Below are 115,343 nucleotides of genomic sequence, written 5' to 3' on the forward strand. Positions count from 1 at the left end.
CTTGTGACTGCCAACCTCATTACCACCCCCCTCCTTAAAATCAGGGACAGAATGAGAATGATAGCTGATGGGCAGCTGAATCATGAGCCCTTGGAGCAAAAGTCCAAGGATGAAATAGGCGAATTAACGGTATCCGCCAACCAAATGCAGAAAAACCTTCGTGATACGATCGAAAAAATGCTGGTTGTATCCGAATCCGTTTCCAGCCAAAGCGAGGATCTGACTCAATCGGCAAATGAAGTCCAACAGGGCAGCAGGCAGATAGCGACTACCATGTACGAACTTTCGGAAGGTTCGGAGTCACAAGCCAACCGGGCAGCTGAAATGGTTCGCATGATGGATGATTTCACAGGCAAGATCGTGGAGGCCCATCTTGAAGGAGTGGAAGTATCTCAAAGTTCAACCGAGATCCTTTCCTTGACTAAGGAGGGCACCACTTTAATGCGCAGTTCAGTCCAACAAATGGAGATTATAGATGGGATTGTCAAAAATGCCGTCGAGCAAGTGAAAGGACTCGATTCTCAATCACAGGAAATCTCGCAGCTTGTGCTGGTCATCAAGGATATATCCAATCAAACCAATCTATTGGCGCTGAATGCGGCCATAGAAGCTGCACGCGCAGGTGAACATGGCAAGGGCTTTGCCGTCGTCGCAGCTGAAGTGCGTAAACTCGCTGAAGAGGTCACACACTCGGTTGGGGACATCACCGATATTGTCTCCGCTATACAAACAGGTTCAAAAACGGTCGTCCACTCCCTGGAAGATGGTTATACACAAGTGGATGAAGGCACGAAACAGATTACGCTCACTGGACGAACCTTTGAAACAATCAATCACTCTGTCGGGAATATAGGCATGAAAATACAGCATATTACAGATGAATTGAAATATATCTCTACTAATAGTAAAAAAATCAATCAGGCTATCGAAGATATCGCAGCCGTTTCCGAAGAGTCCGCGGCAGGAATCGAACAAGTCTCCGCCTCCGCCCAACAATCCAGCTCTTCAATGGATGAAATCACTAATCATGCCAGTGAACTTGCATCGTCAGCTGAACTGCTGACTGAACAGGTTAAGAAATTCAAATTATGATACTAGCAATTTCCCGTCACTTGAATACGGGAAATTGCTTATTTTCCCTCCATGATGTGAATTGTTTCGTTTTCGTATATTCGGGGAATAAAACACTATACACATTAATGATTCATCAAAAGACAAATCAATCAAAAGTGGTTAGATGTGAATATTTTCGTTTGTTTTCAGAATATTTAGTGTATAATAAATATTATTATAGGAATAATTTAACTGAAATAATCATCATTTCCAATACCTGCTTACCGCAAATCCCGGTACACGGATTCACTTGATCCGGACAGTTCATTTCAACACAATGCACGGGTACCTATCCATTGCTTACTTTCATTCAAACCACACCATTCACAACTTTATTCACACAAAATCATAACTTTTTCTACAAAATTGAAAAAAAGGTTAAACTTCACCAACGATATGTTACTATTAAACTAAGACCTTTTAACCCCATAAGGAGGAATTCATATGAAACGTTTTTTCAAATTCATCGCAGATTTTAACGAAAGAAAAGCAATGGAACGGGAAACCGAAGAATTCTTTCGCAAAGAATACGAAAATTATATGAAGATGAATCCTGAAAATCAAGGAAAAAGGAGATTAGCTCCTAGATTTTATGTAATTGATGGCGGTAAAAAAGGCTCCAACCTTGAGATTTCCGACAGAAAGAAATCCAGTTAAACAGTTCCCTTCCATAATCAGCCACTAATGTTGTAGCTCCTAGCCCACAAACGGGGATTATAACCCATTCGGATTCATTTAAAATATATAAGCCGAAAGCTCAGATATACATCTGAGCTTTTTTTATTTTTCATTCTTCTATTAACACTATATCAATAGAAGAAACTAGGTATTTTTTAAAAAAATTGGATGAACTTTAGTTTATTTCATGTTTAAGGAAAAGATCACTTTATAGGCCCATGGGTATTTTCCAATGAAAAAACCAAAAAATAACAAAAAAAGAGATGTGTTCTTTTACTCATCTTTGTCCATATTCAAAAGAGTCCAACTAATTGAGTCGATAGGTGCAATATCTTACATTGAATGACAGATGCATAAATATTGTTACATTTAGGTCAAATAAATGGGTATAAACAATTATCATTCTGTAATAAACCTCACTTTTAAAAACAATTAATTATATAAATATAGCCAAAATGAATTGGGCTCAAATGCTCATGAAACTATTTTGATGCTGTTCAAAATGGGCTTTTATTACACTTTCCATATTTTAGTGTAAATATTCCAAGGTTTACGTGTTTTTTAGCCATTTCTTTGTACTCATAAAGCATTTTATCCCTTTAGATACTATTACACTTCTATATACATTTATTTGAAAAAGCTGACATTAACTATATTACAATAGAATAATTGACTATTGCCTATTAAGTTTAAAATCATGTAGTGTGTATTCAGTAAATCAAATATTTAAAAAAAGAGAGGTTAAAAAATGGCACCAATATTTATTTGTGCGATCTTTTTGCTTGGCTATGGCATATTCGAACAAAAACGCCATCAGAAGCGTCTCGACTCCATCCCGGTACGTGTGAATGTGAATGGAATTCGAGGGAAATCAACTGTAACGCGTCTAATTACAGGGGTGATCCAGGAAGCTAAGTACAAAACTGTAGGTAAAACAACCGGAACATCAGCAAGAATGATCTATTGGTTTACCGACAAAGAAAAACCGATTAAACGCCGCCCAGAAGGACCCAACATTGGAGAACAAAGGCGTGTAGTTAAAGAAGTTGCCGATTTAGGCACGGAAGCACTGGTTTGTGAATGTATGGCCGTTCAGCCTGACTATCAACTAATCTTCCAAAATAAAATGATCCAAGCAAACATTGGGGTCATCGTGAATGTATTGGAAGACCATATGGATGTCATGGGACCGACCTTGGATGAGGTTGCAGAAGCTTTCACTGCTACCATACCCTATAACGGTCACTTAATAACCATCGAAAGTGAATATTTGGACTTTTTCAAGCAAATTGCTAAAGAACGCAACTCTAAAGTGATCGTTGCTGATAATTCAAGAATTTCGGAAGAATTCTTACGCGAATTCGACTATATGGTATTTCCGGATAACGCTTCACTGGCGTTGGCCGTTGCAGAAGCTTTGGGCATCGATGAGAAAACAGCTTTTCGCGGCATGTTAAATGCGCATCCCGATCCAGGTGCCATGAGGATCACCAAATTCGGGGATTCCATCCAGCCAACTTTCTTTGTCAATGGGTTTGCTGCAAATGACGCATCATCGACGCTGAACATCTGGGAACGCGTCAATACGTTCGGATACAGCACAGAACCTCCTATCGTCATCATGAACTGCCGTGCCGACCGTGTGGACCGTACAGAGCAGTTTGCAAGAGATGTATTGCCTTACATAAAATCTGAAATCGTCATTGCCATTGGTGAAACCACTTCACCGATCACAAAAGCATTCGAGCAAGGTAAATTGGATACAAAAGAATATTGGGATTTAGAAAACTGGTCAACTGAAGAAATCGTGGCACGTCTCCGCCCATTGATGAAAAATCGAATCGTCTACGGTGTCGGGAATATTCACGGTGCAGCGGAACCATTAATTGAAGCATTCATGAAATCTAAAACAAAGCAAAAAGCGAGTTAAGTAGGAGGAACCTTAATGTTTGGATCGGATTTATATGTAGCCCTAGTGCTGGGAGTAACGCTTAGCCTTATATTTTCAGAAAAAACGGGTGTCGTACCCGCAGGACTTATTGTGCCAGGTTATTTGGCATTAGTATTTGATCAATGGGAAATCATGCTGACCATCCTGATCATTAGTGTCGTAACTTATTTAATCGTCACTCACGGCCTTTCAAGATGGGTGATTTTATATGGAAGAAGAAAATTCGCAGCCATGATGGTGACAGGGATTTGCTTGAAACTCCTATTGGACTTCGTCTACCCCGTCATGCCATTTGAAATATTCGAGTTTCGGGGAATCGGTATAATCGTTCCCGGTTTGATAGCGAATACCATTCAAAGACAAGGAATGCCATTGACACTTGGCAGCACGCTTTTATTATCCGGCTTGACTTTCGGATTAATGAACGTGTACTACCTATTCTGAGGTGCAAAAAATGAAACGGACTTTAAATGCAAAAGAAAAAACACTTATCTTTATTAAACGTACGAAGAAAAAGAATCTTAAATACACTGGAATCATACTACCTATATTACTGATCGCTTTAGTCATTACCACTTGGATGGGACGGGCTGAGGAAGTGAAAACAACCGCTTCAAAATCCGAGCAACCATTGACGATGACCATGGTCGGTGATGTAATGATGGGGCGTAATGTTGAAGAAGTGACGGAAAAGTACGGATATGAATACCTTTTCCGTTATATGAAGCCCTATTTTTCCGATTCAGACTATGTCAGTGGGAATTATGAACACCCAGCTTTAAAAGAAGAGGCAGCCAACTACAAGGAAGCTGATACGCCCATCCATTTAAACTCCAATACTAGTGGTGTGCAAGCCGTTAAAGATGCTGGCTTCTCTGTGATGACTTTGGCCAATAACCATATGAAGGACTTTGAAGAACAGGGACTCCTTGACACGATTGATGAATTCAAAAATGCGGGCATGCACTATGTCGGTGTTGGGTCGAACACTGAGGAAGCTAAAGCTAGCATCGACTATGCGGATGTTAATGGCGTTCGTGTCGCAACACTTGGCTTCACAGATGTTTACGGTAAGGATGCCGTGCCAAAACATAATCAAGCCGGCCTATTGAACTCCAACCCTGATTTATTATTTGAAATGATCGGAAAAGCAAGTGATGCCAAGCAAGGCAACGCAGACTTGGTTGTCGTGAATATGCACTGGGGGCAAGAGTATTCAACATCTACAACCACCCGGCAAAAAGACTTGGCTAAAGCTATCATAGATGCGGGGGCTGACATCATCATCGGCCATCACCCCCATGTACTTCAATCGTTTGATGTTTATAAAGATGGAATCATTTTCTATAGCTTAGGAAACTTCATATTCGATCAAGGCTGGACACGGACAAAGGATTCAGCCATGGTTCAATACCATTTAGCGGAAGACGGCAAAGCTACAATCGATGTCGTTCCACTGCAAATTGAAGAAGCCACACCAAGACCAGCTACCTCTTCAATCGACAAATCACGTGTTTACCGTCAGTTGACGAAGGAAACGAGTGAAAAAGCCCAATGGTCGAAAAAAGAGGATCGCATCGAGATTACCTTGGATCACAAGAAGATAATCGACCATAAGGCACAACGTGAGCAAGAAGAAAAAGCAGCGAAAGCAGCAATGGAAAAGAAAGCTGTACAAGAGAAAAAAGCAGCACAAGTTAAACAACAGGACATACAACCCATTCAGTAAAGAACGCTTTGTTACTACTACGTGAAGAAAAAAGACACACAACTTAGAAACTCAACGAAAAGGGGGATCAACCGATGATTAACCGTATGACGAGAAAAGTGATTATATCCCTTAGCATGCTCATATATATTGCTGGATGTTCGAAGACACCCCCTATTTCTGACACGAATGAACCGATAGATAGTAAAAACGCTCAATCATATGGGGTCAGTTCTTCAAACCCAATCGCAATAGATGTCGGGATGGATATATTGGAAAACGGCGGAACGGCGGCGGATGCTGCCATTGCCGTATCTTATGTATTAGGTGTAGTTGAACCTTATGGATCTGGCGTGGGTGGCGGCGGCGGTATGCTGATTGCCCCGGAATCGGGCGATCCCAATTTTATCGATTATCGTGAATCCTCTCCAGAAGACCCGAGTTCAAGACACGATACAGGGATTCCAGGCTTAGTGGCCGGCATGCAGGTTATAAGTGATAAGTATGGGAGCGTACCAATGGCAGATCTTCTTCAGCCAGCGATAGAGTTGGCTGAAGGCGGATTTGAAGTCGACGAATCGTTATCATCACGCTTAGAAGCAGCTCAGCCAAGGATATCTTCCGATGCGACTTCACCTTTTTATCCTGATGGTGATGCCATTGAACCAGGCAAAACCCTCGTCCAAGAAAGACTTGCTGAAACATTGAAGCAGATTCAAAAGGATGGTCCTGATGGTTTTTATAAAGGGGAAATTGCGCGAGATATTAAAAGAGAATCAGATATCGACTTGATGGATTTAAAGCGCTATGAGGTTAAAGAACATAAGCCGGTCCAAGGAACATTTGCCGGTTATGATGTTTTTACCGCCCCTCCACCCTTTTCAGGAATCACAGTTCTTGAAATGTTAAAACTAGCCGAGGAAATGAACCTAGGTGATTCTTCAAGCAAATCAGCTTATATGAAAGTCTTGGGAGGCATCACAGATACTGCTTATCAAGATCGGTCCGACCACATTGGAGATGGAATAAGTCACTCTAAGGCGGAAAAATTGCTCTCCCCCATTCACTTGGATAATCTTAAAAGTAAGATCAAAAGTGAAAAATGGGAAGATAAAGAATCGAATGGCTCCGAAGAACATGAGAGTACGACACACTTTGTGATCATGGACAAGTATGGCACTGTCGTTTCCACAACAAATACGCTCAGTAACTTTTTCGGATCTGGTGATTATACGAATGGATTTTTCCTTAACGATCAATTGAAAAATTTTGGGTCCGACTTGAATTCCCAAGAGGCCTATAAACGGTCTAGAACGTTCACGGCACCAACCATTCTCAAGAAACCAGGGCAGGAATCGATTGGGATCGGCTCACCAGGCGGTGATAGGATTCCGCAAATATTGATGCAGGTCCTTTATTCTTATACAGAGAATGAAGGCTCATTTCAGGATATCGTCGACCGTAATCGGTTCGTCTTTGATGGAAAGAAGATTTATACGGAATCCAGGCTTTCGGATGAAATGATATCCAACTTGGAAGATTCAGGATATGAAGTCATCCAGAAGATTTCCCCCATGTATTATGGCGGGGTTCAAGTTCTCGTTAAAAACGAGAAAAATGGACGATTATCCGGAGCTGGGGATAAAAGAAGAAATGGAGGCTGGAAAGCTCAGCAATAAAAGTGCAATCCAGCCCCTCCTTTTCTAAATATCATATGAATTTTATCGATGTATAAGGGGATTTTGAATATGAATATCGCAAAAAAAATAACAAGCTGGGTTATACCTGTTCTTCTTGTAGCAGCCCTGCTTGTGACCATGAATACGTTTAAACGGACAGAAACTTTAACACCCGACGAGCAAAAGAAAATAGAACAATATACGACTGTCGAAGAATAAAAAAGCTGGGGCATCCCCGCTTTTTTTATTTTTGCCGTCAACGGTATGGAAGATTAAATACACTAGAGATATGGAGGATAACCATGATTGAAAATAACTATACTGATTTTTTTGAACTGCAGCAAAATGAACAAGAAGACCTCGATTACCGCATCATCGTTCATCACAGGAATCCTGATATTGCAGTTCTAGCCATACATGGCGGGAACATCGAACCGGGAACCAGCGAGATTGCAGCCGCACTTGGAGAGAAACTTTGTGCAAGCACCTATCTATTCGAAGGACTTAAACCAAGGGGCAACCAGGTCCTCCATATAACATCCCGCTTGTTCAATGAACCGATCGGCGTTTCAATGGCAGCGAACGCACAGACCACCCTTTCCATCCATGGCCACTACGACGTACATAATGCGCTGGTTTACATTGGCGGAAGGAACGAACCCTATAAGAACCTTATTCAGCAATACCTCAACAAAGCTGGATTTCAAACTGATCATGCACCGCAGCACCTTTCAGGCATGAAAGGAAACAACATCACCAACACATCCAAAACGGGTGCAGGCGTGCAATTGGAACTTTCCACAAAGCTTAGAAAAAGCTTTTTCAAAGGTGATGACTTTACTAGTAAGAACAGGGTCAATCCATGTGATCTTCTTTTTAAACGGTTCGTTACTGCCATTGAAAAAGCGACTCTAGCATATAAAGAGATTGAATGATCTTTTTAGTCGATGAGGCTTTCAACTTGACCGAAGCTTTCGAATTTCTCGGCAAAATAACCTGACGAAAGATTGGAAATATGAACGCCGGTGTTTTCCGTTGTATTAAGAAAACGGCCATCACCTAGATAAATACCTACATGGGTCACACCTAGCCTAGTTCCTGTGTCCCTAAAAAATACTAAATCCCCTGCCTTTGGATATTCGATTTTGGGCACCAATGAGAAGTAATCCGCTGCGGAATCTCGTTTTACTGATAGGCCCTGCTCCTTCATGACCCAATAAATGAATCCGCTGCAGTCCATTCCGATCATCGGATCTTCTCCCCCGAAAACATAAGTGAATCCGCGTAAAGTATATGCATACTTGATGACATCATATGCTTTATCATAGGCAGCCTCCTGGTCTACATAAAACGGATATAACGGGTTGCTGTATAGTTGAAGATACTGCCCTTTCATCAACTCATCAGTTCTTAACGCGTTACGGCTTTTGATCGTACTCATGGAAATGCTGTAATGCTCCGATATACTATTAAGCGTTTCTCCCGTTTGGACGATATGCTCCCCTTTAGGCGTGTATGTTTTGTACGCCACTTGGTATTTTGCAAAGTAATCTTCTGTAGTGGATCTCACCTGAACCGTTTCTGCACCATATCCAGAATTGACAAATTGGTTTTCGCCGACATAAATACCCGCAGTCACGACTTTTAAGCTGTCTTTTTCCAGAAAGAATATAATATCCCCAGTTTTCGGAGTGGCTGTATCCATCCCTTGCTTATAAAAACCATCTACTGTCAAACGGTCGACCGGCACATTTTGCTGGGAAAGCACCCAATGAATCAATCCGCTCGAATCAAACCCTTTTTCAGGCGTCTCTTCTCCAGCTGTCTTTTTAAACCCTATAAAGGATTTCGCATAGTTCGCTACTTGTTTTCCTCTCTCCGACCATTGATAGATGGAAGGAGTATAATCCGTTAGAATGATCGTCAACTTTTGGCCCGCAAATAACTTATCATCCGGTAAACCATTCGATTTCATTAATTGCTCCGCCGATATATCATAAGTGTCGGCAATCGATTCTACCGATTCGCCAGAAATCACAGTATGCACACGATCTGCCGCCTCGGCCTTGAAACCAGGTAAAAAAGTGAAACTAACCATGAATACCAATGTAAGTACTATAACGTTTAATTTCCCTTTAAACATTTAAACCCTTCCTTTATACGCTCAAATATTTTAAAATTTACGATTTTCCAATAAATACTCCATTATAAGAAGCTGAACCAGTTCTATATAAACCTTTTACCCTATCATCAATCTATGGAAATATACCTTAATGCTCACCACGAGTGTATTATCGGCGAATAAACCGATACCTTTAGCCTATTAATTGACCATCGTTTATCAAACGACCTAAAAACAAACCATTATACCCACTGTTTGCATTTATCCTTTAAATGTAAGGTTATGGAGATAGAAAAAGGTTGATAGTGGATATACTTTTGGAAATCGAAGATTCAAAGAAGATCATGGGACAGCGCAATTTATTCATTTATTAATCGTGCAATCATATGGGTAAAGTTACATTAGAAACATCTAAAGATAAGAATGTTATCGGTTTTTTTCCCGGTCATGATAAAGTTGTACATATACGGGTGCCCTATGAAGAGCCTAACCATATTGGAGTGAACATCTTGATAAAAATGACAGAGAAAGCCCAGCAGGCTATTAAAGATATGCAACATAGTTTGGGAGGGGAAACGTATGTGAGGTTTGGCATAAACAGACCTTGCTGTAACCAGATGAACTACACATTAAGTTTGGCAATCTCTAAAAAGGATCACGAGAAAATACTGATTTTACATGATATAAAAATGTTGATAGATCCATCGGACTCCCATTTTACAGATCAAACGGAAATTGATTACGAAGGCGATGGATTCTTGATCAGGAACCCGAATCCATTGGTATCACCCATCATCTAGCAAAAGTAAACAAGGGGAAAGCTTAAATGGCCTTCCCCACATTTCTATGAATCTATGGCATATACACCGCTTTAATATGTTATTGGTATGACTCTCCTTGTCATGACAAACCCAAAAATAGTCCTGCCTTTTGGGTCTTGAGCCATTGGACCCTACATGTCCGATTCCTATATATTATTCCCCTTCGTAAAAAAAGCATGGATACTTGACCAGTCCCTCTAAATTGTACTTTTGTATTTCTAGTGATTTTATCCACTAAAGAGAAATGCAACGTTCAGCGAATCAGGGTTAAGTGCCTGCAGAATGATAAAATGGCCATACAACAAAAAAGGGGAAACCAATTTAGTGGCCTCCCCTTTTGCAGCGCTTATGTTATTCCTAGTTCTTTACCTGGAATTCCCCCAGCGTATGCTCCAAATCATTTATTAACTGTGTAAGCTGCGAAAAACAGAATGAATGTAATTATGCATGAAATGCATGCCAGTGAAAATGATCCGAGAAAATGAAGTACATTTTAAACGTGATTGGAACGTAAGGGCACTCGCTTTCCGCGGGAGTCTCGCATACCCGTTCCAATCAACTTTGTTTTTCTTTTAAATTGAAGAAATTTGCGACACTCCTGCCGAATAACTGGCTAGCCGCTTGCGGCGAGGAGGCTTGGCAGACAATCGGCGAAAGGGAGCGGATTTCTGAAAACAATTGAAACGTTTTCCAAATGAAAAAATGCAGTCAAACTCGATTTCATCGAGTTTGACTGCATTCTGGGACCGACAATAGAATATGCCGGTCTTTTGAACTCGAAGCTGATCATTTCCGTGAGAAGGAAAGATGATAACTCCTTTTTACTTTTTATCCGGCTTGGTGAATTGCTGACCAATTGCCCCTATTATTAAAATGATGATTGAAATGAGACTGTAGTCCTTAAAAAAAGTCGTGAATGGGATGTCCAGAAATAAAAACACCACCGTAACCAGTCGCCCTATTAGCAGAATCATTCCGATAACTACCATCCAATTAAATAATTTCCCCAAAAAATTCATCTTTTCCCCCTTACCGGTCTAATGTTGACTTTCATGCAGATTCCACCTCGATCCGCCAATTACCTTTCCACAAGAGCACTGCCAACTATCTAATAACCTTTTATATTCACAACATCCCATTAAGACAAGTCCTTTTCAGCTAACCCTCTAATACCGCTGTCCTTCATCCTGACTAGGCGTTCTGTGTACCCTTTACTCGGGGGAATCTTTCGTAATCGGTTTTCCAGCTTCGATCAACACTTTGCTTCCCAGTAAGAAAAAACCTTGAATGAACAACAATACACCAGTTCCTATAAGCAGCCATTCAATTTTAATGATATCGGATACCGGTCCGAATACAAGCATGCCCAGCGGCATCATCGAAGTCGAGATCATCCCTAAAACACCGAAAACCCTCCCGAGAAGATCCTCCTCGACTTTCTCCTGTAATAAGACCATGGACGGCGTATTAAAGATGGGCATCGCCAATCCGACTACTCCCATGATGATTAAGTAAATCCAGAAAACGGGGATGATTCCAAGCGCGAATGTACAGGCCCCGATCATAAGGCTCGCAAGTGTCATCGTATGGATCTTATTTTTAAAGCCTCCCCAGGAAGCCATGAAAATCCCGCCTATCATCATACCGATGGCAAAGGTGATTTCTATCGCAGTCAACCGCCAAACATCATTCCCGAAAGAGCGTGTGACCTGTAGCGGTGTAAGAAATGCAACAGGTGCGGCTAGCACAAAGAAAAATGCGAAAAAAACAAAGAACTTCTTAAGAAAGTCGTGATTTCTGATATAACTGAATCCTTCTTTCAAATCGGTGAAATAGCTGGTTGTTTGCTTTTGTAATGCCTTCGCATGGGCTGGAATTTTCAAAAATGCCAGTAATGTGAAGATGGCAATTGCAGCAGTGATCACATCTATGAAGAAAATGGTTTCGATTGAAGCCATCGTAAGCAGCGCTCCGCTCACCATGGGGGAGACGAGCATCACGAGCGCTTGAATGCTTCCATTTGTCCCGTTCACCTTAGTAAGCTTATCCTCCGGCACAAGCTGCGGAAGAATGGCCCCGACAGCCGGAGTTTGGATTCCAGTTCCGATTGCGCGGACGGCTGACATGACGAAAAGCAGCCAAAGCTCATCGTATCCGATTAAAAACAAGATGGCCAATATCAGGGTTGAAAAGGCAATCAATGAATCCGAAAGTATGATTAGCATCTTCCGATTGTAGCGATCCGCCCATACCCCCGCGATTGGCGATAGTATAAAGGTAGGCACGAAACCACAAACGATGGATATCGTCATCATGACACCCGACTGTGTATTCAATGTGATATACCACATGATGGCATACTGAACCAATGACGATCCAAAGAGCGATATGGTCTGACTGCCTAGAAAGAGAATGATATTCTTTTTCCACTTTTCCTTTACTTGTTCATTTAATGATTCCATCTTACAAACACCCCATTCTATTTTTAATAATGCCCCAAAAAAAACACAGGCTATCTGCCTGTGTTTAGAGTAAATGGATAAAAACCTATCTAACGGAAACCTGAGAGGAACTGATCATCACGGAAAACAATAATCCCTCACTGGCCTTCGGTTTGGTCAATTAATTGGAGAAATGACACGAATCCAAAATAACCTGTCTTGGATAAGTGGAGTTTCTCCCCTTAATATCCTTTTCTATTTTTTAAAAACCAGCTTGAATAGCGAAAGCCCTTGATCCACAAAGGTTTTATGCTTCAGCTGGACAGCAAAAAAAGAGGATAGAATCGTCCCAACTTTTTTCACAAATCGTAAAATGAGGTTTCCTTAAAAATAGACAGACCATTCCCATTTACCCTGCGGACATGCAGAGCCCTTGAACGTATTCAATTAACGGTTCAAAGATAGGAAACGCAGTCTGATAAATGTCACAAGGAAAACCTCCATTTCTTAAAAGTTAAAATAATATTAACATGTCACCAACTGGAATAACAATAAAAAACTTCCTTCATCGCAGAAGCATCACTTCGGTTTAAGGCCGTCTTATGTAACCAACTGCATGTCATTCATCCACCAATACGTTTAACGGCGACGATATATTCCTTATGCCATTTTTCCCATTCATCCATTGGAAAGTCCTGATATTGACCATCCAGTAAATCACTTAACATATCGAGGCAAACATGCCAGCCTGCCAAATCTTTTGATGTATGATCATTAACCGGCGTGATGGATTCTTTCAATACTAATGAGCATCCATCCTTTTCAGGGGATACCTCGAAACGAACCCAGCCTTCCCCCCATTCAAAATCTAAAACGGCAGATTCCCGAAAATCCCTTATCTTCATATCAAAAGATTCCCCTGACCCATCATTGAAATTGAATTTTATCGTCCCGTCTTTTCGAAGGTCCTTCATTTCCAGGTTGGACATCCACTTTTCCACCTTATCATTCTCCGTTAAAGCACCCCATACCTTTTCCACCGAATGATGGAGCTGGCGATCGAATCTTGCGATGATTCCTTTACCTTCTTTTTCGATTACTGCTTGCACGTAGATTCCCCCATTCAATTTCGTTACCCAATCATATTTTTATAATAAAAAATGGTCGGATGGAATTCACCATTTGCAGATTTCGCAAAATCAGGAATGCTCCCTGCCTGAATATATCCCAATGAATTATACAGGAAATTAGAAGGATCCCCTTCTCTTGTATCAAGGACCAATAATCTCCGACCCTCTTGCTTGGCTCTCTCCTCAGCCTGGTGCATGAGTGAACGGCCTATACCTTTTCGCCTATGACCAGTATGCGTCATTAATTTTGCGATTTCCGCCCGATGGCCGCCGTTCCGCTTTGTACATAAATGTAACTGTACACTCCCGGCAATCTTCCCATGTAATTTAGCGACAAATAGAATCACATCAGGATTAATGACACTCTTCCAATAGTCAATGGCCTCGGACCGTTTCATGGGAGGCAAAAAACCAATCGACGCGCCATCTTCCACAACTTGCATCAAAAGGTCCGAAAGCTCATTAAGATGGTGCCCGATCGATGTTAATTGTTCGACTTTCACATCAGAACTCACAGTATTCACCTCACTTTCAGGAGATACAATATATATTCACCATCCCTGGAGCTTTGATAAAGAAGTAATATGAGCAAGATGATGGCGTCCATGCCATGCATAAATGCCTATATTTTCACCGACCGTCACCTCTCCCGAATCAGGATGGATGAATGTTCGGCTCAGGTCGTCTGCATGAAGACCCGATAAAAGTTTGCACATTCGGATATGTACGGCTTCGAGCAATGATAGAGAAATTTCAATCGGCAAATCATAATCAGACATCTCTGCCCATCGCCCCTCTTCGTACGGCTTAATGACCGGACTTTCTTCCGTAAGGGCCAATTTAAAGCGAATATACGCATTCATATGACTATCAGCAACATGATGCACCACTTGGCGGACCGTCCATCCTCCAGGCCGATAAGCCGTATCAAGCTGTTCATCATCCATGTTACCCACTGTCTCCCTCAGCATCCCTGGCAAAGCTTCAATCTCCCTGATCCATCCCTCGGCCACAAGATTAGTAATTTCCCCGTCAAACTGAAACTTTCCTATCGGGTATCTTAAATCCATCTTCATTCCCCCTTGATGATCGATAAAAGTAGCATCCAGTATATATTCTTTATCGATTGAGACAAACCCTTTTTACCGGCAATTCTTGGCTTTGCAATCCTGTTTTCATTGATCCTCAGGAATATTAATCCACATCATTAGCATGTATACTATTTCCACATTTAGCAACCATAACAAAAGAATGCCATGTGCATCAATCCATCTTTAAACAATGGAAATGGGGATAGGATCATCTTGAAGAAAATTAGTTCGATACAAACCCTTAGCATCTTCTTTTTATCAATCGGCCTTCTTGATCACGTTATTTTGATCCCTTTCCTCCTATCCACCGGCGGAAGGGACGCTTGGTTTTTTTCCATCCTTACTATTGGAATGATACCGATTTGGGTCTACATATTATCGAGGATAATCAAGAATATGAATAATCAATCCTTGACGGATTGGCTTGAAAATAGATTTGGGAAACACATTAAAAATATCGCTTTATTCTTTATTGTGATTTATTTGATCAGTCTTGTATTGGCAACGACCAAGGAAACGATTGATTGGATCACTACAAGCTTTCTTTTTGAAACCCCAAGTTTAGCCATTATCATTCCGTTTACACTGCTATGCATCTTCCTTGCCCATTCAGGTATGCGCTCCATCGCCATTTGCTCTTCTGTATTATTACCAATAGTCGTCATTCTTGGGATTTTCGTTGCGACCGGAAATATACCGACAAAAGACTACAGCCACCTCCTTCCCCTTTTCGAGATTGGCTATTTCCATGGCGTTAAAACCTTTCAATATACTGGTTATGGTCTTGCCGAACTGATTTTAATCGTTTTTTTTCAGGAAAAACTTTCGGATAAGTTCAGTCGGAAATCTTTGGTTTTCTTATGTCTCGGTTTAGTGTTTCTACTTATGGGCCCACTAACAGCTGCTATCGCCGAGTTCGGGCCCACCTTAGCAGAAGCCATGAGGTACCCCGCCTATGAACAGTGGCGGCTGCTGACAATTGGAAAATATATCGAACATACAGATTTCTTTTCCATTTATCAATGGCTTGCTGGTGCCTATATCCGTGTTTCACTGGCTTTATTCTTAATAACGGAAGTCTTTAATAGAAAAACGAACCAAATGAAGGTCGGCATTCTTTTCGCTGTAGGCTTTCTCATGGTCGTCATCTCCATCGTACCCTACAGTAATTTCAAGTTCTTGCATGTAAGTCAGACATTCTACTATCCTGGCGCTTTTTATTTCCTGTTACTTTTGTCCACCCTTTTGTTTATCGGCACTTTCATCAGTTCTAAGGAGGGTAAACGACATGCGAATGAAACGATCCAAAAATGAACCACACTCGCCTGAAATAAGGGAGGAGACATTTCGGGAGTTATTCAGTTCAAGCTCAGATATCATGTTTGACACGATTTATATCGGAGAAACCGAAAGACCCATTCCTGTCCTTATTTTTTATTGCTCGGGTATGGCCGATATCAGTTTACTTAACGAGGGGATTTTGGAAAAGTTAAACAAAATGATGGAATTGGATGAGAGAATCGATGCTGAAGAAGCTATAAACAAGTTAAAACCCTTGATAGATCTGAGGAAAGTAACCATTGATAGTGAATTCAATAGCGTCCAACAGCTGATTTTCTCCGGGAATGCCTTATTATTCATACCATCAACCCAAGATTTATTTTCAATAAATTTGTCAAATGTACCGAACCGGCAGCCTGAGGAGTCTTCCTTCGAGGTCTCGGTAAGAGGTCCAAGAGATGGATTTGTCGAGGACATATCCATCAATACAGCTTTAATCAGAAAGCGGCTAAAAACCAAATCGCTTGCCTATGAAGACTTTATCGTCGGCAGGCGCAGTCAAACGAAAGTCGCACTGATGTACATGGATGACATCATCAATAAGGAACTGGTTAAAAATGTAAGGTCGAAAATTAATAACATTGATATTGATATATTGGTAAGCAGTCAACAATTGGAGGAGTTGATCTCGAACAGTAAATATAGTATATTTCCACTCACTCATTATACGAGTCGCCCTGATTTTGTAGTGGAAGCACTCAATCAAGGAAGATTCATTCTAATCGTGGACGGGATGCCAACTATAATCGTGGCTCCTACTACCTTACTATTGCAAATAAAAACCGCGGAAGATTCGAATCTCCCTTATCTATTTGTAAGCCTTGAGAGACTTCTTCGTTTTTTGGGGATTGGAATAACGATTTTATTGCCGGGGTTTTGGATATCCATTTCCGCTTTCAATATTGAACAAGTGCCGTTTCCGTTACTAGCCACCATTACCCTTTCTAGGCTAGGGCTCCCCTTATCTGCCACCATGGAATTCATTCTCATGCTCATTTTATTTGAATTATTCCGTGAATCCGGAGTCAGGTTACCTAAAGCGGTTGGACAGACAGTTGCAGTTGTAGGTGGTCTCATTGTCGGTGATGCCGCAATAAGAGCAGGGCTGACCTCACAAACCATGCTTGTGGTAACAGCAGTGACCTCTGTCGCATCCTATACCCTTGTAAACCAGTCTTTAACAGGCGCCGTAACGATTTTGCGTATGTTTGTGTTGTTACTTAGCTGCATTTATGGAATCTACGGCTTGATAATCGGTTTCCTTTCCATTGTCACTTTACTATCCAGGCTTGATTCATTCGGGGTTTCATATATTGGCGGAATGAACCCACCAAAATTCACAAAAATCCTGGATTCATTCATAAAGAGGCCATGGAATTCCATAAGCAAACGATCCTTGGCAGCAGATGATAAGACCAGAAAGGGGCAGTAAGGCATGTTCCGCATCTGTAAAATTTGGTTGACCCTACCTTTAATCCTTTTACTTTCAGGCTGTTGGGATGAAAAAACGATCCAGGACTTTCATTATATAACGGCCATCGGGATTGATTTCAAAGATGGGGAATACATTGTTTATACGCAACTTGTAGACTTCGCTGCGGTAGCTAAAACGGAGGCGAAGCCTACGCAAAATCCTCCCGTATATGTAGGGAAACAAAAAGGCGGTTCCATCTCAATCGCCATTAATAAACTAATGCGCGATACTCAACAGTCTCTTTATATAGGCCATGTTTCTACATTTGTCATCAGTGAAAATGTTTTGAAGCAGCAAAGCACAGAAATTGTGGATTATATATACAGAAACCAATTACTTAGGTACTCAGCCAATATCTTTGGCACAAAAAGTTCCATGGATGAGCTCTTCTCCATTAATGGTTATTTTAATTTGTCGCCTTTATACACAACATTATATTTACCAGAGGATGTCTATCGGAGCAGATCATACATCGAACCCATTACGGTCCAAAGGTATTATTCTAACCAGAGGGAAAAAGCATCTACAACCATCTTACCCTCCATATCCTGGAACGATAAAGTTTGGAAAGAAAAAGATAAAAATAGAAAGAGCCTCTATATGGATGGTGCATTTGTCATTTACTATAAAGTGTCCCAACCCTGGTTCTCTGAAAAGGAACTGAGCGGTGTACGCTGGCTCACCAAAAGGACCAACAAAACTCCCGTAAACATTATCATGAATAAGCAAGACATCTATGCATCGTTCTCCCATCCACACCATAAAATAAAGCCTGTTCTCAAGGATGGAAAGTACAAATTCGATATTGAAGTTGACGTATCAGGTAGAATACTTGGGCTTGATACCCAAATGGATATCGATAAAATAAAACGAAAATTCGAAAGTCAAATAAAAAAAGAAATCCAAGCAACCTTCCAAACCGGAATTCAAAAGAACGCAGACCCACTTAGCTTAGGCAAGATCCTTTATATCAAAGAGACAAAATACTGGCAAGAAAATCATATTAAAGAACCGACTGATTTCCTGGATAAGGATTCGATACATGATATAAACGTAAAGGTACATATCCTTAACACAGGCGGTTTAGAAGCTAAACCATTGCAGTAAGGAAAAAAAAGGATTGGTGATTGAAAGCCTGTTTATTTGTAAATGCTCAATTCACGAGTAAATCGACCAAACTCACGAGTATTTGCTCCAATTTCACGAGTAAATCAACCAAATTCACGAGTAAATCAACCAAACTTACGAGTAACGCTTATACCTCATGAGTTTGCTGCTCATTCAAACGAGTAAATGCTCAATTCACGAGTAAGTCGAACAAACTCACGAGTATTTGCTCCAATTTCACGAGTAAATCAAACAAACTCACGAGTATTTGCTCCAATTTCACGAGTAAATCAACCAGACTTACGAGTATTTGCTATAAACTCACGAGTAACGCTTATATCCCCCAAGTTTACTGCTCGAGTTGTGTTTAAAAGCCCTCTTAATTATAAAAAAATTCAGGATGGATCCTTTTAGAGGCTCCATCCTGAATTTTGGCGCTAAAATTGGGTCCTGAATATATCATTAAACAGAAACAAATGGTAAATTAAGAGTATTCTAAAAATGGAGGTTTCCAAATATGAGCATTCAGAAAGCGACATTACTTGAGCTCGAATCTCTGACAGAACTTTTTGATTTATACAGAGTGTTTTATGAGCAAACATCTGATCCTGATCGTGCAAGGGAATTTTTAAGAGAAAGGCTGACAAATGGAGAGTCTGTCGTTTTTATGGCCTTTGATGAAGGGAATCCTATTGGTTTTGTGCAATTATATCCTTCTTTTTCATCTGTGAGTATGATGCGTTCATGGATATTGAATGATTTATTCGTGAAGGAGTCCGCCCGCAAAAAGGGATTTGGCGAGGAGTTATTGAACGCAGCCATCGCTTTTGCTCGGGAAACAGGTGCCAAAGGGGTTTCGCTCGAGACAGGTAAAGATAATGTAAAAGCACAAAAACTTTACGAAAGAATTGGTTTCGTCCGTGAATCGAACCATTTTTATCATTTCGCCATTTAATTAAAAAAGGTGCAGGGAAAATTTTCTTTTCCCTACACTCCGGATGATTTTATTAAACAGTTTCCATGCTGGCTTGAATTTCTTTAATTAGAAGTTCGGCACCTTCAGGGCTAAGTATTAATTTTCCGGCAGCAAGTTTCATATTGTCATCTGACACTTCACCTGTTACCTGACAAGTCATGTTCGGTTTATATTTTTGAAGAATGATGCGCTCTTGTTCTACATAGATCTCCAAGGCGTCTTTCTCATTAATTCCTAATGTACGGCGTAATTCAATTGGAATGACTACCCGTCCTAATTCGTCAACTTTACGTACAATACCTGTAGATTTCATTTAATTTACCCCACTATTTTTCTTTCGAATGTTGCATCTATATGTTTCGTCACCATTCGACATTATTTGCACTTCTATAAAGATACCACTCCCTACCATTTTCGTCAATTCTCGTATCCTCATATATTATCTGCCTTTATATGATTTTTATATAAATTCACAGTAAACCCTTTATAAAACGCGTCATACCGCCGTTTCTCGATTAATTTAATGGAACTTATTGTTAATTTGATCATGAAAATGACAACGTTTCCATTTTATTTCCCACAACTATTCTTTCGATTCCATGTCGAATCATGGAGATGGAATTTCAGTAGTCTAAAAGAATCCAGTTGATTTTCTTTTACATTTGAAGGAAAATTAAAACTGATGGCTTATTATATTTCGAAAATTCATTCTTCTGCCTATGACGCAGTTGAACATGAGTGTATTTTAAACTTTTTTAAGACTTGGAAAGCCGAAACGATTGCCACACTTCCAGAGTTTGGCTAATTACTGGCTCATAAAACAGATTGAGGTGAGTCAATTGCGTCCGATTATATTAGGTATTTGTTCTGCTTTCTTTTTTGCGTTTACGTTTGTTTTAAATCAGGCCATGGAGTTGTCTGGTGGAAGTTGGATATGGAGTGCTTCGCTGCGTTACATCTTTATGGTGCCTTTCCTGTTGTGTATCGTATTAAGCAGAAAAAACCTGCGTCCCCTTTTACGAGTGATGAAAGAACGGCCGGGGCCTTGGTTGCTTTGGAGTTTTGTCGGATTCGGGTTGTTTTATGCTCCTTTATGCTTTGCTTCCGCCTACTCACCTGGCTGGCTAATCGCCGGCACTTGGCAGATCACGATCATTTCGGGTGCTTTACTTGCCCCGCTATTTTTTGAAAATGTCCAAACGAAAGATGGGCTCGAAAGGCAAAGAGGAAAGGTATCTGTGAAAGGCCTCCTCATGTCGATGATCATTCTGCTTGGGATCATCCTGATGCAATTGGAACACACCAAGCACATTTCAATGGCCAATCTTTGGTTGGGAGTGATTCCCATCGTCATCGCCTCGTTTGCATACCCCCTGGGGAATCGCAAAATGATGGAAGTATCCGAAGGACGTTTAGATGCTTACCAGCGTGTATTGGGAATGACTTTGGCGAGCCTGCCATTCTGGTTCCTGCTTTCATTGTACGGTTTCTTCACAGTAGGGGCACCGACGAAGATGCAGAGTTTCCAATCCCTTTTGGTAGCACTATTTTCAGGTGTCATTGCCACGGTCCTTTTTTTCAAAGCGACCGATTTGGTAAGTGGAAATATGCAGAAATTAGCTTCAGTCGAAGCTACACAGTCGATGGAGGTCCTTTTTGCCCTGGCTGGCGAATTACTATTCCTATCTTTACCGATCCCTTCTCCGTTATCGTGGTTCGGCATCTTTGTAGTTATCATAGGAATGATCCTGCATAGCTATGTATCACATAAAAAGAAGGTCCATCCCGGAAACGGACAGTGAGTGCCTGAATAGCAAGTCAAAAAAGAACCTAATCTGTACCTTTATTGGTATAGACTAGGTTCTTTTTTCCATTGACAGGTCATTATTACTGCGGGTCGATTCTGTTGGAGCGTTCCCTGCTATCGGGCGCTTTACGGGAGGGGTTTGAACCCTTCCTGCGGCAGCATGCCACGCTACGTACCGATCATATATACCTTTTTCTTTTAACTCCAAAACCGCATTGATATAGTTCCTTTTTTCCTTTTCAGAAAGATGTTGTGCATTTTTTCTGATGTTATATTCAGGAGCCATGATTTGCCCTCATTCCATCTAAACTAAAAACCTTGGGATATATTAAGTCATCCATAGTGGAAACGTTACAAGACGAATGCGAATATTAGGCAAATTGGGCATGACTCAAAAAGGTGAATGGATGGATCAAGGGCTTTCGAGTTGACAAAACTTTTACCTTGAGTTAATTCAAAAAGTATGTATAATGAAATGTAAATTGCATAATTCAAATGTTTTCTAGGGTTCCGCAGTATATCCAATTACTGGTCTGGTCCGAGAGAAAACTCACAGCTTGCTGTGTCACGGAAGGATAAAAGCCTGGGAGAAAACTGTTTAACGGTTATCTCTTTGGCTTTTTTTGTTTTTTTTGTAAAGAATAAAATTGGAGGTGTTATTTTTCATGAGTGCAAATTGGATTAAAGTGTTCATTGCAGCTTTTTTTGAAGTTTTTTGGGTGATTGGCTTAAAACATGCAGATGATTTTTGGACGTGGACTGGAACGGTCATTTCCATCATCATCAGTTTTTATATGATGATAATGGCTGGCAGGAGGCTCCCTGTCGGAACGGTATATGCCGTTTTTGTAGGTATGGGAACGGCCGGAACCGTTCTTTCCGAAATCATTTTCTTCGGAGAATCTTTCAAACTGAGCAAAACGCTATTGATCCTCCTATTATTATCAGGGGTAATCGGGTTGAAACTAGTGACTGACGATAAGGTCGAGGAAGGGGATGAATCCTAATGGCTTGGATTTCTTTAATTTTAGCGGGACTATTCGAAATGTTCGGGGTTGCGATGATAAATAAATTGCATAAAGACCGAAATTGGCAATCCTTGCTGCTGTTATTCATCGGATTTGGAGTAAGTTTTCTATTTCTTGCTTATGCTATGCAAACCTTGCCGATGGGGACGGCTTACGCAATCTGGACAGGGATCGGCGCATCTGGCGGAGCGATTATCGGGATGCTCTTATATGGGGAATCCAAAGATTGGAGAAGGGTCGTTTTTATTGCCATGGTCCTAGGTGCGGCAGTGGGATTAAAACTGGTTTCATAGGTGACCGACCCCACTGAATTCCCTTTTTATTGCAAACCACCTACCTGCTCCATTGAATTTTTGGTATGATACATGAGTTAAATAAATTAGTGAAGGTGATTTTACTTTGTCTGAAGAAATTCCAGAAGAAAAAAAGGAATATGACACCACAATCATTTATGATTACAATGACCATCCTGACATCGTTAGTGGACGGTGTGACAATTGCGGGAAAGCCCAGTTCGAGAGTTCGGTCAAGGATTATGTATATATTCGTAAATGCAGGGAGTGCGGCATGAAGAAATCGATTTAGTTGTTGGTTTGCCCGGATATATGAATTCATGCTACCCTTCTATATAATAGGCCGCCAATTAGTTGGCGGCCTTCTTGGGCTGGCAATATGCTACCCAATCTTTTAAAGTTGTAGGAAAACGGCAGCCCTATCCCTATATCATCAAGATTTCCCTGATATCCTCTTCTGTTAGTGCAGATGACGACTTTTCATCAGGGTCGATGATTTCTTCAATAAGGTGTCTCTTTTTCTCTTGCAGTTCATTCATTTTTTCTTCGATTGTGCCACGGGCAACAAGTTTGATGACCTGAACCACATTCTTCTGCCCCATTCGATGGGCACGGTCCGCAGCTTGTTCTTCAACTGCGGGATTCCACCAAAGGTCGTATAGAATGACTGTATCGGCCCCCGTAAGATTAAGACCCGTGCCGCCCGCTTTCAATGAAATAAGGAATATATCCCGTTCTCCTGCATTAAACCGATTGCAGATTTCCACACGTTCCTTTGATGGGGTTTGTCCATCCAAGTAGAAAAAGGGCTGTCCTTTAATAGCCAAATCCCTGCCGATAATTTGCAGCATTTTTGTAAATTGCGAGAAAATCAGCACCCGTCTTCCGGAAAGCTTCGATTCCTCAACAATTTGCATCAGCTGCTCATATTTTGCCGAGCTACCTTTATAACCGTCCACAAACAAGGCGGGGTGACAGCAAATCTGCCGGAGTCGGGTCAGGCCAGCGAGGATCCTGATCCGATTTTTCCGGAGTGTATCCTTGTCCAGGTGTTTCAGTGTATCATGCCGCAGCTTCGCCAGATAGGCGGCGTACAGCTTCTTCTGATCAGGAAGCAGTTCCATCGATTCAAGCGACTCGATTTTTCCCGGAAGTTCCGCAAGCACATCCTCTTTCATTCTCCGCAGCAAAAATGGACGGATCCTACGTGAAATCTTCTTCCTTGAGAGGTTACTATACTCCTTTAACCCCATGAATAGTTCAGGGAATACCACGTGAAAAAGGGACCAGAGCTCTTCTAGTGAATTCTCGATGGGCGTACCGGTCAACGCGAAGCGATGGGCCGCTTTTATCTTCTTGGCCGCTCGTGCAGTTTGTGTCCCCGGATTCTTAAAGGCCTGTGCCTCATCGAAAAACACCGTATGGAATTCCTCGTTTTCAAACCACGTGATGTCCTTCCGGAGCAATGGATAAGAGGTGATCACTACATCCACGTCCATTACTTCCTTAAGCAGCTTCGACCTTTCCGATTTGTGGCCATCCACGACGACGGCTTGTATTTCAGGAGCGAATTTAGTGAATTCACTCAGCCAATTATAGGTTAATGATGATGGGCAGATAATAAGCGCAGGTACCCTTTTCTTCCTGATGTCAGGCAGCTCCGATAAAATGAACGTGATGCTTTGCAGTGTTTTTCCCAGTCCCATATCATCAGCAAGTATCCCGCCAAAACCGTATTGGGCAAGTATTTTCATCCATTTGTAGCCGTTTTTTTGATAATCACGCAAGATCGGTCCCAGACTATTTGGCACCTCGAACTCCAAGGCACCCGGATTCCTGATGTTATCCAAAAACTGACGGAATGATTCCTCCATTGTGAATGTCTGGCTATCATTCACGGAATCAAGGAGTTGCAGCCCTTTTACGATTGGCATGTTCAGACTGCTTTCCAGGTTTTCATCCTGAACGGGAAGTGCATTCAGAAACCGATTGATTTCCTCGAACTCCCTTGTTTCAAGGGAAAGCAGCGATCCATTCCTTAAACGATAATACTTCCTTTTTTCTTCAAGCGCTGCTAAGACCTCACGTATTTGTTTATCGGGAATCGCATCCATTTCAAATTTGAATTCCAGCCAATCAGTCCGTTCTTTTTTGATTTTCACCCTAATGCGCGGTGCAGCATTCCCACGGGAAATCCGGTTTCTTACAGCGGTCGTAGCATAGATTTGTACCAGCTTTTGAAGTTTCGGAACGATATGGTACAAAAACTCATACTCCAACTCTTCGTTATGCAAGACATAGCCGCCATCAGTCTTGGCAAACAGGCTATCCTCCATAAGCTTTAGTATCTCAGCTTCCTTCTCTACATCCCTTATGAGCATGGAGACTGCCTTGGATTCCTGTTTTTCCAAAGGGTTGATCACGATATTTTCATAGTGGAATTCCAGCCCCGCAAGCAGTCTGTTTTTCACTCGATCCAAGAATAGCTTTGCAACCAGCGGTGTCTTCAAAAACAATTCGGTGATGGACCTTGCTATACGGACTTCACCTAGTCTTTTCAAACCTGGCACCACTTTGTCGAGGAATAATTCCAGTTGGTCATGATGGATTGGAATTCGATTCATGCCCGAATTCTCCAGCATTTGCTTCAATTCTGAAAGGCGTTGGCAATCCTCGTTTTCGAGCTGAACCAAATTCCCTTCGAATAGAACCATTTTATATGCATTCATGACGATCATCTCATTCAACCCTTTAATATTCAGTTGATAACCTTTTCCCTCGCTTTCGGTAAAGTCAAACTGTAAAGGAAGCGATCCGCTGGATAAACGAAAACCATTGAATGTATGGCTCCCATGGGATAGCTTTACCAATGGTGCTCTTTCAAGGATGGGGACAAGCCTTTGAAAAGAAGATGGAGGCAGAAGCAATAAGTGTTTGTCCAACGTATATTCAGATTTGTCCGCCAATGCGTCAACATAGACTCTTTCATCCGATACTACTGTAATAAGCTCCTGAAGTACGGAATCCATTTCGTTCTGAAAACAATGCAGTTCCGGGTCATATATAAATGCAAGGGACACTTGGGCAGGTTTTCCTTCTTTTACTCGCTTCAGGAATTCCCGGACATTCGCTACATTGAAAGAACCGATTTTCATTTCCATTCCTAACATATATTGATCCGTGCCTATCCTTACAGGTTTACACGTAAATTCTGCATCAATCATCTTTCTTTTTTCAAAGTGGCGCTGATGACCGCTTTTGCGTACAGGCTGATTATTGAAAAGGGTCAGCAAGCCCTCTGACAATTTATCATTGGCTGAAGCATCAGAACGAGATACATTTATCGATCCATCTCGCTGATGGTCGTAAACCGACAGCAGGACGGCTGCAATATGCTGGCAATCCCTTTGGAAGGAAGCTAGCGTAGGACAGCTGCATTTCGTCTGAAATCCGCCAACAGCATCCACTTCGATCTTGACATGGAAGTCTTCCTTTCCTTTAACCGTTGCTTCACAACCATCAGGCTGGTAACTTTCAAATGTCACTTTATTGGCACGATGAAAAGCTTCCCCTCTTTTGAAGGAGACGGCCCCGCACATGTCTTTTATGATTTTTTGATTCAACTTGATATCCAAATTGCCGTCCTCCTCCCGAGGTTTTGTTGTTGAGTGATTTTACATTCCGCTGAAAAATAAAGCTCATTTCATCATCATACTATGAAATGGGTTTACGAGGTTGTAAAAAAAGCAAAAAGACAAACTCCCATATTCGGAGTTCATCTCTATTTCAGCAAGGGGAATTTGCACCATCATTGTTGTCCTTTGGTGTTGCCTTTCTTTTTTTTTCGATAAAAGAAGCTGAACACAAGGAATGCAAGAAGAATGAGAAAAAGGATAAGTTCAGCGGGGTCCTTCACCAAAAATGGGTTAAAGGCATGCTTTATCGAATTATCCAAATCAAATCCCAATAATATATCCATACCTAAAGATATGACCACTAAAGGGGCTAGGATCAAAACTGTAATACCAAACATTTTCATTTCTCATCAATTCCACCTTTTAGGAACTTTTTTTGGTGCTTGTCTTCCTTTTTTTTCGATTCTTAAAAAAGGCAATGATCAAGAGAAGCAACGGGATGATCACCTGAAATGGCAGATGGATGTAATTTGGTACGGCATCTAGCCCTTCATGGATATGTTCCGTATAGCTGCTTGCCATAATAATCGAAATCAATAAAATGACCATGCCAACAGGGTATGCAAGTCTGGAGGGCTGTTTAACATTGAAAACATTCGCCGTACCCGTTACCGCTACATAAGTAAATACACTTATCTTGATGAACCCGCCAATCATCAACAAAAACAAGAAGTACACATCGAGACGTTCAAGAAAGCCAGCGACCTCTATTGACTGAATGAGGGTAAGAAGAGGGTATTGCGAACGTGTCGTAAGGTCCACCCCAAGTACAGCAATATTCACAGCCATTATTATCGCGAGAAAAATACCGCTTGTCGCCAAGCCCCCTATCCCAATTTTTTTCAGTCGCTGAGGTTCGTTCAAATAAGGAAAAATCATTAAAAACACTATGATCTCGCCAAATGGAAAGAAAACGGTTTTAGTGAAACCCATTTTCATCATCTCTGTCCCGCTGATTTCAAAAATGGGTTTTAAGTTGTTTAAATGGATCATGCCTGAAGCAATAATCAGAAGCATGAAGGTCATTAAAAGTAAATTCTCCAAGACAAAGAATAGTTCCCCCGTCCTCGTCAATACTTCTATCCCTTTACGGACCGTATACACCACGACTAAAATGAATACAGCGTTCGCTACAAATAACGGAATATGAGGATAGGCAAAAGTAAGCAGTGTATCTCCGAAATCCCTCAGCACCCTTGCAGCAAGATAGATGAAATAAAGGATGTATAGAAAAGCTACGATCCTGCCTAGAAAATTCCCCAATATATGTTTTACAAACTCTGTTAACAGCTGATCAGGGTAGTATTGAAAAAGGCCATAATAAATGAAAAATAATAAAAATCCGCCTATCATCGCAATAAGGATGACTAGCCAAGCAGCCTGCTTGGCTTCACCTGCAAGCGGAACCAAAAGTGCACTGCCCATTTCAAACAGGAAAATAAGGACGAACAGCTGGTAACCGCTGATTTGTGCCTTTTCCATGAGGATGCCACTTCCTTTCCATTATTGATCTTTCTTTTTTAAATTTGAAAGAAATGGCTTATTACGTAATCCGGTACGGCGAATGAAAGTCTCTACCTGCACATCTACTTCGAGCTTAGGAAAAGAAACATCGTCCCAGTTTTCTTCGATTTTCTTCCATTCTTTAGGGTGGGATTCATGCAGGATTTCACCAAAGCCAAAAATATCGGATTTATTTTTCTGTGCCCGAACGATCGCGACTTCCATCTCCTTCTTCACGTCTTTCGCTAACTTCTTTTCAATATCTATCAGAACATGCGTATCGGTTAGATTCAAAGGAACATTCACCTCTCGGATATCGCCTTCTGCACGGACCTTTATCGATATTTTCGGTTTGCCGTTTACCAATTTTGCTCCGACGTTGGTTTTTTGGCGAATAACCTGATAGGTGATTGCGTCTTTTTCACCCTCCCAATCAAGGTTTAAATTGGTACTTTCGATCCTATCCAATACCCACATTGATCCTATTGCCTTATCGCCATCCAGCCAGTCAATCAATTTGCCATCTTTAAAAACACCTATCCCTACTGCATTAGGGTTTGCCTCAATATCCGAGGACATGGTATTCTCCATTTTATCCTCTTTACCTGTGTTTCCTTTCACGGTAAAACCACTTATTATCGGTTCTTTTCCGGTACTAAGCAGATTCTTGATTACTTCTTGGAGATTGATGCTAATATTTTTCCCCTGGGTTTTTTCAGTGGTTTCAATCGTTTTAATGACTTTCTCAGCAGATACCTTATCGATTGCGGTTAACGTTTCGACAATATCCCTTGCTTTCACACCCCGGGCAATCACGATCCTCGTAGTTGCCCTGAATTCCGGTGAGCGCTCAAATGCGTCGAAAATATCGTTGAGGCCCTCTTCTTTTGCTAGTTCCTCACCTATGACAATCAGGTTGGCATGGGCAAAATACATATCTCGTGAAATCTTGGTTGAAGCGAGACTATCCAGTTCAAGCACATTATCTCCGGTGGCCCTATAAATGGATATCGGTGGATTTGTTCCGCCGCCGCCCTGAAGAGCTCCCGCTACATTGCCTGGATTAATGATTTGGAACGTTCCCACTAACTTTCCTTCTTTATTTCTATCGAGTCCAACTGCCGAGACGATGGCCATTTCGTTTAACTCTGTTTTATCCCAACAGCCGGTGGTGAATGTGGTACAGATCAACATCAAGAACAGAATTAGCTTTTTACGATTCATTGCCTTCACCTTTTTTCTCGTCAGCTGTTTTCATTCCGCGCGATTCAGGAGGCAGGGGTCTTTGATTTTCGCCTTCCCTTATCAGATTATTTTCGTTGGTTAAAAATTTTGGCCTTTCCTTAAAGGCCCACATAGGTCTTCTGAAGAATGTGTCGCCCAACCCTTCCGGATTCAGAGGGGCGAGCGGTGACATATAAGGAACACCGAATGAACGGAGGCTGCATAAATGGACAATGAGCACGATAAAGGCCAAAATCATGCCATAAAAACCTAAAGTTCCGGCACAAATGATAAATCCGAAGCGCACGATACGGGCAGATATGGCTATGGAATAAGAAGGGGTTGCAAAACTGGCAATCGCCGTAATTGAGACGATGATGACCATTGCCGGCGATACGATACCAGCCTGGACTGCCGCCTGCCCGATGACCAATGCTCCGACAATGGACATCGTCGAACCAACAGCCTTTGGCATCCGAAGACTTGCTTCCCGTAATATTTCAAAGGTCATTTCCATGAGAAGCGCTTCAATGACGGCAGGCAAAGGAACCGTTTCCCTTTGGGCCGCTACAATGACCAGCAACTTCGTTGGGATCATTTCCTGATGAAAAGTCGTGGCTGCAACATAGACAGCCGGCCCGACTATAGAAATAATGAAAACGATGATCCGTAAAAAACGTGTGGCAGAAGCAATGTCGAAGCGATTATAGTAGTCTTCGACAGATTGAAAAAACTGTACAAATAAGGCCGGGGCTACCAAGACGAAAGGCGTTCCATTAACGAATATCGCCACTCTTCCTTCCAGAAGATTTCCTGCGACCATATCCGGTCTTTCTGTATGGTTAAGGGTTGGGAATGGGGTCATGACCTGGTCTTCTATCAATTGTTCAATATATCCTGATTCAAGAATGCTATCGATGTTAATTCGATTTAAGCGCTTCTTGACCTCCTCGACAATCCCTTCTTTGACAATTCCATTTATATACATGATGGAAACGTCGGTTTTTGTCACCGTGCCTATTTTCATCGACTCTATCCATAAATCAGGGGTATTGATGATCCGGCGTAACATGGCGATGTTTGTTCCATTCGATTCCGTAAACCCTTCTCTTGATCCCCGGACAGTCAAATGCGTGCTCGGTTCCTGAATCGAGCGCCGCTCTCCCCCTTTTGTACTGGCAACCAGGGCGATGTTGATACCATCAACAAAAATGATGCTGTCCCCTGATAATAATGACAAAAACAATTTTCCCCAGTCCTTGACTGTTTCTACACCACCGAGAGAAACCACGTCTTCCGTGATTATATCCAACGCTTCTTGTGGAAGTATTTTTTCTGATAGATGAGGATTTTTCATGATTGACTCAATTAAAAAGTCCGTAACGCTTGGATTATCTATCAGACCCTGCACATACAAAATAGTCGTTTTTATCTCCGGATTTTGACCGATTTTCAACGTTCGGATAATAATGTCCGGACTGTTTCCCGTCTTTTTCTTCACGATTTCCAGATTTGCTGCAATGGAATTTCCTATATAATCAGGCGTTTTGCTTTTGGATTGACTTTCATCTTCCTTTTTCTTTTCACGTTGCTTCATTTGTCTTTTTTGTTTGAAAAAAGAAGCCATAGCACCGAACCTCATTCCTTTTTCGTTTCACTCATTTTGTCCAAACCATTCCCCCTTTATTCTGAGTTCTGCCTTCTTCCTTCCATAAGAAAAAGGCTGTCGCAATGACAGCCTTTGGTGTTCATATTCGGTTATGTAATGAAAGTGCCGATTTGAACGGCCCAATCAACTAAACTGAGATTATACTTTGCCTTTATTCCTTCTGAAAATCAAAACAACGAAAAGAATGAATAGCACGGCCAATATCGCATAAACGATGTTTGAATAAATGTCCATATACCCTACAATATCTTCCCATGAAGACCCAACAGCTGCCCCGATATTCACTAAGATGATGTTCCAAATTAATGTTCCGGATGTTGTGTAAAGCAGAAAGAGCCAAAAGCTCATATGGGACATGCCTGCTGGAATCGAGATCAAGCTTCTGATAAGCGGAACCAGTCTACAGAAAAACACGGTCCATGCCCCATACTTGTCAAACCATGAATTCGCCTTATGGACGTCCGGTACCGTTAACCTAAGAATATGGCCCCATCTTTCCACGAACTTTTCAATGACCTTAACATCAAGAAGTAAACCAATTCCATAAAGGACGACTGCCCCTGCCACTGACCCTATAGTCGATGCGATCACGACGCCCATAATCGTCATATTCGCTGTTGTCGTCATGAAACCGCCAAAAGTAAGAATGACCTCAGACGGGATCGGCGGGAAAATATTTTCCAATGCTATTAATAGAAAGATTCCCATATACCCAAAATCATTCATGAATTCCGTAATCCAGTTTTCCATTTATTACGCTCCTAACTGATTTGAATCAACAGCTGACTTGTTACCCGCCGGCTGCTTATCTTGCAATAATCTTGATCCTTTATTAAATATCTTTTTTCTTCCGCCGTTCTTGATACCTTTGGAAAAACCAAATGGAAATCGCAATCCAAAAACCACCCGCCAAATATCCCGCAATGATATCACTAGGATAATGGACTCCCAAGTATATTCGACTTATACCAATCGATAGGATCATCATCATACTGAACAGAATCAATAGGATCCTCGCCCACTTAGCCGTGATGTGACGCCATAGCAGAAATGTGAGAATACCGTATAAAGAGAATGCATTCATGGCATGTCCACTAGGGAAACTGTACCCCCCTATTTCGATGAGCCGATGTAAATCGGGCCGGGCGCGTTGAAAGAAAAGCTTGACCATCAAATTGAGAAGAGGTGAACCAACCATGACGGCACTGAATAAGATTAGCTCCAAACGATGCTTCAAAACCTTATATAAGAAAAACAAAATCATCAAAGAGAGGATGATCAAGGACCAAGTTGAACCTATGTAGGTAAAGAACTTCATGATACCAGTCAGTAAGGGGGACTCCCATCCCTGCACTAAGGAAATCACCTTTTCATCAAATTTCAGGTATTCATTTGCACTAATGGTAAATGCCATGAAACTGAACCCGATTAAAGAAAGTACACTTACTATAAAAGCAATGGTTAATTGTTGCTTTAATTTCATAATAACATCCTTTCACTTTTGAAAACCGTTTCATATGGAAATTTCTATTTTATCATATCTTCTTCATTGCAGAATGAATGTATTTGCTTCATTGCCCACAACGCATCCAGTGTTTATGATCAAATCTTCTACTTTTTCATACTACTCTATTCGTCATTGTCACCTCAACTTCTGGTTACTTTAGTTTCATTCACTTGAATCGTTACATCTTCGGTATTCGTTTCTCAGGGACTCACTTATGATCGATTATGGTACAATCAAAATATACATATTTTGTATTAATGCTGCAGATGGTTTTATCCGTATTGGATAAAACCACAATAAATTATGAAAATGGTGATTAAAAAGTGAAGGTATTAAAATCGCTGTTAGTATTGATTGCTGTTGTAGGCATCACAATGAGTGCTTACACATACTTCAACCCGAATGATATATTTCCTCAGACTTTATTTTTGATCTTACCAGTTATTTTATTGCTATTACTAATGATATTGAAACTCCAAAGACCAAGAAGTAAATAAAACTACAAAATGCCTTTATCATTTCCCTAGATCTTCCAGGTATCTAAAGGTCTTTTCAAGTCTCTATTAAGTTACTTTTCTGGAAAAATGCATATTTAACATGAGTCTAGGTAGTTGCAGCTTCTTAGGCTCTTCTTATATTGTGCAAGCAAAAATATATGATTTTGAAATGAAAGGTGAAAAACCAGTTTCCCTAAAAAACTTTTTTCAAAAATTCCACTTCCAATAAAGAAATCATCTGACAATTATGATTAGGGTGAGTTTTATGGGATTATCTAAAACCGTAATGTATTCATATTGTGCAAAGAAATGGGATAGGGAGACTATGACACCGTTGTACGAAAAGAATAAGATTGTACATCAAAAAGTACCCTTTTGGATCACCACTATTTCAAGTGTCTAATCTAAAGGGTACTTTTTTAAATTAGGGTTCTACCAGTTCCTCAAGTATTACCGTTTACTTTTCTGCTTTAGACTAGCCCCGATAACTAATTGGTATACCCCAAATAGAACCATTAATACGACAATAGCAATCCATGTATAATCATCAGGGACAGTGAAATATATACCCGCTAGACAACTAGGACTATTACGTATCCTAAATTGAAGGCTTTAAGTCATTAAATCACCTCCAGTTTCTACCTTGTAGACGCGCACTTTCGTTGGAGTACTTGTTTTAGATGATAAAAAATTAGTACGTGCCTTGGCTTTATACAACAAATTTACAGTTGTTTTGTTCCATAGGTAATCGGGATTCGTATCTGCTCTTGTGCCCCCACGTTTTTTGAAAGAACCAGTTTGCATTTTAGAGGCTATCATTACACCAGCCAATGCCGAAGCAGCAAAGCCTACATATGGAAATTTAGATAAAATGGCAGCTTTAATAACATTACGCTACCATTCACCATGTATGCCCTGCGTCCCTACTAAAACGAAAAAACCTTATGCAGGTTAGTGCACAAGGTTTTTCGTTTTTTTATAGTGTACGGCATGCCTTAAGCGGTAGTGATGTCAAAGTTTGCCCGGTCGCTGAATCGGTAAGATTCTCTTCTAACTGGAACGATGGCACCGCTTCAATATGCTTGAATTTCTTCAGGAATGTAGTAAGCGCAATCTTTGCTTCCAGTCTCGCTAACGGAGCTCCGAGGCAGAAATGAGGACCATTTCCGAAGGTTAGATGTTTCTTATTATTTGGGCGGTGGATATTAAGGGTGAAGGCGTCTTCAAACATCTCTTCATCCAAATTAGCTGCGCTCATCCAAACAACCACGTTTTCCCCTTCTTTCAATTCCACTCCCAATAGATCGTTATCTTCCTTTACGGTGCGGTCTAATTTAATGAGATTGAAACGGTAACGGAGCATTTCTTCGACCGCCTGCGGAACCAAATCCAGGTTTTCATGTAACTCTTGATAAACTTCCTTGTCATCATATAGCAGGGAATAAAAGCTATTGGCCAGTAAATGACTTGTTGTCTCGACACCTGCTCCTAAAATCAGCATGGTCGTGCGGACAACCTCATCATCCGTAAACATCTCCCCATCCACTTCCGCCTTCAAAAGATCCGATATGATATCATCTGCCGGGTTCAATCGTTTTTGCACAACAATCGGATACAAATACTGATAGTATTCTTTTGCTGCCACTTGCTTCAATTCATTTACTTCTTCTTGTTTTTCTTTATCAAAAGGAAGGAATAAGATATCCACCCATTTCTTAAACAATAAACGATCTTTCGAAGGAACGCCCATCAAATCTGACATGACAATGATCGGAAGCGGACTCGCCAATGATTGCACAATATCGATTTCCGTTTCCTCATCCATTTCTCCGATCAATTCATCCGCTATTTCCTGAATGCGAGGTTCCCAGTTTTGAAGACTTCTAGGTGTGAATGCTGCGGCAAGCAGTGAACGGCGTTTTCTATGCTCCGGTGGATCCGCTTCAGTGATTTTGATCTTATCAGGAACTGAACCTTCCTCACTATCCGTTCCAACCGATATGGTAGTCCGTTTCCGGACACTCGAAAAATGTTTATAATCACTGAGAACACGCTTAACATCTTCATATTTAAAAACATTCCACGTATCCGTTCCTTCGTGATAACTCACGGGGTCATTTTCTAACATCCGTTTACACCAAGCGTATGGACTAAATTCCTCCGTACGTGTTTTAAACCTAGTAAATTCTTTTATTGCTATAACTTCTTTCATGATACCGACTCCTCCCACTTCTCAAAGATACCTAACAAAAGGATCGAATGTTCAGCATTCCCATCTCAGTCGATTTGTTATAGGGTCGAGCAATCCTGATAGACTTTTTCACCAAATCCTTAAATACACATCTATTCCATTATAGGGTAAAACCCCGCAACAAACCATGCATCTTCCATACCAGCAGCCTTACATGAAATTTGCCCCACAATCCCAACAACCCTATGTAAAACTGCTTATTTTTGACAATTCCCTTCCTTTTTCTATTTTTTTATGCCTCTCAATTGACGCTTAAAATCCAATCCTCTTTTTCAAATTCGGAGACAGTGCTTTTCACTAAGTTATTTCAGTATAGATAATTTAATAATTTCCGGAGTTTGTAAAAATTGAACGTTTATTGAAACGTAGGGAACTCACTTTCCGCGGCGGGCGGGGAGCTTCCTCGGCACTCTTTGTACCTGCGGGGTCTCCCTTGGACACGCTTTTCCCGCAGGAGTCTCGGAATGGTCTCTTCCCGAACCATGATTATAAAAGAAGACTTGGTTATCCTTCATGTTTTTTTATTGTTTTATGAAACCTCATTAGACTGAAGAAATTTGCGACACTCCTGCCGAATAACTGGCTTGCCAGACCCCACAGACGCTTGCTTTGATGTGGCTTGGCAGACAGTCGGCGGAAAGGGAGCGGATTTCTGAATTTAGCTGGAACGTTTTCAAATAAAAAAACTGCAGACAAACTCGCCTTTCTTCGAGCTTGTCTACAGTCTGAATGGCTGCACAATGCAGCCGTCAATTTTTGCCCTTTTTAATCAGTTCATGTAAATCATCCATTTTCTTTTCCATGATATCCATTCTGGTTTTACGATGCTTGACGGAACGGAAAAGGGATACGGTCCCAACAATGATCAGAATTAAAAACACAAGGCAAAACAATTGGTATATCAGATCCGCAATATTAAAACCACTCACTATGTAATCCCCCTAAATGGCATTCTCAGTATTCTATTATACACCAGGAAAAATGATCATTTTAACCTTTTTATGGGGAATCGAGAATTAACGGCATAATTGAAAAACCGATAGCCAATTGCTATCGGTTGATCATTTATACCTCTATTTGTTGATCGTCAAAATCTTCTTGAGGTACGATTAATTCATTATAGAATGCAGCCATTGTTGTTCCTGCATAAGGAATCAACCATAGTAAACCAATTCCCAGCGTGAACATGCAAAGGATGCCCCACCCTATGAAGCTTAGGTGCATAAGGAAATACTTCCATTTCAAGCCCTTCATTCTTTTTCTGCTTTCTGTAATGGCTTCAAGCACAGTGTATTCTGGATGATCCTTCAATAAGAAAAACTGCTGCGAATAGGCGATGCTTTTAATGATACCCGGAATGATTAATAATAATGACCATAAAAAAATGAAAATACCTTGTAAAATGGATGCACCAATAAGCTTGAAAGAGGTTCTTCCATCTTTATAGATTGCGAATACCTCTGGAATATCAGGATTTCCTTCCCTAACCAAATTCAAGTAGAACCAAGTGGTTGAAATGGTGAGCGGGATTAAGGCGATGGACAGGACCGTACTGAAGATATCAGACCATACCGGTGTTTCTTCCTGCATGAACCATTGTGAAAACCCACCGCTTACGATCACTTCGACAATTAAAGGTAAAATGATATTTATTAAGAAGAAGAGCAACATAAGCGATACAGCTGTTCCCCATTTACCTCCCAACGAATGTAGGGCTTTCCTTTTTAATTCTGAGATTCTCATATTCTATTTAACTCCCCTTTTTTAAACAGTGGAATTCTGAATATTCACCATTTTATTGCATATTTGGTTGAATTAAGAAAAACCACTATTTATTTGATGTTTAGATTCCATTTTGTATTTTAACATAATATTTCGAGCCGTGGGCTTAATTTCCTAGAAAGCACGACAAGCGGTTGAATCGGTTTCGGGCAATCACGATCACCTCCGATCTGGGCAATTAAATGATCCTTGGCTTGTTTGTATCCCATAACAGTTTATGAAAGCGAATATGACAATATGCCATTAATCACTTTCAGTACCACGAACCCAACAATTCCTTCCAAAAACTTCGCTGAACCATGGCTTGTTAAGAATACTTCAGCGAAGGCGCTTTTATTTTTCACTATTGTTATTCTAGTTCCATTTTCCTTCTCCCCAATAAGACTTTGTGCGCCATTTACACTCAAGTAGATTCCAAGGCTCTCTTGCAAGAAAAGAGTAAAAAGTTTCTCACTATAGAAAGTTCCTTTCATCCGTTCAATAGTGAAAGGGACGAAAAGGAAATCTCCCCCTTTTCGTCCCCTATTATTTTTACTTAGTTTTCCCCCTTTCTTACTGATGAACCAAAGAACCGCCCATATAGGTTCCTTCCACTTGAATCCTATCGATTTCCTCCGGTCCGATCGAAAAATATCTTTTTCAAAATTTTTCCTGACTTACCCTTAAAGATCCGATTGCGCTTTAAAACAACAAAAAAAGAGCATCCCAAAAGCCGAATAGTTTCCGCCTTTGGAACACCCTTTTTCCTATGATCAATCAGAGCCAGTTATAATAAAATCGTCTTGGAGCAAAGCTAAAGGTAGCTTTCTGTTTATAGGATCCCCTGCCGTGACATTGATTTCAGTAATGTGACCACTGGCACCTATTGAAACATCAATCAATTTCCCATCCTCCGTTTTCACTAAAAAGAGCCTCTCCCATTCATAAACATAGGAATTCTTTTGAACGTAAACTTGTTCGATGGTCCCATCATGTACACACTCGATGGTATGAATCGGTTTTAACACGGAATCACTCCTCCACTCTCCATTATTAGACTAAAGCTTAAACCCAGCCACGGAATATCGAGGCTTCTGCCATTTTTCTGACACCCACCATATATGCCGCCAACCTCATATTCACTTTTCTAGTCTCGGACATTTCATATATTTGATTAAATGAGTTGACCAATAACGCTTTTAATTTGGTTTGGACCTCTTCATCTTCCCAATAATAACCTTGATTATTTTGAACCCATTCAAAGTAAGAAACAGTCACACCGCCTGAACTTGCCAATACATCGGGTACAAGAAGCACATCCCGTTCCGTCAAGATCTTGGTTGCCTCTAAAGTTGTAGGTCCATTCGCTGCCTCCACGACAATTTGGGCCTTGATAAGATGTGCATTTTCTTTGGTGATTTGGTTTGAAATGGCAGCAGGCACTAAAATATCACAATCTTGTTCCAGAAGTTCTTGATTAGTGATTTTGTTTTCGAATAGTGTCGTTACCGTTCCAAAGCTATCCCTTTGATCAAGTAAGTAATCGATATCCAGACCATCCGGATTATATATCGCACCATATGCGTCCGAGATGCCAATCACTTTCGCACCTGCATCATGCATGAATTTAGCTAAAAAGCTTCCTGCATTCCCAAACCCTTGGACGATGATGCGTGCACCTTTCAATTCTATGCCCTTACGCTTTGCCGCTTCTTCGATACAGATGGTGACACCTTGTGCAGTCGCCTTTTCCCTACCGTGTGAACCGCCCAGTACCAGTGGCTTACCTGTAATGAAACCAGGAGAATCGTGTTCTCTTATTCTACTGTATTCATCCATCATCCATGCCATGATTTGTGAATTCGTATAAACATCCGGTGCCGGAATATCTTTAGTCGGCCCAACTATTTGGCTGATCGCCCGAACATACCCGCGGCTAAGTCTTTCCAATTCACCAATGGACATTTGGCGCGGATCACAGATGATGCCGCCTTTTCCTCCGCCATATGGCAGATTCACAATTCCGCATTTCAAACTCATCCACATTGACAGTGCCTTGACTTCTTCCTCATCTACTTCGGGATGAAAACGGATCCCACCTTTTGTCGGACCAACGGCATCGTTGTGCTGGGCACGGTACCCAGTGAATATCTTCGTCGTATTATCATCCATCTTAATTGGAATCCGGACGGTCAGCATACGAAGAGGTTCCTTCAAAAGCTCGAACACTTCTTCAGAATATCCAAGCTTATCCAGCGCCTCCTTGATTACGACCTGTGTTGATTCAAGCAAGCTGGCAGTTTCTTTTTCTTCTTTGATCGTTGTACTCAATGGAATTCACCTCATAGGGATATTAGGATAAAACTCTTTTAATGCGTTCGATTGCCCAATCCAATTCTTCTTTTGTAATCACTAACGGCGGAGCAAAACGGATGACTGTATCATGTGTTTCTTTACATAGCAGTTTTTCTTCTTTAAGTTGCTCACAATAAGGTCTTGCAGCTTCTGTCAATTCAACCCCGATGAATAGACCTCTACCACGGATTTCTTTAATCATCGGATTCTTGATTTCTTTTAAACTATCCATGAAATATTGTCCAAGCTCCAATGAACGTTCCGCAAGCTTCTCATCTTCAAGGACTTCCAATGAAGCGATGGAAACCGCACATGCCAATGGATTGCCGCCGAATGTGGAACCATGTGAACCAGGATTGAATACGCCAAGGATTTCACGGTTTGCAGCTACGCAAGAGATTGGGAAAACCCCGCCGCCAAGCGCCTTGCCTAAAATGTACATATCCGGAACTACTCCATCCCAGTCAGAGGCGAACATTTTTCCTGAACGTCCAAGTCCTGATTGAATTTCATCAGAAACGAATAGGACATTATTTTCTTTACACAGTTCGTAAGCTTCTTTTAAGAATCCTTGAGGCGGTATGATGATTCCCGCTTCACCTTGAATCGGTTCGATTAAAAATCCAGCCGTTTGCGGTGTAATCGCTGCTTTCAATGCATCAAGATCACCATAAGGAATAAGCTTGATCCCTGGTAACATCGGTCCAAAGCCCCTTCTATATTCATCATCGGATGACAATGAAACGGCTGCCATCGTACGGCCATGGAAATTCCCGATACAAGCAATGATTTCAGCTTGGTTTTCTGCAATTCCTTTAACATCATAACCCCAGCGCCTAACAGCTTTGATTGCTGTTTCAACGGCTTCAGCACCTGTATTCATAGGCAGCGCCATGTCTTTTTGCGTAATGCGGGACACCATTTCATACCATGGGCCTAATTTATCACTATGGAATGCACGGGACGTCAATGTCACGCGATCTGCTTGTTTTTTTAATTCGTCGATGATTTTCGGATGCCTGTGGCCTTGGTTCACTGCTGAATAGGCACTTAGCATATCCATATATTTGTTTCCTTCAGGATCTTCCACCCAAACTCCTTCTGCCTTCGAAATGACGATTGGAAGTGGATTATAATTGTTTGCACCATATTGTTCTGTTTGCTCGATTAATTTTTCCGTTACTGTTGTCATGTTGATTCCCCCTCAAATTATAGCGTTTCAGATGTTGTTTTTCCTTGAAGATGCAGAACTAAATAATCAGGACCGCCCGCTTTTGAATCTGTACCTGACATATTGAATCCGCCAAATGGCTGGTATCCTACAATGGCACCAGTACAGCCACGATTGAAGTACAAGTTACCTACGTGGAAATCCTCACGCGCCTGTTCGATATGTTCAATATTGTTCGAGATGACCGCACCTGTTAATCCATAATCCGTGTTATTGGCGATCTCGATAGCATGATTGAAATCTTTTGCCTTACAGAACGCTACCACTGGTCCGAAAATCTCTTCTTTCATGACTCGTGCATTCTCATCCACATCAGCAATGATGGTTGGCTGGATGAAGAAACCTTTTGAATTGTCTCCTTCTCCACCTGCAACAAGTTTCCCTTCTTGTTTACCGATTTCAACGTAGCTCATGACTTTGTCGAAAGCAGCTTGATCGATAACCGGACCCATGAAGTTGTTTACATCGGTTGGTTCCCCGACCGTTTTTTCTTTCGTTAATTCAATGACACGATTCAAGACTTGGTCATATACATCTTCCACGATGACGGTACGTGAACAAGCAGAACATTTTTGACCAGAGAATCCGAATGCAGAAGCGACGATTGATTGTGCTGCCAATTCCAAATCAGCCTCTTTATCAACAACGATCGTGTCTTTTCCGCCCATTTCAGCGATGACACGTTTCAACCAAATTTGGCCTTCATGAACTTTAGACGCACGCTCATAAATACGGATTCCAACATCACGAGATCCGGTAAAGCTGATGAAACGTGTGCGAGGATGATCTACCAAATAATCACCAACTTCAGCACCGCTTCCTGGAATGAAGTTCACGACTCCTGCCGGTAAGCCCGCTTCTTCCAATACTTCAATGAATTTTGCTGCAATGACCGGTGTTGTACTGGCCGGTTTCAATAAGACGGTATTACCTGAAACAAGGGCCGCTGTCGTCATGCCTGCCATGATCGCAAATGGGAAATTCCAAGGTGAGATGATGACACCGACACCAAGTGGAACATAACTGAAGGCATTGTGTTCAATCGGACGGCTTTCCACTGGCATGCCGTCTTTAAGCTTCAGCATTTGGCGTGCGTAGTATTCCATGAAGTCGATCGCTTCCGCTGTATCTGCATCCGCTTCATTCCAAGGCTTTCCTGCTTCTTTAACCAATATAGCAGAGAAATAGTGTTTTCTTCTCCGAACGATGGCTGCAGCCCTGAATAAAATATTTGCACGCACTTCAGCTTTCGTTTTTCTCCATGTTTGGAATGTCTTATCTGCCGCTTGCATGGCTTGCTCAGCAAGGTCCTTATTTGCTTTGGACACAGTTCCAATTACTTCTTCTTTATTTGCTGGGTTTACAGAGGTAATGACTTCATCAGTAAACACTTTTTCACCATTAATGACCAGCGGATATTTCTTCCCTAAATCATTAGCTACATCATTCAATGCCACTTGAAAAGCTTTATTGTTTTCTTCGATTTTAAAATTAGTAAATGGTTCGTGTTTATATGGTTGGACCATTATGGCTCATCTCCCTAAAGTTAATGTTTTTATTTCTCACTTATTTAATAAGCAAGTTCCGTGCCAACTTTTCATTTTTTCGTAAAAATATTGTTTTTTTATGAAATATGCAATGAAATTCAGCACTTTTGGGGCAAAATTGACATAGTATGCCATTATTTTTTGCTCTAATCCCTGTTTTTGTCGCTTAAACCTTACACTTTTTATTAATGCAAGATTCATGCCAACTCATAAAACCATAAAAAACAGTGTTTTTACACTTTTTCCGCAAAATATCTTTGCACCTGGATGCAAAATATCCTTGCTGTGCAAATTTTATTTGCGCCTTTTCTTCAATTCCACTACAATAGCTCTAAGAAATGAATAAAAACGGGAGGCATTCATGCATTTAGATCAAATCATTAAAATAGAAGGTTTCCAAACCATCCTCTATTCGCTTGTGGATGTAATCGATATTGGGATACATATAATCGATATAAAGGGTCGAACCATCGTTTATAACAAGAAAATGGCTGAAATTGAAGGAATGGAATCAGATGAGGTATTAGGGAAAAAGATTCACGATATCTTTAAATTCAAGGAAGAAACGGAGAGTACATTAATCCGGGCGCTCCATTCAGGTAAGGCTACCGAGAACTCGAAGCAGACATACTTCAATAATCTTGGACAGGAAATTACAACAATCAATAATACGTTTCCGATTTTGGATCCGAACCAAACGATCATCGGAGCAATTGAAGTGGCAAAGGATATAACGAATCTCGAAAGAATCATTAAAGACAATATCTTAAATAAGGGCGATACCAAATATACGTTTGACAGCATCATCGGAACCAGTGAGAACTTCCTGGACGTCATAGAAAAGAGCAAGCGCTCGACCAGGACTACATCCTCCATCCTCATCGTCGGGGAGACGGGAACCGGAAAAGAACTCTTCGCCCAAAGTATCCATAATGGCAGCAGCCGTTCGACACATCCTTTCATCAGCCAAAACTGTGCTGCCCTGCCAGATAGTTTAATTGAAGGAATACTCTTTGGCACAAAGAAAGGGGCCTTCACCGGATCAATCGAAAGGCCTGGATTATTCGAACAGGCACAGGGCGGAACCATCCTGCTTGATGAAATCAATTCGTTAAATCCGAATTTGCAAGCGAAATTATTAAGGGCCCTTCAAGAAAGGACGATTCGTCGTGTTGGGGATACAAAAGATAAAAAAATTGACGTTCGGGTCATTGCAACGATAAATGAGGATCCAATAGATGCCATTTCAAATGATCATTTACGAAAAGATTTATACTATCGATTAAGTGTCGTTTCGTTATTCATCCCTCCTCTTCGCGAGCGGAAAGAGGATATCCCTTTGCTGGCTCAATCCTTCATCGAGAAATTCAATGCGCTGTTCGAATTGAATATTGAAGGGATCAGCGAAGAGGTTTACTCACTATTTTATGATTACGACTGGCCCGGGAACGTAAGGGAACTTGAACATATCATTGAAGGGGCCATGAATTTACTGGAACCTGGCGATACCAAGATTGCCATCAATCACCTTCCTACCCTATTTAGAAAGAAAGCCCATTTTGAAGACATTCATCCCGATAAAAAAGATGTCCAAACGAATGGAGATTTACAGGAGTCGACATTATCTCTTGATGATTATATCGCCAATACTGAAAAGCAATACTTGGATAAGGTATTAAAGGAACATGGCATGAACATTTCTAAAGCAGCTAAAGCCCTGAATATCAGCCGCCAAAGTCTTCAATACCGTTTGAAAAAGTATCAGGACAAATAACGTCTTTCCTGCACAAAGAAGGCCCCCATTGATATATGAGGGCCTTCTTTGCCTATTCATCCAGTACCTATTCGATTTCTTTCAGCCGAGAAACTTCGCAATCAGAATGTTTCAGCAGCTTTTGTAACGTTTTCCAAACCATCCGCGATGATTTTCTGTGTCCGATCCGGATACTGATTATGTCCTTCAATGACCACTGCCTCCGGATTGTTGATCCCCCACAGGCTAATGATATTTTTAACTAAATTCACAGCCATTTCAGCAGAAGCCATTCCTTCCAATGCATAATCCGAACCGCGGGCATTCAATAGCATGACCTTTTTATCGCCAGCATACCCAACCGGTCCCTCCGCGGTATAATTGAACATAATACCTGCTTGTGACAAATAGGAAAGGTATGTGATCAGCGGTGCAGGAACCGTTGCGTTCCATAGAGGGAATGCGAATACAACTTTATCCATGGCTAGGAATTGATTTAAGTATTGGTCAACCAGTTTTGCCGCTTTTTCCTCTTCAGCTGTCAGTTCAAGACCCTGATTGCGTTTATACAAACCAGTAATGGCTGTATTCCCATAGTAAGGAAGTTCTTCTTTAAATAAATCCAACTCGATCACTTCATCTGTACGGTGGGTCTCTTTATATGTTTCTAAGAATGTGTCATACATTTTCGAGCTGATTGCCTGATCTGCAGGGCGATCGTTCACTTTTACGAATAATACTTTTGTCATTTCCCCATTCTCCTCTGTTGCCGTTTCTCTTTTCCCAAATAATCTATTTAAGAATCCCATTTTTCCTCACCATTGCTTTCTACTTTAATTCCATTACAATAAGCCCTTTTTAGACGACTAAATGAATCTCATTGCCTGATGGATCTGTTACGACATAAAACTCCTCTTTTTCCGTAACGACAGCTCCTATTCCTTTCAGTCGTTCCATCACTTTATCTCTCGCTTCATCATTTGCAAAAACGAGGGTATACCAGTTTAGTCCCACACTATTTTCCTTAGGAGCTGGGGCGCCTACACCATTCCAAATGTTCAATCCGATGTGATGATGATATCCCCCGGTGGAAGTAAAGAGTGCTCCTGCGTACCGATTCACAACAGTAAACCCAAGACCTTGCATGTAAAACTCCTCCGTGTTACGTAAATCTGACACATGCAAATGTATATGTCCCATTAAGGTACCTGCAGGCATTACGCTCCATTCTCCATTACTTTCTTCCAGAAGGTCATTCCCATCCAACGGATCCGTGCCCATCGCGACCTCCCCATTGGCCCACTTCCAATCAGTCGATGGCCGGTCAGAGTAAACTTCAATGCCATTGCCATCAGGATCGGTAATGTACAGCGCTTCACTCACTTCATGATCCGCCGCTCCAAATGGATATTTCGTTTGAAGTAAATGTCGTAAGAAAATTGATAAGTCTGCACGGGTCGGCAGTAAAAGGGCAAAGTGATATAAGCCCGTCGTCCGCCCTTCTTTTGGAATCACATCAGCAGGCTGTTCAAGTGTAAGCAACGGGGTTTTTCCGTCAGTCGTTAAAACAGCTTGCCTTTCATTTTTCTTCAATACTTGAAGGCCGATGATATCTTGATAAAACGTGATGGCTTTATCTAAATCCAAAACATTTATACTGACTTCGCCAACAAAAGTAACTGGTTTTTGATGAAAATTCTTCATAATGTCACTTCCCTTTTTTATTGAAAATCATGTTATCCAAAGAGAGGGCTATGCGGTTTGTACACGCTAGATAGACTGACATGGCTAGTAGTGCCAAGTCCAGTTCGTAGCCCGCTGCTTGCCCGTTTCCAAGAAAACCAGCAGATAATTTAGCCGTAAAAATCGCCCCCGCCATAATGACCGCAAACAGGACGGAAACGATTCGTGTTCCCAAACCAAGTATAACCGCAAGTCCACCGATTAATTCGATACCTGCAACGATGTAAGCCATGAACCCAGGAATACCAAGACTATCAAAAAATCCCGCCGTGTTTCCTATGCCCCCTTGAAACTTTGAAATGCCGTGAATGAAAAAGGTAAGACCTAAAATCACCCTTAAAAAAACTTGACCTGCTTCATTTTTATTCATGTATGAACTCTCCTTTTTTATCGGTTACTTTATGTAAGTAATTATATTTAAATAAGTTTATAATGTCAAGTAAGTTTATTGGAATATAAAAAGAAACGAATTGCCGAAGCAACTCGTTCCTTGGTATCACGGTTTAAATGTGTAATAAATGGTTGAATTGATGATGAAAGAGTCCGCAATGGTTCTCCCGACTTCCTCACATGCCACTTTACGGAACTTTGTTGCATCAACGGGCTCATATAATAATTGATGAATGCCGTCCACTGACCGTATTGCGACAGTTGCGTCAGGGTTCGTCTGAAATATCCTTTCCAGGATTTCTTCTTTATTGGGGACCAGGCTGGCAATCCATACTAGATCAAACTCCGCATAATCATGAAGGGCGCCATCATTCAAAATATAATCTGAAGTCCCTTCGTTATCCAGTTCTTGGACGATGCGCCTGCCAAGTGAATGGGCTTGTTCATCTATATCGAGACAAGTCATTTTTGCATCCAACTCCCGTTGAAGCAGTAACGGGCTTAATGGCAAAGGACCCGTTCCTACAAATGCAAATGACTGAATATCTTTTTTCACTTTTTTCAATTCATTGACTTCCGTTTTGATCAGTTCTTTGTAGTTATCCCAATAAATGAACGAACGGAAGTCATCCAGGGAGTTCACCCTGCCAATAAATAACTTGGCATAATGATCCTCCATCAAGGTTTCAGCAATCGTCAGCTTATCAAGCATGGTACCCCGAATCGATCGGATTTCATCATGGTTGAGAATTTCTTCAGCCATTTGCGGGTCCACTGGTTTCGAAACCATCGAAACCAGTTCGGATAAAACACGATTGATTATTTCGTTATTTGGTGATAAATCATCTTCTTTGAGTAAGATTTTATATATATCCATATATGTATGAATGATTTTTTCCTGTTTTCTAGACCATTTGATCGTTGTCAAGGCGAACACTCCCATTAGGAAATAATTTTTTACTTAACTGTGGAATATACAATGCTAAAAATACGGAACGTCCTAAGCTGAATACAGTAAAGGCCAGCCATAATGCATGGTTTTGATATGCCGGCACAAAGATATACAGTGTGATCACAAAGGCGATCAAGGAATAAATCATCGAGTTACGAATCGGGGCAGCTTCTGTTGCCCCAGTAAAAACTCCGTAGAAAACGATGCCTACGCTGGCCGATAGAGGAAACAAAATAAGCCAGATCCCATAAACGTTTGCAAGCTCAATGACACTCGGTATCCGTGTGAAAAGCGAAAGGATGGACTCACTGAATAAATGGTAACTGGCAGCAATCATCAGGGAAGATATTCCCCCCCCCACTGCAACGACAGGCTCAGGGTCTTCTTATATAAGCGCTTATCTCCCGCACCAATCGCTTTTCCAACAAGTATGCTCGAAGCATTTGCGAACCCGTCAAAGCTATAGTGAATTTGGATGAGAACGGCATTCGCTGCCAATACCTCCGTTCCATACGAGGCTCCCTTTGCGGTGAAGATATTAAAAACGGTCAACAGGCAAAGCGTCCTGATGAATAAATCCCGATTCACCGACATCATTTTCTTAATGGATGACGGATCGAACATCTCTTTCAAAGGAGGCAATTCCATTTGATGTGGCGACGCCTTCAAAATAATGATTAGTCCAATGAAAAAGGCCGTCACTTCCGAAAGGAGTGTCGCTATGGCCACCCCCGGCACACCCCATTCGAATATATGGACAAATAACAAATCCAGGGCAATGTTCATGAGGTTCATGAACACCTGTAACACTAGCGAAACCTTGATCTTGGACATCCCCATCAGCCATCCCAATATGACGTAATTCATCAAAGTGAATGGGATTCCCCAAATTCTAATGCCGAAGTATTCAGCCGCATATCCGCGTACATCAGCATCCGGATTCATCAGTGTTAAGGAAACTGTTCAAATGGCCCCTGAAGAAGGATGAAACCCATCCCTACAACAATCGCCAGGATAAATGGCCTTAAAAAGGCTAACACACCTTGCTTTTCGTCGTCTGCCCCAAGTGCTTGTGCAGCAAATCCCGAAGTACTCACCCGCAAAAATCCAAACAGCCAATACAAGGTATTGAAAATGATGGAACCTATAGCAACGCCACCCAAATAAGCAGGGTTTGGTAACTGACCCACAACGGCGGTGTCCACCGCACCTATTAATGGCGTCGTTATCGTCGATATGGTCAGAGGAATGGCCAAGGCCAAATATGATCGATGGTTCACTTTACTTCCCCCTTAGTCCCCTTTAATCGAAATCGTTACGATTTAAAACCTATAAGTGGTATAACCACTTTATTCAAACATCGAAATCAGCTCTTTCGTGTATGAATGGCGATCGTTGCAAAAGAGATGTTCGTTTTCAAAAGAATCCACAATAACGCCCCCTTTCATCACCATGATCCGTTGGCTCATCTCCTGTACTGCCGACAGATCATGGGAAATGAAAAGGTAAGAAATGTCCAAAGTCTCCCTCAGCTCGCCTAACAATTTCAGCACCGCCGCTTGTGACAGCACGTCAAGGCTTGAAGTCGGTTCATCCAATATAATGAGGGCCGGTTCAATGCTGATTGCGCGCGCAATGGTCACACGCTGCTTTTGTCCGCCGCTTAGTTCATGCGGGTAACGTTCAGCTAAATCCTTTGGAAGCTCCACGGTTTCCAGCAGCTGTCCGATAAAGTTCCCTTCACTTGTATACGTAAAATGTTTCATATTGACCTGGCTGCCATATTGAAGATATGGATCCATTAGTGAATCTTTTATCCTTAGTTTTGGATTCAAAGCTGAAGCAGGATTTTGCAAAACGGCCTGGATATTCTTGCGGTATGGGTTTAAACTGCGTTCACTTTTATTTTGCAGCGCCGTTCCTTCAAATAGGATGCTTCCTCGGTCAATAGATTCTATCTGAAGGATAATTCTTGCCAATGTGCTTTTTCCGCACCCGCTCTCTCCCACTAATCCCAGGCATTCCTTCCTTTCGATGCTAAAATTCACGTTCCTCAGTATTTCTACTCCATTATCATAGGTTTTATGGACATTTCGTACGTCTAATAAACTCATCCCGACACTCCTTCAAGCTTAAATGGACTTCTTCTCAGTGTAGGCGATGATTGAATCAGTCTTTTCGTGTAAGTATGCTGTGGATGATTCAATACCTCATCCTTATCACCGGTTTCAATAATGGCTCCGTCTTTCATGACCGCAATGCGGTTCGCATATTTCCTGACATGACGTAAATCATGGGTGATGAACAAGATTGCACATCCGGTTTCTTTTTGGAGCCTTGATAACAGCTGCAAGACCTTAAAGGAAGATACACTGTCCAAGGCAGTGGTCGGTTCATCAGCTATCAATATATCCGGTTCAAGCAGCATGGCTATTGAAATGGATACACGTTGAAGCTGCCCACCGCTTAATTGAAAAGGGTATCTACTGTAGATACCTTCATTCAGGCCCACCGATATGAGCGCCTTGACCGCTTGCTTGCGCCTTGCCTTTTTGGAAAGGTTCAAATGTGTCCGCTGATATTCCTCGAAATGTTGACCGATGGTATGGAACGGTGTGAATGAACCCTGGTAATCTTGAAAAATATAAGCCAGGCGCTTTCCGCGAAAATGCCGGATTTCAGAAGTGGATAGCGTTAAAAGATTCTTTTCCCCATACCATATTTCCCCCTTCGCTTGGAGATTCGGTGCAAGCAGCTGGCCGATTGCCATGGCCGTCATGCTTTTGCCGCTCCCACTTTGTCCGACAAGTGCGAACCACTCACCTTCATGCACATCCAATGAAAGATCCTTGACGATATGATTTTGCTTTCCCATGATATTTAGATGCCTCACGGATAAAATGCTCATGATTCCACCCCCTTTTTCACATCGAATGCATCGCGCAAATAATCACCGAGTATGTTGGATAAAAGGACGACAAATACGATGGCTAGCCCCGGGTAAATCATCAGTAACAGATTGAATTGAAAATATGGACGGGCATCGTTCAGCATGGCCCCCCACTCCGGTGCCGGCGGCTGCGCCCCGAGCCCAATATATGATAAGGAAGATATGAGCAAAATGATTTTCCCTAAATCGAGACTTGAAAGGACGAGCACGTTGCCGATGAGATGAGGAAATAGATGCTTCCGCATGATCCTGAATGAACTTAATCCATTGATTTTAGCGGCTGTGACATAATCCTTCTGGCGTTCAGTGATCACCGTACTTCGTACAAGCCGGGCATAATTCACCCATTTCACTAGAACGATCGCCAAAAGAAGATTTTCGATACCTGGCCCTAATAGGCCACTCAGCACAATGGCAACAATCGTATCAGGGAATGCGAGAAACGCGTCTCCAATGCGCATGAAGATCCGATCGATCAGTCCTCCTTTAAATCCGGCAATCACCCCGAATGGGACGCCAATGATAACAGCCGCTAACAAGGATAAGAGCCCGTAGCCAACCGTCAGCTGTGCACCTAGCAGAAGGCGTGTCAATACATCACGCCCTAAATGATCCGTTCCTAATGGATGTTCCATACTTGACGGCCATAGCCTTTCTCCCAGATTGACCAATGTCGGATCATGTTTCAGGATAAGAAAGGTGTAAGCCGCAACGGTTAGGACCAAAACCATCACCGTAAATAGGAGGGTCATCCTCCACCGTCTTTTGGATTGTTTTTTGAACACTAACTCCATTTTCCATGCTTCCTCCCCTTCAGTCTTAGCTCCGGATTTAAATATCGATAAGATAAATCAACGGCACTATTAACCATGAATACAATGATGGCCATGATCAACAGGTACCCTTGGATGACTGGGTAATCCCGCGACCGAATCGAGTCCACGACCATCTTACCTATGCCTGGATAGGCAAAAATCACTTCGATCACCACTACACCGCCGATCAGGCTGCCAAGGCTGACACCGAATACGGTAATGACCGGGGGCAAACTATAACGAAATGCATGGACAAAGAATATCCGGATTTCTGAAATCCCCCTTGACCTGGCAGCCCTGATGAAATCTTGACTGAGGGAATCAATCAAACTCGACCGCAGCAACCGGACGTACACACTAGTGATGGCCAGCCCCAACGTGACTGACGGAAGAATCAAAGAACGGAATCCGTCCCTGCCCATTGTTGGAAGCGCCCCCCATCGCACCGCAAATAAATCTATCAATAGCAGTCCCAGCCAAAAGCTAGGAATAGCTGCCCCCAACAAAGAAACGGTACGGCTAAATTGATCAATCCAGCTTCCTCTGTACAATGCGGCAAACGACCCTAAAGGAATGGCTATACCGAGCATGACAAGCAATGCCCCAACCGTCAGCTCAAGTGTAGCAGGCAGTCCACCCATGATCATTTCCATAACGGGCTGATTCGTAAGATAGGAATTCCCGAAATCCAATTGGATAAAGTCCGCAAACCAATCGCCATATTGCACGAACAGCGGATCATTGAACCCCAATTCTTCACGAAGCTCATTGACTTGCTCGTTTGTGATCGAAACATCATCCACTTGAAGTATCGAAAGAACCGGGTCCCCCGGAGCAAGCCGAACAAAAAGGAAAGAGATAAATGTAATCACAAGGACAAAAATCACGACCTCAATAAATCGCCGGAACAAGATGCGGAACATCACTTCACATCCAGTTCATTCGTCAGCATGTAGTATTCGCTTCTCGAAGTGATCCAGTTTTCAACTTTATCGGTGTCATAGGCAACAAGTGTATTCGGGTGTAAAATGAACGAATTATACACTTGTTCATCCACATACATCGCAATATCTTCAGCTAAATCCGAGCGCTTCTCCTGTCCGACCGTTACATTCAGCTTGTCAATAAGGGACGTCAGGTGATCATCATCGGCCCCGCTGAAATTCAAAGCTCCCTTTGGATGATAAGTTGCATTTAAATAATAACCGGCATCCCCGCGCGGAGCCGTTAAATTGCTGTAGGTCGTTAAATCCCAATCGCGATTGGAAGCCATATACTCTTCCGGGATTTCTATTTGCTTGATTTTCACATCAATCCCCAACTGGCCGGCATCCGATTGAAAAACTTGGGCAATTAACGGCAGGTCGGCACGAGAACTGTATGTAAGAAGTGTAAACGTTAACGGTTTGCCGTCTTTTTGCATGACACCATTCACTTTCTTATATCCCGCCTGATCAAGAAACCCCTTAGCCGCTTCCATTCCATTCTCTTTTTTCGGATAGTCCGGAGCAAACGAGAAAGTGGATGGAAAAGGCCCTGTTGCCACTTCTGCATGACCATGTAAAATCGTATCCGCAATCGAAGAGCGGTCGATCAAGGCATCTATCGCCTTTCGGACGTGTATGTTCTGCAGGGGTTTACGCTCCAAATTCATCGTCATTTGATGGACACGGAAAGTCGATGTGGATTCCACCTTCACCCCATCTATCGCTTCTAAATTTTCCAGGCTTTCCACTTCCGGACGGAAAACAATATCGGCGTCTCCCGATTCCAGGGCAAGAGATCGTGCATTGGCATCTTCATTAAATGAAAACCTGGCTTTCTCAAGCTTAGCGGCTCCATCCCAGTAAGACTCATACCGGATTAGATCAACAGCCGTACCTGGTATGAACTTCGAAACGGCAAATGGCCCTGTTCCTATCGGCCTGTTTATGTAGTCACGTTCCGTTACATCAATAATCGATGTATTTGGATGGACCAATTCAGATGGAAACTCCGGAAAGGGAACCTTTGTCTTAATGGTCAACTCATTTCCATTCGCTTCAATCGATTCAATGCGCAAGGCATTCTTGATCGCTAAACTATCTTTCATCGCCCGCTCCAAGGATGCCTTCACCGCTTTGCCATCCATAGGCTTTCCATTCTGAAAAGTCACACCCTCCCTCAACTCGAAATTCCATAATTGACCATCCTTGCTATCCCAGCTTTTCGCCAGCCAAGGTTCGATAGTCAAATCCTCATCATTGAGATGCACCAATGTCTCAGTGATCCCAGCCCTTAGTGACACATAACTGGTATCAACATTCGGATCAAGCGAGCTAGTTGCGAAATTAAAAAGTAAATTCACTTCCTTCTTCCCACTCCCTTGCTCTTTCGCAGACTCGGTCGAGCAAGCAGCCAAGAGCAAGAATGAGAGAAATAGTACAAAAATCGATTTATATTTTTTGAACATGATATATTCCTCCATTACTTCATATTTATTTATGCTGTAAAATCGTATTGATTACGATTTACACCTTAGTCATGACGAACCAATCTAATGTTACCTCAATCAGAAATCATCCTATGTACACGCACCGTACTCGGAGTACACGCACACGTACGAGTAAATGTGCCAAACTCACGAGTATTTGCTCTAAACTCACGAGTAAATGTGCCAAACTCACGAGTATTTGCTTCAAACTTACGAGTAAATGCTCTAAACTCACGAGTAACAGCTCTATATCTCGTGCAATGGACGCAAAATCTTGTGTAAAATCAACCAACTTAACTAAAACACCCATTCACGAGTATATCAGCCAAATTCACGAGTATTTGCTCTAAATTCACGAGTAAATGTGCCAAACTCACGAGTATTTGCTTCAAACTTACGAGTATTTGCTCTAAACTCACGAGTAACAGCTCTATATCTCGTGCAATAGACGCAAAATCTTGTGTAAAATCAACCAACTTAACTAAAACACCCATTCACGAGTAAATCAGCCAAATTTACGAGTAAATGCTCTAAACTCACGAGTAACAGCTCTATATCTCGTGCAATGGACGCAAAATCTTGTGTAAAATCAACCAACTTAACTAAAACACCCATTCACGAGTAAATCAGCCAAATTCACGAGTATTTGCTCTAAATTCACGAGTAAATGTGCCAAACTCACGAGTATTTGCTTCAAACTCACGAGTATTTGCTTCAAACTCACGAGTATTTGCTTCAAACTCACGAGTATTTGCTAAAAACTCACGAGTAAATGCTCTAAACTCGAGATTAAACACCAAACTCTCGAGTAACAGCTCTCTAAATCTTGTTAATAGCCCAGATTCTTGAGCAATTGCACGAATCGCTTGTAATACGGCACATATCCTCTTATGTAAAATCTAAATCTTAAACTCAAGCAAGTGCTATATCCTCCAACATTAAAAAGCTCCTTCCATCAAATAAATCAAAATCGTTACGATTTATACTTTGTAAAAATTATAAAGTGACTCTTGTCTTGACTGTCTTTCATTATAAAACGTAATGATTACTATTAACAAGGTTTTTTTTCGTTTTTGTTAAACGGCTTGCACTTCTTCCTTTGAGCTTCAAAATTTTGCTGCCATATCGGCAAAGAGGTACCTTCTTTAATTGGCTTTTGATTAAGAAAAAACTCCTGAAAAATAAATTTCAGGAGTTCTTCGGATCTTGTATATTTTTATTTTTTCAATTCGTTGTAATGATTGATAACTATTTTGGTTATTTCGCTATTTTCGTCCAATCCGCTAACCTCATTAAGTGCGTTAGCTACACCATTTTCTTTGATCATCGTTTGCAGTTTAAGCGCTTCTTCATCTTCATTAAAATCAAAGAGTAAAGCGGCTGCTATCGCCTTCGCCAGATTAGTATAGGAAAGACCGGCTTTCTTAGCTTCTACGGCAGGACGGACGAGTCGGTCGTTTGGCCCGAGCTTACGAAGCGGTGAACGGCCCACTCTATTCACTGAGTCATTTAGGTAGGAATTTTTAAATCGATTAATGATTTTTTCGATATACTGCTTATGCTCATCTGCGTCCAACCCGTATTGCTTTATTAAATATTCTCCCGTTTCCCCTAAGGTTTTCTTGACTTGCTCTACAATGCCTTCGTCTTCCAAAGACTGGTCAATCGTCGATTTGTTATTTTTGAGATAACCTAGATAAGCAATGACGGCATGTCCTGTATTAACGGTAAACAGTTTTCTCTCAATGAACGGAGCTAGTTCTTTTACAATGGTCATCCCCTCGACGGCAGGAATGCTTTCATTCGTTTCAACGACCCATTCATAATAAGGTTCCACCAATACATCTAGTGATCCCTCGTTATTTTGTAAAGGAACGATCCGGTCGACAGCTGAATTAAAGAAGAATACTTTTCCAGCTAGGTTTTCCTTCGTTTCTTGATCCATGTTTTCGAGAATGTACCCTTCTAAAAGGTCTGTTGCCGATATTTGGTTTTCACAAGCGATCACATATAGTTTTTCATCGGTTTCCTTCACTCTTGAAGCTAACCCTTTTGCAATTAAAGGAGCGATATGAGGCAAAATATTCGGACCGATTGCAGTGGTAAGGTAGGTTGCCTCTGATATTGCCTTAATGATTTCCTCTTCCTGCTTTAAGCTGTTTAAACCTGAAACATTTTTTACAGTGACCGATTCTTGTTGATCAGTTGCCAATTTGACTTGATATTGTTTTTTATCATTTAACTGATCGATGATTTGTTCAGCTATATCTACAAATGTCACATGATATCCAGATTGTGAAAAGAGTGCTCCGATAAATCCTCTTCCAATGTTCCCTGCTCCAAAATGTACTGCTTGTTTCATTACAATCATCCCTTTATCAAGTTAGTATATAAATAGTCCAAAAATATGGCTTCCAGTCTTCTGCTGATCATTTCTTCGTCCGAAGATGAAAAAATCATGATGGATTCATTACTTTCAATTAAGCTTGAACTTATTAAGCTGACGATTTCCTGCTGCTTCACACTCAATTCTTCAGGCGCCAGCATCAGCAGCAAATTTTTCATATGGACTTCATTTCCATCCATACCTTTTACCAGACAATAATCCTCCAAGTGGGCGACCTGGAATATCAGCTCTTTCACATTCTTATGTCTGGTATGGAATAGGCCCATTCCAGTGCCTGGAATGCCTAATCCGCCTTTTTTTTCCCGCTCGTTCAGTGATCGGATCACATCATCCGCACCAATTAGCAATTCTTCCTTTTCAGCCAGCCTGACCATTTCTTCGATGATCCGCGGATGTCCTTTCATGTGTGGAAACCGATAAAACCGTAAGTTATCCGTGATCGACTCGATGCTCTGCTGGACATCTTTCAATTCCTGCAGCACTTCTTTCAATTCGCCATCCTCTTTTTTCGGCTGGGAATCCTTATGGCCAGTATGACTGCCATAACGCTTATTCTTCGTGAAGTTTTCAATATTCTTCCTTAAATAATTCCTGATGTTCAATAATCGATATATGGAAGCCGAACGGTAGAAATGATCACATCATAGTTATTCAGGCTGCCCTGCTGCTGGATATCCTTGATCGTCTTGATTTCTACAGTCTGGATTTCCATGATTTCTTTTTTGATCCGGCTTGCAAGCATCTTCGACGTGCCTATACCTGTCGGACAAACGATGAGTGCCCTTATTGATATTTCTTCCTCCCGCAATACTAAGGCAGATCCGAAATGAAGGACGATGAAGGCTATTTCATCTTCAGGAAATTCTTTGATTTCTTTGAATCCCTTTTCCAGACTGGTCTTCACTGCTAAAAAGAGAACCGGATACTTTCGTTTAATATCTTCCGTTAAGGGATTATACAATCCCATTTCCTGCTTGATCCGGAAGAGCGATGGTTCCATATGGGCAAGGAGCCCTTGGTACAATGGGAAATCCTTGGTCAAATCGATTTGCAGTTGAGCAGAAACATCTTTTATCAAGTTCCTTATCAGCTGGCCCAGCACCACACTGTCATAGGGAACGGCATCCGCCGCATGAAGCTTGGAACCTTTAAGGATGGCCGCAAGGTAGCTAATATCATCGATGGTAAAAGAGACTTCCAGCATGGCACTGAGTTCCTTGCCTATTTTATTCATGAGATTATTTTCATCCGAGAGTTCGCTTATTTTCTTGAAGTCCTTCTCCAAAAGAAATTGGCCTTCATTCCTTTGCAGGGTTACATAAATATGTACAATCAACCCTATATACCCGCTATCCGCCAACCGCGAATGGACACTGTTAAAAGTCGAGTTCAGCACCCCATCAATAGCCAGAAGATATTCGGGATCGAAATAGTCGAGGATTTTCGCTTCTGGAAATTTTCCTTCTTGCAACAAAAATAAACTTTCAATCAGCTCTTCATTAAAGAAGTGCAAGAAATAGGCGGCCTGGGCTTTCCGTTTATTTTCTTCAGTTCCGGCAAGCTCAATTCCGACTCCCCTTTTTCTGGTGACCACGATATTAAAATTTCTTAACCACTCGGTCAGTTCGTCTAAATAGGTGGTAAGAGTGGTTATGCTTATACCGAGATCCCCCGCAAGTGCTTGAGTTTTATATGATTCCTCCTGCAGTAAAGCTAAAAGGAGATGCAACTTTCGTTCTTGTGGCGTTTGATCGATCGGATGATTACCCATCAAGTGCTGTACTAGCCGAAAGACTTGTTGATTCTTTCCATCGATGGACAGCCCTTCATGCGTATTGCGTGTTAAATGCAATTCAAAAGATTGCAGGATTTTTTCTATGGACTTCAGATCACGTTGAACCGTCCGTACACTAACATTCAGTTGTGTCGCAATGGATATGGCTGAATGTTTCCCTGAAGTTTTTATGATCAATTCTATGATTGATTTTTCCCTTGAAGTAATATACATGCTACCAACTCATTTCAGGTGGAGTAACACGAGAAAATACTGAATAGAAAAGCGTAAAACGCTTTTCTATTCATGGTTTAGAGTATTTAATTATTTCCGACGTTTATGATATCCATCAATTCCCTGGCTGATGTGGCTTTAACCATCTTTTCAATATTCTCCATTTCAGAGCAGGTAACTGCTATGCCAGATAGAATTTCAAGATGTGTTCCATCCTTACCGGCAATGCCGAATATCAATCGTGCCTTTTGGCCGTCAAAGTCGACACCATCAGGAATCTGTAAAACGGTAAATCCGGATTTAAGGACATCTTTCTTCGCTTCCTCGGTTCCGTGCGGGATGGCTACATCATTGCCCATATAGGTTGAAGTCAATTCATCGCGGGCAATCATTGCCTCAATATAGCTTTCCTTCACGTAACCTGCATTGAACAAAGCCCTTCCCGCAAAGCGGATCGCTTCTTCTTTATTGGCAAATTGTTGATTAAGGAAAACATTTTCTTCGCGAAGCAATTCATTATCATCCTGTTCATCTTCGTTGATGCCAGGCTCGATTGAATGCTCACGAACACCGGGAACTTTCTCTTCGGCATCTTCGACGATTTCATGAAGCTCATCGGTACCGTCATCCTGAAGCCGTGCAAGCAATGCATCATATTCAGGGCTCGATAAGAAATTATCGACGGATACATGATAAGCATTCGGAACTTTATTCTGTGCCCTTGGAGTTAACTCTTCCTGTGTAATGACTATTTGTGCATCAGCAGGAATGTTTGAGATCGCCGTATTTGTAACCGCGATATTCAATCCGGCTTCCTTCACCTTCTTGCGAAGCAGCGAAGCCCCCATCGCACTTGATCCCATCCCAGCATCGCAGGCAAATATTATTTTGCTGACGTTTTTTGGCATCGTTCCCGGATCTGAAGCGAATACATCGGCTACAGAGCTTTTCTTGCCTTTCATTTCTTGCATTTTTTTCGCGGCATCTTCAATATTCTCTTCGGATTGCTTTCCTGTTTTCAAGATGAATGCACCGACGATGAATGAAACAAGGGCCGCTACGATCACGCCTGCAAAGTTAGCAATATATGCGCCCGCATTATGCGGAGTTACTGCTGTAATGGCAAGTATGCTGCCTGGAGAAGCTGGAGCGAACAATCCTCCGCCTAGTAGGACCAAAGTGAAAACTCCACTCATGCCTCCAAGAATGACGGCTAAAAATAACATCGGTTTCATTAGGATATAAGGGAAATAAATTTCATGGATCCCGCCGAAGAAATGAATGATGGCTGCTCCTGGCGCCGATTTCTTTGCCGTTCCCTTTCCAAAAAAGCAATAGGCAAGGAGTACGCCGATACCTGGTCCAGGATTCGATTCCAGTAGGAACAGGATTGAAGCCCCTGTTTGTTTAACTTGCTCTACACCGATTGGTGATAGTACACCATGATTAATGGCATTGTTCAAGAACAATACCTTGGCAGGCTCGATCAAGATGCTTGTCAACGGCAGTAAACCTGTACCGACAAGCCAATCGACTCCTGCTACAAGCCAGCCTGTAAATACATCCACAGCAGGCCCGATGGCCAGGAAGGATAGAATCGACAATAAGCCGCCAAGTATCCCCGCCGAGAAATTATTAACAAGCATTTCGAAGCCGGCTTTTATTTTCCCTTCAATGAGTTGATCGAATTTCTTGATGGCATAACCGCCGAACGGTCCCATTATCATTGCGCCAAGGAACATCGGGATGTCAGATCCAACGATGACACCCATTGTCGCAATGGCACCAACTACTCCACCTCTATGGTCATGGATTAGCTTACCGCCCGTATAACCAATTAAAAGCGGCAGTAAAAACGTGACCATTGGTGTAACCATTTTGGCAAGGCTTTCATTTGGCAGGAAACCCGATGGAATGAATAGGGCAGTGATTAACCCCCATGCTATGAAAGCTGATATATTCGGCATGACCATTGAACTTAGAAAGTTACCGAACTTCTGAACGGCAACCTTTATATTAAAATGAGCCATTTTGCTCTCTTCCCTTCATATTAATATAGTTTCCATTAATCTTAAGGTACGTAACTTCCGCGTTCAATAAAAGAAAAAGCTAACTTTGTCGCGGAAGGGAAGACAAACATAATGTATCTCAATTTTCCAGAATTATTCAGCGCTTGATGCAGATAGAAAAGAGTCCCGTTCGCATCTTTACGAACGGGACTCTTTTAAAATATTTCTTATAGTGGGATGATTCCCAATAGGACAGCTACCACTATCATGACAAGCGTCGATCCGCATGCCCATTTCAGGAAAGTGCGCTGCAATGCACCGAAATCTTCCCCTACCATTCCAACCAATAGATAAGTAGATGGAACAAGCGGGCTTAATAGATGGACAGGCAACCCTAAAAGAGAAGCTCTTCCAATCAAGGCAGGGTCAATTCCATAAGCGGCTCCCGCTTTAGCAAGTAATGGGAGTACACCATAATAAAAAGCGTCATTAGACATGAAGAACGTGAAAGGTGCTGAGATGACGGCTGTGATGACGGCAAAATGTGCACCCATTTGGTCTGGAATATGCTGAATCAAAGAGTTTGCCATGGCATCGACCATTTCCGTACCGGCAAGGATTCCAGTGAAGACACCTGCTGCAAAAATCATCGAAATTACAGATAATGCATTGTCCGCATAGTTTGCCACACGTTCTTTCTGATCACTGAGTTTCGGATAGTTAACCGTAATGGCAATCGCAAAACCTATCATGAACAGGACCGCTGAAGGCATAAGTTCCATGATCAGCGCAACCAATAGTGTAAGAGTCAATGCGTAATTGAATATTATCAATTTAGGACGTTTAAGATAAGCATCTTCCGTTGCAGCAGCTTGCTGTGCCATAACATGATAATCGACTTCGATGATCCCAATTCTCTTTCTTTCTTTTTTACCCAGGCAATATGCCATGAAAAGAACGAATAGGACTCCGCCAATCATCGCTGGAATGACAGGGGTGAAAACATCGGACATTTCAAGTTTTAAAGCGGTCATCACCCGTGCTGTAGGGCCTCCCCAAGGAAGAAGGTTCATGACTCCAGATGACGATACGGCAATACCGGCCAATACTAACGGTCTCATTCCAATCCGTTTATATAGCGGAAGCATGGCTGAAATCGTTATCATATATGTTGTCGTACCATCTCCATCCAAGGAAATCAGCAAAGCTAGGATTGCCGTACCGATGGCAATTTTCACTGGATCTCCTTTTACAACCTTAAGGATTGTATTGATGATCGGGTCAAAAACGCCAGCATCGATCAAAATGCCAAAGAAAAGAATCGCAAATAAAATCATGATTCCCGTTGGCGCGACGTCTTTGATTCCTTCCAACGCCATCTCACCCATTTTACCGCCAAACCCACCAATAAGTGCAAAGGCACTTGGTACTGCAATCAAAGCTATCATGGCTGAAAGTCGCCCTGTCATAATTAAAATCATAAAAACTACTATCATCAAGTATCCCAATAAAGCGAGCATATCTATCACTCCTAATCTTCTAATAAGTTAAATTGTATATGAAATCGCTTTATCTGTAAGCGTTTTCAATTTATTGTGTTTTAAAAATATTTTGTTAATTGTGTTCATTGTGTTCACGGAAGCACTTTTCCAGAGTGAACCGGACGCCATTTCCCGGGTTGAATGGCGGGTTCTTTAAGGAAAAGATATGATTATTAAACAAACAGTGACTAAATCTTTATGCAAGGCAGAGGCATCGTATTTATTCTTCAAATGATAAATTTGCCGGTCCATCCAATAGGTCACAGCCGTAATCTATATTCGTCGTTGGTGTATCTATATTGACTTCCTCGAAATCCAGTTCATCGATCCATACTTGGCCACGCCCTGAAAGAAGGACCCCGAATGAAATGATGGCACTGTTTTCGGGTACATCCAAGACAATATAATAATGGTTCCATTCCGTATCGTTAACGATGGGCCTATTTCCCATATTGTCGAATTGCAAAACATCATGAAGGGCATTATCCACCCTCATCCATAAACCACAAAATCCATCAACATCTTTTGATTTTAAAAAACCCGACAGTTTCATTCTTTTACCAAGGTAATTTTCCGCCTTGAATTGTTGCATCATCGTTGCAAATTCCTCCTTGGATTCCGCAGTGACGGATTTCAGGAAACCTGATGCCCGGCCTTTATGGAATGTCTCCCGGTCAATTCCCATTTTATAATTGAATGGATGACTCCCACTTAAATTCCATCCTTTTAATAATTGTTCGTTTTTCATCGTCATTTCCTCCTTTTGCAAGGTTAATTTACTTACGAGTTTCCGATATTGCCCTGGCGGCAGTTCATAATATTTCTTAAATGAACGAGTAAAGGATTCTTGTGTTTCAAAGCGGTAATATAAAGCAATGTCAATTATTTTTTCATCCGTATAAAGCAGCATGTTTGCGGCATTGGCGATCCTTCGATATCGAATATATTCTGATACGGTCACGCCAACCTCCTTGTGAAAAATACGATGATAATGAAACTTCGAAAAACCTGCGAATCGTGCGATGTTCTCCAAGGACAATTCGTCATGTAATATTCTCTATATATTCAATCGTTTTTTGAATGATGGGACTGTATCTCATTTCCGAACCTCCTTAAGAATAAGATAACAGATTAAAACATCGTTTTTTTGACATATATTGCTTTTTTTGAAATCTTTCAAACCATGCATGCATAAAAAAACACCTCCATAATGAAGGTGTTTCAATTCATACAATCTCTATTGAATTTTATAATATCTTCGCTCGGGTCTTCCCACTACCCCATATACGACTTCCGCTTTACATTTCTTTACGGATATCAAGTATTCCAGATAGCGTCTCGCGGTTGTCCTGGAAGCGCCGATCTGTCCGCTCACTTGCTCAGCCGACAAACCGATATCGCTTGCTTCGAGTACCTCGATCACTTTCGCCAAAGTGATTTCGTCGACGCCTTTCGGTAAGGCGGTCCCATCGTTCGTTTCCGAAACGGCAGATCCCTTTTTCAAAATGAGATCAACAAAATCCTGATCTATTTCTTGTTTGGATTTCATAAGATGCGCTTTCTTAAGATACTCTTCGATAACTTGGTTGAAGCGCTTCATTTCCACTGGTTTGATTAAATAATTCTCTACACCGTAGTGAAGCGCCTTTTCAAGTAGTTCTTTATCCGTTGCAGCGGTAATCATGATGATATCCACATTCGGGAATTTTTGCCGAATATCCGGAAGGAGGTCTGTACCAAGCTGATCTGGCATATATACATCAAGCAAAAGCAGATCAGGGCTTTTTTGTTCCAAAATCCGAAGCGTCTTTTTGGCATTGACAGCTTTTCCGACCACTTCTATTTCATCAAAGTTTTTCAAGAATTTTTCATGGATATCCGCTACACGAAAATCATCTTCTGCGATGACTGCTCTTATCTTCAGCATTCTTTCCCTCCTCTCTGTTCTTTAGGAAGATACACGGTGAATATGGTGTTTCCATCCTCACTTTGAACTTCGATGATGCCGCCCAGCTCTTTTACGACACGATCAGCATTCGAAAGTCCATAACCACTCGGACTTCCGCTGTTTTTCGAAGTGAAACCCCGATCGAAAATATGGGCGATTGCATCCTCAGGTATTCCTTTTCCGTTATCACTCACTTCAAATACCATATCATTTCCGATATCGGTGGCGAAAAATCTCACAAGGGGCTCCTCCATGCCTGAAACCGCTTCAAGTGCATTATCGATAATGTTGCCTAGAATCAATGTCAGCTGCGACAATTTTATATGATCCGGAAGTTTCTCTAGGTAACTTTGTGCGTCAATTTCAAAGAATATCTTCTTTTCCGATGCTTTCCCTATCTTACCAAGTAACAGGGCTTGTACCTTTGTATCCTTTATCTGTTCGAACACGACACGGTTAAGGGAATGCAATTCGGACGTTTCGCTTTGGATCATATCTATCGCTTCATCATATTCCCCTAATTGTATCAATCCGGATAAGACATATAGTTTATTGGTAAATTCATGGGTTTGTGCCCTTAAATCCTCTGAGTGCATCTTCACTTCCGATAATGTGTTGACCATTTCCTCAATTTCCGTTCGATCACGGAACGAAGCCACAACACCGCTTACGCCTTCACTATCGAAGATTGGCGTACAATTAACAATTACGGATTTATCTTTCCATGAAATCTCCTTATCTATTTGCGGTTTACCGGACTTCAACACTTCGAATAAATATTTCGAAGGAAATAGGCCATCAACGTTCAAATGGCGAACGGACTCTTTTATATCGAGCAATTTTTTCGCCGGCTGATTCATCGAGGTAATCAACCCATTTTGGTCAATGGCCAATATCCCTTCTTTCACCGATTGAAGCACTGCATTTTTTTCTTTATATAAATTGGCGATTTCAAAAGGTTCCAGCCCCAATGTATCTTTACGTATGCTCCTTGCCAGCATATAACTGCCAATGATCGATATCATGATGGCCACTAAAGAAACAATCATCTCTCTGGACAAATCCTTGAAAATTTGGGCGCGGACATCGTCCACTAAAAAACCGACCGAGACGATTCCAATAATTTTTCCATCCTCATTGAAAACCGGTGACTTTCCCCGAATGGAAAGACCCAGTGATCCAGCGGCTTCGGAAACATAATATTCACCATCCCGAATGGCCCTGCTATTATCTCCTCCTTCCATCCGCTTCCCAATTTCGGAAGCCAGAGGATGGGAATAGCGAATGCCCTCTTTATTCCCTACAACGATGAACTCAGCCCCTGTTTCCACGCGGATCTTTTCGACAATTGGCTGGATTGTGGCAGCAGGATCTTCCTTTTCAAATGCCCCTGTAACAGTAGGCATGAAGCTAATCGTCTTTGAGAGTTCCAAAGCCAATTGACCCTTATCCTTCGCTATTTGCCTTCCTTCCATATAGGAAAATGTAGTCGTCAATAAAAGGATCAAAAACAGGCTCAACGATAGGACCAACCCGAGAATCTTGGTTTCCAGCGATACTTTCCTCATATTCAACAGCATCCTCTATTTTCATTTTCATTCACTAAATTTTATAGGAGCATAATGATTTTACCATTTCTATTAAATATTGAACATTGTTGGCCGTTTATTTCGCCACAATCAAAAACGAAAGAGCACCTGCCTCCAAAACAAGGGATAGTTTAACAAAAAAGGGAGGGGAAAATGAATTTCTTTAATCCATTTCAAATAGTCTATATGACCCTCTACTATCTGATATCGTTTCACCTGAGGTGCTGATCGGATTAGTTCTCAGTCTCCTATTAGACAAAACAATCATGGTGCGAAGTTCAAGGAGCAAATGATTTGCACCTTGTATTTCCTTTCCCTAGAGGGGTTGTTGACCGCTTTAGTTCGAAAAAAACATAAAATGCTCAAAGGAGATCGTATGACCGACATCTCCTTTGAGCATTTTTCAAAAACAACTAAATGAATTGATTTGTCTTGTATCGATACCAAAAATTGTCCAGAACCTGCCATTCCATCTAAAGCCGGCAACAGAACGCGGACCGACGAAAATCGGGTAATACCAGAATCTCGCACCATTGTTAAGCCAGATAAAAGTATTCCTGAACAGACAAAACGAAATGGCCCCTGGATCTACAGCAAATGTTGAAGCCGATTGTTGTTGAGGGATAAACGCTGGTGGTGGGGCTGTTGGTGCTTGCGAATACGTCGGTGGTCCAGATTGACCTGGAAATTGAGGAGCACCTGGAAAGCCCGGTAGACCAGGAAACTGTCGATCACGAAAAACTTGATCTTCATAATGATACGTTGGGTACATATACATGGTCATTCACCTCTATATGATTGAATGTAATAATGTATGTTATATGACTTAAGGTGTTTGGGCTGCTGACAAATTGAAGGGGAATTGCAATTTATCTTCGAAAATAGAGAATATCGACGAAATCTACAGTTTTATCACCGAAAATAGAGAATATCGACGAAACTTACAGTTACCTTTTGAATCCGTTCCAAAGAATAATTCAAGTCAATATAACAATCTCCATAAATAGAAGGTCGCATATGATTCCCAACCGGTCCACGCTTCCGATAGTTTCAGGATTTCCGCTTTCGTTGGTTTTGCTTCCGTTTCCATGACCAGCTTCATGGAATTATGCAGCCCGACGTCATCGATTGGAAAAGCTGCTGGAAAACGTAGACACCTCATCAGTACATAATTGGCTGTCCACGGACCTATTCCGCGTATTTTGGTCAGCATTTTTTCGGCAACTTTTACATCCTTTGCATTCAACAGCTTTTCTTTTGTAAGTTCACCGCGTACCATTAATTGTGCCACGTCAATTAAATATTCGCATTTCTTTACGGTCATTCTCATTTCCACAAAATCTTCTACCGTTAAATTCGCAATCACATCAGGCGTCGGGAACAGCCAAAATCGTTTCCCTTCATATTCAACGGATGTCCCGAATTTCTCTACCAATCTCCGTTTCAAGGTATAGGCATAAGTCAAATTGATCTGCTGTCCAAGTATTCCCCAGACAATGGCTTCAAATAAATCCGGAATGCCCATATTTCTTAAACCGAAGAATTGGTTTACCGGCTTTTGCAGTAAAGGGTCATTTTGGGCAAGCTCATAAAAAGGAAGCAGATTCGTTTCAAGATCGAACCAATGACGAATATATTGGGAAACAGTATCTTTTACATGTTTTTTCACCGGTGCAGTTCGCCCTGGAAATCGAACGGTCAGCTCCGTTTCGTTCATTGAACTGATTTCGACTAAAAGTGTCTCGTTATCGACAACAAGAGCACGATAAATCTTTTGATCAACAATTTCGAACATGCATTCATTGGAGGATCTTGATAAGTATTTAAGATTTTCCGAAAAACTAAACTCTTTTGGTGCACGAATTCTCAATTCAGTCATGCCTTCATCATTTGATAATGTCTCTTTCATTCTGCTCCTCCTTTAGCTTTATTCTAATGAAAAAATGAGTACGTTATCTTGCTCTTTCTTTCAAGCTTAGTGATGTTCCGGAAATTTCATCCAACCCCCTTATTTTAACAGAATGGCTCTAAAATGATTAATTACGTTATCTTGCTTTTATATTATCAAAATGTTTGTATATGAACCCTTTCTTGTATACTAAAAAGAGAGGTGAGTGTGATGAATCCGAAAAAGGCAGATATCCCGAATGATTATTGGAAAGCCATTATGGATTGTGATGCCGCATATGATGATCAATTTTTATACGGAGTAAAAACGACCGGCATCTTTTGCAGGCCTTCCTGTAAATCCAGGGTGCCGAATAAGGAAAACGTGAAGATTTTCAAAAATGCCATGATGGCTTTAGAGGATGATTTCCGGCCTTGTAAACGTTGTAAACCCGAAGGACTGAACTTGCCGACAGAAGAATGGGTTGAACAAATAGCCGAATGGATCGACACCCATTACAGCGAACCCCTAACATTGAATAGATTGGCGGATATTTCCCACGGCAGCCCCTATCATTTGCAAAGATCATTTAAGCGTGTGAAGGGGATATCGCCCACAGAATACATTCAACGGCTTCGCCTTGAAAAAGCAACGAGGCTCCTAGAAAACTCCGAACAGCCGATAAATGAAATAGGCTTGGCTGTCGGTTTCTCAAGCACACCCTATTTCATAACGCTATTCAAAAGGAGAATGGGGAATACACCTTCAGGATATCGGAAAGCTTATCACCAAAACTAAAGCCAAGGAGCGTGAACCAGATGAAGAATGTTAAACAACAAACCATTGACTGGGCCATATTACATTATGATACGTGGCAATTATATATCGCAAAGACGGAAAAAGGACTGTGCTATGTAGGCTCTCCGGGTCAATCGCATGAAGAACTGAAGTCTTGGATACAAAAACGCTTTCCAATGGCGAGCCTTGTTGAAAATGAAAAAGCACTAACACCCTATCTAAAAGAACTCCAAGAATATTTCGAAGGGAGCAGGCAGACTTTCTCTCTTCCCGTAGATGTAACAGGTACTCCCTTTCAACAAGAAATTTGGGCAGCATTGAATCAAATACCTTATGGAAAAACCTGTTCCTATTCCGATATTGCCCAAATCATCCAAAGACCTGCAGCTGTTCGGGCGGTCGGAACGGCCATTAGTGCCAATCCTGTTCTGATCACGGTGCCATGTCATCGGGTAATCGGAAAAAACGGGGCCATTACCGGTTACCGGGGAGGTACGGAGATGAAACAATATCTACTTCAATTGGAAGCACAACATCGTGAGGATGAATGAGGGGTGAGTTCAATCTGACCGAAAAAAAAGCATCCGGTCATGCGGATGCTTGCAAACTGCTTTTGACGTTCCCCAAGTTTTTCTAGTACCAAATGGTCACCGCTTTTTTATATGCATCACTATTAGGGATCGCATGTATCCCTTGCGCCTGTGCTTTCCGCGGGTCATAATCATATACCATTGGTGTATAGCACGAGGTCTGCCCTTTATTCACAACACCATTTCCCCCGGAACTGGCGCATGTATAGGCTTTACCATCAGTACTTCGGACGATCCTGGCATCCGCTTCATGGTTGTATACGGCGGGGCGTGTTACGGTCACTTTTGCCCAGGCGGTTTTACAGACAGTGCTGAATTTCAATTCTACGTACGAATTGGAATCGATCCATTTTTTATCCTTCGTTACCGCCGTACTTGCACAACTATTATAGTTAGGGCTTTTACCATCATAGGTGTGTGTTTCTGCCAGTGCCTGATCATTTCCAAATCCAAAATCAACAATGAACATCGACAGTGTCATCACTATCGATAAACCTATCATTTTAAGCTTTTTATTCAAATCATTCATCCTTTCGTTGCATAAAAGTAGATGAAGGCTTTTCCTTTTTCATTAATACCAGCCGGTTTCACCTGCTGTATATGGCCAAAACGCGACCGCTTTTGCTTTCCGCGGATCTAAATCATATACCATTGGTGTATAGCACGTCGTTTGACCTTTATTTATTTCACCATTTCCTCCAGGAGATGCACAGCTAAATTGTTTATTATCAGTATTTCGAACAACCAATGCCGTTGCCTCCCCATCTGTTTTAGCCGGTCTGCTTAGAGTGATCTTTGCCCAAGCCGTTTTGCAAGTTGTGCTGAATTTCAACTACAAATTGGCAGAACCTCCGTTGGCATAAATTTTCACGGACTTCTTCGTGACTGCGCTATTCGCACAACTATTGTAGTAAGGACTTTTTCCATCATAGGTGTGTGTTTCTGCTGATGCTTTGCTGGTAAATGAATCAAGGGAGCCAAAAAGGACTAAAAAAGCTACAAGAAATGAAATGCATAGAACCATTTTTTTCATTGTTTTCACTCATCCCCTTAACAAAATTTATACACTGTTCATCTTACAATTTTGTAATATTCTTACAAGTGATAAATTCCCTAGATTATGAAAAACTACAGAAACCTCCTTTAACTTGCATCACACTAGCACCCTTACAGTCTGGTATGTCACGCTTTATCATTTAAATAACCGTATGGACAAAGTCATTATCCCTATGAGAAATTCAGGGAAATGAGAAAAGAACTAAGGACATATGCGTATCACGTTGGGACAATACGAGCCAATAGGCTACCGTTGACCGGGAATGGTCACAGGTCGATATGCTTAATGTTTTTAACGGGATTCGATTTAGAAAAGAGAAAAACCCCAACAAAACAAGAATCGTTTCGTTGGGGCAATATTTTATCATTTAGCGGCGCCAGCACCTGGCTCCATCGATAAGTTTTGCCTAATCAATCTGATGATGCTTTCATAATAGGAAATCTCATGCGGCACGAACTCATCCCGCCCGACAAATCGATCGATCATCATCCTGCGGCCTTCTTGATTCATTTCAAATCCCTTAATGTTCACTCTTTCCTTCGCATCGGTCCAAAGCCCTTCAAAGTCATTCAGTACAACCTTCACCATCCCGGAAACCTCTTCTGGCTGCAAGGTGAAATCATCGAAGCTATGTGTACTTTCATATAGAAAGACGTTAGCCAGTTCTTTATCGATGAAATCTTCCTTCGTTTGATGGTATTCGATAATCCCTAACGGAACCAATTCGTTAAAGGAAATTTCAATGCCTATTTCTTCTTTTATTTCCCTTACTCCGTCATATACCGTTTCATGAGCCAGTAAATGACCGGCAGCCGTAATATCCAATAGATTCGGATAATCTTTTTTCAGCGCACAGCGATGTTGAAGATATAGGTAATCCACCCCGGCTTCCCTACTAACGAACCAACACTGGAAAACCTCATGCCAATGTCCCATTCTATGTACTTCCTCACGCGTAGCCACGCCGATTTGAATGCGATTGGAATCGAATATTTTCAACATCTCAGTTTCCATGGAGCTTCACTCCTAGCCCTTTTTTATAAAAAACTGCTTAACTGGCTGCGTTTCTTCACCCTTTTTCTTTTCTCCAATTTTTCGGGTTTAAATAACCTTTATATTTAGCAGCCACTTCTTTCCCAACCAAAAGTGCACCTGCCCAGAACATGACTTCCGCAAAGACGATCGCACCTGTTATGACCCCCGCTTTAACAGCAGTCGAAAAAGGCGTAAAAGGTGCTATTACAGGAATGATCCAAGTGAGAAGGGAAATGATCAGGCAACCCATCCCTACTTTGTAAAACCTCGATTTCGTTACTTCCTTACTTTTTTTATCCAATTAAATAACCTCCGTCATGATGATATTCATTTGATTATTCTGCAAAACTTTCGACTTTCTAATCTACCATCTTGAATATATTCTTTTTTTATACGTTTGAATGTTGATTTCGTTTCATAAATATGAGAAATAAAGAAATCCAGTTGAGGAAAGTTTGGGAAAACCGAAGCAGTTATTTAATAAGGTATCCGGTTATAATAACGGTGAGTGGAGAAACTCATTGTATTCATTAGGATTGACTTTACTATTCTTAATGGATTAAATAATCTTATACATACTATTCTTTATAACACTTGCATGCCGGGAAAGGAAAATCCAATGTATATTGAATTCATTGCCACAACCATAGAAGATGCACTTTTAATCGAAAAATCGGGAGCAGACCGAATCGAGCTTGTCAGTGCTTTAGCCGAGGGGGGATTAACTCCAAGCCACGCCCTGATAGAAGCTGTCGTCAGCTCAGTAAAGATACCAGTCAACGTGATGGTAAGGCCTCATAGCCAGTCATTTTGTTATACTGAAAATGATTTGGGAATTATGAAAAAAGATATCCAAATCATTCGATCACTGGGAGCGAACGGGGTCGTATTGGGTGCATTAAATGAAAAAAATGAAATCAATCGACCATACCTCGAAGAGCTATTGACGGAATGTGAAGGTTTGGAGATTACGTTCCACCGAGCCATCGATGATACGTACGACCCAGTCCGTTCAGCTGAAATGCTAGCTCAATATCCAGAAATCACAACGATTTTGACCTCTGGTGGACACGGGGATTTCCCCAGCCGCATGAAAACCATTCAACAAATGAAAAGAGCCTGCGGCGACATAGCGATATTGGTGGGAAGCGGCTTAAACAAGGATAATATCCTTTCCATCGATTCCGAACTGCATACCGGTTACTATCATTTCGGTACGGCTGTTCGAAAAAATAACAGTATCATTGAAGGCGTTCAATTAGAAAAAGCTAGTGAAATCGTAAACATGCTGAAGAAATAATGTCGGAAAGGGACCGCTACTTTGGTCCCTTTTATGATGCAGATCTCTTTTTCTGTAAAAAGACTGAGTCCCAAAACCAAAAAATCAGGGCCGCGGATAGACTCATTGCATAGTAAACCTTTGTAGTTAAAACTTCCATGCTGAAGTCAAAGTTTAACACCGAACTATAAATGAATACAGCCACCAAAGAGAAAAAAACATAAAGGTATAAATAAACTAAATTGAATTTATTAGGATACTTATTGAAAAGGACCTGTACCGGAACAGCAAAAAATAAATAAGGGATAACCACATAAAAAGAAAACACGATAATGCCAGGCAGCCCCCAATTAGAACCCTCGCTAAAAATAACCAACACCGTAGAAAGCGATAGACAGGAAGAGACTAGACTAAAAAAATAATAAGGAATCACATCGCTAAGCTCCGATACCTTTACACTCAATTTCCAAGTTTCCATTTAAACCAGCACCTCGCTATAATGCAGACGGACCGCACAGCCTTCAATAATATAATGGGAATTTTTACATAATCATTATACTATATAACGCGGAGATGTTTTAATTTGGAGCGAAACAACGTGCCATTCGTGCCTGATTTTCAGCTCACAAAAAGAAGGTTGCCGCAGCAACCTACCATCATGAAATTCCTTCAATCTTGGGCACCCCAGATTGATGAACAATAATCAATTTTTGTTAGAATCGGCAAAGTGACCCATCGCATCACACATGAATTTTGCTAAACCATCACCATATTGGTCGATATTTTTGGTGAAGCGTTGATCATCTACATACATTTGACCCAATCCTTTGAAAGCATCCAATGAGTATGTTCCAAAGTTATTGTTCAAACAGTCATACCATTCTTTAATCGCTTCTTGTGCTTCCTCCGACTCGGGCGAGGCATTTCGCATTGACGCAAGTTTTATATAGATTTCCGATACAACTTTTTGTGCATCTTTAGACATGCCCGCCACTTTAGCTTTCGACTCATCGACAGCTTTATCCCCCCAAAGCTTGCGAGCTTCTTCTTCATATGGATTCTGGCTGAAGTCAAACCCTTCAAATTTTTCTTTATTCGTCATTTGAATTTCCCCTTTCATATGCTTAATCGATTTATCAACCGTGTTAATTAATTTATCAAATTGTTTGCGTTTCTCCAGTAACATTTTTTGATGTTGCCTTAACGCTTCTTGTTTATCAAACGAAGAGCTGCTTACCATTTGTTTGATTTCCTTTAATGGCATGCCGAGTTCCCTAAAAAACAGGATTTGCTGCAACATCTCAAGATTATCATTCGAATAAAGGCGATAACCCGAATCGGTTGTTTCCTCTGGCGATAATAACCCGATTTCATCATAATAATGCAGTGTCCGCACACTAATGCCAACTAAATCGGCCAGTTCTTTCACTTTCATTGCCACTGCCCTTTACCTCCTTTCGATATCATTTACTGTAAGGTATTACGCAACGTGAGAGTCAAATGGAAAACTGAAATTTTCACGCCCAATTTTAAAAGACGATCCTTCCTAATGAAGAATCGCATGTTAGTATTAAAATTCCTTTTACTCGTGAATTTGATGCTTTTACTCGTGAGTTTGGAGCTTTTACTCGTGAGTTTTGGCCTTTTACTCGTGAGTTTGATGCTTTTACTCGTGAATTTGATGCTTTTACTCGTGAGTTTGATGCTTTTACTCGTGAATTTGGCTTTACTCGTGAGTTTGATGCTTTTACTCGTGAGTTTGATGCTTTTACTCGTGAATTTGGCTTTACTCGTGAGTTTGGAGCTTTTACTCGTGAGTTTTGGCCTTTTACTCGTGAGTTTTAGCCTTTTACTCGTGAATTTGGCTTTACTCGTGAGTTTGATGCTTTTACTCGTGAGTTTGGAGCTTTTACTCGTGAGTTTGATGCTTTTACTCGTGAATTTGGAGCTTTTACTCGTGAGTTTGATGCTTTTACTCGTGAGTTTTGGCCTTTTACTCGTGAGTTTGATGCATTTACTCGTGAATTTGGAGCTTTTACTCGTGAGTTTGATGCTTTTACTCGTGAATTTGGCTTTACTCGTGAGTTTGGAGCTTTTACTCGTGAGTTTTGGCCTTTTACTCGTGAGTTTTAGCCTTTTACTCGTGAGTTTGATGCTTTTACTCGTGAGTTTGGCTTTACTCGTGAGTTTGATGCTTTTACTTGTGAATTGGGCTTTACTCGTGAGTTTGGGCCTTTTACTCGTGAGTTTGGCTTTACTCGTGAGTTTTAGCCTTTTACTCGTGAATTTGATGCTTTTACTCGTGAATTTGGAGCTTTTACTCGTGAGTTTGATGCTTTTACTCGTGAATTGGGCTTTACTCGTGAGTTTGATGCTTTTACTCGTGAATTGGGCTTTACTCGTGAGTTTGATGCTTTTACTCGGGAATTTTAGCCTTTTACTCGTGAATTAAACAATTTTCTTATCTATGAACTCTGCATAAAAGTTAGCTCCGATCCTAGCTAGCCTTCTTTTCTCCAGTGATCGGGAATGCTTAAAGAAAGCGGCAATTTCGTTTTCATATCACCTTTAGCCGAGTTAACCTGTGCTTGTGTGATGAAGAAACTTCCAGTGAGGTCGGCACCGCGCAAATCAGCGTCCCTAAAGTCTGCGCCGATAAGATCAGTCACTCTCATGTCAGCTTCTCTGAGGTCAGTTGCAATAAACAAGGCCCCTCTTAAATTCGCCCCTCTAAGGTCTGCACCTCTCAACTTTGCACCAATAAGGTCACTACCCCTGCCTATTTTGTTCTGTTTCTTTCGATTTCCATTTTTCTTATTTGGTACCTTTGCACGTACCAGTTCACTTGTGCGCAGAAGTAACTCATTAACGGTCGCTCTATGGGCTGGTACATTTAGATTCATGATAGCTTCTGGGCTTTGCTGAGTGAGATATTCCGTGTCCTCAAAAGCGACCTGCAAATCTCGATGAAGAGGTTTCGCATCTTCTAAATTCAGTGCTTCATTCAAGTAGCAAAGCATTTCATGAAGTTGTTGCATAATAGGAAATACCTCGAACATTTCCTTTGCTGACGCTGGGTTATCTCTCCAATCGTTTCCTTCATAAGTGAGTTGAGATACCTTCTGACCTGCACCGAAGCATTCATATACCGTACAGCCTCGATATCCTTTTGCTCTGAGATTTTCATGGATGCCGCAACGATAATCCGATTGCAGGTTTGAACATGGTGTACCTCCATCTTTATCCAATGCAAAATCAGCAGATTTTGCATAAGGCAAGGCTACACAGCACAAACCGAAACAATTCTCACAGTGTGCACGTAATTGATTAAGAATACTATCGTTATTCGTTAATTTATTAAACATACTTACACTTCCTTCTATAAAACCAATTGTTTCATACTAGTAGATTTTTTTGTTTTCTACTATTTTATCAAAAATCCCAATTAATCTACATATTTACAAAATACAAATAATCAAGAAATGATAATCCAATTGATATGGCTGCTGTATTTTTTTGAGATTAATTGCGAAACTGAAAATATGAAATTAATCAGGAAGGCAAGTAATTTCCATAATATTTCGAGGAATTATTAATCATGTTATAATTTCTTCAAGATCATGGAACTCCAGGGGGTGTAGGCATGTATCCTTTTAACGGCAGAAAAAAAGGCGAGACAAAAAAAGAAATGCAGTATTGCAACTACACGTTGGAGGCAGAAGGTGAAATAGACGAAATGTCTTTTCATATCGCAAGGATTCTTCGGCCAACGTCCAAAGAAATCATCTTTTTATGTATTGGTTCAGATCGTTCCACGGGTGATTCATTCGGGCCTATAGTAGGGACGATGCTAAGAGAAAACCAAGTCCCTTATCCTGTCTTCGGAACACTTGCAGAACCTGTTCACGCCCTTAATTTGCAAAGTGTTTTGAAAGAAATAAAGAAGCAATTTAAAAATCCCTTTATTTTTGGCATCGATGCTTGTTTGGGAGGTTATCATCAAATAGGTTCTATATTTCTGACAAAAGGTCCTTTTAGCCCTGGTGAAGCCATGAGTAAATCATTACCTGAATTGGGTGATTATCACCTAAAAGCCGTCGTGAATTATTTAGATCCCCTTTTGCCCCAACAATCTTTAAATGGTACGAGACTGGATACTGTCATGAATCTTGCGAAGATTACCACAAAAATCATAGTTAAAGCGTTCTAAAATAATAGTAAAACCCCAATAAAGCTTTACCTTTTTTGGGGTAAACAATTTGCTGTTTGATTTGTGTTTTAATCATCATATTTTGTAAAGTTACCCTTTATTCTTAACTAGCCCATAAACCACCTCTTCGATTCATTGCTATCATAATGCTTCTTGTCCAACCTGATGTGCTAAACCTGGGTCATTATAGTAAATAACTTCTGATAGAATCCTATTGCCCTGAATATTACGGAAAACTTCCCTTGCGGCTTGTTCTGTTTCAAATTCATACATTACAATACCTCTGTTTTTATAGAGTGTGATGATCCACATTGAAGATCCTCCAATTATCAATTTCATGATCGTAAGATAGGGTTACCGTCCCTTTTCACTAAATGACTCCCAAGATTATCGCTGCTATTGTCATGACAGTGACAGTCCCTAATGCCCATTTCACGGCAAACCGTTGTAAATCCCCGAAGTCAGTGCCCACTAAACCTATTAGCAAATGGGCTGCAGCCACCAAAGGACTCAATACGTGTATCGGCTGCCCTATTATCGAGGCGCGTCCTATTTCTGCTGCGCTAATTCCGTAAGCATCAGCTGCCTGTGCGATAATGGGAAGTACGCCAAAATAGAATGCATTATTTGACATAAAGAAAGTAAAAGGGGCACTGGCATACGCAACAATTACCGGTAAAAATGGTCCTAAAGATTCTGGGATCAGCGAGACCAACGTAATGGCCATTGCATCAATCATTTTCGTTCCAGACATGATGCCGGTAAAAATCCCGGCTGCAATGACAATGGAAACGACGGCCAATGCATTTTTCGAATGAATGGCGATTCGATCCTGCTGATCCTTTAAATCAGGGTAATTGACCAATAGCGCAATGGCGAAAGCAACCATGAATAAAATGGTTAAAGACATAAAATCAATGATTAATGATGCCATGAGCACAATCGTTAAAATGAAGTTGAACCAAACCAATTTCGGTCGACGATAATCACGGGAGACCGTTGTTGCCGCTAACTCGGAATTAGCCTCCGAATTCATTTCTTTTGTGTGATTATGCTGGATCTCCACAACGCCCAATCTCTTTCGTTCCCCTTTTCCCAATATAAAAGCCACAACAAGAACCCAAATGAGGCCAAATCCCATGACAGGAATCATTGGTAAGAACAATTCCGATGCGTCAATGTTCAACGAGGCCATCGCCATGGCGGAAGCTCCCCCCCACGGTGTCATATTCATTACACCCATGGATAACATGGCTACAGTGGCTAATATTATTTTGTTCATCCCCAGACGCTTATAAAGGGGTAAAAGCGCTGATACGGTAATGATATAAGTAGTTGTCCCGTCGCCATCTAATGCGACGGTCATTGAGAGAATCGCGGTTCCTAAAACTATTTTTAAAGGATCTCCTTTTACTATTTTCAATATTTTAGAAATGAGAGGATCGAATAAACCGGAATCTATCATTATTCCAAAATATAAAATAGCAAATAAAATCATTATGGCTGTGGAAGCTATTCCTTCTACCCCATCCTGCATCATGGGTCCCAGTTCTGTAAAGAATCCTCCAATCACTCCAAATACGATTGGAACGAGCATAATGGCCACTAGTGCCGATAGCCGCTTCGACATAATTAAATACATGAATACTGCAATCATGGAAAATCCTAAAATGGATAACATCTTCATGCTCCCTTCCTTATTGATAAAATATTACTATCTTTTTTGATAGCGCTTTCTTTAGAGACTATCATCCATTAAGCCTTATTCACATATAAAGAAAGTAATAAGAGTTTTATTCATTTTTTTCACGCCTGAAAAAGAAAAAACCCACATTGATGAAAACGAATTTCATCAACAGGGATTTATAGGTGTTTTATTTTATATTTTCTTTCAGGCCTTCCTATACTGCCATACAAAACCTCAACTTCCATTTCATCACAGGAAACTAAATACTCCAGATATCTGCGCATGGTTGAATAACTAATTCCAACGAGTTGACCCAGTTCATCAGCATTTAAACTGCCATTGACGTTTTGAATCTTGCTTCTGACCATTTTCAAGGTATGTTTGTCAATTCCCTTGGGTAGGATTTGGACATCATTTACTGTATTTGGATTACTTATGGTCCGAAAAAAAGTATCGACTTTATCCTGATTTACTAAATTGTTATTATGTAGCTGCCGTCTCGTCTGATCGTATTGATTGAGCGTTGCAAGAAGCTTATCGATAATGATCGGTTTAATAAGGTAACCAAACGCGCCTCCCCTAATCGCTTCACTGACTGTTTCGGTATCATTCGCGGCGGTGATCAGAATTACATCAATTCCCCGGTATTCCCTCCTAATTTCCCGAAGAAGGTCAATTCCATTCATATCTGGTAAAAAGATATCCAATAAAATTAAGTCCGGTTGTGCGGCATGCAAAATATTTAATGCTTGCTTGCCTGTGCTAGCTGTAGCAATGACAGTGAATTGATCAAGTTGATTCGTAAATTGTTTATATATATTCACTGCATTTTCGTCATCTTCAACAATGACAACTGTAATCGGTCCTTTGGACATTCTTAAACCTCCCTTTCTGCTTTTAAATCCTTCGGGATGACGATGGTAAATCTTGCTCCTCCCAAATAACTGCGATCAATATAAATTTCACCGCTTAAAAGACCAATGGAGTTTTTTACAATGGCCAAGCCGATCCCATGATTTTCCCCATTTTTAGTCGTATAACCATCTGTAAAAATAATATCTCCCATGGCATCAGGGATTCCTGGACCGTTATCCTCGATATCAAATATAATTTCGTTTCCTAAATCCGTAAACGAAATTTTGACCTTTCCTTCATTTTTTTTCATTTGCCGTGCTGCCTCCATCGCATTATCGATGACATTACCAATAACGGAAACCAAGTGATGGGAATCCTCAGGTTTTAATGAACTATTTAAATTGCTTTCCTGTTCTATTTCTAATATAACCTGCAGTTCTTTTGAACGGTTTATCTTTCCAAGTAAACAGGCGGCTATTAAAGGATCTTTAACTGATGACATTAGAAACGAAATGATATCTTGCCTCTCCCTCACTTCTGAAGAGATGATGTCCAATGCCCTATCGTATTGTTTTAAACTAACTAATCCATAAATGGTATTTAATTTGTTTAAAAACTCATGGTTTTGTGCCCGCATATTTTCTGAAAAGGCCTTGATTTCTGAAAATTCATCTGTTAATTGTTCAATTTCGGATACTGTTCTTATTGTTAAAACGATGCCCCTGACGTCATTATGATTTAAGATTGGGGATAAATCCAAAATATATAGCTGTTGCCCTAAAAGTAACTTACGATTGAACTGTCCCTCTTTTGTGCTGATTACCATTTTGATGAGTTTTTCTAAATGCCCATTTACGATCCGCTTACCCACCATTAGCTGATGGTCATGAAACATTTCACGTGCTCTTTTATTCATGGAAGTAACCTGTTTTTCAATATTAATCGTAATGGTGGCATATCGGATGGCATCAAGTGTCGCTTCCCTTTCTTGAAAAAGAAAAGAAATTTCCTCCGGCTCTAGACCTAAAATAAGCTTTTTTAAGCGTCGCGCTATAAATATTGCCCATACGATTCCTACACTGATTGGGATAAGTGACAAATGAATAATCTTCATTTTATAATTGGACAGTTGATCTTGCACATTCTCTATCAAAAACCCTACAGATGAAACACCGATAACTTCCCCTTTATCATTCCAGATAGGCGCCTTAGCTTTAATCGCTGGCCCCGATATCCCATTTCCTTGATAAATAATTGATTTGTGTTCTTTGAGTACTGGATCATTACTCGTAGCCGTAGGCTTACCGATATAATCTGGATTAGGATGAGAGTAGCGAAGTCCTTTATGATTCGCAATGGTTACATAATCGGCACCCGTTGTTTGACGAATCATTTCTGATGCGGGTTGAATCACCTCTGATGGCTGATCTTCGTTAAATCCCTGGATGATCGTTGGATTTTGAGCCGCTAATTTGGCCACCGTCATTGCTTGCTTCCCCATTTGGTTTTCGACGATGTCTTCCAGCAGTGTGGAGAATAGAATGCTCACAAGCAAGGTACTGATAAAAACAACGAATATGATAAGTAAGGTCATTTGAGTTAATAAGTTCACTCTAATTTTAAACATCCGCATTTATGCCCTAAGCCTTTCCGTATTGAGTCAATAGTTCTTCCCATTCTTCAAGTGAAAGTTTTTCGGTCATATGCTTATATGCATCAGGGACATCTATCGAACACATAAGTTCGAGACTATTGCCATCCGGATCATTAAAATAGACGGAAGCGTTTCCTTGGTGCGGGCGCACAAAAGGTTCAATCGATGTCCTTTTTCCAAAAGGGACGACTTCTATTTTTAGAGATTGGAGCCAAGTTAATGCATTTTTCATATTTTCATAAGATACCCGAAATGCGATATGCCTTAGTGAAGGGTGGTATGGAGTTTGAGATTCTTTCCCTTCCCATAAGCCAACCCAGCTTTTGTTTTCCTCGATCCAAAAGAAGGCAGTATCTTCATCCCTCCAAGCTGGTTTCAAGCCTATTTTCTTATAAAAATCGATTGAGATGGCCAGGTTCTTGACGGGCAAATGGGCTTCATATAAACCTTCTATCATCGTAAATTCTCCTTTCCCCTTTAAGTAAGGACGCCTTTTACTAATTATACATCCCGGGAAAATATCTGGGGATATTTCTTCATTGCTACAACACCCAAGGTCCCTTACAATCGTCACTCCTGCCCTTTCCCTATTATTAATAGAAGAAAATGGATTTATAGGTTCTTACTATAATGGTAGAATATTAGCTTTTGAACCGTATCCGCACTATTTTCCTCATTACTCGAAATCCGTTCAAAACCATTTTTCTCTAAAACCTTTTGAGAGGCTATATTGTCGCTTGTCGTTTTGGCATGTATTTGAGTCACATTCATTTCCGGTGCCAGATTAACCAAAAGCCTTAAAGCTTCGTTCGCAATCCCTTTTTGCGTAAACGCTTCACCGATTCTATAACCGACATGAGCCGTACCATTAATCGGGTCGATATCCACAAGATTAATCCTGCCGACGATTGTTCCTGAGTCTTCCTTAATCAGATAAAAAGAGGAGATAGCATCTTCTTGTTCTTTTAATAATTCCTTATGCCTGATTTCAAACGTTCCAAAGCTATAATAATCATCTCCACGGGCTGGGACCGTTTGCTCGAAAAACGTTCTATTATGGCATTCAAATGTAAATAACGCTTGTGCATCCTGTTCATTAAGCCTGTCAATGTATATATCCATCATTCCTTCATCCTTTCAAAAGAAGCTAAGCATCTACGGCCTGATATATCATTCAAGAAAAACAAGGGATTATCCTTCCTGATAAAGATATATAATGGAAGATTTGTATACCTCTTTTTTGTGACTTCTTATTCAGTCCATGAATATGGATACATACATGAATTACTTGAAATGTCAAAAAAAAATTATTTTCTTCTGGTAATAAATCAACGGATGATGTATCATAGTCATCAGATATTCATTATTCTCATTTGGTTAATCGGAATTAGGAGGAATATATATGATTGGTTATGTGTTTTTAAATCTTGCCATAATGCTCGTTCTTTTAGGCGTTTTATTTTACATGAATAAGAAGCATGTTTCCTTTACAAAAAGGGTCTTTACTGGACTTGGTTTAGGGATTGTATTCGGACTTCTTTTGCAGTTTTTCTATGAACCTCAGTCAGAAGCGATCGTTAAATCGGTCGATTGGTTTAACATTGTAGGTTCAGGCTATGTCAAGTTCCTGCAAATGATCGTTATGCCGCTTGTCTTCATTTCGATCTTATCCGCATTTACAAGATTGAAACTAACTAGCAATATCGGAAAGATCAGTATCCTGATCATCGGAATCCTGCTTGGAACGACTGCGATTGCAGCAGCCGTCGGGATTACCTCGGCAACTGTGTTCAATTTGGAAGCCGTTCAAATTGACCAAGGGGATGCAGAGTTAAGCCGCGGGGATGAAATAACGGAAACTTACGGTACGATTCAGGATAAAACGATGCCGCAGCAAATCCTTGAATTGATTCCGTCCAATCCGTTCCTTGATTTAACGGGAGCACGACCGACATCAACCATTTCAGTTGTGATTTTTGCCGCATTTCTTGGGATTGCCTATTTAGGGGTCAAAAGGAAGCAGCCTGAACAAGCTGAATTTTTTGCTAAAATAGTAGATACATTGCACAGCATCACCATGCGCGTAGTCACATTGATCCTTCGTTTAACACCATACGGAATCTTGGCGATCATGACGAAGACAGTAGCTACGAGTGATTTGGATGCCATCCTGAAATTGGGAAAATTCGTCGGTGCCTCTTATGTCGCCCTGATTGTCATGTTCCTCATCCATTTGTTATTGCTGACGATTTCAGGATTGAATCCAATGGTATATTTGAGAAAAGCTTTCCCGGTATTATCGTTTGCCTTCACTTCGAGAACAAGTGCAGGAGCACTTCCATTGAACATCCAAACACAGAAACAACTAGGGGTGTCCGAAGGAATTGCCAACTTTGCCGGATCCTTCGGCTTATCGATCGGTCAAAATGGCTGTGCCGGCATCTATCCGGCCATGTTAGCGGTCATGATCGCTCCAACGGTGGGAATCGACCCACTATCGCCTTCCTTTATAGCCATGTTGATTGCCGTCGTGGCCATTAGCTCTTTCGGGGTTGCAGGTGTAGGTGGAGGAGCAACATTCGCTGCCATTCTAGTATTATCTGCAATGAACTTGCCAATCGCTTTGGCTGGTATATTGATTTCCGTCGAGCCATTGATCGATATGGGAAGAACGGCTGTCAATGTCAGCGGCAGCATGACTTCCGGTATTCTGACAAGTAAAATAACGGGTGACCTGGATAAAGAACAATTCAGCGAAGAATCATCTTTGAAAATTGAAGCTGAAATGTAAAATAAAAAAGCATCGGACTTCCTGCCTTATGGGAAGTTTGATGCTTTTTATTTGCTTGTAAATTGGAACTATATAATCACTTCAATCACTTTTGGTTTTCCTGATGGTATATCCACAATAAAGAAGGATACCCAGCATCGTTATGACACTGCTCAATATCAAATTTACGTTCCCTTGATAATTGGTCAATAAAAGTTTTGGTGCAAAAAGCAATATTGGAATGATGATGGAAACCCAGGTTTTACTCCATATGGATATGAGGATGAATATAGAAATGGCTAGTATTACAGCAACAATAGTACCTGTGTTTTCAAGTTTTATAAAAGTTGTGCTATGAATTCCACTAAAAATAATTAAACCTGCAAACAATGCTATCGAAATCATGCCTAGGGCAAATAGGATTACACCTTGCTTGAACATGGATAATTTATGCCTCGCCATATACCTGAAAGATATCATATAAACTAATATTGAAAGGATTCCAGCCATAGGATAACCGATGATCTCCAAAAACGAAAATTCAATTCCACCATTTAAAGCCTTATCAATAATCAAATAGGAAAATGCCCCAAATAAAATCATCAATATATATTTAAACCATCCCTTAAAATCAACTGACATTTCATCAGAAAGAAGTTTCATGTACTCTTTTGGACTACTGCCTATGATATGTTCTACACTTTTTTCATCACACTCCGCTTCAAAAAGATGGACCTCTAACTCTTCAATGATATCCTCAATTGCATCGGTTTTCTTCCCACTCGAAAAAAGGTATAATCTGAGGTTTTCCAAAAAGGTTTGACTCTCCTTGGATAACGTTTTGTTAACATCAAGCACCGCTACATTCCCCCTTGGTTTTTCACTATTTTATTTACATTTGAACTTAGCTTATCCCAGCGGTCAATGAAGACTTCCAGTTCGCTCTCGCCTTTTTCAGATAACGAGTAATACTTCCGGCTAGGTCCCGCTGTTGATTTCTTTAAAGTGGTATTGACTAATTTTTCTTTCTGCATGCGTATTAATAAGGGATAGATGGTACCTTCACTTAAAGAATCAAACCCATATTCCCCAAGCTTCTCGGCTAATTCATACCCATAAACTTCCCCTTCTTTAATGATCGCTAACAGACAACCTTCCAAAATCCCTTTAAGCATTTGAGTTGATGACATGGATATTGAATCACTTCTTCCTTTGTCTTGTATAACAAGGTATTGGGCCCAAAAATATTTACCTTGCAAAGCAAGATATACTTTATTTTACATTTTACTACCTGGTATTGCAAGTCATTAATTCCTTATTATTCCTGTAGGTAGATTTACTTTTTTTTTGCGTTTTAAAATTTTTGGCGATTTAACAAAAAGGGACACTCCCGAAAAGATTTCATATAAAAAATGATAGTTTAATAAGATATGAGGATACATTTTAATCAATAAGTAAATGCAAGTTATTTTCTTGTTTCTTATATCTTCCCTTTATTTCTCCAACATCATTAATTGTAATCGAATCAATGTTTTCAATGGGGGCATTCTCTAATATCAGGTGTAGTTTATTTATGTTTTGAATTCCATTATCAACATGGGCAATAACAGGTTGTTGAATAAGAAAATCTTGATTATTCATTCTTACTTTTATAAAGCTCTTATGTAAAAGTCTATCTTCTAATGGGATGATATTCATAGGGTCAAAGGATTTAGCAGTTATTTCCCCTTCAATATATAGATGAATACCTGCTTGTTCATTAAACTCTTCAAATGCTTTAAATCTCTTTTCCATAGCAAAATTAACGACTTCCTCTGTTTCAGAACTTATTTTAACATCAGCTATTGAATATTCCATATAGTCACCGGACTGTTGTTTTAATAGGTCATATAATGTATCTTCTATATCAAAAAAACTTTCCATCCAACCTGGCGAAAGCTCTTCGAGTAACAAGCACATAAACAAGCCGGAACTATAACTACTCCTTCTTATGTTAGAAGTAGATTCATATTTGTTCATTAAGTCCTGTCCATACATTCTTAAAACTGAATCGTAATCAAGTAGGCTTTTTTCCGAGTAAGCCTTTAATTCCACATACAACGCAGGTCCCTCAACGGTTTCAATTAATTTTTCATATGTTAGGTACCCTGTAATCTTGGCTGTTCTTTTTTCTCTAAAGGCAATGAAAGTATTAAGATATTGTTTCTTCTTAATTATGTTATTTTCCAACAATGCATTATAAAGATTTGTTCTTTCCTGATTTCGTAATTCCACATTACCTTTTGACAACGGATATGTAATTCCCATCATTTCATCTGGAAACCGTTTTTCACTTTTTATATACTGATGCCCGTGAAATAATTCGTGAATCAGTATTGAATACAAACCTTCATATTCCTCATATGATTCCATATTGACAATCGCAGTGGGATATTCTTCATATAGGATGATTGTGTCTCCAGTAAACTGTACATCCCATCTTAAAATATGAAATCTATCTTGTTGATTGCAACTAAATTTAGGATGATTGAATAGATAAACATTTCTCCTATCATATAATGCATAAGCAACGAGTTCAAAACCCGGCCAATAATTTTCCACTTTCTCTTTAACTAAGTCTTCAGCAATTCGATTAAGATAATGAGTCATTTCTTACCTCCCCTCCACTGTTTCAATTCGGTTAAAAACATAATACCACATATGATTTAACATAAATATCCAAATCCTTAATAGAAACACAAAATGCCACTGTAAAATATCAGCTCACGGGAGCGAATATCTTACAGTGGCATTTTTCATGTAATGTGGCCTGAGATCATTTTTTAATTTGCCTTGCTGGATAATGATTGGCCTGATAAGCCGAAAACGCTTGGTACATATACTGGATCGAAGCATACACCCCATATGCAAGGAGTATTCCGGCCAGCACATCCAATACAGCATGCTGTTTCGTAAATAGCGTGGAAAGGATAATCAGTGTTCCGAATGCAGTGACACTGGCATACTCCCATTTATGCTGTTCTTTCCGCTTATGGACGACGATCATCATGATGAATGTAGTCAGTACATGAATGCTCGGCAGACAGTTGACAGGTTGATCATGACTATAAACGAATCGCATTAAATGGGCAAAGATATCGTTCCCCACCACTTCTGGACGCGGGACTGTCGATTGCCATAGGCAATATACAAGAAAACAGAGAAGTTTCCCCGATATCAAGCTGCCTAATGCCACAAAATAGTGCTTACGGTCAACAAAACAGTAGTAAATCAGCAATCCATAAATATACGGATACCAAAGTAAATATGGAACGACAAATTCTTTAATAAAGGGAATCTCCCCATCTATTATAGTCGTAACATCGACAGCGTGACCTGAAGATTGATTGATTACCGAGTAGATGGAACTAGTAATCATTAAAAGTAATAAATAGCATAGCGGGTGAAAGGATAAGATAGGATTGTTTTTCATAGCTCGCTCCGGCTTTCAATATATTGGGTAATTTCCAAAGATTATTATACAACATTTTTCGCTAGATTGATTATTTATATGCTAAAGTTAATGATTCCCATGAACTATTAAAATGGATATCTCTTACTTTTCCAGTTGTAGACCAAAAATAACTAAATTCCCATTCAGCTGCATGACATAAGGAAAGCCATGGTATGCATACCACGGCTTGATACTGAAACTTTATTTATGCCCCGCTTACTGCTAGATCTTGTTAAGCCTTCTTTTCCATACATACGTCAAGGTAATGAAGATATAGATGCAAAGTGTAATGATCGTTACGATTATGGATGTCGTGAAAATGATTCCGATAAGGATCGTTATTAAAGCGATGATCGCAGCCCATGTCGTATACGGGAACCATTTAACTGCATAGCCACTTGTTTTTCCGGACTGTTGTTTACGTGATTTCAAATGGGCGAATGCAATGATCAACCAGATGAATAATACGGTATATCCCAGCGATCCCATTAGGAAATCAAAAGTCTTGCTTCCTGCAAATAAGGAAATCAGTACACCGCCGTATAAAGCGGACGTACACATTAATATTGCGTAAACAGGAACTTTCTTCTTGGATAAACGTGAAAAGATTTTCGGAATGCGACCGTCCACAGCTTGTGTATACAGGACGCGGGATGAACCATACAATCCAGAGTTCATCGATGAAATGATCGCCAGTAGAACGACGGCGTTCATAATATGGTCGGCACCTGGAATCCCAATCATTTGAAAGACCATCACAAACGGACTTTCCGGCACACCGTTTACTTCGTTCCAAGGAATCAAGCTAACGATGATGAAAAATGGAATGATATAGAAAGAAATGATCCTGACCAATGTACTGCGAACGGCTTTTGGAACAACTTTTTCAGGATTTTTCGTTTCAGCCAATGTGACCCCGATGATTTCCGTACCACCATATGAATAGATTACCACCAGCATCGCCGTGATTAAACCTGTCGATCCATTCGGAAAGAAACCGCCATGCTCAGTCAAGTTAGAGAAACCGACCGCTGTATGATCACCAAAAGTCACGAGCAGTAACAATAATCCAGCCATGATGAACACAATGATGACGGTAATTTTGATTAATGCAAGCCAGTACTCCGTTTCAGCAAAAACCTTTACCGACAGCAAGTTAACCGCAGTAACTAACACCGAAACAGCTAATGCCAGAATCCAGATCGGATATCCAGGCAGCCAATATTGAATAAAAATCGCCGCAACCACTGATTCGGCCGTGATGTTCAATACCCACATTTTCCAATAGATCCAATCCAGGAAATAGGCAGGATACTTTCCTAAAATCGATTGGACCAAATCCCTGAATGTTCGTGCACCGCTATTGCGGACCGCCATTTCAGCTAAACCTTGCATGATGAATAATAGGATGATGCCTCCTATCAAATAAGCAACGATTACGGATGGTCCTGCCATATCAATGGCTGAACTGCTTCCTTTAAATAAACCTGCCCCGATGGCACCGCCCAATGCCATCATCGTAATATGCCTTGAAGTCATTGTCCTCTGTAAATTCCGTTTTTCAGTTTCCATATCCTAACCTCCCAAAAATCAAAAAAAGCATATCGTCTCTTCCTTCATAATCAAATGAAGAAAGAGACGATATGCCTTAAGCTTACCGCGGTACCACTCTTATTGGCTCTTTTCGAACCCTGCTCTAAAAACCTTGTAACGAAGGTCAATCGTTAAAACAAAAGAGTAGATTACATCTAATCTTCCGCTTTACCACTCCCAGGCAAGTTCAAAGAATCATTGGACTGCGTTGCACCAACCCGCAGCTCTCTTAACCGAATAATATGCTTTTACTACTCCTGATCATTGCGTTTCAAAAATTATATCTGAATATTTTTAATAATATCCAATACTATACGGACTCGAAGTAAATTTGTCAATAATTTTCTTAGGATAATATTTTTAAAGAAACAAATCACCGGAAATCATGATTGGAAAGCTTTTTGAAAACAGTAAAATGCTATTTAAAATAAAGGCACTTTGTGGCTTTATTTTGGCGCTAACGCACCCGTTAGTTTATTAATGTTAACATCTGTTATAATTGGCATAAAATATAAATATTAACTATTTCCATTATTATTGGAGGTCAATTTTGATGTTTGAAGCATTGGGGAATTTTATCGGAGCAATAGCAACTGCTTTAATGGGAAAGAATAAGAAAAATACGAAAAAAAATCAATAAACTAAAATCCATCATCATTAAATCGGTGGCTTTTATAATAATTTTTTCCTTTTTTTCGAAGGTTTTTTAGTTACCTTTCTACATTCCAACTACCTCTCATTCGCAAAATCAAAAAGAAATAGACCCCTTCCTTTGAGGAGGGAGGTCTATTCTTTGGTTAGCTCTCGTATTACTTTTTTAATAGTTACAAACTCTTTATAAATTTATTACACGCATAAAGCCCATGCGACACCAGTTATTTCTGCTGCTAATGATTTAAGAGCAGATCAACCTACTCTCAGTTTAATTTGAATGAATAGAGACTATAGCTGTAAATAATACTAAACTCAGGAATACCATAAAAATCCGATTGAAATTTTTTATTGCTCAAAATACCTTTTCTCATGTGTTTGTTTTAATTGTATAATCATGTATACAATATGTAAATATTCCCCTTGGAAAAGGTGGTAAATATGAATAGAATTTTTAATTACACGACTGTATTAACATTCTTTCTTTTAATTTTATTTAGTGCGAATATGATTAAACAAACAACTTTTATAGTTCTATTTATTCCATTAAGCCTTTGTATGTTAGGAGTCGGAATAATTCAATTTAAAAAAACTATAAAAAATAGAAATAATATTGAAGAAGAAGCAAGTACATTTAAAGCTTTATTAGAAAAAAGTGGAAAAAGCCACTCCCTTTTTTAGGTGTGGGTTTTATTTATGTACCTTTCTTTACCATTTTTTGATAACTAACACGGTCTCGATAGTTAAAACAAGAGTATTTTTCAAGACTTTTCTCGTTATTCTAAGAAGAATCGTACATTTTGTTGCTAGGCCTTTGGAGAATACCCATTTCTGTAATTAAGTTCAATAAAAAATGTATCATGATGTCACCTTCCCCATCTATAATTAGATGGAATAGCAAGACCGTGACCTTTTTCCTGAATCTTATATTAATAATTCCAGCTGGAAAAACCCTACAATTAACAGATAATGTTTGCCTAATAAAATCAAACTATTAAAACCTTATCCCTAACCATGATGCAACCACCATCAACACCCCAACGACAGCCACTACAACCGGCCCTACAATAATTAAGCCGAATAGCAAAGAGACTACTGCATCCATGAAGATTCGAAGGGGTCCTGCTTTTTCCTTTTTATTAGCTTGCTCCGTCAATAGGTTTTCAAGATGACCGACTTTTTGCTTCAATTCCTGCAACTCTTGAACCACTTTTGTGTTTTGATCCATTATTTACACCACTCCTTGAATTTAACAATAAGTGTTAATTCTATCATTTACATCCATTTAAAAAAAGTGAAATTCAACCTCGAGACCAACTCTACCATTTTATTTCCATCCATAAATATTTAAACTATTTTCTCAAATTCTGTCATCAATGTTACAATAACAGGGTTAATCAACCAATCTATAGAACACGTGAGGTATCATACTTTTTATGAAAGCATTACGATTATTAAAAAGTTTTAACTTTTTATATTTTGGACTGCTTGCCATTTTCATTCCGTTTCTCCCAGTTTATCTGGCTGATCAAGGTTTGCGTCCAGCCCAAATCGGATTCATCATCGGTACAGGAGGTTTTGTCACCCTCATCACCCAGCCTTTATGGGGAATGATCAGCGACAAAACGAGGACTATACGAAAAGTCCTGTTGTTACTCATCTTTTTCTCGAGCGTAATCGGTTATTTTCTCTATGACTCAAGCAGTTATATTCAGCTCATCCTGTTTGCCATGCTGCTATATTTCTTTCTGATGCCGATCGATCCCCTGACAGAAAGCCTCAATTTCACGATTGCAGAGAAATCCGGGATCAGTTACGGTTCCATCCGGACATATGGTGCTTTGGGTTATGCGGTCATTTCACTGATCACCGGCTATGTTATGTCATATTTCGGAGCTAACAGCCTGGCCTTCCTTTTTGCCGGCATAGGTTTGATCAGCTTCATCGTCAGCTGGATGATGCCTGATGCACCCGTTTCGGGAAAACCTGTCACTTTAAGCAGCCTTAAGCACTTTTTCAGCAATAAAGAGACACTTCTCTTTCTGTTATTGGTGTTTATCTGTGCTGTTCCAGCAAGGATGAACGATACTTTCCTCGGAGTGTATATCCGGGAACTTGGAGGAAGTGCCAAGCTTGTAGGCTTGACCTGGTTCTTAGCGGCAGGAAGTGAAATCGTTGTATTCGCCCTAAGCTTCTGGTGGCTGCGCAAGGGTAAGGAAATCATCATCATTTCGTTTGCAGCGGCGTTTTTCTTTATCCGTTATTTCGTCTCTGCGTGGATAACCGATCCACAGCTATTAGCTTATTTGCAGGTCATGCAGCTATTGACGTTCCCCATTTTCTACTCGGCCGCCATCCAATATCTGTATCGGATCGTTCCGGTGGAATGGCGTGCTACAGGCCAGACGGTACTGGCGCTGCTATTCTTCGGGGTTTCGGGAATCATTGCTTCTTATATAGGCGGAGCCATATATGGGGCTTTCGGGGGCAAGACCCTTTACCTGTTCATCTCCTCCATCTCCTTCATAGGAATGGTATTTGCTTTGGTTCTTTATCGGATATATGGCAAGAGGCTCGATACTGCAGAGGAAGCTGTATAATCCAAAAAACGGTATAAAAAAGAGCATGTTTTGATCAAAACATGCTCTTTTTGCATTCGAATGTAGCTTCCATTAGCGAAATAAGGGGGCAACCGTTAACATTAGCACGGAGATGCAAAGCAGAATTGTAGTTGTCCTGTTTGAGAGTTTTACTTGTCCGCCATTTTTATAGAACCCTGAAAATTGAAGCCGATTTTTATAGAGTACATAAAGTAATGGAAAAATTGCCAGACCAACAATCCATCCGCCCGTGGTATTCTCTACGGTTATACCAAAAATCGCATAGATTGAATTAATGATGAACCCCAAAATCATTCCAATAACGAAAATAATGGTGACGATACGAAATAATTCTAAGATGACTCTTAACATCATTCACCCGCTTTCTGCTTTTAAGCTGATTTATTATCCAAGAAAAAAAGGCTGCCGCAGCAACCCCTGATCGTGAAAAGAACTTTCCAATATAGTGGGATAATTCCCTTAATATAACAAACTTTTACCTATTGGTAAATAGACGCTCTCACTGTTCTTCTTGTACGAGCGAATGCTTAAATGCGTAAATCACTGCTTGTGTGCGGTCTTGCACGGCAAGCTTACTTAATATATTGCTGACATGCACTTTGGCTGTTTTCAGGGCTATGTATAGATCATCCGCAATTTCCTGATTCGATTTCCCTTGTGTCATCAGCAGTAAAATTTCCATTTCGCGATTCGTCAATTGATCATGAAGCTGTGAAATCTTTGGACGACGCAACTTTTCCATCATTTTCCCCGTCACTTCCGGTTCAAGTACGCTTTGCCCCTGGAACGTGGAACGGACAGCTCTCGCAATCTCGCTGGCCTTAGATGTCTTCAACATATAGCTCGTCGCTCCGGCTTCCAATGCCGGGTACACTTTTTCATCATCAAGGAAGCTTGTCACAATGATGATCTTTGCTTCAGGCCATTTTTCGATAATTCGTTTCGTCGCTTCTATGCCGTCCATTTCCGGCATGACCAGATCCATCAAAATGATATCCGGACGCAAATCCATTGCCAGTTCGACAGCTTTCAGACCATTGTCCGCTTCCCCAATCACTTCGATATCCGCCTGTGCGGATAAATAGGCCGATACCCCTATTCGTACCATTTCATGGTCATCGACAAATAATACTTTAATCATCATGATCACCTCCAGCATTTAATAATGGGATTTTCACTTCAAGTTTCGTTCCTTTATTCGGAACGCTAACAAGCTGCATCGTTCCGCCTAATTCAACAGCCCGTTCATGCATGTTTTGCAGACCATATGATCCCGTTTTCGACTCTTCGACGTTAAAACCGATGCCATCATCCGTTATCCGTAAAATGATCAGCCCATCACGAACGATCAATAGCACTTCAAGCGAATCCGCTTTTGCATGTCTTAGAGTATTGGAAATCGATTCTTGTAAAATCCGAAACAGATGGTCCTCAATCCCCTTATCCAGAGTGACAGGCTCCATCTTCCAATTTATATCCATCGTTACTTTTTGAGCCAATTCCAAAAGGAGCTCCTTCATTCCTTCCTGTAAAGATTTTCCCTTTAATGCAACGGGTCTCAAGTGAAGCAATAAAGCCCTCATCTCGAGCTGGGATTGATGGATCATCTCTTCCACTATCTTGAATTGTTTCATTTCCGTTTTTTCCATATCGGATTGTGACTCGGTAATGGCCGACATGAACATCGAAGCGGCAAACAATTGCTGACTCACCGAATCATGCAGTTCCCGCGCCAAACGGTTTCGTTCCTGGGAAACGATTTCCTGGATCTGTTTCTCCTGATCAATGGCCTTTTCATTCGCCATTTTTTGCGATAATTTAGTCTGCTCATTGATTTGCTTATGAATCAGATGCATCCGTTCCACCATTTTAGCCATTTCTTGGACCGGAAACGTCTCCTCTTGCGAAGGTAAGCGGCCCTGTTCAAGTAAATGAAGCCCTTCATCCACCCTTTCCAGCTGCCTCTTCCAAAACATCCCCGAAACGACTCCATAGATCAACCCTACCGTAATGACCAGACTTGGCAGGAATATGACGAAAGGTAACCCCATGACCACTTTCTCCCACAATAAACTCCAGTCGGATAAAGGAAAGATAAAGAAAACCGCCGCCGGCAAGGCAAGGGAAAGAACAAAAGAAACACCAAGGGCAGTCAATATCTGCCGTGTCATTATGCTCATACCCGCTTCACCTCTAAATCCCCAACTAAGATTGAAGTGATGATATGAACCTTGTGATCCGTTTCATTGAACCCTTCCGTTTGGTAGGAATAAATTTGATTAAAGACCCTGGATTCAGGCTTATTTTCAAAGATTCGGGCCCTGCCTGCAACGACGGAATGATGGACCCTGATTTCGATGCCATATGGTACAAGGACAGTAATATTGCCAATGATATTCCTAATGGAAATGACAGCGTCGCCTTTCGGTAAAATCGTTTTGCTTAAATCGATAACCGTATCACCGACCCCGCCCTGAACATTAACGGAATTCCATTCATATACATGTTCGGCCGTTTGTTGATGACCGAACAACTTATTTTTAAATAGATAATCGGTTTTCAGCAATCGTTCCTTCTTGATCCGTTCTTCGTCCAAATCCTCATTGGTTAAAATGGGACTGATCCAATCAGGGTTCTTTTTGGACTGATAATATAAAAGCAAAAGATAAATGAGGATCGCCATAAGGAAAAATCTAAAGACGAACATATTCAAGACTGTGATGATAAGGGAAATCAACCCTATAAAAAATAGGATTTTCCCGATTGACCGTTTTGTGAATTTCCTGCCTAAATAGATAAATCCTATCGAAAAAGCGATGGAAAAAAGGAGACCTCCACCCGTAAATGAAATCTCTAAAAAAAGCAGGACGACTCCGATGAGAAATATCCATCCCATATAGTCCGTCTTCATCTTGTTCAACATCGGTTCGCCTCCCCTGTATGATCATGATATTCTTAAAAGGCACAGGAACCCGTGCCTTTTAAGAATACCATGAAATTATCACGTTCTGAAGACTGTTTTCCCCCGCCCTCCATTCCAATAAGCCAGGGGATAACAGCAATTCTTCAATGTACGTTTACGCTTCTTTCTGTTCCAATTCTTTTTCAAGCTGGACAATCCTGGCATCGATCGTATGCCGATTATAATCTGTATGAACCTGATGCTCGATGCGATCGATATAATGCTCCATTTCTTCAAACATCGCTACCGGTTTGGCGTCGGAACTACCTCCGTCCAATACCCGATTGATCCGGTGGTTTGCCCGGGCAATATTCTCCCTGCCCATCAGTTCCATCCGCTTTAGATGCATATCCTTGAGCTTATGCTTCATTTCTTCATACTTCCGCTCCAGTTCAGCCAACTGAACCTCTGCACTTTTATGCGCCTCCTTCAAACTAAGCGCCCGATCCTCATAGTGTAGGCTTTCCTTGATGGCAAATTCCATTAAATCGGTTTCTCCCGACTGCTTAGCGATTTCCGCCTGTTGCTTTCGTTTTTCAGCTAGATTTTGCGCTTGATTATATTCACGCGTGAACTCTTCTTTCAAAAGATATTGACGTTCAAGCAGCTTACCGACCTTTTCTGTCTCCTGCTCACATTGACGCAAATATTGATTTAACATCCCAATTGGATTTTTTTGCTCCTTCTTATCCAACAAGTCATGAAAATCCGCTGAAATCGTTTGTTTCATTCTTGAAAATAAATTACCCATTTCAATTCCATCCCTTCTATTAGTTCTTATTCAACTCTTTCCACTCTCTTTCAAAATTTGAGAATGGGTCATTTTCATTCGATGATGCACTTTCATCATTTTCATTCCATTTTTTATAAACCAGGTAAAGAACATAAGCTGCCACCAATCCCAATATTGCCGGGATATGGGAAATAGAAATTATTAGCACGATAATGGAGACTGATCCCCACGCAACCTTTGCCCCTGTCGATTCGGACTTCATGAACTGCTTGAATCCAAAGTATAGGATCGCCAAGCAAATCGCCAGGCTGATCAATGGACCCACATTCGCCAGTAACAGGAATAATGCGATCAGTCCTACAATAAATAAACCAAATTTCTTCATTGTTTTCGTCCTCCTTTCCTTGTTTATATCTTATCTACTTTTACAAGTTCGTATAATGAGCCTTAGCTATATTTTCTAGTAAGACTTAAGGCGTAGACGCTGTAAGTCCCAGGCTAATGAGGGGCGTTTTAATCGTGAGTTTGGACTCTTTACTCGTGAATTCTGATGATTTACTCGTGTTTGGGTGCTTTACTCGTGAGTTCGGACAATTTATTCATGAATTTAGCTGATTTACTCGTAATTCTGATGATTTCCTTGTGTTTGGGTGCTTTACTCGTGAGTTTGGACACTTTACTCGTGAATTCTGATGGTTTACTCGTGTTTGGACGGCTTACTCGTGAATTTAGCTGATTTACTCGTGAGTTTGGACACTTTACTCGTGAATTCTGATGGTTTACTCGTGAGTTTGGACGCTTTACTCGTAGAATTCTGATGGTTTACTCGTGTTTGGACGGCTTACTCGTGAATTTAGCTGATTTACTCGTGAGTTTGGACACTTTACTCGTGAATTCTGATGGTTTACTCGTGAGTTTGGACGCTTTACTCGTGAATTCTGATGGTTTACTCGTGAGTTTGGACACTTTACTCGTGAATTCAGCTGGTTTACTCGTGTTTGGACGGCTTACTCGTGAATTTAGATGGTTTACTCGTGAGTTTGGACGCTTTACTCGTGAATTCAGCTGGTTTACTCGTGTTTGGACGGCTTACTCGTGAATTCTGATGGTTTACTCGTGAGTTTGGACACTTTACTCGTGAATTCTGATGGTTTACTCGTGAGTTTGGATACTTTACACGTGAATTCAGCTATTTTACTCGTGTTTGGACGGCTTACTCGTGAATTCTGATGGTTTACTCGTGAGTTTGGACACTTTACTCGTGAATTCTGATGATTTACTCGTGAGTTTGGATGGTTTACTCGTGAATTCAGCTGTTTTTCTCGTGTTTGGACGGCTTACTCGTGAATTCAGATGGTTTACTCGTGAGTTTGGACGTTTTACTCGTGAATTCAGTGTTTTGCTATTTATGCTGAAAATAAAAATCTTCCGATTATATATAACCGGAAGATTTTTGAACTGCTATTATCATTACAAATACAAACCTTCGACGTAAACTGACGTGATGGTTTGAGAAATTTCTTCAACAGAACTATGATGTTCGTTTCGGACAATTTCCCAAAGATACATTTCATTCGTGAAAAACCACCCTCTTGCGACAAGCTCATGGTTCAGTTCAGCTCTTGCCAGTCCATTTTGCTGTGCGTAGGCGACGTCCTTTGAAATTCGCTGGATGAACTTCATGCGGATCGCTTTCCATTTATCTGATATGACGGTTGAAACCCCAATGGCCTGTTCGAAAACTTGCATCATATAGCGTTCAGCCTCTGCCATTTTTAAAAATGCATTGGCTTGTTTGTTTATGATATGTTTTGCTTCGTCTTTTGATTTTGGAAAGAAAGAGGTCTCGGCAATTTCGTAAAATTGCTCCATTACGTTCTCCATTAGTACAATTAAAAGATCCTCTTTTCCTTTAAAATGAACATAGGCAGTTCCGTATCCGATGTTTGCCCTTTTGATCATTTGGGAGATAACCGCAGCTTGAAAACCTTCTTCAAGAAATACTTCCTTTGCAGCTTCCAATAACTTTTGACGTGTCATGATTGAGCGCAAATGTCGTTTATCCCCTACTTTACCATTATCCATGCCTATTCCTCCCCTTATCTTCTAGCATAATGGATTTTCCTCAAAATAAAAAACATTTGTTGGAAAATGTTTTTTGTGAATGATCTAATGTTTATAATTTTCTGAATTAACTTATTGACATCATGTCATATTCTTTGGTACGATTCTCCTAGAATATTAGATAAACTAATATAGGAGGATGATTATGGTTTCAGAATACACGTTGAATTATGCAAAACAATTGGATGAGATAGATACACTTAAAGGTTTTCGAGAAGAGTTTTATTTAAAGCCGGATTCGATCTATATGGATGGAAACTCATTGGGGCTTCTGTCGAAAAGGGCTGAACGCACTCTTTTGGAATCTTTGGAAGATTGGAAGGAACATGGGATTGATGGATGGACACAAGGGAATCACCCATGGTTTTTCATGGCAGAGAAATTGGGCGCGAAGATGGCCCAATTGGTCGGAGCTTCTCCCGAGGAGGTTATTGTAACCGGCTCCACAACTGTAAATCTGCATCAACTTGTAGCTACTTTTTATAAGCCGGAAGGCATGCGTACAAAAATTTTAGCAGATGAACTAACCTTTCCGACTGATATTTATGCTCTTCAAAGTCAGCTGCGTAAACATGGATACGATCCGGAAATCGATCTTATCCGCGTGAAAAGCCGCGATGGAAGGTTTCTTGAAGAGGATGACATCATCGAAGCAATGACCGATGACATCGCTTTGATCATCTTGCCTACAGTCCTCTATCGCAGCGGTCAAATATTGGATATGAAACGATTAACTGAGGAAGCTCATAATAGAGGAATAGTAATCGGTTTTGACGGATGTCATTCTATTGGTGCGATCCCGCATTCATTCAGCGAATGGGGTGTGGATTTTGCGTATTGGTGCAATTATAAACATTTGAATGGCGGTCCTGGCGGTGTTGGCGGTTTATATGTAAATCGAAAACATTTTGGAACGATGCCTGGATTGGCTGGATGGTTCGGCTCCAAAAAAGAAAAACAATTCGATATGGAACATACCTTAACACCAGCTGAATCAGCAGGCGCATATCAAATTGGAACGCCGCATGTGTTAAGTTGTGCACCTTTGATTGGGTCATTAGACATTTTTATAGAAGCGGGAATTGAGAATATTCGCGAAAAATCACTGAAAATCAATCAATATTTAATGGATTTAGTCGAATTCGAATTGGAAGACATGGGTTTTTTCATTGGAACGCCTAGAGAAGACATACGTCGCGGCGGTCATGTAAGCCTTGAGCATAAAGAAGCTGCACGGATATGTAAGGCATTGAAGGAAAACGGTGTCATTCCCGATTTCCGCGCACCCAATATCATTCGCCTTGCTCCAGTTGCACTATATACTTCCTACGCAGAAGTTTGGGAAGTAGTACAAATACTCAAGAAAATCATGTCAGAAAAACAATATGAAAAATTCAAGAATGAACGTGAAGTGGTTGCATAACGTGAATTTTTCGGCAGAGGAGGCTTCTTCCCTCCAATGGTTAGTTGAATCAGCCCGTCATTAGTCTACGCTTAAAACTGACTGCCCATTAGGGCAGGATAAAGTCTTTTGGATAAAAAGGGGATGAACTATGGAGAACAAAAATACTCAATTGAACATTAAAGATGAGCCAGAGAAAGGATTAAAACGTGAGTTAGAAACAAGCCAGCTTTCCATGATCGCGATGGGCTGTGCCATCGGGACGGGGCTATTCCTTGGCAGCGGGCTTGCCATTCAAGCGGCAGGGCCAAGTGTATTGCTCAGTTATGCTCTCGGGGCGTTCATTGTCTTACTATTGATGGGCTGTTTAGCCGAAATGACGGTTGCCCATCCTACTTCCGGATCTTTTGGAGCCATTGCTGAAAAGTACATGACTCCTATGGCAGGCTATCTTGTCCGCTATTCCTATTGGATTGGCAATGTTTTGGCTGTTGGGGTAGAAGTGAGTGCAGTCAGTGTATATATGAATTATTGGTTTCCGGCCGTTCCGGGAATCGTATGGATTTTGTTGTTTGCAGGTGTCCTGATTTATGTAAATGCTACCAGCGTGAATACATTTGCTACATTTGAGTATTGGTTCTCCTTTATTAAAATAAGTGCCATTGTTGGTTTTATCCTTCTTGGAGCCTATGTACTATTCGGTTCATCCGAACAGCCACATATAGGACCGGAAAACTTCGTGAATGAAGGCGGTTTTTTCCCATTTGGTTTGAAGGGTATGTGGATAGCCGTATTTATTTCTTTATTCAGCTTTCTTGGAACTGAATTGATAGCGGTTACATCAGGGGAAGCAAAAGATCCAGATGCAGCTGTTCCAAAAGCATTAAAAGCTACTGTGTTTCGTTTATCCACTTTCTATGTGCTGACAATCGGGATCATGCTGATGATCGTTCCGTGGAAAACGGCTGGGATCGAGGTAAGTCCATTCGTAAAAGTGATGGAAATATTGAACATTCCAGGTGCATCCGGGATCATGAACTTTATTATTTTAACGGCTGCCGTTTCTGCCATGAACGCTCAGCTCTATGCTTCAACACGGATGATGTTTTCATTGGCACGTGGAAAAAATGCACCTAGCTTTTTAGGAAAGTTAAACAAAAAGGGTGTTCCGACAAAAGCACTTGCTGTCTCTTCAACAGGGATTTTTATCGCTGCAGGCGTTCATGCGTTACTTCCTGGTTCTTCCTATGCCTTCATGATGGGGATTTCCATGTTCGGTGCCATGTTCACATGGCTTATGATCTTCATCTCCCATTTGTTTTTCAGGGTGAAATGGGATAAAACAGGCGGACGCAAGTTACCGGTAAGGATGATCGGTTTCCCCTATTTAACGATACTAGGAGCTGTTCTTCTATTTAGTTTGATGATTACGTCATGGTTTACGGATTTCAAAATCATGCTTCAATTCGGGATTCCTTGGTTACTATTTTTATCTGTCGCTTATTTTGTTTCGAAAAAAAGAAATATTAATCATAATGTAGTGGAGGAAACTCTGGCAGAAAAGATAGAATAGAATGACGGAAAAAATTGATCACAGTTTTTTATATGAAAAGTGAGGGGATTGCGGAATGAAGAATATGGATAACAATGGACAAACAATAACTGGGCTTGAGAAAGAAATTCAAACCGATTTTCAAAAGTCGATGTCTTACGGAGATTATCTCCACCTTGATAAGATTTTAACTAGTCAACATAGATGTTCCGATCATCATGATGAAATGCTTTTTATCATTATCCATCAAGCGAGTGAGCTATGGATGAAGCTCATTTTACATGAATTGACAGCTGCTACTGAGTCTATTCGCCAAAACAAATTGGAACCCTCGTTTAAAATGCTGTCGCGTGTTTCAAGGATTCAGCAGCAATTGATTCAGTCATGGAATGTCCTTTCAACTTTGACACCGGCAGAATATATGGAGTTCAGGGATAAACTTGGACAATCTTCCGGATTCCAATCCTATCAGAATCGTTTGATTGAATTTGCTCTAGGAAACAAAAATGTCCATACGCTATCTGTCTATCAACATCAGACAGATCTATACGAACAAATGCAGGAGGCCCTTAATGAGCCAAGTATTTATGATGCGGCGATTAATGCCCTTGTGGCGCGGGGATTACCCATTGATCAAGAAGCGCTTAACAGGGATTGGTCACAAAAATATGAACCAAATACCAGTGTAGAAGAAGCGTGGCTGACAGTTTACCGAGATGTCGAGCAATATTGGGACTTATATGAGTTGGGCGAGAAGTTAGTGGACATTGGCCATCAACAGCAATTATGGCGTTTTAATCATATGACCACAGTGGAAAGGATTATTGGTAATAAACAAGGTACTGGCGGATCATCAGGTGTCAACTATTTAAAAAGAGCCTTGGACCAACACTTTTTCCCAGAACTATGGAGCCTAAGAACGAAGCTATAAGAGGAAAATAGGCAGGTTAATTTTTAAAGAAAGCAACAGCCAGAAGATATGGAGGTAAGATGCATGGGAACATGGATTGATATTTCACAACGTCTGGATGAAAACGTTGCAGTCTGGCCTGGAGACACACCTTTCTCCTACAAAGTCAATTGGAGTAAAGAAGAGAGTGGATCTGTCAATGTAGGTCAAATCAATATGAGCATTCACACTGGTACCCATATTGATGCACCTTTTCATTTTGATAACGATGGAAAAAGAGTGATTGAACTGGATCTCGATTTATATATGGGGAATGCCCGAGTCATCCATTTACCAAACAGAACGAGCATTGGAGTCAATGAATTATCCAATCTGGATCTACAAGGCGTGACCCGTCTGTTAATTCGGACAGACGCATGGAAGGATAAACGTGTGTTTCCACAAACCATTCCTCATATCCAACCAGAATTAGCGGCATATCTTTCAGAACTCGGTGTTCGTCTTATCGGTCTTGATTTGCCATCCGTAGATCCATTGGATAGTAAAGAACTGTCTGCCCATCATGAGCTTGCCGGTCATGGAATTCACATTTTGGAAGGGCTTGTATTGGACGATATAGGACCAGGGAATTATGAGTTGGCAGCCCTCCCACTTCCATTAGTTGAAGCAGATGGAAGTCCGGTACGTGCTGTTTTGAAAAAGTTACCCTAACATATAACAGTGTTGGTATTGAATTAATAAAAAAAACGAGCCAGATCAAAAAATGATTTGGCTTGTTTTTTTGTTTCATTAAACACCGTATTTATTAGTCAAGCCGACGATTTCCCCTCTCTATCGAATTTATCTCCCTAAACCAAGTACATCTATGTTATAATTTTCAGAATTCATCACTAAGAGTGGAGGTTCGAATATGGAAAACTTTTATTTGTTCATCATCATGTGCATTCTTCTCATCATTTTACCTGGTCCAGATACGGCGATAGCCACAAGGAACACCGTTACCGTGGGGACGTCGGGAGGTTTTAAAACGATGTTCGGCACATGCTGTGCCCTGCTTATCCATACATCAGCTGCCGTGTTCGGACTTTCGGCAATCATTGTGAAATCCGCTTTACTATTTTCCATCTTCAAATATGTCGGTGCCGTTTACTTGGTATATCTAGGCTTCAAGACCTTATGGGGATTAAGGAATAAGCAAGTGGCTGCAGCGGCGGAAACGTCAGTCAAAAGTAGGTACGAAAACCAGTCTTGCTTTAAGCAAGGGTTCCTTACCAATCTGCTGAACCCTAAAGTGGCCGTTTTCTTCTTAACGTTTCTGCCTCAGTTCGTGGATCCTGGCAAGGATACGTTTTTACCGTTCCTGATCATGGGCATTACGTATACCGTTTTAACTGCAATGTGGTTTGTATTTTATATCTATCTGTTGAACCAGATCAGTGCTTTTATGAAAAAGCCTAAAACCCAAGCGATTTTCGAGGGTATAACCGGGACGGTCTTGATTGGTTTCGGGATAAAGCTAGCTTTGGAAAAAGCTCATAATTAATTAGAACTGCACCCTAATTGTTAGACACCATCTAACAATTGGAGGTGCAGTTTTTATAGTGGTCTATTTTGGTTCTGATACAGGTGTAGGGATTTAAGTACTTGCTGAGTTATGTTACACAACAAAAAACCATAATTTGGTGTTTTTATACAAGGAGAAAAAACATGCCAACTATCGAAGTTAGGAAAACAAAAGATATCGGATTAGGTTCACTTTCTTTCGCCCTATGTTTAATCGGAATATTGTTCACCTTTCGATTTGGTGATGAATTTTGTATTGGAGATACTATTTTAAATAATATCGGCCTAATCGCTTGGTCAAATGGAGATACAGGCATTCATTATACAATGATCTATTCAGCTATATTTTTCATCCCTTCCTTTATTATTGGTCATATTCATCCCGATAATAGCGGAGCAAAAGCTGGGAGAATCATATCAGGTTTCCTATCAGTTCTTATTGTTTCAGTACTAATATCGATTATTATCGATTTTGTGTAGATCTGTTGCAGAAAAAGGGCAAACCCAAGGGTATGAGCCCAATTCCAAACTCATACCCCACCCAAACCTTTAAAATAAACCTGTTTACCTTTTTGTGTTCTTTAACTTACCAGGTGTTCAAATCACTCAACATAACCATTTACGAAAAATCCAATCGTTTCGAGCTCATCTTCCGTTAAATCCCGGTTTAACTCTTTAACCAATTCCGCCTCCATTAAAGCTCGATTTCCCTGATGTTCGACCACGGTTCTGGCACATTCTTTCATTAGCTTAAGCTCCGCCTCCATTTCCAGTCTCGTGCAAGGCTGCTCATGATGGGAGAGTATATATGTATCGGCATCATAGGCTTCAATTTTCTTAACGAGCAGAGATGCCTGTTCAGCCGTAAAATTCCATTTTTCAGCATAAAGATTGGCATAAAGGCAGTCTCCCAGAAATAATGTTTTTTCTTCTGGAACATAAATGATGCAGGAATCTTTGGCATGGTCGCCGCCGACATGTTCAATTACACAGGTTACATTGCCTAGATCGATTGTCATCGTTTTTTCAAAGATGATATCGGGCAGGGGCAGGGAAATCTCTCTATTCGTCCCATGTTCCAATTTGATTGCATCGGCGCAAAAGGGAATCTCTGTCCCTTCTTCGACCCGTTGATCAAGTGCCTGATCTTCCCATGAAAGCTGCTGCATATCTTTAATGTTGTTGTATGTTTTTTCCTGACAAATTACCGGAATCCCGATATACTCCAGTCCGAAAACATGGTCCCAGTGGGAATGGGTAAGAACAAGGAAATTCCCGCTTAAATCATTCCGAAGCAATTCGTCCTTAAAGAGCTGTGCATGCTGGACGGAATTCCCGGCATCGATGATGAGCGTTTTCTTGTTTCCCGTAACGGCGGCAAGAACCGGCCGATCGGTTACCTGAACTGGCGGCAGATAGACGATATGTTTCGATAGATGCTGTAATGTTTGCATGTTTCTGTTCTCCTTCGGATATTGGATGATATCCCCAATATATTGATTGGCTTTTTTCAAGTATAGCAAATTAAACATTTGTTAATTAGCTAATGATCCATTTAAAACGAATACGACTAATAAAAGACAACAATCACTGGGATTGCTGTCTTTTCGTCATCATTCAAATGAACCTATTCAAATATACCGTAACTTTCGAGAGGGCATTTAAAAAGGTGGCTTTAAAAAAAGACTCTTCCTTTTTCTGATCTTCAGGTGGTTCTATATATTTATTATTGTCCGCAACGAGTGTACTATTTGAGATTTTCGACTCGATGGCTCCTGTCAATTGCGCTGCAAATTTTTCACTATCGATGACCACCATCGATTCTGTATTTAAAAAGGCAGATCGAGAATCCAAATTGTAGGAACCCACTGCACTTAATCGTTGATCATAGACAACCGATTTGCCATGCAAAGAATAAGGCTTTGCATATTCATAAAGCCTTGCGCCCGTCTCAACGATACTATCCCTAAGCGCCAAGTAACCTGAAAAAGCGATCACATTCGGGGTTGATGCCACCGAGTTGGTAAGTATCGTCCAATTAGCCTTTGAATCCATCTGCTTCGGTACATATTCCTTCAAGGCATCCGCAGGAACAATATATGGACTTTGGATGAGTACCGATTGATTGGCATTTGCCGCAATATCCACTAGAGATCTCCAAACAATTGGGTGTTTATTGAAACGCTCGATGGGATTATGTATGAAGGACACTTTTTTAGTAGGTGTTGAAGCCTTGCTCCAATCGACGGCAGGATTAACGAAATCTACATTAGTTTTCAAAGCTTTACTGTATTGATTCGCTAATGCATCTCTTTCACGTTTTCCTTTCTCCGTTTGCCTTTTCGAGAGGTCCGAAAAAACATCGCTCGTATACGGATGGGTCCATAATTCATGCAAATAGTCCTTCATTTCAACGATTACACTATCTTTCTCCTCTTTAGCATTGAAAATGAGTACATCCCTGTCATAGACAAAATTCCTCGGCGGCTTGCTAGCTAAATACTTATCGGCAATATTTCTCCCTCCGATGATGCCTAACTTTCCATCTACAGTGATGATCTTATCATGAAGGCGATTATGCCAGGTCCACGGCTTAAATGGCTTAAAGGTTTCGTAATATCTTAATTCAATGTTTTCATGAGAGGCCAATGCATAACGGGCACTGCTTAATTGACCTCTGAGTCCATGAGATATTCCATCCAGAAGGATTCGGACTTTGACACCTCGGTCAGCAGCTTCGATCAAGGCTCCAAGAAAAAGTTCGGTTGATTTGCCTTTTCCAAAAGCATAGTAGGCAATATCGATTGAATTCTGGGCTTCCTGGATCATTCGCATTCGGGCGAGTCCCGACTCATAACCGTCTTCGAGAAGAAGGACACGATCCACGGTGGCTTCCTTCTCTCCCATATATGCACTTACTTGATTAATCGGCCTATCTTCTTCTTTTTCTTCTTTGGGGAAAAGAACCACTGCCGTCACCACTACATAAAGCAAATACATTAGAAGAACGAGCAGCACTCCTTTAATTGCCGTTTTTACAGTCATTGAGCACTCCCCCCCTTTTAGCGATATTTTAATACTATTCGTAATATGCAAAGACTCTATTCAACATCTTCAAGCAGAAATAAAAACGCATCTGATCAGTTAGCCAGCGGCGCCTATCTAGGTCATTCTTGGGTAGAAATTGGTGCATTTATTTTCCTTTTAAATGTGACAAAGTGGTGAACATGAAAGCAGTTGCATAATATGATATAGAAGGAGGGATTTCATGCTTAAACAACCTGATAGAATAAGTATTTTCAATTATTGTTTTGCCTTAGGTGTGTCAGAGGTATTCTTTTTATCAAGCTTTTATCTTTCCATTCTAGACGTTTCATTATTTGCCGTCGCTTTACCATTTTCCGCATTATTTCTAATGTTCTCCTTGTACCTATTCCTTCGAACGCATAAAGCAGCAATGACGTTACCCAATCAAGCGGAACGAAGAAGGGAAATTCATGCGTTCTATCATCAGTCTTTCGGGATTTTCACAATCATATTTTCCGTCTTATTTTTTACAGCTTTAGCCTATATTCCCTTGCTGGAAAACGGGGGGCACTTCTATCTTCTTTATTGTTTACCGATGGCCTTGCTTTGTTTGATTCCTTCGATTGTATCTTATAAAGGAAGGAAATTATTCAAACTGGAAATGATTTAGTGGAACTCCTTTGGAATCCGAAAGCTTCGTTATTTAAGAAGCTAATCGAGAAATGGATTTTAGTCTCTTTCCATGTTTATTAGTTGAATGTATAGGTAAAATGAGGATATAATAAAGATAACTAACATATATAAAAAAAGACACTGGTTAGACCAGCGTCTTAATGAACAGCAAACTGCATAAAGAGCAGCGGCTTTCTGTGGTAAGTCAGTAGCTACTCAATCATGAAAGTAACCCTTTTCCTACATACATCTGGCCGGATGGTATGGAGGGGGTTACTTTTTTAATGTAACCGCGATTACTGCGACGATTAAAGAGGCAAATGAAATCATAAGCATCAGTCCGTCCATAATAGAAATCACCAGCGACACCCCCTTTCATTAAAGGAGTGACCGCTGCCCACTATACCAAATTGCTGTCCACTTTCTATTATATCTGTATTTACTTGTTATTTATAGAAAAATATAGATATATTCATTCCCCTTATAAAATCCATGCTTATACATAAAAAAATCCCACTTATAGTGAGACCATTGTATATCCCATTATTGTTCCACTACACGGCCATCTTTGTAAATGTGGAACCACCCAATCGTTCCTGACCCGCCTTGATCCATCCAATCTTTATTAGCTGCTTTATAATTGTAATATGATTTTCTTTTGCCGTCTTTCAGCAATCTGCCATCACCGCTGAAAACGATATTGTTACCCAGCTTCTTTTTACCTAACGCAATCGCGTCTTTCTCCGTGAACTGTTTTCTTTCTACCTTATTTTCATCTAAGGCAGCCCATGTCAATGGTCCAACGATACCATCTGAACCCAGGTTATGATCCACTTGAAACTCTCTTACGACATTTTGTGTTTGGGTGCCGAAAATCCCATCAACGCCTACATTATATTTAACATCTTTAAGGCTTTGCTGTAAGTCTCTTACATAACTAGAACGCGAGCCTTTCCGGAGGGTCGGGCGCGTTTCCGCCTTCGTTTCGATTTTCTGGGTTTGACTGCCCTTAGATGCTGCCTGGGTAATTGAAGTTCCCATTCCTAAAGGGGCTAACATCAGGGCAACGGTTGGAATGATGACCAATACTTTCTTCTTCAACACAAATAACCTCCATTCATATAATCACTCCTGCAGGTTTCTGACTTACTTTCCTTGGAGCCCATTCATTATAACGTATGGAGTTATGTATTTGGTGTTTTATTACTTAAATTATAAAAAATGGTAAATAGTATCTACGGGGTGCATTTCCGAAGCTTATTTGATGGAGACCTCGTTTCTTGAATAAAAAAATAATCTGACGGTTGTTGATTCTGCCCTTGCATCCCAGTTCCCATTCCCATCAAGTTAGTAGCAAGCGGCATCATATTTTTCATTTTCCCGCCATTTCCACTCAACATTTGATAAGTGGCAATACCTACTCCGACCCTAAGCGACAACTGGTAAAATTTTATCCATGTTTGCCTTCATTTTCATCACCTATTTTTGTTCATTTCCTGAACTCTTATATCTTGTTCAAAAGAACCCCAAAAATTCAAGATGTTTATTACCGTAACAATTAGTAATAAAAACATGTTTTTAAGGGAAAATTCTTTCAGGAGGGATATTATGCAAGTACCCTTCGAATGGAAATTTATTTTTATGCTGAAATCCAAACGCTTATCAAAAAGTTGTTTATTAAATAGTATAGCCATTCAATGATTGAAAAATGATTTAAGATTATTGAGGTGAATACTCATGCCAATGTTAGATGTGGACGGTACTAGCTTGTATTATTCTGTTAAGGGAAAAGGGGCTCCTATTGTTTTTATTCATCCTCCAGTACTGACTAGTGTGAATTTCCAATACCAAATGGAGGAATTATCCCAAGAATTCAAAGTTATAACTTTTGATATTAGGGGTCACGGAAGAAGTCAGTATTCAAGACTGCCAGTAATTTATCCCCTGATTATCGAAGATATCAAACAACTGTTGGATCATTTGAAAATTAAAAAAGCAATCATATGCGGATATTCAACCGGCGGCTCTATCGTATTGGAATTTTTGCTGAGTTGTGCCGATAGGGCACTAGGAGGCATTGTAATAGGTGGAATGTCTGAAGTGAGGGATAAATATTTAAAGCAAAAGATCTCTTTAGGAATATCACTTGCAAATAAAGACGCAGTTCCAATTCTTGCGCTATCCATTTCATGGAGTAATTCAAATACGGAAAATTTGTTCAACAAAATGTTTAATGAAGCCCTAAAAGGAGATGCCAGAAATATCGAGCAGTATTACTATTATAGTTTGCATTATAACTGTACCCATCAGCTAGAGAAAATCACCCTGCCAATTTTACTGATCTATGGTAAAAAAGATAAACCACTTTATCATTATGCTAATTTATTGCATGAAAAATTGCCATGTACGGAATTAAAATTTATTGATCATGTAAAGCATCAGATCCCTACAAAAGCGGCTAATGATTTAAATGAAAGTATTAAGCATTTTATCCATACAACTGTTTGATTCTTTCTATTTATAAACGAATAAACCAATCCATCAAGTACTACTATGTAGAAAATTTCATTCTTTTACTATTGTACATATCCTAAATTTATGGAGTGAAAAAATTGGGAAGAGATAAAAGTACACTGATTCATTTAATATTACTATTGCTAGTAACGGCAGTTTTTATTTGGTCAGTTATTAAGCCTGAAGGATACTTGATATGGACAATGGAAGTACTTCCTGCCGTTGTGTTTCTGATTTATGTAATGGCTACATATAATAAATTCCGCCTTACTACATTATCCTATTTCGTTATTGCCGTTCTTTCAATTACCATGTTCATCGGTGCCCATTATACGTACACAAAAGTTCCTCTATTTAATTGGATAAAAGATCATTACGATCTAAACCGGAACCACTATGATCGGTTTGGACATTTCCTAAAAGGTTTATTTGCGATTGTAATTAGAGAAATAGTAATACGTAAAACCCCTCTAACAAAAGGACCCTGGTTATTTGCTGTCACATTAAGTTTTGCGCTAGCCATTGGAGCCTTATATGAAATCATCGAATGGATAGCTGCCATCATTTCAAAAGGCGGAAAGGCTTCAAAGGAATTTTTAGGAACACAGGGTGATATCTGGGACGCACAATGGGATATGTCGTTAACCTTAATCGGCTCTATCCTTGTATTGTTAACCTTATCCAAACTTCATGACAAGCTGTTACGAAAAGTGAAAAATCGAGAAGAAAACAAAAAGAAAGGCTCTGAAAAACGATAAATTTAAAAAATAATGATCTATATAGATCACTATTTTTTAATTAGAATTTGATTGTTAATATGATGTTCCATATGTTCTAGATAATCATTTATTAGCCACTCCAATGATTTTTGTTGATTATTTCCGATATCACAAAGATTAGATAATCTATCATTTGGTGTATTCGTTATTATATGTACGATTTGCTTATTTAAAGTACAAAAAAGGTTAACTATCTCATCCATTGGTCGCTCTTGATAATTCTGGACTAATACCCATTGGTCTTGATTATATGATTGTATAACATATGGCTGTTCAACGTACTGAATCTTGATAAACCTATTCATATTGTTCAATGCAGAATCGCATAGATGTCCTAAAATCTCTTTTTTGGACCATTTGTGTGGCATTGGTCGATGATTTAATTCTTTTTCTGTCATCCGGTTGAACTCTTCTGGTATAAAACCTATCCAATTATTGATTCCATCTATTACATTTTTCAAGTTGCACTCCCCCTAAGTTTTACCTAAAGGATTTTTATTCGGCAACCAACCAGAAAATACCTTCTTCTTCAATCAACAGCATTTAATAACTGACCCAAAAGAAAAAACCGAAATCAAAAATGGATTTCGGTTCAGACTGCAGACAAACCCGAAAAAAAGCGAGTTTCCCTGCAATTTAAAAAACGTTCCAGCTGTTTTCATAAAATAGTAACAAACCATTAAGGGTAACCAAGTTTTCTTTAAAAACGTTCCAGCTGTTTTCAGAATTCCGCTCCCTCGCCGTAAGCGTCTGTGGGGTCTCGGGGCTAGCCAGTTTTTCGGTAGGAGTGTCGCAAATTTCTTCAATCTAGTAGGGGTTTCACCCCATATATAAAACAGTAAAAAATCATGAAGTATAACCAAGTCTTGTTTTGAAATCATGGTAATCATTCCCTCGGTAAAATCGTGAAAGGGATTGAGACCATTCTAAATCCCTTTTTCCTGCGGGAAAAGAGCGCCCGAGGGCGGACCGACCGCGGAATGCGATTGCCTGGAGGCAACGTTCAAATTTAAACCAGTCATGATTGTACTTGCTTACTTTCCTTTTTTTCATTGATAGCTTTTTGATCGATTTTTGTATAAATGCGTTCCACTTCTATTTTGTCATGCAACAGAAGTTCGCGGTTTTCTTTTAGCAATTCAGTATAAGATTTCTTTCTCCTAGACATTTTTTAATTCACCTCTCAAGTGATTGAATTCCTTTTGTAAAACTACTAACGGAAGCTCGTATAGTTGTTTATTATATTTTTTAAAAATCCCGAATTTCAGAAGTTCTTGGATAAGTTCCTCTTTTTTTGCTTCTCCCTTTGCACTTAATTGGGTAATCATCAAGGGCCCTCCTTAACAAAAATGCTGATTTTTGGTATTTTGGGTTGCCTAGCATCCGATCCCACATGAAGAATCTCCACTTCTTCCTCTTGCTTCCCCATATAAGGGCATGCTCTGCAAAGTCTTCACATTTCCTTAATCGGTCGTATGTACTGCTTTCATGGTGTATTTTCAATACTCGATCATATACATTAAATCCAAATCGCTTCATTTTATCGGAAAGGATATCTATCGCGGCGCACGGTTTCGAATGGGTCAAGTCGCCGGCACCAAAGAATGCGACTTTAACTCCAGCAAAGTCCACTTGGTCAATTTCTTCATAAAATTCGTTTGCTTCATACGGTAAATCTTCAAGATTCCATGTATATAAACCAATAAAGGCCAAATCAAAATCCTTTAAGGCATCAACTTCAACAGTATCCAATCTTTCCATATATACTTCACAGCCGACAGCCTTCATTCTATTCTTTATGTTCATAGCCATTTTCTCGGTATTACCGGATAAACTGACATAACCAATGAATACCTTCATCTATATCACCTTCCTAATTGAGAATTAATTTCATTACACACCTCACTATAAATGAAAATGATTATCATTGTCAATTATTTACCTCCGCTAATTATATGAAGGATGAATCAGGAACGGATATTTTCGCTTCACTTTCCCTGTATCTGTAATGCTGCTGGAAAGTTCAAGTTCATTCTTCCAAAAAAAGAGCCCGTTTTACTCATTAAGAGTAAACGGGCTCTTGGTTAATCTATTATCTTAAATCTTTATTCTTTAATCTTTGAATTAATAAAATTTCACAATATTTTCGAAAGGTAGGAACGTTTTGTCTTCTTGTTGTTCATTCGGCTCACCAAATGGCATTTGAGCTATCAACGACCATTTCCCTGGAAGATCCCAAGTCTTCATCACAGCTTCATCAATTATTGGATTATAATGTTGTAAAGATGCCCCTATGCCTTCCGCTGATAAAGTCACCCATATTGCATACTGCAGCATAGCACTTCCTTGGTGGGACCAATATGGAAACTGTTCTTTATAGGAGGGTGCTTTTTCTTGCATTTGTTCTATCGTTTCTTTATTTTCAAAGAATAGAATGGTCCCCACTCCATCACGAAATCCTTGTAATCGTTCTACAGTTGCCGCAAAGCTCTCTTCCGGAACGCGGGAACGTAGTGTTTCTTTTACAATATCCCAGAACTTTTCATGCTCGTCATCCATCACTACTACCACTCGTCCACTTTGCATATTAAATGAAGTTGGTGCATGTAAAGCGGTTTTTAACACTTCATTAATTCTTTCTTTCGTAATACTTTCGTTCTTTTTCACCTTACGGATGGAACGACGATTGATGATTGCTTCTTTTACATTTGTTGTAGTTGCTGACATTTTGATTCCTCCAAATAAATTTTCATTTAATTTTATTTAATAACTCAAAAGGCTTTTAGCAATTCCCCTTAACGTCGCATTGCAGGCCATCAAATTCATTCAGTTTATTCTTGGTTTCTTCCTTCTCAATGACTTGCGCTAACCTTTCTTTGCTAGCAAGTCCTTGGATGACTTCATCACCAATAATAAACGTCGGGACAGCCCTGATATCCGCTTCTTCATAAGCATGTTTGAGTGCTTCTTGGTGCACTTCCCGATACTTCCGTGACACTAATGCTTCTCTAAAAGTATCTACAGGAAGTTCAACTTCACCCGCTAATTTTGTCAATACTTCAATATCTTCAATATTTTGTTCCTCTTGAAAAAACGCTGTAAATACTCTGTTGTGGAACTCGTTCCCTTTTCCGTGCTCCTTTGCAAAATGGCACCCTTCGAACGCCAAATGTGTATATGGATGCGGAGAAACACGGGGTAAACGCATATCAACTCCCAGCTTTTTCGCAACAGGAAGAATGTAAGAATCCCATGAATTCAACTTATCCGGTTCCTTCCATGGATCAATTTTGGAATATGGACTAGGACGAAGTTCAAATGGCATCCATTCCACTTCCACATCTTTTTCCTTCACGATTTCGTCTAAAGGACCTTTGCCCAAAAAACAAAATGGACATATAAAATCAGAATACGCTTTAATTTTCACTGTCATATTATATTCCCTCACTTTTCATCATTAGCTCAACTTGTAACCAAAATAGTTACAACATAGAACAAAAAAATATTAATATAAGAACATTGCATTTTGTAACTACACAGTCGATTGCTTCCTGCGTTTGTTTCATCACCTCTGCTGTAATCATTTTAGTTACAGGTTGAAGATAAGTCAAGCATTATTTTAAAAAAGCTTTAAAACCTTCATTTCGGGAAGTAAGAAAAAAAGTTTGTAAAGGAAGCGTCGCTTTCTCTACAAACTTTTCAGTTATTCTCCATTACATCTCGATTTGTTCGTTAACGGGTTCTCTCTTTTTCTTCCTCTGTTTTTTCGATTTTTTATAATACAGCAATTCGTATATACATGGAATCACGATAAGTGTGAGCAGTGTTGAAACAGCTAGCCCGCCAATGACCACGATCGCTAAACTTTGTGAAACAAGGCTTCCTGTTTCCGCCTTTTTATATAAAAGCGGCAGCATGGCACAAATGGTTGCTACAGCCGTCATTATGATTGGACGGAATCTTGTAGCTGTCGCTTCAATGATCGCATCACGGATAATCATTTTTTCTTCGTTTTGTTTGACTCGATCCAGTAGCACAATTGCGTTTGTCACCACAATTCCAATCAACATGAGCGCACCCAACAGTGCTGTAATATCCACTGGAATTCGACTGATAACCAATCCTAATACCGCTCCAATCGCAGCGAATGGCAAGGAAAATAGAATGGCGACAGGTGCTTTAATCGATTTGAAAGTTATAACCATGATTAGAAAGACAATGCCTATGGATATTAACATCGTAAGGAACAAATCAGTAAAATCATCTGTTTGCTGAGCACTGGCTCCTCCAACTAAAATTTCTACATCTTTCGGAATATCAAGGCCGCCTTTGTTCTCCTTATCTCCAAATATCTCAAGATTTATTTTGCTTGCAATATCGGAAAGTTTAGTCGGATCGACCGTTGCCGTTAATTGAAGATACGTTTCCCCATCTTTATGGAACTGCGTTGTTGCACTCTCTTCGCTCTTTAAAGAAGCAACCTTTGACACCGGAGCTAGACCGCCATCTGTCATAATGGGAATATTTTTTAAATCCTCTGGTTTTTTGGGATCTAAGATTGGTTCTAGGACGACAGGTGTCTGCTTATCCTCCAACGTTATATTGCCGATAGGGGTTGTATTAAGCATGATCCCTAATTGTTGACCTATTTGTTCTGTATTGCCTTTAGCTGGATCTACCTTGAATGAATAAATGGTTTTCTTTTCGTCCTGGTTCGTTGTAACATCTTCAATTCCTTTAATATCCTGAATTTTTTCTTTGACCTTATTGGCAGTCAGTTCCAAATCTTCAACATTACTGCCGATCACATCTATCGTAATGTTCGTCTTTGATGCCCCCATCATGAATGAAGAAGCGGTGGTCGTAAGCTTCGCATCAGGATAGTTTTCTTGTTCCTTTTCAATTTTTTTCAGGATTGCATCAATATTTGCTTTATCCTTCACCAGGAGGCCGAAAGTCGCTTCTGTAGGTGATGTGACCGCGCCATATTGTGCCGCCTCTGCAGAGTTTCCTAATTGCATGAACACATTATCCACTTCACTCATATCTTGCATCGTTTCTTCGAGTTCAATCGCTTTTTCTTTTACTTCATCAAATGGCTGATCATTTGGATAAGTTAATGTCACGGAGACATAGTCTGCAGACGAATTATCAATCGCCCCTTTTGGCATGGCAAAATATGTACCAACAGAACCGACAAACAATAGCAAAGCAACAATCAAGACAACCCATTTATGGTTTAATGACCATGTAACCAGCTTGGTGAAACGCTTTGCTGGTCGATGTTTTGGAAGCTTCGCTCTTTTCAGCAATCCCGCACTCATTAACGGAACAACCGTCAATGCGACAATCAAGGAAGCCAGCAAAGAATAAGTGACCGTTAAAGCGAAAGGCAGAAGAAACTCTTGGAGCCCTCCGTTCAATAAAGCTACCGGCAAGAAAACGGCTACAGTAGTAAGCGTTGAAGCTGTTATCGCCACTCCCACCTCTTTTACTGCATCCATCACCAATTCGATTGAAATCTTCTCTTGCTGCATTTTCCGGAAAATATTTTCAATAACAACAATACTATCGTCCACCAATCGCCCGATCGCTACAGCGACACCGCCTAGCGTCAAAATATTCAGCGTCACTCCCGACAATGACAGCAAAAATAACGTAAAGCCAAGAGATAACGGTATGGATACGATTGTAATGAATGTAGAACGTACATTTCGTAAAAAGACCATGATCACAATGGTGGCGAATAGCGCACCAAGCAGCACTTCTTTAACCATCGTCTGAACGGAAGTCTCCACCATATCTGCTGTAGATAAATAGATGGTCGATTTCTGGTCACCATACTTTTCATTAATATCTTTTGATACTTTTTCAACCTCTTTACTGATTGTGACAGCATTTGATTGGCTGTCCTTGATAATGCTTAAATCAATGCTTTCCTTTCCGTTAAAACGACTGATGAGTTTACCATCCTTCGCTTCTTCAACTTTTGCTATCTCTCCAAGAGTTACATTTGGAGTGACTTTTAACGCTTTTAATTTTTCAATACTTGTTAAATCCCCAATAACCTTAATGTTACTTGCCTTCCCATCAATCACTTTTTCGCCTACGGCCAGAGCTGTATTCTGACCGTTAAGGACGCCCATGATATCTTGAATGGAGACTTTCTTTTTAGCCAATTCTTTATTGTCCACTTTGACTGAAAGTACAGATTGGGAAACTCCAAATGTCTGTACATCCGAAACCCCTTTAATATCTTTATATAGAGGCTCTAATTCCTTCTTGGTAAAGTCTATGTTTTCAGCTGTTAATCCTTCTTTGAAAGTAACAGCTATAAATGAAATGG

120 protein-coding genes, 3 pseudogenes, 1 riboswitch and 1 other annotated feature (2 of these 125 cut by a window edge) are annotated in these 115,343 nt (G+C 40.5%); of the genes and pseudogenes, 40 read left to right on the forward strand and 83 right to left on the reverse strand.

Annotated elements, in window-relative coordinates:
* The 8 genes from ACDZ29_RS03565 to ACDZ29_RS03600 all read left to right on the forward strand — a co-directional run.
* Positions 1-1,092, forward strand: the 3' portion of a protein-coding gene (locus tag ACDZ29_RS03565) for a methyl-accepting chemotaxis protein (RefSeq protein WP_375089911.1). 588 nt of this gene lie to the left of the window's left edge; only the last 1,092 of its 1,680 coding nucleotides appear in the window; its start codon lies off the left edge, out of view; the stop codon is at positions 1,090-1,092.
* Between the two features lie 465 nt (positions 1,093-1,557).
* Positions 1,558-1,770, forward strand: a complete 213-nt coding sequence (locus ACDZ29_RS03570) for a hypothetical protein (protein WP_289326124.1) — start codon at positions 1,558-1,560, stop codon at positions 1,768-1,770.
* Positions 1,771-2,539: 769 nt separating this feature from the next.
* Positions 2,540-3,721 carry a poly-gamma-glutamate synthase PgsB gene (gene pgsB / locus ACDZ29_RS03575; RefSeq protein WP_289315245.1) on the forward strand — a complete coding sequence of 394 codons (1,182 nt, stop codon included), beginning with the start codon at positions 2,540-2,542 and terminating at the stop codon, positions 3,719-3,721.
* Between the two features lie 15 nt (positions 3,722-3,736).
* The gene (gene pgsC, locus ACDZ29_RS03580) at positions 3,737-4,186 is read left to right on the forward strand and encodes a poly-gamma-glutamate biosynthesis protein PgsC (protein WP_063232582.1); all 450 of its coding nucleotides are present in this window, start codon (positions 3,737-3,739) and stop codon (positions 4,184-4,186) included.
* A 10-nt stretch (positions 4,187-4,196) separates the two neighbouring features.
* Positions 4,197-5,471 carry a CapA family protein gene (locus tag ACDZ29_RS03585; protein ID WP_375089913.1) on the forward strand — a complete coding sequence of 425 codons (1,275 nt, stop codon included), beginning with the start codon at positions 4,197-4,199 and terminating at the stop codon, positions 5,469-5,471.
* 74 nt (positions 5,472-5,545) lie between these two features.
* Positions 5,546-7,129, forward strand: coding sequence for a gamma-glutamyltransferase family protein (locus tag ACDZ29_RS03590; protein WP_375089915.1), 1,584 nt, complete (start codon positions 5,546-5,548; stop codon positions 7,127-7,129).
* A 69-nt stretch (positions 7,130-7,198) separates the two neighbouring features.
* On the forward strand, positions 7,199-7,348 hold the full coding sequence (locus ACDZ29_RS03595) for a CapE family protein (protein WP_375089916.1): 150 nt from the start codon (positions 7,199-7,201) through the stop codon (positions 7,346-7,348).
* An 83-nt stretch (positions 7,349-7,431) separates the two neighbouring features.
* The gene (locus ACDZ29_RS03600) at positions 7,432-8,064 is read left to right on the forward strand and encodes a poly-gamma-glutamate hydrolase family protein (protein WP_375089917.1); all 633 of its coding nucleotides are present in this window, start codon (positions 7,432-7,434) and stop codon (positions 8,062-8,064) included.
* A gap of 5 nt (positions 8,065-8,069) precedes the next feature.
* Here the strand turns inward: ACDZ29_RS03600 and ACDZ29_RS03605 are convergent, their stop codons facing one another.
* Positions 8,070-9,272, reverse strand: a complete 1,203-nt coding sequence (locus ACDZ29_RS03605) for an NlpC/P60 family protein (RefSeq protein ID WP_375089918.1) — start codon at positions 9,270-9,272, stop codon at positions 8,070-8,072.
* Positions 9,273-9,637: 365 nt separating this feature from the next.
* On the opposite strand from ACDZ29_RS03605, the gene ACDZ29_RS03610 reads away from it, so the two are divergent.
* Positions 9,638-10,051: a HesB/IscA family protein gene (locus tag ACDZ29_RS03610; RefSeq protein WP_375089919.1), complete on the forward strand. Its 414-nt coding sequence runs from the start codon at positions 9,638-9,640 to the stop codon at positions 10,049-10,051.
* 842 nt (positions 10,052-10,893) lie between these two features.
* On the opposite strand, the gene ACDZ29_RS03615 is transcribed toward ACDZ29_RS03610, so the two are convergent.
* The 5 genes from ACDZ29_RS03615 to ACDZ29_RS03635 form a co-directional block, all read right to left on the reverse strand.
* Positions 10,894-11,091, reverse strand: coding sequence for a hypothetical protein (locus ACDZ29_RS03615; protein ID WP_289326131.1), 198 nt, complete (start codon positions 11,089-11,091; stop codon positions 10,894-10,896).
* A 192-nt stretch (positions 11,092-11,283) separates the two neighbouring features.
* Entirely contained in the window at positions 11,284-12,534 is a 1,251-nt protein-coding gene (locus ACDZ29_RS03620) for an MFS transporter (RefSeq protein WP_289326132.1), read from the reverse strand.
* A 602-nt stretch (positions 12,535-13,136) separates the two neighbouring features.
* On the reverse strand, positions 13,137-13,622 hold the full coding sequence (locus ACDZ29_RS03625) for an SRPBCC family protein (protein WP_375089920.1): 486 nt from the start codon (positions 13,620-13,622) through the stop codon (positions 13,137-13,139).
* A 23-nt stretch (positions 13,623-13,645) separates the two neighbouring features.
* Complete coding sequence (locus ACDZ29_RS03630; protein WP_375089921.1) at positions 13,646-14,158, reverse strand: GNAT family N-acetyltransferase; 513 nt, start codon at positions 14,156-14,158, stop codon at positions 13,646-13,648.
* A gap of 36 nt (positions 14,159-14,194) precedes the next feature.
* Entirely contained in the window at positions 14,195-14,713 is a 519-nt protein-coding gene (locus ACDZ29_RS03635; RefSeq protein WP_375089922.1) for a YfiT family bacillithiol transferase, read from the reverse strand.
* 234 nt (positions 14,714-14,947) lie between these two features.
* Between ACDZ29_RS03635 and ACDZ29_RS03640 the strand changes: the two genes are divergently transcribed.
* The 4 genes from ACDZ29_RS03640 to ACDZ29_RS03655 all read left to right on the forward strand — a co-directional run bounded on the left by ACDZ29_RS03640 (position 14,948) and on the right by ACDZ29_RS03655 (position 19,611).
* A complete protein-coding gene (locus ACDZ29_RS03640) occupies positions 14,948-16,048 on the forward strand; it encodes an endospore germination permease (RefSeq protein WP_375089924.1) in 1,101 nt (366 codons plus the stop codon).
* On the forward strand, positions 16,023-17,507 hold the full coding sequence (locus ACDZ29_RS03645) for a spore germination protein (RefSeq protein WP_375089925.1): 1,485 nt from the start codon (positions 16,023-16,025) through the stop codon (positions 17,505-17,507). The genes ACDZ29_RS03640 and ACDZ29_RS03645 overlap by 26 nt, the downstream gene beginning before the upstream one ends.
* Before the next feature lie 3 nt (positions 17,508-17,510).
* Entirely contained in the window at positions 17,511-18,656 is a 1,146-nt protein-coding gene (locus ACDZ29_RS03650; protein ID WP_370016137.1) for a Ger(x)C family spore germination protein, read from the forward strand.
* Between the two features lie 517 nt (positions 18,657-19,173).
* Positions 19,174-19,611, forward strand: coding sequence for a GNAT family N-acetyltransferase (locus tag ACDZ29_RS03655; protein ID WP_289315228.1), 438 nt, complete (start codon positions 19,174-19,176; stop codon positions 19,609-19,611).
* Between the two features lie 52 nt (positions 19,612-19,663).
* On the opposite strand, the gene ACDZ29_RS03660 is transcribed toward ACDZ29_RS03655, so the two are convergent.
* Positions 19,664-19,945: an AbrB/MazE/SpoVT family DNA-binding domain-containing protein gene (locus tag ACDZ29_RS03660; RefSeq protein ID WP_289315227.1), complete on the reverse strand. Its 282-nt coding sequence runs from the start codon at positions 19,943-19,945 to the stop codon at positions 19,664-19,666.
* Positions 19,946-20,447: 502 nt separating this feature from the next.
* On the opposite strand from ACDZ29_RS03660, the gene ACDZ29_RS03665 reads away from it, so the two are divergent.
* Positions 20,448-21,434 (forward strand): multidrug resistance efflux transporter family protein, encoded by a 987-nt coding sequence (locus ACDZ29_RS03665; RefSeq protein WP_375091091.1) that lies wholly within the window; start codon positions 20,448-20,450, stop codon positions 21,432-21,434.
* Positions 21,435-21,488: 54 nt separating this feature from the next.
* Here the strand turns inward: ACDZ29_RS03665 and ACDZ29_RS03670 are convergent, their stop codons facing one another.
* Complete coding sequence (locus tag ACDZ29_RS03670) at positions 21,489-21,725, reverse strand: hypothetical protein (protein WP_289326139.1); 237 nt, start codon at positions 21,723-21,725, stop codon at positions 21,489-21,491.
* A gap of 205 nt (positions 21,726-21,930) precedes the next feature.
* Positions 21,931-22,031, forward strand: a riboswitch (guanidine-I (ykkC/yxkD leader).
* 73 nt (positions 22,032-22,104) lie between these two features.
* On the opposite strand from ACDZ29_RS03670, the gene ACDZ29_RS03675 reads away from it, so the two are divergent.
* From ACDZ29_RS03675 to ACDZ29_RS03685, 3 genes are all read left to right on the forward strand, one after another.
* Positions 22,105-22,446 (forward strand): multidrug efflux SMR transporter, encoded by a 342-nt coding sequence (locus ACDZ29_RS03675; RefSeq protein WP_289326140.1) that lies wholly within the window; start codon positions 22,105-22,107, stop codon positions 22,444-22,446.
* The gene (locus tag ACDZ29_RS03680) at positions 22,446-22,760 is read left to right on the forward strand and encodes a DMT family transporter (protein WP_375089927.1); all 315 of its coding nucleotides are present in this window, start codon (positions 22,446-22,448) and stop codon (positions 22,758-22,760) included. The genes ACDZ29_RS03675 and ACDZ29_RS03680 overlap by 1 nt, the downstream gene beginning before the upstream one ends.
* A 106-nt stretch (positions 22,761-22,866) precedes the next feature.
* Positions 22,867-23,052 carry a hypothetical protein gene (locus ACDZ29_RS03685; RefSeq protein ID WP_289326142.1) on the forward strand — a complete coding sequence of 62 codons (186 nt, stop codon included), beginning with the start codon at positions 22,867-22,869 and terminating at the stop codon, positions 23,050-23,052.
* 133 nt (positions 23,053-23,185) lie between these two features.
* On the opposite strand, the gene ACDZ29_RS03690 is transcribed toward ACDZ29_RS03685, so the two are convergent.
* The 7 genes from ACDZ29_RS03690 to ACDZ29_RS03720 form a co-directional block, all read right to left on the reverse strand.
* Entirely contained in the window at positions 23,186-26,395 is a 3,210-nt protein-coding gene (locus ACDZ29_RS03690; protein WP_375089928.1) for an SNF2 helicase associated domain-containing protein, read from the reverse strand.
* A gap of 173 nt (positions 26,396-26,568) precedes the next feature.
* Positions 26,569-26,799, reverse strand: coding sequence for a hypothetical protein (locus ACDZ29_RS03695; RefSeq protein ID WP_289326144.1), 231 nt, complete (start codon positions 26,797-26,799; stop codon positions 26,569-26,571).
* 19 nt (positions 26,800-26,818) lie between these two features.
* Positions 26,819-27,937, reverse strand: coding sequence for a GerAB/ArcD/ProY family transporter (locus ACDZ29_RS03700; RefSeq protein ID WP_375089930.1), 1,119 nt, complete (start codon positions 27,935-27,937; stop codon positions 26,819-26,821).
* 21 nt (positions 27,938-27,958) lie between these two features.
* The gene (locus ACDZ29_RS03705; RefSeq protein ID WP_375089932.1) at positions 27,959-29,182 is read right to left on the reverse strand and encodes a Ger(x)C family spore germination protein; all 1,224 of its coding nucleotides are present in this window, start codon (positions 29,180-29,182) and stop codon (positions 27,959-27,961) included.
* Positions 29,172-30,809 (reverse strand): spore germination protein, encoded by a 1,638-nt coding sequence (locus tag ACDZ29_RS03710; protein WP_375091092.1) that lies wholly within the window; start codon positions 30,807-30,809, stop codon positions 29,172-29,174. Before ACDZ29_RS03710 ends, ACDZ29_RS03705 begins: the two co-directional genes overlap by 11 nt.
* A gap of 180 nt (positions 30,810-30,989) precedes the next feature.
* Positions 30,990-31,601, reverse strand: a complete 612-nt coding sequence (locus ACDZ29_RS03715) for a DedA family protein (RefSeq protein ID WP_375089933.1) — start codon at positions 31,599-31,601, stop codon at positions 30,990-30,992.
* Between the two features lie 82 nt (positions 31,602-31,683).
* A complete protein-coding gene (locus ACDZ29_RS03720) occupies positions 31,684-32,334 on the reverse strand; it encodes a phosphatase PAP2 family protein (RefSeq protein WP_289334496.1) in 651 nt (216 codons plus the stop codon).
* Between the two features lie 1,305 nt (positions 32,335-33,639).
* Between ACDZ29_RS03720 and ACDZ29_RS03725 the strand changes: the two genes are divergently transcribed.
* Positions 33,640-33,810 (forward strand): hypothetical protein, encoded by a 171-nt coding sequence (locus tag ACDZ29_RS03725; protein ID WP_375089934.1) that lies wholly within the window; start codon positions 33,640-33,642, stop codon positions 33,808-33,810.
* A gap of 21 nt (positions 33,811-33,831) precedes the next feature.
* Here ACDZ29_RS03725 and ACDZ29_RS03730 read toward each other — a convergent pair whose 3' ends face one another.
* The 8 genes from ACDZ29_RS03730 to pruA form a co-directional block, all read right to left on the reverse strand.
* Entirely contained in the window at positions 33,832-35,070 is a 1,239-nt protein-coding gene (locus ACDZ29_RS03730) for a cytochrome P450 (protein WP_375091093.1), read from the reverse strand.
* A gap of 785 nt (positions 35,071-35,855) precedes the next feature.
* A complete protein-coding gene (locus tag ACDZ29_RS03735) occupies positions 35,856-36,035 on the reverse strand; it encodes a DUF4083 domain-containing protein (RefSeq protein ID WP_289315216.1) in 180 nt (59 codons plus the stop codon).
* Between the two features lie 136 nt (positions 36,036-36,171).
* Entirely contained in the window at positions 36,172-36,849 is a 678-nt protein-coding gene (locus tag ACDZ29_RS03740; protein ID WP_370016147.1) for a DUF975 family protein, read from the reverse strand.
* Positions 36,850-37,103: 254 nt separating this feature from the next.
* Complete coding sequence (locus tag ACDZ29_RS03745; RefSeq protein WP_375089935.1) at positions 37,104-37,361, reverse strand: hypothetical protein; 258 nt, start codon at positions 37,359-37,361, stop codon at positions 37,104-37,106.
* A 279-nt stretch (positions 37,362-37,640) separates the two neighbouring features.
* Positions 37,641-37,895, reverse strand: a complete 255-nt coding sequence (locus ACDZ29_RS03750; protein ID WP_289315213.1) for a hypothetical protein — start codon at positions 37,893-37,895, stop codon at positions 37,641-37,643.
* A gap of 37 nt (positions 37,896-37,932) precedes the next feature.
* A complete protein-coding gene (locus ACDZ29_RS03755; RefSeq protein WP_289326152.1) occupies positions 37,933-39,198 on the reverse strand; it encodes a Glu/Leu/Phe/Val dehydrogenase in 1,266 nt (421 codons plus the stop codon).
* A 22-nt stretch (positions 39,199-39,220) separates the two neighbouring features.
* Positions 39,221-40,414: an ornithine--oxo-acid transaminase gene (locus tag ACDZ29_RS03760; protein WP_289315211.1), complete on the reverse strand. Its 1,194-nt coding sequence runs from the start codon at positions 40,412-40,414 to the stop codon at positions 39,221-39,223.
* A 17-nt stretch (positions 40,415-40,431) separates the two neighbouring features.
* Complete coding sequence (pruA, locus tag ACDZ29_RS03765) at positions 40,432-41,979, reverse strand: L-glutamate gamma-semialdehyde dehydrogenase (RefSeq protein WP_289326153.1); 1,548 nt, start codon at positions 41,977-41,979, stop codon at positions 40,432-40,434.
* Positions 41,980-42,361: 382 nt separating this feature from the next.
* Between pruA and ACDZ29_RS03770 the strand changes: the two genes are divergently transcribed.
* Complete coding sequence (locus tag ACDZ29_RS03770) at positions 42,362-43,774, forward strand: sigma-54 interaction domain-containing protein (RefSeq protein WP_375089937.1); 1,413 nt, start codon at positions 42,362-42,364, stop codon at positions 43,772-43,774.
* 101 nt (positions 43,775-43,875) lie between these two features.
* On the opposite strand, the gene ACDZ29_RS03775 is transcribed toward ACDZ29_RS03770, so the two are convergent.
* The 24 genes and pseudogenes from ACDZ29_RS03775 to ACDZ29_RS03890 form a co-directional block, all read right to left on the reverse strand.
* A complete protein-coding gene (locus ACDZ29_RS03775; protein WP_375089938.1) occupies positions 43,876-44,562 on the reverse strand; it encodes an FMN-dependent NADH-azoreductase in 687 nt (228 codons plus the stop codon).
* 49 nt (positions 44,563-44,611) lie between these two features.
* Positions 44,612-45,457 (reverse strand): VOC family protein, encoded by an 846-nt coding sequence (locus tag ACDZ29_RS03780; RefSeq protein WP_289315207.1) that lies wholly within the window; start codon positions 45,455-45,457, stop codon positions 44,612-44,614.
* Positions 45,458-45,461: 4 nt separating this feature from the next.
* A complete protein-coding gene (locus ACDZ29_RS03785) occupies positions 45,462-45,866 on the reverse strand; it encodes a DoxX family protein (RefSeq protein WP_289315206.1) in 405 nt (134 codons plus the stop codon).
* A gap of 126 nt (positions 45,867-45,992) precedes the next feature.
* Positions 45,993-46,814: a nicotianamine synthase family protein gene (locus ACDZ29_RS03790; RefSeq protein WP_375089941.1), complete on the reverse strand. Its 822-nt coding sequence runs from the start codon at positions 46,812-46,814 to the stop codon at positions 45,993-45,995.
* Positions 46,792-48,118: pseudogene (locus ACDZ29_RS03795) on the reverse strand (MATE family efflux transporter). Before ACDZ29_RS03795 ends, ACDZ29_RS03790 begins: the two are co-directional and overlap by 23 nt.
* 69 nt (positions 48,119-48,187) lie before the next feature.
* Complete coding sequence (locus ACDZ29_RS03800) at positions 48,188-48,952, reverse strand: ABC transporter ATP-binding protein (protein ID WP_375089943.1); 765 nt, start codon at positions 48,950-48,952, stop codon at positions 48,188-48,190.
* On the reverse strand, positions 48,949-49,746 hold the full coding sequence (locus ACDZ29_RS03805) for an ABC transporter ATP-binding protein (protein WP_375089945.1): 798 nt from the start codon (positions 49,744-49,746) through the stop codon (positions 48,949-48,951). Before ACDZ29_RS03805 ends, ACDZ29_RS03800 begins: the two co-directional genes overlap by 4 nt.
* Positions 49,743-50,540, reverse strand: coding sequence for a nickel transporter permease (gene nikC, locus ACDZ29_RS03810; protein ID WP_375091094.1), 798 nt, complete (start codon positions 50,538-50,540; stop codon positions 49,743-49,745). Before nikC ends, ACDZ29_RS03805 begins: the two co-directional genes overlap by 4 nt.
* Before the next feature lie 32 nt (positions 50,541-50,572).
* Complete coding sequence (gene nikB, locus ACDZ29_RS03815) at positions 50,573-51,526, reverse strand: nickel ABC transporter permease (RefSeq protein WP_375089946.1); 954 nt, start codon at positions 51,524-51,526, stop codon at positions 50,573-50,575.
* The gene (gene nikA, locus ACDZ29_RS03820) at positions 51,526-53,055 is read right to left on the reverse strand and encodes a nickel ABC transporter substrate-binding protein (RefSeq protein WP_375089948.1); all 1,530 of its coding nucleotides are present in this window, start codon (positions 53,053-53,055) and stop codon (positions 51,526-51,528) included. Before nikA ends, nikB begins: the two co-directional genes overlap by 1 nt.
* A 106-nt stretch (positions 53,056-53,161) precedes the next feature.
* Positions 53,162-53,386 carry a hypothetical protein gene (locus ACDZ29_RS03825; protein WP_375089950.1) on the reverse strand — a complete coding sequence of 75 codons (225 nt, stop codon included), beginning with the start codon at positions 53,384-53,386 and terminating at the stop codon, positions 53,162-53,164.
* Entirely contained in the window at positions 53,370-53,552 is a 183-nt protein-coding gene (locus ACDZ29_RS03830) for a hypothetical protein (protein ID WP_375089951.1), read from the reverse strand. The genes ACDZ29_RS03825 and ACDZ29_RS03830 overlap by 17 nt, the downstream gene beginning before the upstream one ends.
* Before the next feature lies 1 nt (position 53,553).
* A complete protein-coding gene (locus ACDZ29_RS03835) occupies positions 53,554-53,691 on the reverse strand; it encodes a hypothetical protein (protein ID WP_375089953.1) in 138 nt (45 codons plus the stop codon).
* Positions 53,675-53,821: a hypothetical protein gene (locus tag ACDZ29_RS03840; RefSeq protein ID WP_375089954.1), complete on the reverse strand. Its 147-nt coding sequence runs from the start codon at positions 53,819-53,821 to the stop codon at positions 53,675-53,677. Before ACDZ29_RS03840 ends, ACDZ29_RS03835 begins: the two co-directional genes overlap by 17 nt.
* A 471-nt stretch (positions 53,822-54,292) precedes the next feature.
* Positions 54,293-55,438: a mannitol-1-phosphate 5-dehydrogenase gene (locus ACDZ29_RS03845; RefSeq protein WP_370016161.1), complete on the reverse strand. Its 1,146-nt coding sequence runs from the start codon at positions 55,436-55,438 to the stop codon at positions 54,293-54,295.
* Between the two features lie 5 nt (positions 55,439-55,443).
* The gene (locus tag ACDZ29_RS03850; protein ID WP_375089955.1) at positions 55,444-56,085 is read right to left on the reverse strand and encodes a PTS sugar transporter subunit IIA; all 642 of its coding nucleotides are present in this window, start codon (positions 56,083-56,085) and stop codon (positions 55,444-55,446) included.
* Complete coding sequence (locus ACDZ29_RS03855; RefSeq protein ID WP_375089957.1) at positions 56,082-57,491, reverse strand: BglG family transcription antiterminator; 1,410 nt, start codon at positions 57,489-57,491, stop codon at positions 56,082-56,084. The genes ACDZ29_RS03850 and ACDZ29_RS03855 overlap by 4 nt, the downstream gene beginning before the upstream one ends.
* 86 nt (positions 57,492-57,577) lie before the next feature.
* Positions 57,578-59,521, reverse strand: a complete 1,944-nt coding sequence (locus ACDZ29_RS03860) for a PTS mannitol transporter subunit IICBA (RefSeq protein WP_375089959.1) — start codon at positions 59,519-59,521, stop codon at positions 57,578-57,580.
* Positions 59,522-59,727: 206 nt separating this feature from the next.
* Positions 59,728-61,020, reverse strand: coding sequence for a CitMHS family transporter (locus tag ACDZ29_RS03865; protein WP_289326166.1), 1,293 nt, complete (start codon positions 61,018-61,020; stop codon positions 59,728-59,730).
* Between the two features lie 241 nt (positions 61,021-61,261).
* A pseudogene (locus tag ACDZ29_RS03870) lies at positions 61,262-62,141 on the reverse strand (helix-turn-helix transcriptional regulator).
* A 137-nt stretch (positions 62,142-62,278) separates the two neighbouring features.
* The gene (locus ACDZ29_RS03875) at positions 62,279-62,968 is read right to left on the reverse strand and encodes a response regulator (RefSeq protein WP_289326167.1); all 690 of its coding nucleotides are present in this window, start codon (positions 62,966-62,968) and stop codon (positions 62,279-62,281) included.
* Entirely contained in the window at positions 62,962-64,557 is a 1,596-nt protein-coding gene (locus ACDZ29_RS03880; RefSeq protein ID WP_375089960.1) for an ATP-binding protein, read from the reverse strand. Before ACDZ29_RS03880 ends, ACDZ29_RS03875 begins: the two co-directional genes overlap by 7 nt.
* Positions 64,558-64,981: 424 nt before the next feature.
* Positions 64,982-65,356: a collagen-like protein gene (locus tag ACDZ29_RS03885; RefSeq protein WP_375089961.1), complete on the reverse strand. Its 375-nt coding sequence runs from the start codon at positions 65,354-65,356 to the stop codon at positions 64,982-64,984.
* 204 nt (positions 65,357-65,560) lie between these two features.
* Positions 65,561-66,487: a DNA-3-methyladenine glycosylase family protein gene (locus ACDZ29_RS03890; RefSeq protein WP_375089963.1), complete on the reverse strand. Its 927-nt coding sequence runs from the start codon at positions 66,485-66,487 to the stop codon at positions 65,561-65,563.
* A gap of 210 nt (positions 66,488-66,697) precedes the next feature.
* Here ACDZ29_RS03890 and ACDZ29_RS03895 point away from each other — a divergent pair, with 210 nt between their 5' ends.
* Positions 66,698-67,264 carry a bifunctional transcriptional activator/DNA repair enzyme AdaA gene (locus tag ACDZ29_RS03895; protein ID WP_289326170.1) on the forward strand — a complete coding sequence of 189 codons (567 nt, stop codon included), beginning with the start codon at positions 66,698-66,700 and terminating at the stop codon, positions 67,262-67,264.
* A 20-nt stretch (positions 67,265-67,284) separates the two neighbouring features.
* Entirely contained in the window at positions 67,285-67,815 is a 531-nt protein-coding gene (locus tag ACDZ29_RS03900) for a methylated-DNA--[protein]-cysteine S-methyltransferase (RefSeq protein ID WP_375089964.1), read from the forward strand.
* Between the two features lie 82 nt (positions 67,816-67,897).
* Here ACDZ29_RS03900 and ACDZ29_RS03905 read toward each other — a convergent pair whose 3' ends face one another.
* From ACDZ29_RS03905 to ACDZ29_RS03920, 4 genes and pseudogenes are all read right to left on the reverse strand, one after another.
* Complete coding sequence (locus ACDZ29_RS03905) at positions 67,898-68,383, reverse strand: DUF2690 domain-containing protein (RefSeq protein WP_370016170.1); 486 nt, start codon at positions 68,381-68,383, stop codon at positions 67,898-67,900.
* 42 nt (positions 68,384-68,425) lie between these two features.
* Positions 68,426-68,887 (reverse strand): annotated as a pseudogene (locus ACDZ29_RS03910) (DUF2690 domain-containing protein).
* Between the two features lie 387 nt (positions 68,888-69,274).
* Positions 69,275-69,925 carry an NUDIX domain-containing protein gene (locus ACDZ29_RS03915; RefSeq protein WP_375089966.1) on the reverse strand — a complete coding sequence of 217 codons (651 nt, stop codon included), beginning with the start codon at positions 69,923-69,925 and terminating at the stop codon, positions 69,275-69,277.
* A 55-nt stretch (positions 69,926-69,980) separates the two neighbouring features.
* Entirely contained in the window at positions 69,981-70,247 is a 267-nt protein-coding gene (locus tag ACDZ29_RS03920; RefSeq protein ID WP_370016172.1) for a transporter suffix domain-containing protein, read from the reverse strand.
* 318 nt (positions 70,248-70,565) lie between these two features.
* Here ACDZ29_RS03920 and ACDZ29_RS03925 point away from each other — a divergent pair, with 318 nt between their 5' ends.
* Positions 70,566-71,246, forward strand: coding sequence for a copper homeostasis protein CutC (locus ACDZ29_RS03925; RefSeq protein WP_289326174.1), 681 nt, complete (start codon positions 70,566-70,568; stop codon positions 71,244-71,246).
* 31 nt (positions 71,247-71,277) lie between these two features.
* Here the strand turns inward: ACDZ29_RS03925 and ACDZ29_RS03930 are convergent, their stop codons facing one another.
* Both ACDZ29_RS03930 and ACDZ29_RS03935 read right to left on the reverse strand, forming a co-directional pair.
* Entirely contained in the window at positions 71,278-71,703 is a 426-nt protein-coding gene (locus tag ACDZ29_RS03930; RefSeq protein WP_375089968.1) for a UPF0715 family protein, read from the reverse strand.
* 225 nt (positions 71,704-71,928) lie between these two features.
* Positions 71,929-72,666, reverse strand: coding sequence for a MerR family transcriptional regulator (locus ACDZ29_RS03935; protein WP_375089970.1), 738 nt, complete (start codon positions 72,664-72,666; stop codon positions 71,929-71,931).
* Between the two features lie 108 nt (positions 72,667-72,774).
* On the opposite strand from ACDZ29_RS03935, the gene ACDZ29_RS03940 reads away from it, so the two are divergent.
* A complete protein-coding gene (locus ACDZ29_RS03940) occupies positions 72,775-73,677 on the forward strand; it encodes a hypothetical protein (RefSeq protein ID WP_375089971.1) in 903 nt (300 codons plus the stop codon).
* Positions 73,678-73,726: 49 nt separating this feature from the next.
* Here the strand turns inward: ACDZ29_RS03940 and ACDZ29_RS03945 are convergent, their stop codons facing one another.
* The gene (locus tag ACDZ29_RS03945; protein ID WP_375089973.1) at positions 73,727-74,590 is read right to left on the reverse strand and encodes a pentapeptide repeat-containing protein; all 864 of its coding nucleotides are present in this window, start codon (positions 74,588-74,590) and stop codon (positions 73,727-73,729) included.
* Between the two features lie 278 nt (positions 74,591-74,868).
* On the opposite strand from ACDZ29_RS03945, the gene yyaC reads away from it, so the two are divergent.
* Positions 74,869-75,435 (forward strand): spore protease YyaC, encoded by a 567-nt coding sequence (gene yyaC, locus ACDZ29_RS03950; protein WP_375089974.1) that lies wholly within the window; start codon positions 74,869-74,871, stop codon positions 75,433-75,435.
* Between the two features lie 141 nt (positions 75,436-75,576).
* On the opposite strand, the gene ACDZ29_RS03955 is transcribed toward yyaC, so the two are convergent.
* The 6 genes from ACDZ29_RS03955 to ACDZ29_RS03980 all read right to left on the reverse strand — a co-directional run bounded on the left by ACDZ29_RS03955 (position 75,577) and on the right by ACDZ29_RS03980 (position 80,753).
* Positions 75,577-75,774 carry a hypothetical protein gene (locus tag ACDZ29_RS03955; protein ID WP_375089975.1) on the reverse strand — a complete coding sequence of 66 codons (198 nt, stop codon included), beginning with the start codon at positions 75,772-75,774 and terminating at the stop codon, positions 75,577-75,579.
* A gap of 31 nt (positions 75,775-75,805) precedes the next feature.
* The gene (locus ACDZ29_RS03960; protein WP_063232505.1) at positions 75,806-77,116 is read right to left on the reverse strand and encodes a CitMHS family transporter; all 1,311 of its coding nucleotides are present in this window, start codon (positions 77,114-77,116) and stop codon (positions 75,806-75,808) included.
* A gap of 182 nt (positions 77,117-77,298) precedes the next feature.
* The gene (locus ACDZ29_RS03965; protein WP_375089976.1) at positions 77,299-77,997 is read right to left on the reverse strand and encodes a response regulator; all 699 of its coding nucleotides are present in this window, start codon (positions 77,995-77,997) and stop codon (positions 77,299-77,301) included.
* A gap of 2 nt (positions 77,998-77,999) precedes the next feature.
* Positions 78,000-79,604 (reverse strand): ATP-binding protein, encoded by a 1,605-nt coding sequence (locus ACDZ29_RS03970; protein WP_375089977.1) that lies wholly within the window; start codon positions 79,602-79,604, stop codon positions 78,000-78,002.
* 13 nt (positions 79,605-79,617) lie between these two features.
* Positions 79,618-80,088 (reverse strand): VOC family protein, encoded by a 471-nt coding sequence (locus tag ACDZ29_RS03975; RefSeq protein ID WP_375089979.1) that lies wholly within the window; start codon positions 80,086-80,088, stop codon positions 79,618-79,620.
* 155 nt (positions 80,089-80,243) lie between these two features.
* Entirely contained in the window at positions 80,244-80,753 is a 510-nt protein-coding gene (locus tag ACDZ29_RS03980) for a GNAT family N-acetyltransferase (protein WP_375089980.1), read from the reverse strand.
* Positions 80,754-81,033: 280 nt separating this feature from the next.
* On the opposite strand from ACDZ29_RS03980, the gene ACDZ29_RS03985 reads away from it, so the two are divergent.
* Entirely contained in the window at positions 81,034-82,422 is a 1,389-nt protein-coding gene (locus ACDZ29_RS03985) for an L-cystine transporter (protein WP_289326180.1), read from the forward strand.
* Positions 82,423-82,503: 81 nt separating this feature from the next.
* Here the strand turns inward: ACDZ29_RS03985 and ACDZ29_RS03990 are convergent, their stop codons facing one another.
* From ACDZ29_RS03990 to ACDZ29_RS04010, 5 genes are all read right to left on the reverse strand, one after another.
* Positions 82,504-83,259 (reverse strand): HAAS domain-containing protein, encoded by a 756-nt coding sequence (locus tag ACDZ29_RS03990; RefSeq protein WP_375089982.1) that lies wholly within the window; start codon positions 83,257-83,259, stop codon positions 82,504-82,506.
* 2 nt (positions 83,260-83,261) lie between these two features.
* Positions 83,262-83,591 carry a PadR family transcriptional regulator gene (locus ACDZ29_RS03995; protein WP_370016184.1) on the reverse strand — a complete coding sequence of 110 codons (330 nt, stop codon included), beginning with the start codon at positions 83,589-83,591 and terminating at the stop codon, positions 83,262-83,264.
* A 253-nt stretch (positions 83,592-83,844) separates the two neighbouring features.
* Positions 83,845-85,050 (reverse strand): hypothetical protein, encoded by a 1,206-nt coding sequence (locus ACDZ29_RS04000; RefSeq protein ID WP_375089984.1) that lies wholly within the window; start codon positions 85,048-85,050, stop codon positions 83,845-83,847.
* A 166-nt stretch (positions 85,051-85,216) separates the two neighbouring features.
* Positions 85,217-85,873: a phosphatase PAP2 family protein gene (locus tag ACDZ29_RS04005; protein WP_289315182.1), complete on the reverse strand. Its 657-nt coding sequence runs from the start codon at positions 85,871-85,873 to the stop codon at positions 85,217-85,219.
* A gap of 243 nt (positions 85,874-86,116) precedes the next feature.
* A complete protein-coding gene (locus ACDZ29_RS04010) occupies positions 86,117-87,466 on the reverse strand; it encodes an amino acid permease (RefSeq protein WP_289315181.1) in 1,350 nt (449 codons plus the stop codon).
* Between the two features lie 59 nt (positions 87,467-87,525).
* Positions 87,526-87,761 (reverse strand) — a binding site (T-box leader).
* A gap of 818 nt (positions 87,762-88,579) precedes the next feature.
* On the opposite strand from ACDZ29_RS04010, the gene ACDZ29_RS04015 reads away from it, so the two are divergent.
* Complete coding sequence (locus tag ACDZ29_RS04015) at positions 88,580-88,819, forward strand: hypothetical protein (protein WP_375089985.1); 240 nt, start codon at positions 88,580-88,582, stop codon at positions 88,817-88,819.
* A 313-nt stretch (positions 88,820-89,132) separates the two neighbouring features.
* On the opposite strand, the gene ACDZ29_RS04020 is transcribed toward ACDZ29_RS04015, so the two are convergent.
* Positions 89,133-89,366, reverse strand: a complete 234-nt coding sequence (locus tag ACDZ29_RS04020; RefSeq protein ID WP_375089987.1) for a hypothetical protein — start codon at positions 89,364-89,366, stop codon at positions 89,133-89,135.
* A 208-nt stretch (positions 89,367-89,574) separates the two neighbouring features.
* Here ACDZ29_RS04020 and ACDZ29_RS04025 point away from each other — a divergent pair, with 208 nt between their 5' ends.
* Positions 89,575-90,738: an MFS transporter gene (locus ACDZ29_RS04025; protein ID WP_289326186.1), complete on the forward strand. Its 1,164-nt coding sequence runs from the start codon at positions 89,575-89,577 to the stop codon at positions 90,736-90,738.
* 72 nt (positions 90,739-90,810) lie between these two features.
* Here ACDZ29_RS04025 and ACDZ29_RS04030 read toward each other — a convergent pair whose 3' ends face one another.
* From ACDZ29_RS04030 to ACDZ29_RS04055, 6 genes are all read right to left on the reverse strand, one after another.
* The gene (locus tag ACDZ29_RS04030) at positions 90,811-91,110 is read right to left on the reverse strand and encodes a hypothetical protein (protein ID WP_289326187.1); all 300 of its coding nucleotides are present in this window, start codon (positions 91,108-91,110) and stop codon (positions 90,811-90,813) included.
* Positions 91,111-91,258: 148 nt separating this feature from the next.
* Positions 91,259-91,900 (reverse strand): response regulator transcription factor, encoded by a 642-nt coding sequence (locus ACDZ29_RS04035; RefSeq protein WP_289326188.1) that lies wholly within the window; start codon positions 91,898-91,900, stop codon positions 91,259-91,261.
* Positions 91,893-92,939 (reverse strand): sensor histidine kinase, encoded by a 1,047-nt coding sequence (locus ACDZ29_RS04040; protein WP_375089989.1) that lies wholly within the window; start codon positions 92,937-92,939, stop codon positions 91,893-91,895. Before ACDZ29_RS04040 ends, ACDZ29_RS04035 begins: the two co-directional genes overlap by 8 nt.
* Positions 92,936-93,682 carry a cell wall-active antibiotics response protein LiaF gene (gene liaF, locus ACDZ29_RS04045; RefSeq protein ID WP_289315176.1) on the reverse strand — a complete coding sequence of 249 codons (747 nt, stop codon included), beginning with the start codon at positions 93,680-93,682 and terminating at the stop codon, positions 92,936-92,938. The genes ACDZ29_RS04040 and liaF overlap by 4 nt, the downstream gene beginning before the upstream one ends.
* A gap of 154 nt (positions 93,683-93,836) precedes the next feature.
* Positions 93,837-94,472, reverse strand: a complete 636-nt coding sequence (locus ACDZ29_RS04050; protein WP_375089991.1) for a PspA/IM30 family protein — start codon at positions 94,470-94,472, stop codon at positions 93,837-93,839.
* 19 nt (positions 94,473-94,491) lie between these two features.
* Positions 94,492-94,839 carry a flagellar basal body rod protein gene (locus ACDZ29_RS04055; protein ID WP_370016192.1) on the reverse strand — a complete coding sequence of 116 codons (348 nt, stop codon included), beginning with the start codon at positions 94,837-94,839 and terminating at the stop codon, positions 94,492-94,494.
* Between the two features lie 216 nt (positions 94,840-95,055).
* On the opposite strand from ACDZ29_RS04055, the gene ACDZ29_RS04060 reads away from it, so the two are divergent.
* The 4 genes from ACDZ29_RS04060 to ACDZ29_RS04075 all read left to right on the forward strand — a co-directional run bounded on the left by ACDZ29_RS04060 (position 95,056) and on the right by ACDZ29_RS04075 (position 95,949).
* Positions 95,056-95,190: a hypothetical protein gene (locus ACDZ29_RS04060; protein WP_375089993.1), complete on the forward strand. Its 135-nt coding sequence runs from the start codon at positions 95,056-95,058 to the stop codon at positions 95,188-95,190.
* An 81-nt stretch (positions 95,191-95,271) separates the two neighbouring features.
* A complete protein-coding gene (locus ACDZ29_RS04065) occupies positions 95,272-95,553 on the forward strand; it encodes a hypothetical protein (protein WP_375089994.1) in 282 nt (93 codons plus the stop codon).
* Complete coding sequence (locus ACDZ29_RS04070) at positions 95,550-95,684, forward strand: hypothetical protein (protein WP_375089996.1); 135 nt, start codon at positions 95,550-95,552, stop codon at positions 95,682-95,684. Before ACDZ29_RS04065 ends, ACDZ29_RS04070 begins: the two co-directional genes overlap by 4 nt.
* Positions 95,674-95,949 carry a hypothetical protein gene (locus ACDZ29_RS04075; RefSeq protein ID WP_375089997.1) on the forward strand — a complete coding sequence of 92 codons (276 nt, stop codon included), beginning with the start codon at positions 95,674-95,676 and terminating at the stop codon, positions 95,947-95,949. Before ACDZ29_RS04070 ends, ACDZ29_RS04075 begins: the two co-directional genes overlap by 11 nt.
* Here ACDZ29_RS04075 and ACDZ29_RS04080 read toward each other — a convergent pair.
* Positions 95,925-96,539: a TetR/AcrR family transcriptional regulator gene (locus ACDZ29_RS04080; RefSeq protein WP_370016196.1), complete on the reverse strand. Its 615-nt coding sequence runs from the start codon at positions 96,537-96,539 to the stop codon at positions 95,925-95,927. The genes ACDZ29_RS04075 and ACDZ29_RS04080 overlap by 25 nt on opposite strands.
* A 184-nt stretch (positions 96,540-96,723) precedes the next feature.
* Between ACDZ29_RS04080 and kynU the strand changes: the two genes are divergently transcribed.
* The 6 genes from kynU to ACDZ29_RS04110 all read left to right on the forward strand — a co-directional run bounded on the left by kynU (position 96,724) and on the right by ACDZ29_RS04110 (position 102,485).
* A complete protein-coding gene (gene kynU, locus ACDZ29_RS04085; RefSeq protein ID WP_375089998.1) occupies positions 96,724-98,001 on the forward strand; it encodes a kynureninase in 1,278 nt (425 codons plus the stop codon).
* 130 nt (positions 98,002-98,131) lie between these two features.
* On the forward strand, positions 98,132-99,553 hold the full coding sequence (locus tag ACDZ29_RS04090) for an amino acid permease (RefSeq protein WP_375089999.1): 1,422 nt from the start codon (positions 98,132-98,134) through the stop codon (positions 99,551-99,553).
* Between the two features lie 55 nt (positions 99,554-99,608).
* Positions 99,609-100,463 carry a tryptophan 2,3-dioxygenase gene (gene kynA / locus ACDZ29_RS04095; protein WP_289326197.1) on the forward strand — a complete coding sequence of 285 codons (855 nt, stop codon included), beginning with the start codon at positions 99,609-99,611 and terminating at the stop codon, positions 100,461-100,463.
* A gap of 63 nt (positions 100,464-100,526) precedes the next feature.
* Positions 100,527-101,153 carry an arylformamidase gene (kynB, locus tag ACDZ29_RS04100; protein ID WP_289315165.1) on the forward strand — a complete coding sequence of 209 codons (627 nt, stop codon included), beginning with the start codon at positions 100,527-100,529 and terminating at the stop codon, positions 101,151-101,153.
* 199 nt (positions 101,154-101,352) lie between these two features.
* Positions 101,353-101,985: a LysE family translocator gene (locus ACDZ29_RS04105; RefSeq protein ID WP_289315164.1), complete on the forward strand. Its 633-nt coding sequence runs from the start codon at positions 101,353-101,355 to the stop codon at positions 101,983-101,985.
* A 164-nt stretch (positions 101,986-102,149) separates the two neighbouring features.
* The gene (locus ACDZ29_RS04110; protein ID WP_375090000.1) at positions 102,150-102,485 is read left to right on the forward strand and encodes a hypothetical protein; all 336 of its coding nucleotides are present in this window, start codon (positions 102,150-102,152) and stop codon (positions 102,483-102,485) included.
* A gap of 122 nt (positions 102,486-102,607) precedes the next feature.
* Here ACDZ29_RS04110 and ACDZ29_RS04115 read toward each other — a convergent pair whose 3' ends face one another.
* Both ACDZ29_RS04115 and ACDZ29_RS04120 read right to left on the reverse strand, forming a co-directional pair.
* Positions 102,608-103,459 (reverse strand): MBL fold metallo-hydrolase, encoded by an 852-nt coding sequence (locus ACDZ29_RS04115; protein ID WP_375090002.1) that lies wholly within the window; start codon positions 103,457-103,459, stop codon positions 102,608-102,610.
* Positions 103,460-103,622: 163 nt separating this feature from the next.
* Complete coding sequence (locus ACDZ29_RS04120) at positions 103,623-105,050, reverse strand: phosphatidylserine/phosphatidylglycerophosphate/cardiolipin synthase family protein (protein WP_375090003.1); 1,428 nt, start codon at positions 105,048-105,050, stop codon at positions 103,623-103,625.
* Positions 105,051-105,273: 223 nt separating this feature from the next.
* Here ACDZ29_RS04120 and ACDZ29_RS04125 point away from each other — a divergent pair, with 223 nt between their 5' ends.
* On the forward strand, positions 105,274-105,702 hold the full coding sequence (locus ACDZ29_RS04125) for a hypothetical protein (RefSeq protein ID WP_289315160.1): 429 nt from the start codon (positions 105,274-105,276) through the stop codon (positions 105,700-105,702).
* A 545-nt stretch (positions 105,703-106,247) separates the two neighbouring features.
* On the opposite strand, the gene ACDZ29_RS04130 is transcribed toward ACDZ29_RS04125, so the two are convergent.
* Positions 106,248-106,808 carry a peptidoglycan-binding protein gene (locus tag ACDZ29_RS04130; RefSeq protein WP_289326200.1) on the reverse strand — a complete coding sequence of 187 codons (561 nt, stop codon included), beginning with the start codon at positions 106,806-106,808 and terminating at the stop codon, positions 106,248-106,250.
* A gap of 633 nt (positions 106,809-107,441) precedes the next feature.
* Between ACDZ29_RS04130 and ACDZ29_RS04135 the strand changes: the two genes are divergently transcribed.
* A complete protein-coding gene (locus tag ACDZ29_RS04135) occupies positions 107,442-108,212 on the forward strand; it encodes an alpha/beta fold hydrolase (protein WP_375090005.1) in 771 nt (256 codons plus the stop codon).
* A 95-nt stretch (positions 108,213-108,307) separates the two neighbouring features.
* On the forward strand, positions 108,308-108,976 hold the full coding sequence (locus tag ACDZ29_RS04140; RefSeq protein WP_370016206.1) for a DUF2238 domain-containing protein: 669 nt from the start codon (positions 108,308-108,310) through the stop codon (positions 108,974-108,976).
* 29 nt (positions 108,977-109,005) lie between these two features.
* On the opposite strand, the gene ACDZ29_RS04145 is transcribed toward ACDZ29_RS04140, so the two are convergent.
* The 7 genes from ACDZ29_RS04145 to ACDZ29_RS04175 form a co-directional block, all read right to left on the reverse strand.
* Positions 109,006-109,458 (reverse strand): DinB family protein, encoded by a 453-nt coding sequence (locus ACDZ29_RS04145; protein WP_370016207.1) that lies wholly within the window; start codon positions 109,456-109,458, stop codon positions 109,006-109,008.
* A 557-nt stretch (positions 109,459-110,015) separates the two neighbouring features.
* A complete protein-coding gene (locus tag ACDZ29_RS04150; protein WP_148357550.1) occupies positions 110,016-110,165 on the reverse strand; it encodes an FbpB family small basic protein in 150 nt (49 codons plus the stop codon).
* Positions 110,158-110,325 carry a Fur-regulated basic protein FbpA gene (locus ACDZ29_RS04155; protein WP_081112861.1) on the reverse strand — a complete coding sequence of 56 codons (168 nt, stop codon included), beginning with the start codon at positions 110,323-110,325 and terminating at the stop codon, positions 110,158-110,160. The genes ACDZ29_RS04150 and ACDZ29_RS04155 overlap by 8 nt, the downstream gene beginning before the upstream one ends.
* Positions 110,246-110,857: a flavodoxin domain-containing protein gene (locus tag ACDZ29_RS04160; RefSeq protein ID WP_370016210.1), complete on the reverse strand. Its 612-nt coding sequence runs from the start codon at positions 110,855-110,857 to the stop codon at positions 110,246-110,248. The genes ACDZ29_RS04155 and ACDZ29_RS04160 overlap by 80 nt, the downstream gene beginning before the upstream one ends.
* A 264-nt stretch (positions 110,858-111,121) precedes the next feature.
* On the reverse strand, positions 111,122-111,724 hold the full coding sequence (locus tag ACDZ29_RS04165) for a nitroreductase family protein (protein ID WP_370016211.1): 603 nt from the start codon (positions 111,722-111,724) through the stop codon (positions 111,122-111,124).
* A 55-nt stretch (positions 111,725-111,779) separates the two neighbouring features.
* The gene (locus tag ACDZ29_RS04170) at positions 111,780-112,430 is read right to left on the reverse strand and encodes a DsbA family protein (RefSeq protein ID WP_375090007.1); all 651 of its coding nucleotides are present in this window, start codon (positions 112,428-112,430) and stop codon (positions 111,780-111,782) included.
* Between the two features lie 280 nt (positions 112,431-112,710).
* Positions 112,711-115,343, reverse strand: partial view of an efflux RND transporter permease subunit gene (locus tag ACDZ29_RS04175; RefSeq protein WP_375090008.1) — the 3' portion only. 406 nt of this gene lie beyond the right edge of the window; 2,633 of the gene's 3,039 nt are visible here — the last part of the coding sequence; its start codon lies off the right edge, out of view; the stop codon is at positions 112,711-112,713.

Source organism: Peribacillus sp. RS7 (assembly GCF_041956845.1).
Taxonomy (GTDB): Bacteria; Bacillota; Bacilli; order Bacillales; family DSM-1321; genus Peribacillus.

What these genes read in the sequence shown, in the direction of transcription:
- ACDZ29_RS03900 (WP_375089964.1), top strand. Translation starts at nt 67,285, where the DNA reads ATGAAGAATGTTAAACAACAAACCATTGACTGGGCCATATTACATTAT.
- ACDZ29_RS04110 (WP_375090000.1), top strand. Translation starts at nt 102,150, where the DNA reads ATGCCAACTATCGAAGTTAGGAAAACAAAAGATATCGGATTAGGTTCA.
- pgsC (WP_063232582.1), top strand. Translation starts at nt 3,737, where the DNA reads ATGTTTGGATCGGATTTATATGTAGCCCTAGTGCTGGGAGTAACGCTT.
- ACDZ29_RS03895 (WP_289326170.1), top strand. Translation starts at nt 66,698, where the DNA reads ATGAATCCGAAAAAGGCAGATATCCCGAATGATTATTGGAAAGCCATT.
- ACDZ29_RS03905 (WP_370016170.1), bottom strand. Translation starts at nt 68,383, where the DNA reads ATGAATGATTTGAATAAAAAGCTTAAAATGATAGGTTTATCGATAGTG.
- ACDZ29_RS04040 (WP_375089989.1), bottom strand. Translation starts at nt 92,939, where the DNA reads ATGAGCATAATGACACGGCAGATATTGACTGCCCTTGGTGTTTCTTTT.
- liaF (WP_289315176.1), bottom strand. Translation starts at nt 93,682, where the DNA reads ATGTTGAACAAGATGAAGACGGACTATATGGGATGGATATTTCTCATC.
- ACDZ29_RS03745 (WP_375089935.1), bottom strand. Translation starts at nt 37,361, where the DNA reads ATGAAAGGAACTTTCTATAGTGAGAAACTTTTTACTCTTTTCTTGCAA.
- ACDZ29_RS03705 (WP_375089932.1), bottom strand. Translation starts at nt 29,182, where the DNA reads ATGAATCGTAAAAAGCTAATTCTGTTCTTGATGTTGATCTGTACCACA.
- kynA (WP_289326197.1), top strand. Translation starts at nt 99,609, where the DNA reads ATGAAGAATATGGATAACAATGGACAAACAATAACTGGGCTTGAGAAA.
- ACDZ29_RS03955 (WP_375089975.1), bottom strand. Translation starts at nt 75,774, where the DNA reads ATGAAATTGATAATTGGAGGATCTTCAATGTGGATCATCACACTCTAT.
- ACDZ29_RS04170 (WP_375090007.1), bottom strand. Translation starts at nt 112,430, where the DNA reads ATGACAGTGAAAATTAAAGCGTATTCTGATTTTATATGTCCATTTTGT.
- ACDZ29_RS03880 (WP_375089960.1), bottom strand. Translation starts at nt 64,557, where the DNA reads ATGAGGAAAGTATCGCTGGAAACCAAGATTCTCGGGTTGGTCCTATCG.
- ACDZ29_RS03720 (WP_289334496.1), bottom strand. Translation starts at nt 32,334, where the DNA reads ATGAAATTAAAGCAACAATTAACCATTGCTTTTATAGTAAGTGTACTT.
- ACDZ29_RS03635 (WP_375089922.1), bottom strand. Translation starts at nt 14,713, where the DNA reads ATGGATTTAAGATACCCGATAGGAAAGTTTCAGTTTGACGGGGAAATT.
- ACDZ29_RS03670 (WP_289326139.1), bottom strand. Translation starts at nt 21,725, where the DNA reads ATGGCTCCTGAATATAACATCAGAAAAAATGCACAACATCTTTCTGAA.
- ACDZ29_RS03780 (WP_289315207.1), bottom strand. Translation starts at nt 45,457, where the DNA reads ATGAAGAATTTTCATCAAAAACCAGTTACTTTTGTTGGCGAAGTCAGT.
- ACDZ29_RS03660 (WP_289315227.1), bottom strand. Translation starts at nt 19,945, where the DNA reads ATGAAATCTACAGGTATTGTACGTAAAGTTGACGAATTAGGACGGGTA.
- nikC (WP_375091094.1), bottom strand. Translation starts at nt 50,540, where the DNA reads ATGACCCTCCTATTTACGGTGATGGTTTTGGTCCTAACCGTTGCGGCT.
- ACDZ29_RS03800 (WP_375089943.1), bottom strand. Translation starts at nt 48,952, where the DNA reads ATGAGTTTATTAGACGTACGAAATGTCCATAAAACCTATGATAATGGA.
- ACDZ29_RS04055 (WP_370016192.1), bottom strand. Translation starts at nt 94,839, where the DNA reads ATGAAGAAATTTGGTTTATTTATTGTAGGACTGATCGCATTATTCCTG.
- ACDZ29_RS03775 (WP_375089938.1), bottom strand. Translation starts at nt 44,562, where the DNA reads ATGGGATTCTTAAATAGATTATTTGGGAAAAGAGAAACGGCAACAGAG.
- ACDZ29_RS03610 (WP_375089919.1), top strand. Translation starts at nt 9,638, where the DNA reads ATGGGTAAAGTTACATTAGAAACATCTAAAGATAAGAATGTTATCGGT.
- ACDZ29_RS04165 (WP_370016211.1), bottom strand. Translation starts at nt 111,724, where the DNA reads ATGTCAGCAACTACAACAAATGTAAAAGAAGCAATCATCAATCGTCGT.
- pgsB (WP_289315245.1), top strand. Translation starts at nt 2,540, where the DNA reads ATGGCACCAATATTTATTTGTGCGATCTTTTTGCTTGGCTATGGCATA.
- ACDZ29_RS04155 (WP_081112861.1), bottom strand. Translation starts at nt 110,325, where the DNA reads ATGATTACCCAATTAAGTGCAAAGGGAGAAGCAAAAAAAGAGGAACTT.
- ACDZ29_RS03845 (WP_370016161.1), bottom strand. Translation starts at nt 55,438, where the DNA reads ATGAAACAAGCAGTACATTTTGGAGCAGGGAACATTGGAAGAGGATTT.
- ACDZ29_RS03980 (WP_375089980.1), bottom strand. Translation starts at nt 80,753, where the DNA reads ATGGATATATACATTGACAGGCTTAATGAACAGGATGCACAAGCGTTA.
- kynB (WP_289315165.1), top strand. Translation starts at nt 100,527, where the DNA reads ATGGGAACATGGATTGATATTTCACAACGTCTGGATGAAAACGTTGCA.
- yyaC (WP_375089974.1), top strand. Translation starts at nt 74,869, where the DNA reads ATGTATCCTTTTAACGGCAGAAAAAAAGGCGAGACAAAAAAAGAAATG.
- ACDZ29_RS04025 (WP_289326186.1), top strand. Translation starts at nt 89,575, where the DNA reads ATGAAAGCATTACGATTATTAAAAAGTTTTAACTTTTTATATTTTGGA.
- ACDZ29_RS03760 (WP_289315211.1), bottom strand. Translation starts at nt 40,414, where the DNA reads ATGACAACAGTAACGGAAAAATTAATCGAGCAAACAGAACAATATGGT.
- ACDZ29_RS03875 (WP_289326167.1), bottom strand. Translation starts at nt 62,968, where the DNA reads ATGCTGAAGATAAGAGCAGTCATCGCAGAAGATGATTTTCGTGTAGCG.
- ACDZ29_RS03675 (WP_289326140.1), top strand. Translation starts at nt 22,105, where the DNA reads ATGAGTGCAAATTGGATTAAAGTGTTCATTGCAGCTTTTTTTGAAGTT.
- ACDZ29_RS03960 (WP_063232505.1), bottom strand. Translation starts at nt 77,116, where the DNA reads ATGTTATCCATTTTAGGATTTTCCATGATTGCAGTATTCATGTATTTA.
- ACDZ29_RS03930 (WP_375089968.1), bottom strand. Translation starts at nt 71,703, where the DNA reads ATGGAAACTTGGAAATTGAGTGTAAAGGTATCGGAGCTTAGCGATGTG.
- ACDZ29_RS03825 (WP_375089950.1), bottom strand. Translation starts at nt 53,386, where the DNA reads ATGGGTGTTTTAGTTAAGTTGGTTGATTTTACACAAGATTTTGCGTCC.
- ACDZ29_RS03680 (WP_375089927.1), top strand. Translation starts at nt 22,446, where the DNA reads ATGGCTTGGATTTCTTTAATTTTAGCGGGACTATTCGAAATGTTCGGG.
- ACDZ29_RS03785 (WP_289315206.1), bottom strand. Translation starts at nt 45,866, where the DNA reads ATGAATAAAAATGAAGCAGGTCAAGTTTTTTTAAGGGTGATTTTAGGT.
- ACDZ29_RS03940 (WP_375089971.1), top strand. Translation starts at nt 72,775, where the DNA reads ATGAAGAATCGCATGTTAGTATTAAAATTCCTTTTACTCGTGAATTTG.
- ACDZ29_RS03740 (WP_370016147.1), bottom strand. Translation starts at nt 36,849, where the DNA reads ATGAGAATCTCAGAATTAAAAAGGAAAGCCCTACATTCGTTGGGAGGT.
- ACDZ29_RS03885 (WP_375089961.1), bottom strand. Translation starts at nt 65,356, where the DNA reads ATGTATATGTACCCAACGTATCATTATGAAGATCAAGTTTTTCGTGAT.
- ACDZ29_RS04000 (WP_375089984.1), bottom strand. Translation starts at nt 85,050, where the DNA reads ATGACTCATTATCTTAATCGAATTGCTGAAGACTTAGTTAAAGAGAAA.
- nikA (WP_375089948.1), bottom strand. Translation starts at nt 53,055, where the DNA reads ATGTTCAAAAAATATAAATCGATTTTTGTACTATTTCTCTCATTCTTG.
- ACDZ29_RS03945 (WP_375089973.1), bottom strand. Translation starts at nt 74,590, where the DNA reads ATGTTTAATAAATTAACGAATAACGATAGTATTCTTAATCAATTACGT.
- ACDZ29_RS03925 (WP_289326174.1), top strand. Translation starts at nt 70,566, where the DNA reads ATGTATATTGAATTCATTGCCACAACCATAGAAGATGCACTTTTAATC.
- ACDZ29_RS03570 (WP_289326124.1), top strand. Translation starts at nt 1,558, where the DNA reads ATGAAACGTTTTTTCAAATTCATCGCAGATTTTAACGAAAGAAAAGCA.
- ACDZ29_RS03585 (WP_375089913.1), top strand. Translation starts at nt 4,197, where the DNA reads ATGAAACGGACTTTAAATGCAAAAGAAAAAACACTTATCTTTATTAAA.
- ACDZ29_RS03975 (WP_375089979.1), bottom strand. Translation starts at nt 80,088, where the DNA reads ATGATAGAAGGTTTATATGAAGCCCATTTGCCCGTCAAGAACCTGGCC.
- ACDZ29_RS04050 (WP_375089991.1), bottom strand. Translation starts at nt 94,472, where the DNA reads ATGGGTAATTTATTTTCAAGAATGAAACAAACGATTTCAGCGGATTTT.
- ACDZ29_RS03715 (WP_375089933.1), bottom strand. Translation starts at nt 31,601, where the DNA reads ATGGAAAACTGGATTACGGAATTCATGAATGATTTTGGGTATATGGGA.
- ACDZ29_RS03620 (WP_289326132.1), bottom strand. Translation starts at nt 12,534, where the DNA reads ATGGAATCATTAAATGAACAAGTAAAGGAAAAGTGGAAAAAGAATATC.
- ACDZ29_RS04035 (WP_289326188.1), bottom strand. Translation starts at nt 91,900, where the DNA reads ATGATTAAAGTATTATTTGTCGATGACCATGAAATGGTACGAATAGGG.
- ACDZ29_RS03835 (WP_375089953.1), bottom strand. Translation starts at nt 53,691, where the DNA reads ATGGGTGTTTTAGTTAAGTTGGTTGATTTTACACAAGATTTTGCGTCC.
- pruA (WP_289326153.1), bottom strand. Translation starts at nt 41,979, where the DNA reads ATGGTCCAACCATATAAACACGAACCATTTACTAATTTTAAAATCGAA.
- ACDZ29_RS03700 (WP_375089930.1), bottom strand. Translation starts at nt 27,937, where the DNA reads ATGGAAAAGGCACAAATCAGCGGTTACCAGCTGTTCGTCCTTATTTTC.
- ACDZ29_RS04090 (WP_375089999.1), top strand. Translation starts at nt 98,132, where the DNA reads ATGGAGAACAAAAATACTCAATTGAACATTAAAGATGAGCCAGAGAAA.
- ACDZ29_RS03695 (WP_289326144.1), bottom strand. Translation starts at nt 26,799, where the DNA reads ATGAAAATGTTTGGTATTACAGTTTTGATCCTAGCCCCTTTAGTGGTC.
- ACDZ29_RS03655 (WP_289315228.1), top strand. Translation starts at nt 19,174, where the DNA reads ATGAGCATTCAGAAAGCGACATTACTTGAGCTCGAATCTCTGACAGAA.
- ACDZ29_RS03605 (WP_375089918.1), bottom strand. Translation starts at nt 9,272, where the DNA reads ATGTTTAAAGGGAAATTAAACGTTATAGTACTTACATTGGTATTCATG.
- ACDZ29_RS04115 (WP_375090002.1), bottom strand. Translation starts at nt 103,459, where the DNA reads ATGCAAACATTACAGCATCTATCGAAACATATCGTCTATCTGCCGCCA.
- ACDZ29_RS03590 (WP_375089915.1), top strand. Translation starts at nt 5,546, where the DNA reads ATGATTAACCGTATGACGAGAAAAGTGATTATATCCCTTAGCATGCTC.
- ACDZ29_RS03985 (WP_289326180.1), top strand. Translation starts at nt 81,034, where the DNA reads ATGATTGGTTATGTGTTTTTAAATCTTGCCATAATGCTCGTTCTTTTA.
- ACDZ29_RS03805 (WP_375089945.1), bottom strand. Translation starts at nt 49,746, where the DNA reads ATGAGCATTTTATCCGTGAGGCATCTAAATATCATGGGAAAGCAAAAT.
- ACDZ29_RS03865 (WP_289326166.1), bottom strand. Translation starts at nt 61,020, where the DNA reads ATGCTCGCTTTATTGGGATACTTGATGATAGTAGTTTTTATGATTTTA.
- ACDZ29_RS03890 (WP_375089963.1), bottom strand. Translation starts at nt 66,487, where the DNA reads ATGAAAGAGACATTATCAAATGATGAAGGCATGACTGAATTGAGAATT.
- ACDZ29_RS03915 (WP_375089966.1), bottom strand. Translation starts at nt 69,925, where the DNA reads ATGGAAACTGAGATGTTGAAAATATTCGATTCCAATCGCATTCAAATC.
- ACDZ29_RS03855 (WP_375089957.1), bottom strand. Translation starts at nt 57,491, where the DNA reads ATGTATATTACTTCAAGGGAAAAATCAATCATAGAATTGATCATAAAA.
- ACDZ29_RS03595 (WP_375089916.1), top strand. Translation starts at nt 7,199, where the DNA reads ATGAATATCGCAAAAAAAATAACAAGCTGGGTTATACCTGTTCTTCTT.
- ACDZ29_RS03615 (WP_289326131.1), bottom strand. Translation starts at nt 11,091, where the DNA reads ATGAATTTTTTGGGGAAATTATTTAATTGGATGGTAGTTATCGGAATG.
- ACDZ29_RS04005 (WP_289315182.1), bottom strand. Translation starts at nt 85,873, where the DNA reads ATGAAAAACAATCCTATCTTATCCTTTCACCCGCTATGCTATTTATTA.
- ACDZ29_RS03970 (WP_375089977.1), bottom strand. Translation starts at nt 79,604, where the DNA reads ATGTTTAAAATTAGAGTGAACTTATTAACTCAAATGACCTTACTTATC.
- ACDZ29_RS04060 (WP_375089993.1), top strand. Translation starts at nt 95,056, where the DNA reads ATGAATTTAGCTGATTTACTCGTAATTCTGATGATTTCCTTGTGTTTG.
- ACDZ29_RS03710 (WP_375091092.1), bottom strand. Translation starts at nt 30,809, where the DNA reads ATGGCTTCTTTTTTCAAACAAAAAAGACAAATGAAGCAACGTGAAAAG.
- ACDZ29_RS04030 (WP_289326187.1), bottom strand. Translation starts at nt 91,110, where the DNA reads ATGTTAAGAGTCATCTTAGAATTATTTCGTATCGTCACCATTATTTTC.
- ACDZ29_RS04135 (WP_375090005.1), top strand. Translation starts at nt 107,442, where the DNA reads ATGCCAATGTTAGATGTGGACGGTACTAGCTTGTATTATTCTGTTAAG.
- ACDZ29_RS04125 (WP_289315160.1), top strand. Translation starts at nt 105,274, where the DNA reads ATGCTTAAACAACCTGATAGAATAAGTATTTTCAATTATTGTTTTGCC.
- ACDZ29_RS04015 (WP_375089985.1), top strand. Translation starts at nt 88,580, where the DNA reads ATGAATAGAATTTTTAATTACACGACTGTATTAACATTCTTTCTTTTA.
- ACDZ29_RS03650 (WP_370016137.1), top strand. Translation starts at nt 17,511, where the DNA reads ATGTTCCGCATCTGTAAAATTTGGTTGACCCTACCTTTAATCCTTTTA.
- ACDZ29_RS04150 (WP_148357550.1), bottom strand. Translation starts at nt 110,165, where the DNA reads ATGTCTAGGAGAAAGAAATCTTATACTGAATTGCTAAAAGAAAACCGC.
- ACDZ29_RS04010 (WP_289315181.1), bottom strand. Translation starts at nt 87,466, where the DNA reads ATGGAAACTGAAAAACGGAATTTACAGAGGACAATGACTTCAAGGCAT.
- ACDZ29_RS03860 (WP_375089959.1), bottom strand. Translation starts at nt 59,521, where the DNA reads ATGGCTCATTTTAATATAAAGGTTGCCGTTCAGAAGTTCGGTAACTTT.
- ACDZ29_RS03995 (WP_370016184.1), bottom strand. Translation starts at nt 83,591, where the DNA reads ATGTCATCAACTCAAATGCTTAAAGGGATTTTGGAAGGTTGTCTGTTA.
- ACDZ29_RS03600 (WP_375089917.1), top strand. Translation starts at nt 7,432, where the DNA reads ATGATTGAAAATAACTATACTGATTTTTTTGAACTGCAGCAAAATGAA.
- ACDZ29_RS03770 (WP_375089937.1), top strand. Translation starts at nt 42,362, where the DNA reads ATGCATTTAGATCAAATCATTAAAATAGAAGGTTTCCAAACCATCCTC.
- ACDZ29_RS04080 (WP_370016196.1), bottom strand. Translation starts at nt 96,539, where the DNA reads ATGGATAATGGTAAAGTAGGGGATAAACGACATTTGCGCTCAATCATG.
- ACDZ29_RS03645 (WP_375089925.1), top strand. Translation starts at nt 16,023, where the DNA reads ATGCGAATGAAACGATCCAAAAATGAACCACACTCGCCTGAAATAAGG.
- ACDZ29_RS04105 (WP_289315164.1), top strand. Translation starts at nt 101,353, where the DNA reads ATGGAAAACTTTTATTTGTTCATCATCATGTGCATTCTTCTCATCATT.
- kynU (WP_375089998.1), top strand. Translation starts at nt 96,724, where the DNA reads ATGGTTTCAGAATACACGTTGAATTATGCAAAACAATTGGATGAGATA.
- ACDZ29_RS04120 (WP_375090003.1), bottom strand. Translation starts at nt 105,050, where the DNA reads ATGACTGTAAAAACGGCAATTAAAGGAGTGCTGCTCGTTCTTCTAATG.
- ACDZ29_RS04020 (WP_375089987.1), bottom strand. Translation starts at nt 89,366, where the DNA reads ATGGATCAAAACACAAAAGTGGTTCAAGAGTTGCAGGAATTGAAGCAA.
- ACDZ29_RS04065 (WP_375089994.1), top strand. Translation starts at nt 95,272, where the DNA reads ATGGTTTACTCGTGTTTGGACGGCTTACTCGTGAATTTAGCTGATTTA.
- ACDZ29_RS03965 (WP_375089976.1), bottom strand. Translation starts at nt 77,997, where the DNA reads ATGTCCAAAGGACCGATTACAGTTGTCATTGTTGAAGATGACGAAAAT.
- ACDZ29_RS04160 (WP_370016210.1), bottom strand. Translation starts at nt 110,857, where the DNA reads ATGAAGGTATTCATTGGTTATGTCAGTTTATCCGGTAATACCGAGAAA.
- nikB (WP_375089946.1), bottom strand. Translation starts at nt 51,526, where the DNA reads ATGTTCCGCATCTTGTTCCGGCGATTTATTGAGGTCGTGATTTTTGTC.